We start from the raw sequence: 112,279 nt of genomic DNA, 5'->3' as shown, positions 1-112,279 counted from the left end.
ATGGCCTTCCAGATTCGCGGCATCCTGCCCGCGAAACCCGATGATGTGCCGAAGCCGGGGGCGCCCAACTATGACGCGGGCATGCCCCGGGCCGTGATGAGCGCCGCAAGCTGGCTTGGGGACAGGCCCTTCAAGTGGAGCGAATACAGCTTCGATCTGGGGGCGACGGTCGACCAGGGGGACGATCCGGCGGCGGAGTTCGGCTACGATATCGCCGAGGTGATGGACCGCGCCGCATCGGGCCGTATCACGGCGGCCATGACGCTGGCCAGCACGCGCGATGCTTTCGCCGACTGGCTGGATGGTAAGCCGAGCAGCCTGTGGCTGGCCTGGGGCAAGACCCCCGGCGAGCGATCCTCCATCTGGCATCCACGCTTCCGCTATACCGGCAACGAGCAAAGCGATGTGCGCGGCAAGGCGGCCGAGCAGATGCCCTTCGAATCCCGCGCCGCCGATGCGGAAATCTTCATCTGCCTGTTCTGAGGTGCCCTGATGGCGAAGTATCTGGATCCCAAACAGCCTGTATCCCTGGTGCCGATGGGCGAGGAAGCGAAGCCCGAGCAGGAGCGGCGGACCTATCTGCTGCGCGTGCCGGGCCTGTCGGACCGGGCTGCCCTGCAACGGGCCGTGCGCCTTGCCGGCGGGCGGCAGCATCCGCCCCTTGCCATGCTGGCCGCCTTGCGCCGGGGGATGGAAGAAATCTATGGCGATCCGCGCGACGAAAGCGAAGCGGCGGCCAAGTCGAACCTGCTGGCCTTGATCGATGCCGATGAGGAGGCCCTGCGCGTGGTCTGGGAAACGGCGAAGGACCAGAGCGAGGATGGGCGGGCTGCTTTCGTCGAGGCGCTGGCAGCGTTGAGCCGGGCTGAAGCCGAATTGTTGCCTCTGTCTAACATGATCGAGCAGGCTTACCGGCCCTATGCCGAGATGCGGGCCGATAACGAGGCGTATAACGGCATCTATTCCATCGAGGCGGCCCGCTTGCTGCTGGATGGCTGGGAAAACGGCCCGGCTGAATTCCGGCGAGGCCGAACCGGCGTGCCCGATGATTTGCTGGCGCGGATCCCGGAGATGCATCTGCTTCAGATCGGCGCCAAGGTCCAGGAAATGCTTCGCGTGTCGGATACCGAAGCAAAAAACTCCGTCTCGCCGTCGGTTACCTGATCCGGCGGCGGGATTTCGAGGGAGAAGAGGCGGCAACGCCGGAATCGCCCCTGGAGGGCGATCATTGGGAACTGCCCGAGATCGGCTGGCCGGAGCTGCGGGTCCATCCTCTTCATCTGCTGGATGAGGAGGATATGATCCTGCTGCAGCTCTATCAGGCTTATCGCGGCGGCGCTGGCGGCCCGGGGCATCTGCCCTTTGCCGGTGGACTGGCCGACCAGCCCGCCTGTGTGATCGAGGCCTTCGGCATCATGTCGGCGGCCGAGGTGGCGCTGAAGGAAAAGCGGAATGGTCAAGATCAGAGCCAGCACGCCTGATATCCGGGCTTATGCCGAGAGCCTGGGCCGCGAAGGCGCGGTTGCCGTGACGGCGGGCGTCGAGGCGGCGGTGAAGGGCATGCAGCTGGATCTGCGACAGCAGGTTCTGAGGGCGGGATTTGCCGATACCGTTGCCAACATGATCGGCGCGGAGGCTTATCCCAAGAGGGGCAAGGCCTCTTTTCGGGCCTCGGGCACGATCTTCGCGCGCGGCGAAAGCGCCGACGATATCTTGAGTTCGATCTCCGAGGGCGTGAGGATCAGCGGTCAGGGGCGGTATCTGGCGATTCCCACCGGCTACAACAAAGCCGGTGGGCGGCGCCGGAGCCGGACGGGGCCTTTGATCACGCCCCAGCAGATGTCGGAAATGCGGAAAATGACCTTCGTGCGGCCCGGCACCAACGGCACGTTGGTGTGGTTCCTGCGCGTCACCCACGCCCAGGAGATGCGCCGGGGCAAAGTGCAAAGCTTGGCTTTTGCTGGCGGCCGGTATCTGGTCGGCAGTGGACGGCGCAAGCGGACTGCCGCCATCCTGGAGGCCGGAGCCGTGCCGATGTTCATCCTGGTCCCCCAGGTGCGGATGAAAAGGGCGATGGACGTGGATGCAACAATGCGGCGCTGGGCGGAGCGAATGCCCGCCCTGATCGAGCGAGCCTTGCCGAAGGAGGATTAGGCGGCGCCCGGCGGTTGCTTGGCCTCGAATTCATGCCCACAGAAGCGGCAAACTTTTGCCGCGGCTTTGACGGTTTCGGCACAGCGGGGGCAGGTCTTTTCCTCTGTTCGGGCAACCTGATGAGTGGGTTGGGCAGGTGCCTGTCCCGGCGTCGTGGCAGGTCGAGAAATTCCGGTCAGTGACCAAGCCAGGGCGGCGACCCATCCCAAAAGGGTCCAGCCTAGGAAAATGTTTACAGCGATAACAGACCCCCAGGAAGGGTGTTTGCGCTCGATGGCGATGACAGTGGGGATGAAATAGATGATCAGCCCTAATGCCAGTGCCATAAGGAGAAAAAGAAGAGGTTCCACATCGCCTCCTAAGCCTGGAACAACCGAGAGCGGCAATCCTCAGATCGTCTTCTCTCTCTGTCAATAATCGTTACGCCACCTTTCTTGCGAGGGCAGCCCTTCAGAGCTGCCCTTTTTGATTCCTGGAGGCCTGTATGTCCCGGAAATTCACGTTCCGCCTTGATTCCGAGGGTGTTGAAGAGCTTCGCAAAGCGTTGACGGCGCTGGGGCAGGATGGGGAGAAGGCCTTCGCTTTGGTTCGCGATGCCTCGCCGCGCTTTGCCAATGCGCTGACCACGGCGGAACGGGCGGCAGATCGTGCCGGCAAGCGGATCAACCAGATGGGGCGCGAGGCAACCCCCGCCATGAAGGCCCTGCGCCAAGCTTCGGATGAGGTCACGGGATCGCTGAAATCCATGGCGGGGAGTTTGGGTGCGGTCGGGTCGGGGCTTGTCGCTCTCGGACCCGCAGGGGTGGGGGCTGCTGCCGTTATCGGTGGGGTGATGGCGGCGTTGTCCAAAGGGGTGTCGGTTGCCGAGCAATTTGAACAGGCAGGGCTAAAGACCGAGGCCATCCTGCGGGCGACCGGCTATGCCTCTGGCCATACGGCGGAAAGCATCCGCCAGATGTCGCGTGAAATCGCGCTGGGTACGCTGGCCAGTACGCAAGGCGTGGAAGCCGCTGCGCAGCGATTGATGACTTTCCGGAGCGTCGGCGCGGATGTGTTCCGCCGTACCTTAGAGGCGGCCCAGGATCTTGCTGCTGCTGGATTCGGGACGCTGGAAAGTAATGCGGTGCAGCTCGGCAAGGCGTTGGAAAATCCGACAAGGGGGTTGTCTGCCTTGTCCGAATCCGGGGTTTCCTTTACTGCCCAGCAGAAGGAAATGATCCAGTCCCTGGAGGAATCCGGGCGCGTTCTTGAGGCGCAGAAGTTGATCCTCGAAGCCGTCGAGGGGCAGGTCGGAGGTACCGGGGCGGCGGCGGGTAAAGGCCTGTCCGGGGCATTCGACACCTTGGGGCAGAGTATCGAAGAGTTTTATCAGAAGATAGGCGATGCTGGTTCTGTCCAGAGGCTGGCTGATGTTGTCAACGCTCTAGCCTTGGGGGTGCAGCAGCTTGATGCGCTACTGTTCGTCAGTCAGGAAAAGGATATCGCAGCTCGCTTGGAGGCTGCTGACCGGGCAGCGGAAGAGCAGTTGCGTCGCCTTGAGACCGTGCGCTCGAAATGGGGCACTGAAAGCCAATGGACCCAGCAAGCCGAAATGGCTTATCGCGCCGCACGGAAAGAGGCCGAAGGGCTGCGCGAGGAACTGTTGGGGATCGTTGGGGCGCGCAACCAAGCCGAAGAAGCGGCCCGACGTGCCGGTGAGGAGGTCCAGCGCCGGATAGCCGAAGAAAAGCGGCTCGAAGCGGAAAGGCGTGCTGCCGAGGAAGCGGCGAAAAAGGCCGCCCAGGAGCAGGCGCGGGCCGAGGCCGAGGCTCAGCGGATCCAGGCGCATCGCGCCAGTACCATCCAGGGCATTACCGAAAGCCTGGATGCAGAACTCGAAAAGCTGGAGCTGCAGAACCGCTATTACGGCGACACGACCGGCGAACTGGAAGTGCATCTGCAATTGCTGGACATCCGGGGGAAACTGGAAAAGGCCGGCGTCGAGAATGCGGAAGCCTGGCTTGAGGTTTACGAGGGCCAGGTACGGGCGATCCACCAGGGCAACCGTGCCCATGAGCAGCGCAAGAAAACCGATGAGGAGTTGCGCAACGCTCGAAGGCAGTTGGAAGAGGAGCGCATCCGCCAATCCAATCGTGCCACGGATGAGGTGGTCGATTACGGCGCCAAGATCTTTGATGACTTTTTCTCCGGCCAGCGCCGGGGATGGGCGTCGCTGGCCGATGACATCCTGGGCATCATGCGGCGGACCTTCGCCCAGATTGCCGCAGAAGCCATCATCCGGCCTGTTATCGCCCCGGTCATGGCCGGAACCATGGGCGGCGGGATGCAGGCGGTGGGCGGCCAGATCGTCGGCGGCGGCCCGGGTATGGCGGTCGGAGGTGGTTCCGGCGGCATCGGCAGTTTGACCTCGCTGGGGTCCTCGCTCGCCGGAGGCATGCAATCGGCGATGATGTTCGACCTGGGCCAGTCGGCAGCCTTGTCGGGCCTGGGCCAGGGCCTTGGGCTTTCATCCGGGGGCTATCTGACCAATGCCGGTGTCAACGTCGCCACGGGCCTGTCCTATACCCCTTGGGGCATCGTGGGCGGCCTGGGCGCCAATCTGCTGGGGCTGGGGCACAGTAATCAGCTGGTCAACATGGCCACCGGCGGCTTGGGTTCGGTCGGCGGCGCCATCGCGGGAACCTCGCTGGCGGGCACCTTGGGCATGTCGGGCAGCGTTCTGGGGCCGATCGGGGCGATTGCCGGGGCTTTTCTGGGCACCGCTCTGGGCGGTCTATTCGGCAAGAAGGGGCCGAAACACACTGCGGCCACAACGCTTGTAGGTCTGAGCGAAGACGGCCCGCTCTCCATTACGGGGCATAATATCCAGAAAAACGGCGGTGGTGTCCGGGCTGTCACCGATGCCCTGTCCGAGGCTTATATCGAAGCTCTGAACAAAGTCAGCGACAGCCTTGGGCTGACGCTGACTGAACAAGCTGCGACGAGCTTCACTTATGTGGGCAGGTATAAAGAATATTACACTGGCGGGAAGCAGTATGAAACGGCTGAAGACGCCCTGATGGGCGCGATCAACGGCGCCATCTCCAAAGGTGGGTTCAGTTCCGACGACCCGCTTGTGGCCAAGGCGCTGGCCAACTCCAAGGCCCAAGATCTGGAGGCCCTGGCTTCGGATGTGCTGTTCGCCCAGGGGCTTGCGGAAACAATCGTAGGGCTGAACGATCTGCGGGATACCCTGTCCGGTATCGAGCGCCAGGCCAAGGCCTCGATCACCAGCATGAAGGCGCAACTGCTGGAAGAGCAGCAGAGGGCCAAGGACCTGGGGCTGTCCGCCGAATATATGGAGGCGCTGAACGGGAAATTCGAAAGCTGGCTCGGACAGATCTCGGATACAGAGGTTTTGACCGAAGCCGAAAAGGCCATCGCCGCCCTTCAAGGGCAGATTGATGGCTTGCGCGAGGTGGCCGAAGCCACCGGGGCAGCTGTGTCGGAAGCCGACTTGGCCGAAGCCCAGGCCAAGGCCCTGGCGGCCTTGCGCGACGGCTTCAACACCTCGATTGCCGACCAGATCCTTGCGCTGACCGATCCGATTGCCTTGCAACTGCGCCAACTGGAGGAGGCGCAGGCGCTGCGGCTTCGGGAGGCCGAGGCGCTAGGGGCCGATCTGGTGGAGGTGGAGCGCCTGAACGGGCTGGAGCGGCAGAAGTTGCTGGAGCAGCAGGGAAAGATGATTCAGCAGCAGGCCCAGGGCCTGAAGGACTGGCTGGACCGTCAGCTGCTGGGAGATCTTTCCTCACTCACTCTTTCCGAAAAGATCGAGGAGGCCCAGCGGCAATTCGATCAAGCCGTTTCCGCCGCCAGGGCCGGAGATGCTGCCGCTCTGGGCAGCTTGCCCCAGTTGGCGGACACACTGCTGCGCCTGGGCCGTGAAGGCTACAGCTCCAGCGTTACCTTTGCCGGATTGGAACAGTTCATCCGTTCGCAGATGGAATCCCTTCTGGGGTCGCTGCCCGGCTATGCCGTGGGTACCCTGTCGGCGGCGCCGGGCCTTGCCTGGGTCGGCGAGCGGGGTCCGGAACTGGTGAGCTTCCGGGGCGGGGAACGAGTGTTCACGGCCGCGCAATCGGCGGCCATGACCGACAACAGCGCGGTTGTGCGGGCGATTTGGGACAGCAACGCCGCCGTGGTCGCGGAGCTTGTGAATCTCCGCCGCGAGATCGTGGATATGAGGCGTGAACAGCAGCTGGCCGGGCAGCGCCAGCGAATTGCAGGAAGGGCGTGAGAATGGCAAATGTATTGTATCCAAAGGGCAAAGAGGCATTTCTATCCGGTAGCATCAACCTGTTGAGCGATAACATCCGTGTCGCTCTGGTTAACGGGGCCGCTTATACATACATCGCAAGCCATCAATACTATTCGTCTGTTTCGGCTGCCGTGGTCGGAACTCCGGTTGCGCTGTCGAGCAAGTCTGTCACAAACGGCATTTTCAACGCCGCAAATCCAACCTTCACATCCGTGACCGGTGCTGTGGTGAATGCTCTGGTGATTTATAAGGATACTGGCAATCCTGCCACTAGCCCGTTGATCGCCTTCATTGACACGGTTCCCAAAGGCCTGCCCATCACTCCCAATGGGGGTGATGTCCTGCTGACCTGGGATACCGGCGTGAACAAGATTTTTGCCCTCTAGGCTTGATGGGGAGAGGCGGGAATGCCCTTCGATATCCTTTCCGGCAGCGCGATTTGTGATCTCGAAAGCTTGGCCTTCCCGCCTTCTATTGTGCCGGCCTCGGCTGTTGGCTCGCCTTCCCTGGTTCAGGAATGGGTGATCGAAGCAAGCGGAATCGCGTCTACCGTGGTCATTGGCGCGGCGAATCCTGCTTATGTGGTCACGGGTGCCGGGCTTGCCCCGGTTTCGGTGGTCGGCGGCGCGTCTGCACTGGTGCAGATCGTTTCCGCAGCAGGGATTCCCAGCGCAGCCGAACTGGGCTATCCCAACCTTGTTCAGCGTATCCATGCCGTCGGGATCAATGCCGGGTCCGCCGTCGGTGCGCCCCAACTTACCCAAATCATTTCTGCCGCCGGTATTCCGACCACGGTGGTCTTTGGGTCGCCCTATGTCGTCTATTCGCCCTGGAATGCCTGGCAGCGCTACTGCATCGAGGGCGCTCCAGGGGCCGTTTATCTGGTCGAGCTGGAGGCTTTTCAGGGGGATCCGTCCTCGCGCGCATCCGATGACGGCGCATCCGCGATTTCCGGCAGCCCGATTTCGGCGCTGTCGGAAATGGAAGAGAGCCTCGACGGCACAACCATGTTGACCTGGTCGGATATGGGCTGGATTGGCGACCCGACGGACCCTGATCGGCCGAATGCCGACTATGAAGCCAGGGCGGTGGTGCCGATGGTGATGGAGAGGACTATTCCGCTTTATGGATCAGCCCGGCAAACCGTGCAATTCGGGATGGTCGAGCTGGATAACGGGGATGGCGGCCTGGACGGGGCAGTGCGGAACCTGTCGGTCGACGGCCGCGAGATCCGGGTATTTCTTGGCCGCCGCGACGCGGTTTATAGGGATATGGGGCTGCTGGCCCGGGGCAAGGCGGTGGAATGGTATGCCGCGCGCGACCGCGTGCGGATCGAGTTGCGCGACCTTGCCCTTGACCTGAACATTGCCGCGGCTCAGCAGGTTACCTATGCGGGTACCGGCGGGCTCGAAGGTGGCGAGGATCTGAAGGACAAGACCAAGCCGGCTTGCTGGGGGCGATGCTTCAATGTTCCGGCGGTCCTGGTCGATCCGTTGCACGAAATCTGGCAGGTCCATTGGCGCCGTATCGAGGCCGTGGATGCTGTACGGGACAGGGGGGTGCCCCTGGCGGGCGATTCGGACTATCCGGACCATGCCGCTCTGCTTGCCGCAAACGTGCCAAAGGGGCATTACGCGACCTGTAAGGCGTTGGGTCTGATCCGTCTGGGAGGAAGCCATGAGGGGGTTATCACGGCGGATGTGCGCGGGGACGCGGATGATGGATACAGCGCCGCCATCGGCGATATTGCTCTGCGCTTCCTGAGGGCGGCGCAGGGTGTGTCCCCTGAAGCGATTGATGAGGATTCTTTCGCGGATCTGCCGTCAGGGGCTGCGGGATATTTCAGCCCCGCCGGCGATGTCAGCACTGCGGATCAGGTGCTTGATGATCTTATGCAGGGGGTTGGCGCCTGGTGGGGGACGACGCGGGATGGGCTAATCCGTTGCGGCCGGTTGGAGGATCCTGCGGGAGCACCGGCGGATTTCGATCTGGATGAGACAAGCATCCTGGATATTGACGTGATTCCTCCCAGTCAGCCGCCGATCTGGCGCCAGCGCATCCTTTACCGGCGCAACTGGTCACCACAATCGGATGTGCCCGATACGGTGGACGCGGCGCTGCGGCAGACTTATGCCGAGGATGGGCGCATGGTCACGGCGGCCAATCCGGATGTCAGTCTGCGCAGCCTTGGGGCTCTCGACCCTGAACCGATTGCCAGCCTGTTCGCGGATGAAGCGGCCGCCCGGGACGAGGCAGAACGCATTTTGAAGCTGTTCGGGCCGCGCCGGACTACCTTGTCAGTCACAACCAGGGCCTTGGGTTACACGCTGGATCTGGGCCAAGTGGTGAACGTGCGCTATTCCCGCTTCGGGTTGGATGATGGGCGCCGCTTCATTGTGATCGGCACGCGCGATGAGGCAGACAAATCCTTGTCGACATTAACCTTGTGGGGGTGAGCATGGCCAAGGTGCTGTTTTCCTGGCGGAACCTGATTGACCAAGCCGCGCTTATCCCTTCCTCGGAGGTGCCCGGGTTGGGAGTCAATAATCTGAAGGTGCCTCAGATCGCTAAGGTATGGCGCAGCGTCGAGGGGGCGGCCCATGTTGACATTGATTTCGGCGAGGCGGATGAGATCGGCGTGGTTGCCTTCGCGCAACCCAATGATGGTCCTTTGCTGCCGCGGCAAGCTACCGTGCGCCATCAATTTAGTCTGACGGCGACAGGTTTGTCTGATGTGCATGATGGCGGGCTGATTCCTGCCGGTGTGGTGCAGCGTTATGGTTATCATTTCTATCAGCCGCCGACTCCGATTACCGCTCGCTATTGGCGGATGAGCATCCGCGCGCCCGCCTGGTTCCAGATCGGCCGCCTGTGGGCAGGGCCGGTTTGGCGGCCGAGGAAGAATTACGGTTTTGGGTGGACGCGGCGCTGGGTTTCTGGAACCAAGCCGGTCGCATCTGAACGGTCGCTTATCCAATATGCCGATGAAGGTGCGCGGGCGCGTGAGATCACCTTACCTTTCGGGGCTCTTGGTGGTGCCGACGCCGATATCGCCGATGATATGCTGTTCGACGTCGGCACCAACGGACAATTGCTGATCTGCCTGGACCCAGATTCCCCCGAGCGCAAGACTATGATCGGCACCTTGGTCGAAGCGCCATTGACGACGCAGCGACATTTGCCGGCGCACCAAGTGACATATACGGCCATCGAAAGTCGGTGATCGTTTCCAGTTCAAAAATATAGCCCGCTACGGCGGGCTTTTTTTATGCCAGGAGCGTGTAATGCCCTTTGAGTTAGCAGACAGGGTCCACGAAACGACAACCACTACCGGCGTCGGCTCCATCTCCCTGGGGGGTGCGGCCAATGCCTCCAAGGTTACCTTCCTGCGCGGTATCGGCGCCGGAAATACCACCTGCTACTGCATGACCGATGGTTCTGCCTTCGAGGTTGGTATTGGCACCGTGAATGCCGGGAGCCCGCCGACCTTGGCGCGGAACACTGTGCTGGCCAGCAGCAACAATAACAACCTGGTCAACTGGGCCAGCGGCGCTAAGGCGGTATTCGGCGTCGCTCCGGCGGCGCTGCTGATGCTGCTAGCTAAGTCCGGCGCGGGCACCTCCAGGCCCTGGTATGCGGCGGCGGGGACGATTTGGACCCGCAGCTCGGATTGGGCGGCGCTTCTTTTTGATGGGCAGCAGGATCGGCGCTTACTGCAGGCTGGGGATGTGGAGAACGCTCTTCCCGCCCGCCTCGGTCGGGTGTGCCAGACCATCACCGACTGGAACGATGCCTTAGAAAATGGCGACTATATGGGGAACAATGCCGCGAACTCTCCAGTCGAGTCAGGCTCCGCCACATGGTGGATGGGCTCTGTTGAAGCGCACAATTCAAATTATGTAACACAAACTGTGCATGCTTTTTCCACTGCTAACGAGGGCGCGAGTAACACTTATTTGTGGAGGCGTGATAAGCAAAACGGTGTCTGGCAACCTTGGTACAAGCTGCAATGGTCACAGGTCGAGCAAGACGCGCGCTATGCCCTTAACAGTCATTTGGCGCAGTTCGGCATCGCAACCAACACAGTTACATTAAGGAATGCCAGCCCAAACACACTCACCAATGGTGGGTCTTACTACTTAGCGCCTCACGCAGATTTGCCCATGCAGGCCTACGGTTACTTGCATACTGAGGCAGCCGATGTAACAAACCATCGTAAACAAGAATTTACGCCGCAGCACGCCAACCGAACCTTTATGCGTCGGATGGCGAGCAATATCTGGAGTCCGTGGACGGAATACATCACCACCGACAACATCGGCAATTACGCGCCGCCGGGCCTCGGCATCGGCCAGACTTGGCAGGATGTGACGGCGCAGAGGCAGATCAACACGACATACCAAAACCCCACCAACAGATCCATGCAGGTAGCTGTTATGGGGCGAGGCTCAAGCACAGGAGCCCAAGCATTTAAAGTGTCTCCTGACAATTCTGTATGGACAACTGTGGGGAATGCCGGGGGCAATAACATTGGTAATAGTTATAACGGCAACGTCAACGTAATCATTCCGCCAAGGCACTATTATCGTGTCGAGGGTGGTGGGATTTTTTATTGGGCGGAGACAATAAATGTCTGAGTGCGGATTTTATCATCCTGGACGCGGTTATTGGCAGGCCATCGGCGAGGTCCCCGAGGACATCCGCGAGTCCTATCCCGAGGGCACGATTGAGGTGCCGCTGCGACCATCACCCAACCACGAATGGAAGGGTGGCGAGTGGGTCGAGATGCCTGCTCCGCCGCTCGCTCGCGAGGACCTGCTTGATTATTTGGCCGAGCGCCGCTGGCGGGCCGAGATCGGCGGATGCGACTGGAATGGCTGGCACCTGCGGACCGACGAGGCCAGCCAGGGCAAGTATCTGGCGGAGTTGGAGGCGATTTCGCTTGGCGTCCGGCAGGATGGCGAACTCTGGAAATTTCCGCATGGTTTTGAGCCGGTCACCAACGCGCAGATGCGCGAGATGGCTATCGCAGCTCGCCAGCATATCACCGGGTGCTTTGCGCTGGAGGCGCATCTCGCCGCCGATATCCAAGCCGGTCGGATAACCACCCTGGCCGAGATTGATGCTGCTTTCGCCTCGTTCCCCGCATCCTAACCCGCCATTCATCAAGGAGGCATCGTTGCCGCAAAAGACTGCCGTAGATGTGGGGATCGGCACCACGGCTGCTGCTCTGCCCTGGTGGGCGGTGCAGAGCCAACACTGGATGATCTGGATTGCTGCGATCTGCGGCGGTCTGCTGGCGCTGGGGCGGCTCTGGTTGTTTGCCCTGGAAGTGCGCGACCGGCGCCGGGTGAGCAGGGCCTGTAAGGAGGGGTGACCATGGATCTCGAACCGCTTCGCGCGCACATCCGCTCGGCCGAGGGCTACCGCGATAAGCCCTATCGCTGCCCGGCGGGCAAGCTGACCATCGGCTACGGCACAAACATCGAGCAGATCAGCCGAGAAGAGGCCGAGTGGCTGTTGCGCCACCGCCTGGATCAGGCCATTGCCGAGGTGCACCGCCGCTGGCCCTGGGCGGAGCGCATGAGCGATGTCCGCCGCCAAGCCCTCTACGACATGGCCTACAACATGGGCGTGCCGACCCTGGCGCAGTTTCGGAAGATGCTGGGAGCGATGGAGGCTGGGGACTATGCCCGCGCCGCCGCCGAGGCCCTGGATAGCCTCTGGGCGCGCCAGGTGGGCCAGCGGGCGCGGCGGATCGCTCAGATGATCCGGGAGGGGTGACCATGGCTCTTCCCGCTCTGATCCCCATCCTTGCCCCCCTGCTCGGCACCATCATTGATCGGGTGGTGCCGGACAAGGCCGCCGCAGATAAGGCCAAGCAGGAGGCCGAGGCGTCTTTGATGCTTGCCTTGACCCAGGCCGATGCTGCGCAGATCGACCTCAACCGCACCGAGGCCAAGCATCGCTCATTGTTTGTGGCAGGCTGGCGCCCGGGCATCGGGTGGGTCTGCGTGGCAGGCTTCGGCTATGAGTTCCTGCTGCGTCCCCTGGTGCCATGGTGCGTGGCGGTGGCCGGGGCGGATGTGCCGCCTCTGCCCAGCCTGGATGGCGCGCTTCTGGAGCTGACCCTGGCCATGCTGGGCTTTGCTGGGCTGCGGAGTTTTGAAAAACTCAAGGGTGTGGCCCGATAACACGTGAGCCGCGATCTGGCGCTTGCCGTCGCGGCTCATAATGTGGCCTGGGAGGGGAGGCTCTTTCGGCCAAGCCCTAGAGGCTTTGCTATTAAATCAGTGAGTAGTATCGAGGGTTATCAATAGGCTTGTGGCTGTAGCGCAGCTTAGTCACTTCGTGGATCTCGCAGGCAGTAATATCTGCTGCGGTTATGTCGAATAGAGCGATGTTGTGTCCCTCGTCAACAAATGAGCTGCGATAGGCTACTCCGTCATATCCTGCTGTTTTCAAGCATTCTGCGATCACTTGAGTGGGTACATAATGAGCCCTGTCGTCTTCTGATGCGACAGGTACCGAAAATGCATTGTTGATGAAGCCCCAGACCGCTTTTTCCTTCTCTTCGCGAGAGAGTTTATCGCCAAACATCCACCCCAGAGAGAAAGGTCTTTCATCGCCCGAGCAGTCCACGATTTTCAGTGGGCGGTTCGTCACAAAATAGCCAATAGAGACTATGCTTCCCAGCCACGGGCGTACCTCTGATAGAGCTGTCTCTGGACTTGTTGCTACATAAAGGCAGGGGATGCCTTTGGGGTTCACTCTGCCTTCGCTGGCTTGGTCCGCTCGCGGCTTCATCCTCTCCGGGGGATACGGCTTAGGAACTTTTCCGGCGTACTGGTCTTCCTCTTCAGCGCACCCCCGCTGTGCTCTGAAGAAGCCTTTGCCTGCAGGTATCGAGACCATGCGTGAAGCGCTCGTCGCCACCAGAGCTTCCAGGAAAGCGAGCACCTCCTCAGAATGAATGTACCTGCGCTCTCTCATGACACATCTTGCGAAGGTGCTGTAGCTGTTCCAGCTCGCGAACGAGATCATATCACCCCCCCATCCTTTGTTGCGGGGAAAGCCTACGTAAATACCGCCTCTGTTCAAGCCCCCGCGCGAGTCTTGAAGGATTTTGTCAATGCAGTGGCTCCGCCCTGGCCGCATCTCGGGCGATGGCCGCCGCCACCTCGATCGCCGCGGCGAGATAGCGCAGCTCCGCGTCGCCAGCCTCCTCAGCTAAGTGGTCAAGCACCAGGGATATGGCTCGGGCGATTTGCCCAGGCGATCGAGGCTCGAGATAGCTAGGCATGGCGCTGCCCTCCGATGTGGGGAGGGTTTATCTTTGCAGCGGCGATCTTGCTTCGTATGCGGAGGGTGCGAGACAGTTCCCGAGGAGGGGAGAGACCCTATCCCTTCCTCGATCTCCCCATCGCTGTTTCCAGCACCTCCGCCCGCCCCTGGGGAGTGAGGTGCTCCAGGCAATCCAGCAGCAGGCTCACCCAGGCAGGGGTGGGGGCTGCCCCGGTTGACCATTGCGACACCTGCTTTTCGCTCATAGCGGTGGCGGCGGCAAATTCCTTCTGGGTGATGCCGAGATGCTTAAGCCGGGGGCGCAGCTTGGCCGCCAGGATAAGGTCGTCCTCCCGCCGCAGATCGGCCAGGATCTCTTCTCGATCCTTCTGCGCCTCGGCCGCCTTTGCCTCGTCCGCCGCCTCTTCGGGGTCCCCCTCTTCCTCGATAAAAACCCGTTCCCTGATCGCGTCGATGATTTTCTCTTCGCGCTCCATGAGGGCGGCGTGCATCTCTTTGCCGATCTCGTCGGCATTATCGGGCCGCGGCTCGACCTTGATATCTCGCCCATCATCGTAATGGGTGGCGTACCAAACTGTCTCGACGTTCACGCCGCCGGCGACTGCCTCCACGTCCAGGGCGTAAACCGTGTTTTTATCCCGGGCGCTGTAATCGGCGCTGTCGATGCTGATGTTGATCCTGCAGGTCTGGTCGGCGCGGAAGGTGGCGATCTGGCTGGGGGTGAAGGGCATTGCTTCCTCCTGGGGTGGTGCCCGCCGCGCGAGGCGGCGGGCTATTGCGGGCTATTAATCGACCATCTCGCCATCGGAATTGACCTTGACCTTTTCGGTCAGTTCCGCCAGGGCGGCGGTGTCTTCGGCGTCGCGGTAAACCCAGCCAAAGTAGGGGTGCAGGCCGACGACCATGAAGCGATCTTCGTTGAAAGCGGCTTCGGCGGCGGCGGCGATGGTGTCTTCGCGGGTCATCTCGGCTCTCCTTGAGTTTGGCGGCTCCATCGCCGCTCTCGATGATCAAAATTTACCTCACGTAAATTCCCGAAGCAAGAGAGAAATTTACGTAAGGTGAATTTTATCTACCATGGATTGACGGATGGAGGGTATTTCCGGCAAGGTTGACGCTAGCCAGGAAGGAGGGTGCGGTGACCGGGAAGGAAATGCTGAAAGCGGCGATTGAGCTTAATGGAGGCGAGAAGGATGGGGCGCGCGCCCTTCAGCGCTTGGCAGAGTTGAGTGGCCGCGGAGTAAGCACGCTTTATCGATTGCAGCATGCGGACGAAGTGGACGAGACCCTGGCCAAGCTGATCGGGTATTTCCTGCGGGATCCGGCGATTAACCTCTCGCTCCGCATGAAAGTGTTGGGCGTGATGCGGAAGGATGATCTCCCGCTTCAGCGAGATCCGCAATTTCCCCTGGCGGTCAGCGAGGCGATGGCGAAACTGGTGACAAGCATGCAGGGGGCGCTCGATCAAGCAGTTGCACATGAGCGAGAGATAGCCTTTGGCCTGCTTGCGGAGCAGCGAGCCGCGGCGGATGCACAGATTGAGGATCTCAAACGAGCGCTAAAGGTTGCGCAGGATCGCGCCCAGTCCGCGGAGGCCAAGTTACAGGCGCTGAAAGAGCAGGCCCAGGCGCGTTGATCCGTATGCGGAGGATGCCGCGTCAGTCAGTTGGGGCTCACCGGGATGGTTGATGGTCGCGCTATGGCCGCCCTTATCCCTTCTTGCGCCTATAGTTTGGCCGCAATGCACTGCAACTCGCAACGGCGGCCTGAAAACGTGGGAGCAGGTCAACGTACATCCCCTGGCCGTCGGGAGAACTCCGGTTGAGGGTGGCGTACATGCTCGGGTCAAACATGCTGCTGCCACCATTCTCCAGAGCCTCAATGAGGCGAATTGCCCTCGCCCTTTGCAGTTGACGACGGCTGCCGCGCGCGGCTTCAAAGCGCTCGTACAGAGGAGCGAATATCGGGTTCCCCGATAGGTCGCGTAACTCCTCAGTCAACCGCCCTTGAGGCCTGGCGCCATTCTCGACCGAAGCGACATACGCATCCAGGGCGTCGAACCTTTCACGGGTGCGCCGGGCGAACGCCGCCTGCACTTGGTTCCAGGCGTCGAGACGGACCTGGCTTAGGTCCCCCGCGTTGGCTTGGCGGCCTGCTTCGGCAAGCCAAGTCCTATAGGGCGAATCATTGCTATACGGTGCCATGCCGCGTTCAATGTACTCCACGACTTTTCGCGCAGTGCGGACGAAACCGTGGTCATTGAGCCCGATGCGGCGAATCTCTATCAGCTCCCCTATGCCATGTCCGAGGGCTGCATTATCTGTCTCTGCCCCTCCCACAGCCCTGATCTTCATGCGAGGTCCGTAATCCCATGGGCATCGAGTCCGCCGGGGTGAGCTAGGGCGGGGCCCGAGATGAGGAGGAGGGCGGGTAGAAGACGGCTAATTTTGGTTTGCACTATCTTTGTAACCCATTGATTCTTCGCGCCCGAGAAACCCGCTGAAATCTGCAAACTATCATTGACAAAATTAGAAAAATCAGACAACTCTTAATCAGCGGGTCCAAGGTTCGAGTCCTTGTGCGCCCACCAAAATTCGATAGCCCCGCAAGGGGTTGACCAAAGGCCGGTTGGGGTATCCCAGCCGGCCTTTGCGTTAACAGAGCAAAGCTGGCCCATGAACAACGAGGTCGATGATGGACAGTGACGTGAAATGCCCCCAATGCGGTTCTGAGCATGTGTATCAGGACGGCAGCCTGTGGGTCTGTCCGGAATGCGCCCATGAATGGGACCAGCTGGATGCTGCGGCCTCTGCCACAGGGGCGGACGAGGATGTGGTCAAGGATGCCAACGGCAATGTGCTTGCCGATGGCGACAGCGTGACCGTCATCAAGGATCTGAAGGTCAAGGGTTCGTCCCTGGTCGTCAAAGGCGGCACCAAAGTGAAGAATATCCGCCTGACGGACGGCGCCGATGGCCACAACATCGCCTGCAAGATCGAGGGGATCGGCGCGATGAACCTGAAGTCGGAATTCGTCAAGAAGGCATAGCAGGAATGCCGTCTGCCGCCCGAGCACTTCGAGTGCCCTCGGTGAGAGCCCCGGAAGCGTGCCGTTTCCGGGGCTTTCTATTGTCCGCCGCAGGCCGGGGCTGTTCTGGAGAAAGTGGCGCATCCCTGTCGCCGGGCGGGGCGCACATCTGTTCCTTGCCAGAATTTCTTCTGAACAGATCGTGGCATAGGGAGCTCTCTACTGGCTGGGCAAGTGATCTTCCCTTTTTATGGGTCGTGACATAGTATCTCGTCCCCAGCCCGTCGAGATGAATTACAATAAAATGATTTCCGACTTGACCATCGTCCTGGCGCTGCTTGCCGTCGCCATCGCCATGTTCGCCGTCAACAAGCCGCGCATGGATGCCGTGGCGCTGATCATGATGACGGTGCTGCCGCTGACCGGCGTGATCAGCATGAACGAGGCCTTGTCGGGATTCAGCGATCCCAACATCATCCTGATCGCGGCCTTGTTCGTCATCGGGGAAGGACTGGTGCGGACCGGGGTCGCGCAACGGCTGGGGGATTTCCTGATCTCGCGGGCGGGGGCCAGCGAGACCCGGCTGCTCATCCTGCTGATGGTCATCGTGGCCGGGATCGGGTCGATGATGAGTTCGACCGGCGTCGTGGCCATCTTCATCCCGGTGGTCCTGCGCATCGCGCACAACATGAAGATCGCCCCGGGGCGCTTGATGATGCCGCTGAGCGTCGCCGCGCTGATCAGCGGCATGATGACCCTGGTCGCGACGGCGCCCAATCTGGTGGTCAACAGCGAACTGATCCGTCACGGCTATGACGGCTTTCATTTCTTCAGCATCACGCCCTTCGGCCTGCCGTTGCTGGCCCTGGGCATCCTGTACATGCTTTTTGCCCGCCGCTGGCTGACCAAGGGGGAGGCCGAAACCGTTGCGGGCAGCAAGCAGCCTCGTCTGGCCGACTGGATCAGGGAGTATGGGCTGGCCGAGCGGGAATACCGGCTGCGCGTCGCGCCCGATTCGCCTCTGGTCGGCAAGACCCTGGAAGAGCTCAATCTCAGGAGCAGCTCGGGCGTGAATATCATCGCGCTCGAACATAACAGCCGTTTCGGCCACAAATTCGTCTCTCCGACGGCTCAGACTGAAGTCTATGCCGGTGACGTCCTGTATCTCGACCTGGTCGCCCCGACCATCGACATCGAGGAGGTCTACGCGCGTTTCCGTCTCAGGAAGCTGCCTCTGACCGGCAATTACTTCTCCGACCGGTCGCAGGAGATCGGCATGGTCGAGGTGATGCTGCCGACTACCTCGAAACTGATCGGCAAGACGGTCGTCAGTGCCCGGTTCCGGTCGGAATACGGGCTGAATGTCGTCGGCTTGCGGCGCGGCAGCACTGCCTTGAAGAACAGCCTGCTGGACGAGAAGCTGAAGGCCGGCGACACGCTGCTGCTCATCGGGTCGTGGAAGGCGATCCGTCGGCTACAGGCCAGTTCCAAGGACATGATCGTCCTCACTCTTCCGGCGGAACTGGACGAAGTCGTCCCGGCGGCTTCGCGCGCGCCGCATGCCTTGATCGCCCTGGCGGTGGTCGTCGGGCTGATGGTGAGCGGCATCGTGCCCAACGTCCAAGCCGCCTTGATTGGCTGTCTGCTGCTGGGGCTGATGCGCTGCGTCGACCTCGACAGTTCCTATCGCTCGATCCACTGGCAGAGCCTGGTGCTGATCGTCGGCATGCTGCCTTTTTCGATCGCGTTGCAGAAGACGGGGGGCGTGGACATGGCGGCATCGGCCTTGCTGTCCTTCGTCGGTGAGGCCAGTCCGCGTTTCGTGCTCGCCAGCCTGTTCGCCATCACCGCCGTCTTCGGGCTGTTCATCTCGAATACCGCGACGGCCGTGCTGATGGCGCCGGTCGCCCTGGCGGTCGCCCATGAATTGCAGGCCTCTCCCTATCCCTTCGCCATGACTGTCGCGCTCGCGGCCTCGGCCGCCTTCATGACGCCGGTATCGTCGCCCGTGAACACGCTGGTGATCGGGCCGGGTAATTACACCTTCGGCGACTTCGTGAAGATCGGTGTTCCCTTCACCCTGGTCGCGCTCGTCACGACCGTCATCCTGGTCCCCTGGCTGCTTCCACTCTAGGCGCGGCTTGAGATAGAACAGAGAGTTCCTTTTCCCACGGATCGGGCTGGATGCGGTGATGACCGACGACGTGACGTTCATTCTGCTGATCATGGCAGCGACCGGCACGGGACTGGTGGGCGGGATCTTCTTCGCCTTCTCGAATTTCGTCATGCGGGGACTGGCGCGCCTGCCGGTGGAGAGCGGCGCGGCGGCGATGCAAAGCATCAATGTGACGGTGCTCAACCCGCTGTTCTTCACCGCCTTTTTCGGCAGCGGCATCCTCTGCCTGCTGCTCGGGATTGCCGCCTTGGCCTCGCCGGGAGAGGCGTCCTCTCTTGCCGCCCTGGCCGCGATGCTTCTCTATCTCGGCGGTTCGATCGGCGTGACGGTCTTCTTCAATGTCCCGCTGAACAAGAGGCTGGCCCGGCTTCCACCTTCCGATCCGCGTCTCGAAGCGGAATGGACGCATTATCTTGCCGCCTGGACGAAATGGAACCACGCCCGCACCGTGGCGGCACTCGCGGCAGCGGCTCTGCTGACCTTCGCTGCCGGGCAATGAGGGCTTTCGGCTTCTGGTGCGGCGTCATCGATCCTTCTTCACGACGCTGACCCGGCCATCCCCTTCCATATAGGCTTCTTGAACTTCCTCCGGGCTCGATACGCCTTGCTGGCGGAGTTCGGCCATCAATTCCTCTTCGGTGATGTATTCCCGTCGCATGTTGCGGCGGTTCAGTTGGCCGTTCCGGATCAGGCAGAGAGGAGAGGGGCGGGTGAGCCATTGGAGGCGGGGGAAGGTGTAGCCCAGCCAGTCGACGGCGATGTTCCAGAAGACGATGGTGCCGACCAGGACGATGCCTTCGGTGACGGATTTGTATTCCGCGGCCATGGCGTTCTGCGCCGCATCGGCGATCAGGACGATGACCAGCAGGTCGGCGATACCGACTTCCCCTGTTTGCCGCTTGAGAAAGAACCGCAGGATGATGAACAGGGAGAGGTACATGAACGTCCCTCTCACCATGATGTCCAGGATGGCGTGACTTGGGATGAACATCTCCGCCCATTTGACGGAGAAGAGTTTTTCCATGGAACCCCCTCCTTTCCTGTCGGCCCGGAATGATGCGCGGGCCGGCTCGTCTTCTCATGCTGTGCTAATGGCGCGAGAGGCCGGAGAGTTCCTTGGGGAACAAGCATTATCCATAATTCTTTGAAGTCTATTTCGCAAAATGACCAGATGAGATATGTGGTTTACTCTGGATAAATCATTGTGCCGAGTTTATGCGCAATGGTTGTGCAAATGTTTTGCTGTTTCTGTGGTTATGTTCCCCTGGCGAGTCGAGGTGAGTTCTTGTTATTTTTCAGCTGACGGGAAAAGAGGATTCCTCCCTTTTCTATAAAATTTTTCCTTTTAATGGGATCTAAGACCTTCCATGGAATTTATGTCGAGGCTAAAGGTCGGAACGCGTATCGCCCTCGGTTTCCTTGTCGTGCTGCTGCTCCTGGTGGGGCTGGCTGCGGGCAGTTGGATGACTGGAAGCAGCAGTCTCACCAGTCTTCAGGATTATGCGCGCGTTTCGAGGAACACGGTCACGCTGACGGAAATCCAGAACGACGTCACGGAACTGCGCCGGGATGTCGCCCTGTTCCGGCTGAACGTGGATGATGACCGGATCGCCGAGGTGAACCGGCAGAAGGATGCCCTGCAGGAACGGATTTCTGCCCTTATCAACGCCACGCGCGCCGAGGGCCGCAGGACTCTCCTGCAGAACCTGCAGCAGCAATTGGATGCCTTTGCCCTCACATTCAATCAGGCGGCCAGGCTCTACATGCTTCAGGATGAGAAAAGGATGGAGGCCTTGGACGCCTTGGCGCCCCGAGCCCGGGAGAAGCTGACGCAGTTCGTGGACGAGACCGCGCGGGAGCAATTGCCTTCGCTTGCCGTCAGGGCTGGTTCCGCTCGCGAGGCGTTCATGCTGGCGCAATTGTCTGCCTATCGTTTCCTGGATACTCCTACGCAGGATCTGGCCCAGGAGACGGAAAGATATCTCGATCTTTTCGTCGAGCGGATGCGCGAGCTTGACGGCTTCCTGAACCAAAGCCAGTGGAGCGGCCTGATCCGCGAGACGGTCGACCTGTCGGAAGAATACAGGAAGGCCTTCCAGGAGATCAGCCGGATCGCCTTCGATGCCGATCGCCTCATGGACCAGGCCATGGTCCAGCAGGGCAGGGACTTCACCGAGACCGTGCTGGAAACCAAGCGGCAGCAGGGTGAGCAGCTTGCCAATGTCCTGACCACGACGCTCAATCAAGGCCGGACAATGCAGTTCACTATCCTGACCGTTGCCGGTATCGCGATCGTGCTCGGCGGCGTAACGGCCGTCCTCATCTCCGCGGGTATCGTCCGGCCGATCGGCGGGATGACCGCCGCGATGACGTCCCTGGCCGCCGGTAAGCTGGATACCATCGTTCCGGCGACCAATCACAAGGACGAGATTGGTGTCATGGCCCAGGCGGTGCAGGTCTTCAAGGAGAATGCGATCCGCGTCAAGCGGATGGAGGCCGAGCAGGAAGAGGCGAAGAAGCGGGCCGAGGCCGAGAAGAAGGCGGAGATGGAGAAGCTGGCGGCGTCCTTCGAGGACAGCGTCGGTGCCGTCATTACCAATGTGCTGTCGGCGGCGACCCAGATGGAGGCCATGGCCCAGTCGATGGCGTCCGTTTCGGAAGAGACGACGCGCCAATCCACCAATGTCGCGGCCGCTGCCGAACAGGCCTCGGCCAATGTCCAGACGGTTGCGGGCGCGGCGGAGGAGCTGTCGAGCTCGATCCGCGAGATCGCCCGCCAAGTCGAAAGCTCCACCGCCACCGCCCAGAACGCGGCGGAAAAAGCCGGCGAGACGCGCGAAGTCATGCAGAAGCTGGCGCAGGCGGCGGAACGGATCGGGGAAGTGGTCAGCCTGATCAACGACATCGCCAGCCAGACCAACCTGCTGGCGCTGAACGCCACGATCGAGGCCGCGCGCGCAGGCGAGGCGGGCAAGGGCTTCGCCGTCGTCGCCAACGAAGTGAAATCGCTGGCCAACCAGACGTCAAAGGCGACCGAGGAAATCAGCCGCCAGATCTCCGACGTCCAGACCGAAACCCACAGCGCGGTGGAAGCCATCAAGCAGATCGCCGAGGTCATCACCGAGATCAGCGAGACTTCGGCTGGCATCGCCAGTGCCGTCGAGGAGCAGAACGCGGCAACCAACGAGATCGCGCGCAACGTCCAGCAGGCCTCGCAGGGGACCAGCGAGGTGTCCTCGAATATCGTAGGCGTGACCCAGGCGGCCCGGGAGACGGGCACAGCCTCGGAACAGGTCGTCCAGGCCACTACGCAGCTCGGCCAGAATGCCGAGAGGCTGAAGAGGGAAGTCGACAGCTTCCTGCGGCAAGTCCGTTCCGCCTGATCGCATTGGCATCAGGGAACAAGGAAACGGCGCCCATATGCGGCGCCGTTTCCGATTCCGGGTCCTGCTTTCCGCGCGCCCGGGGGGCTCAGTCGGGATCCTGGCGGATGATGCGGAATTGCTGATCGAGGATGAGGTCGTATTCCTGCCCGTCTGCGGCAATGGCGTCCTGGACCTCCCACACGCCGCTATCGTCAAGCTCGATGCTGTCCCAGCGGGTGTAGCCTTCCGTCTTCAGAACCTCCTCGATCTGTGCCCGCTCCTCGGGGGTCGGAGGACGGTCCTCCGCCTTGGTGGCGACCGGGGCAAAGGCGAGGGAGAGGATCAAGGCGAAGCCGAGGGGGGATTTGCTCATGGGGACCTCCTTGGAATGTCCTCTGGCTAACGCCGTCTAGAGCATGATGTTCCGGTTCTTTTCTCGGATAGGTTTTGGTGGTGCCCGGAGCTCGCTCGACAAAGAGAAAACCCCTGCCGTCATCAGGCGGCAGGGGTTTTCCATGTTTCGATCCTGACTGGTCCCCCACCCCGTTGCCGGGGCGGTGGAAGCCGCAGATGGGCTTATTCGGATTAGACCGAATAGTACATCTGGAATTCGATCGGGTGCGGGGTGTGTTCGAAGGCGTAGACTTCCTCGTACTTCAGCTCGATGTAGCTGTCGATGAAGTCCTGGGTGAAGACGTCGCCCTTGGTCAGGAAGGCGCTGTCGGCACGCAGGGATTCGAGAGCTTCACGCAGCGAGCCGCACACGGTCGGGACGGTGGCCAGTTCTTCCGGCGGCAGGTCGTAGAGGTTCTTGTCCATCGGGTCGCCGGGATGGATCTTGTTCTCGATGCCGTCCAGGCCGGCCATCATCATGGCGGCGAAGGCCAGATAGGGGTTGGCGGACGGATCGGGGAAGCGGATCTCAACGCGCTTGCCCTTGGGCGAGGCGACATAGGGGATGCGGCAGGAGGCCGAGCGGTTGCGGGCCGAATAGGCCAGCAGGACCGGGGCTTCGAAGCCGGGGACCAGGCGCTTGTAGCTGTTGGTCGACGGGTTGGTGAAGGCGTTCAGCGCCTTGGCATGCTTGATGATGCCGCCGATGTAGTACAGCGCGGTGTCCGACAGGTCGGCATAACCCGAACCGGCGAAGAGGGGCTTGCCTTCCTTCCAGATCGACTGGTGGACGTGCATGCCCGAGCCGTTGTCACCGAAAATCGGCTTCGGCATGAAGGTGGCCGACTTGCCGTAGGAATGGGCGACGTTGTGCACGACATACTTGTAGATCTGCATCCAGTCGGCGGCCTGCAGCATGGTGCCGAACTTGACGCCCAGTTCCGACTGCGAGGGGGCCACTTCGTGGTGGTGCTTCTCGATGGGCAGGCCCATCTCGCCCATCACGGTCAGCATCTCGGCGCGCATGTCGACTTGGCTGTCGATCGGCGGAACCGGGAAATAACCGCCCTTGACGCGGATGCGGTGGCCGTGCTGCGGAGCGCCTTCGGTCGATTCCTTGCCGGTGGCGTAGGGGCCTTCCTCGGAATCGAGCTTGTAGAAGACGTGGTCCATCGAGACCTGATAGCGCACGTCGTCGAACACGAAGAATTCAGCTTCCGGGCCGAAATAGGCGGTGTCGCCGATGCCGGTGGATTCCAGGTGCTTGATGGCGCGCTTGGCGACGGAGCGGGGGTCGCGGTCGTAGAGCTGGCCGGTGGCGGGCTCGACCACGTCGCAGAAGATGATCAGATGGGCCTGGGCGGCGAAGGGGTCCATGACCGCGGTCGACAGGTCGGGCATCAGGATCATGTCGGACTGGTCGATGCTCTTCCAGCCGGCGATCGACGAACCGTCGAACATGATGCCCTCGGTCAGCAGGTCCTCATCGACGGTGCTGACGTGCTGGGCGGTGTGCTGCCACTTGCCCTTGGGATCAGTGAAGCGGAAATCGACGTACTTGACGTCGTTTTCCTTGATCATATCCAGGACCTTTTTCACGTCGGACATGGTAAATTCCCAGTATTTGTGAAGTGATGGAACGGCGAGCCGCTATCCCCTTGCGTTACTCATCCACTGGCGCGGCGGCTCGCGCTCCGGCGGATGCGTCGGCTCAGATGGCGTCGGTGCCTCTTTCGCCGGTACGAATACGAATGGCCTCTTCGATGTTCGTCACGAAGATCTTGCCATCGCCAATGCGGCCGGTATGGGCTGCCTGCTGGATCGCCTCGATGGCCCGTTCGACGAGGCTGTCCTCGATCACGAGCTCGATCTTCACCTTGGGCAGGAAGTCGACGACGTATTCGGCGCCGCGATACAGCTCCGTATGGCCTTTTTGGCGGCCAAAACCCTTGGCTTCGGTCACCGTGATCCCCTGCAGACCGATCTCGTGAAGGGCTTCCTTCACTTCATCGAGCTTGAAGGGTTTGATGATCGCTTCGATCTTCTTCATGAACGACTAGTCTCTGCTGCTCGTTGAACCGGGCGTCAACACGCAGCAATCATGTAGCACGGTCCATGCCAGTTCCGCCATGGGGAAAAACAAAGGACTTACAACGCTTTTGCCGGATACTTATGCCTTAAGATAAGGCATTTGATGATTATTAATTAGGCAGTAAGATCGGGGGTGCGGGGGCATCTAGGAGAGGGAAGCGCTTCATGCTAGGTATCGCCGCTCTGTAACCTCCTGTCAGCAAATGAGGGATGTCCGGTGAAACCCGCCAATGCCGTCCTGTCTTCCTATGGCACCACCATCTTCGAGGTCATGAGCCTGCTCGCCCGTGAGACGGGCGCGATCAATCTGGGGCAGGGCTTCCCCGAGGGGCTGGAGCCGGCGGATTTGATCGAGGCGGCCGCCCGTGCCTTGACGACGGGCAGCAACCAATATCCGCCGATGCTCGGCCTGCCCGAGCTGCGCCGCGCCCTGGCCGATCATTCCCGCCGCTTCTATGGCCTCGAGGTGGATTGGCAGAAGGAGGTGGCGGTCACCTCGGGCGCCACCGAGGCGCTGGCCTGCGTGCTGTTCGGGCTGATCGAGCCGGGCGACGAGGTGGTGCTGATCGAGCCGCTTTACGACAGCTACCTGCCGATCATCCGCCGGGCCGGCGGCATCCCCAAGCTGGTGCGGGTCGAGCCGCCGCATTGGACGCTGCCGCGCCAGGCGCTGGAAGAGGCCTTCAGCGAGCGGACCAAGCTGCTGCTGCTCAATTCGCCGATGAATCCCTCGGGCAAGGTCTTCGATGCCGACGAACTGGCTTTCCTGGCGGGATTGCTGGAACGCTACGACGCCTATGCGCTGTGCGACGAGGTCTACGAGCATCTGGTATTCGGTGAGAACCGGCATATTCCGCTGATGACCCTGCCGGGCATGCGCCGGCGCTGCGTGCGCGTGGGGTCGGCGGGCAAGATCTTCTCGCTGACCGGCTGGAAGGTGGGCTGGACCATCGCCTGTCCCGAATTGATGACGCCGATCGTCAAGGCGCATCAATTCCTGACCTTCACGACGCCGCCCAATCTGCAGGCGGCGGTGGCCGAGGGGCTGGCCAAGGATGATGCCTATTACGACGGGCTGCGCAGCGGATTGGCGCGCCGCCGTGACCTGCTGGCCCAGGGGCTGGAGAAGATCGGCTTCTCCGTCCTGCCGACCCAGGGCAGCTATTTCCTGAACGTGGACTTCCGGCCCTTGGGTTTCGAGGGCGATGACGTGGCCTTCTGCCGCCATATCACCACCGAGGCTGGTGTGGCGGCCATTCCGGTCAGCGCCTTCTACCAGCAATCCGACGTCACCCATTTTGCGCGTTTCTGCTTCGCCAAGAGCGAGGAAGCCCTGGAAGAGGCGATCGCGCGGCTGGCGCGGCATTTCTCCCGGTCCTGACGCGAGGGGGGCTGAGGGCGCATGAAAGACGCGATCGCGGGGCGGTGAATCCGCATCGCGATCTAGTGCTTGACGAGGGGAGTGATTGGCGGTAAACGTCTCGTCCTCTCGCGGTGGCGGGTGTAGCTCAGTTGGTTAGAGCGCCAGGTTGTGGTCCTGGATGTCGCCGGTTCGAATCCGGTCACTCGCCCCACTCTCCTTCTCCTAAATAGGTACTTCCTTTTCGCGCCCGGCCCCGGCCGACGGCGCCAAAAGGCGTTTCTGCGGTCTCCAAAAGCGTTTCCATAGGCACAATCGCTTTGGAACAGGCTGCCACGCTTTCGCGTGCCGCCGCCGCCGCCTCGCGGGGCATAGGTGCTAATCCCTTGTTATCAAACGGTTTCTGAGACCGTTCGCGCGGAAGCATAACGAACTCGGTATCACCAAAAGAGCGTCCCGCCCGCAATATACCGACTATGCACGCGAAGCTACCTCCTACAGAAGGTGGGATCAAAGCGCTCAATTGGATAAATAATCAACACAAGACGAGGCCACGAACCTTTTTCATCACACCAGGATGAGCCGGAGTGGCAAGTTCAGCCAATCCCTGGCTGGTCAAAAGCTATGGGGGTTACTCATGCAGTCTGTTGATATGCTTCTTATTGACGCTAATAAGCTGTTTCGTGAAGGCCTGAAGAGGCTCCTGGACAACTCTACTTTTGTTATTTCGGATGAGGCAGACAATCTCAGTGAAGGCATGGTCCGCCTCGAACAAGGGCAGCGTCCGCGCATCGCCCTGGTGGAGTTCGATGCCGGCACGGATGATCTGAACCTGCTGCAGTCGATGCGCGAGAAGTATCCGGAAGTGAAGATCGTCGTCCTGGCCGCTTCGACCCGCAACATCCATCATCTCGCCCGCTGCTTCGAAGCCGGTGCCGATGCCTATCTGCTGAAGAACATTTCCCCCGACGCCCTGCAGCAATCCCTCAAGCTGGTCCTGCTGGGCGAGAAAGTCTTCCCCACCAAGCTTGCCGCCCTGCTGGTTTCCGGCCAAGTGGACGCCTATCGTCCGTCGAATTCCTCGGCCAATCTGGAAGGCCTGTCGGAGCGTGAAATCCAGATCCTGCGCTGCCTGCTGAACGGCCACCCCAACAAGGTGATCGCCAAGAAGCTGAGCATCACCGAGGCGACGGTGAAGGTCCACCTGAAGGGTGTGCTGAAGAAGATCAACGCCGCCAACCGTACCCAGGCCGCCATCTGGGCCCTGAACAATGGCCTGTCCAGCGAGAACGCCCCGCCGCGTCCGCAGCCCCAGCAGCCCGGCGCCCGCCCCGTCATGAGCGGCATGCCCGCCCAGAGTATGTGATCACGCTTAAGCAGCTCCTGTTGACGTCGCCGGTGCGGTGACCGCCAGGGGCTGGCCTTCTTCCCTTACTCTTGCCTCGGCGCATATGCTCCGCCCGCATCACTTGCGGGCGGGCGGCCCCCGGTCATGGCCTGGGGCCGCCGTGGCGCGAATCCCTTTTCCGTCCCCGATCATTCGTTTCTGCTCTGCGGAAATGCCATTGCGACCGAGGCAGGGCGCCTTGAGTGGCGGTCGCCCTCCGGCCGGAGCCTGCGGGAAAAATGAAAACGGCTTCCGGATGGATCGGGAGCCGTTCTTCAATGCAGGATGTCGCGCTCCCGCTCGGGTCCCGTCTCCTCCATCTCTTCCTGGCGCTGCTCGATCTGGCGGCGGATCATGTCGCCCTGACGGGCGGCAAAGACGGCCGCTTCCGTGCGGTTCTGGAATTTCAGCGCCTTCAGGATCGCGCGCACCTTCGTCTTCACATTGGCTTCGGTGAGATTGAGGCTGCGGGCGATGGCGCGATTGGTCTTGGCCAGCCGCACCTGGTCGAGGATGTGGAGTTCGATGGGATTGAGCTTGGCGATCGTGTCGCATCGCAAGCGGTCGGTGACGATGTCCATGACCGCCGCCGGCGGCAGGATCGAATAACCGGCCTTGGACAGATCCAGGATGTCGCGGATGCGGTCCATGGTCGAGTCGACGAAGACGACGCCTTCCACGAATTCCAGATAACCGATGGAATCAAGGAAATCCTGTGACCGGATCAGCAGGACAACCTTGTTGTTGTTGCAGAATTCGTTCAGGGCTTCGAGGTGGAACTTTGCCAGGTAACGCATCACTGGCAAGGCCACGATGGTCACCTCGGCGGGGATCAGAAGCGGGTTGGAGGCGAGAAAATCCGGATCGTCATAGACGACCATGTTTTCACGCTCTGCTTTATCGAACCGACCGACGATCTCGTCGACCAGCCTTTCATCGTCCACGGCCATGGCGACCGAGGCCGAGACCTGCGATTCGTTGGGGCTGGTGGATTCAGTATGGGGGACTTCGGTCATCGCTCTGCCTAGTCAAGGTGAAACGGATGCGGTTGCAGCCGTCCGGTTCAGTCCAGACCCCTGATAGGCGGGGGCCTTTCCCATACACTGGGGCCTTTCCCCGAGGCGGAGGGACGGCCATCTCCGGACGGCATTGTCGTTTCCGCATCCCGTCCCTCCCGGCCGAAGAAATGCAGATTCAAGGACTTGCGAGGAGGCATAGTACATGGGTCCTGGACGGGACGCGAAAGAAAATATGGATGAAATATATATCCTGATTCGCAGGGTTACAGGCCTAACGGGTGGAGGTAACACCAACGAATTAAGAATCTAGACGCAAGTCGTCGTGCCTCACGGCAAAAGCATGGGGTCTGTGTCTATCTCCTTCAATGCAGGGCAGGCATAGAACCGAGCGGAAAAATACCGCCTTCTGCCCCAGACAGAAGGCATGGGACCCACATTCGTGGTCTTCCCAGTGTTGAATCCACCTCGAAATTGCACAACACTATGCGCCGTTGTTGGTTATTCTCTAAGGACATACTGCCGGCATAAAGACGATGATGGGCCGCCCCTGCCTCTTTTGCGGTGTCCCGTCTGGTTCGACTACATCCACAAAGGTTTGCCTCGAACCGTTTCCGTCGCCGGCCACCGCATTGAGACATCGAGGACCAGGGGACAGCAGCCACATGGCCTTCAAGACATCCCGCGTCGTCCAGGCAAGCACTCATCACAGCAGTCTCGATGGCGCCGAGCTTCGTGCCGTTATCGATGCCCTGCCGCAAGCCATGGTCCTGACCGATCCTGCCAGGCCCCACAATCCGGTGGTTTTCGCCAATGCCGCCTTTTCGCGGATCACCGGCTACGATCCGCGCGAAGTGGTGGGGCGCGATCTAAGCTTCCTTCTGGGGCCCGACAGTTCGGCCGAGACCGCAGGGAAACTGGCGGATGCGATCAAGCATGTAGAGCCCTGCGAAGTCGAACTTCTGCAGTATCGCAAAAGCGGCGAACGCTTTTGGGCGCGCATCGAGATGAAGCCTCTTTATCGCGAGGACGGCAGCCTATGGCGCTTCCTCGGCACCTTCACCGACGTCACCCGCCAGCGTGCCGCCGAGGCCGCGCTGCACCGGGGCGAGGAGAGGTTGCGCGCCATCGTCCAGGCGATCCCGCTGCCCATGCTGGTGATGCGCCAGGATGGGACGGTGATCGATGCCAATCTCTTGGCCGACCGGATGCTGGGATATGCCTCGGGCGGCCTGCGCGGCCGTCCCGGCGCCGATTTCATGGACGAGCCGCAGATCCAGGCCATCGACGAGGTGCGCGAGAAAGGGGAGCCGGTCTTCCTGCAAGGGAATATGCGCCGCGCCGATGGCCGTCCTTTCTGGGCCGTCGGGGCCGCCCAGCAGGTCGATCTCAGCGGCAGCGCCGCCCATGTGGTGCTGTTCCAGGACATGACCGAACAAAAGCGCGCCCTGGACCAGCTGCAGGAGGCCAAGGAGCAGGCCGAGCGGCTGGTGCGGTCGAAGATGCGCTTCTTCGCTTCCGCCAGCCATGACCTGCGCCAGCCCATGCAGGCCCTGGCGCTGTTCGCCATGGCGCTGGAAAGCCATGTGGACGAGGGGCCGGGACGGAACATCCTGCATTCCTTGCGCACCTCGCTGCGCACCATGGAAGAGATGTTCGACGCGCTGCTGGACATGTCGCGTCTGGATGCCGGGGTGCTGAAGCCCAAGCCCGACGTGTTCATGATCAACGATCTGCTCGAAGGGCTGGAGAACGAGCTGCGCCCGCAGGCCGAAGCCGCCGGGCTGCGGCTGCGCGTCGCGCCCTCCAGCGCCGCGGTGGTCAGCGATCAGGCCATGCTCAACCGCATCCTGCGCAACTTCCTCAGCAATGCCATCCGCTACACCCGGTCGGGCGGCATCCTGCTGGGCTGCCGACGGCGCGGCAATGTGCTGCGGATCGAGGTCTGGGATACCGGGCCGGGCATTCCCGAGGAGCAGCGCCTGGAAATCTTCGAGGAATTCTTCCAGGGCGGCGACGGCACCCGCGAGAAGGGGAAGGGGCTGGGCCTGGGGCTGGCCATCGTGCGCCGCTTGGCCCTGCTGCTCAACCATCGGCTGGACCTGCGCTCGCGCGTCGGCAAGGGCAGCGTCTTCGCCGTCGAGGTCCCCCTGTCCGAGGATTGGAACGACCTGGACGCCGATGACGACGATGACGACGACCTGATGGTCGATCTGCGCGGCGCGGTGGTGGCGGTGGTCGATGACGACCGCGACATCCTGGAGGCCATCCGCATGCTGCTGGACGAATGGGGCTGCGTGACGGTGGCGGCGCTGGATGGCGAGCAATTGGTGGAGGAATTGTCCCGGCGCGGCATCACGCCCGACCTGATCCTCTCCGACCTGCGCCTGCGTGGCCAGTATAACGGCGTGAAGACCTTGCAGGACCTGCAGACGCGGCTGGGCAAGGAAATCCCCTCCTTCCTGTTCACCGGCGATACCGGGCAGGCCGACATGGGCGGCGACATTCCTTTCCCCGTCTTGCGGAAGCCCGTCAATCCCGCCCGTCTGCGCGTCGTCCTGGGCGAGGCCCTGGGGCGCCGCTGAACGGCGGCGGCGGCGAAAAAACCTTCATGCGGGGTGTAAAAAGGGGCGCCCTTGGGGTAGTCTTGCGGCGATAGCAGAAGTGGGGCCCGCCGATGACGATCCGCAACCTGGAATATATGTTCCGCCCGCGCTCCATCGCCGTTCTGGGGGCATCGAACCGCCCCGAGGCGAAGGGCAGCGTGATCATGGACAATCTGCTGCGCGGCGGGTTCAACGGCCCCATCATGCCGGTCGACCCGGACCATCTGGCGGTCAAGGGCGTCTATGCCTATCGCGACGTGGAAAGCCTGCCCCAGGTGCCGGAACTGGCGGTGATCGCCGGTGAGGCGGAGCAGATCCCGGATCTCGTCCGCCGCCTGGGCGTCCGGGGCACCAAGGCGGCCATCGTCATCGACAGCCTGGTGGGCGCGTTGGACCAGGAAGGGCACCGCCTGAACCAGGAGATCCTCGCCGAGGCGCGGCGCCACGGCATGCGCCTGCTGGGGCCCGATTCGGTGGGCGTGCTGGTGCCCCATGTCGGGCTGAACGCCAGCTTCGCCCATTGCGACGCCAACAAGGGCAAGCTGGCCTTCGTCTCGCAATCCAGCGCCCTGTGTACGGCGGTGCTGGACTGGGCGGAGGAGCGCAAGATCGGCTTTTCCCATTTCGTCGCCCTAGGCGAGGCGCTGGACGTGGATTTCGCCGACATGCTGGACTATTTGGGCGGCGATGGCGGCACCACGGCGATCCTGCTTTATATCGAGCATATCGAAGACGCCCGGAAATTCATCTCCGCCGCCCGTGCCGCCGCCCGCAACAAGCCGGTCCTGGCGATCAAGACCGGGCGGGGGATCGAGGGGAAAAGCGTGGCGAGCCCGGACGGCCCCAGTTCGCAGGGCGCCGACGAGGTCTATGAATCCGCCCTGCGCCGCGCCGGTATCCTGCGGGTGCGCGACATCGAAGAGATGTTCCAGGCGGTGGAAACCCTGTCGCGTTCCAAGCCGCCCAAGGGCGACCGCATGGCCATCATCGCCAATTCCGGCGCCATCGGCATGCTGGCGGCCGATGCTTTGCTGGACGAGGGCGGGAAGCCTGCGGACCTGGCGCCCGAGACGGTGGCCAAGCTGGATGCCGTGCTGCCGCGCAACTGGTCGCGGCGCAATCCCCTGGACATCCTGCTGACGGCAGGAGGGGAACGCTATGCCCAGGCCCTGTCCATCCTGCTGGAGGCGCCGGAGGTCGATTCGGTGCTGGTGATGCATGCGCCGGGCGCGCTCACCTCGGCCACGGAAGTGGCCATGGCCGTGGCCGAGACGGTGAAGGCCGGGCGCAAGAAGCCGGTGGCCACCTGCTGGATCGGCGGCAGCAGCGTGCAGGCGGCGCGCGAGATGTTCGGTGCCTCGGGGCTGCCGACCTATGACACGCCCGAGGCGGCGGTGGCGGCGACCATGCACCTGATCCATCACCGCCGCAGCCAGGAAATCCTGACCGAGACGCCGTCCTCGAAGGGTATCCATTTCCAGCCCGACACCGAGCACGCCAAGGCCGTGGTGCGCCGGGCCCTGGCGGCCGGGCAGACGCGGCTGAACGACCGCGAGTCGAAGGAAGTGGTGGCCGCCTACGGCATTCCCACCGTGCCCACCGCCCTGGCCGCCGATCCCGAGGAAGCGGCGCGCAAGGCCCAGGAGATGGGCCTGCCGGTGGCGCTGAAGATCTGGTCCGAGGACATCACCCGCAAATCCGACGTGGGGGGCGTGGTGCTCGACCTCACCACGGCGGACGAAGTGCGTCATGCCGCCGAGGCCATGCGCACCCGCGTCTCCTCGACCTTTCCCCAAGCCCGCATCAAGGGCTTCCTGGTCCAGCCCATGTCCCGCCGGACGGGGGCCCAGGAATTGGTGCTGGGCGTGGCCGACGACGCGGTCTTCGGGCCGGTCCTTGTGTTCGGTCATGGCGGCACCGCCGTCGATGTGCTGGCCGACCGTGCCGTCGCCCTGCCGCCGCTCAACATGAACCTGGCCCGCGACCTGATCAGCCAGACCCGGATTTCCCGGCTGCTGGAAGGCTATGCCGACCGTCCGGCGGCCGATGTGGACGCGATCGGCGTGGCGCTGTGCCGGATTTCCCAGATGCTGGTGGACATCCCCCAGATCCGGGGGATGGAGATCAACCCGCTGCTGGTGGATTCGACCGGCATCCTGGCCCTGGATGTGCGTGTCAGCGTGGCGGAGTGCGAGGGCGACCGCCTGGCGATCCGTCCCTATCCCAAGGAACTGGAAGAGGAATACACGCTGGAGGACGGGCGTGTGCTGCTGCTGCGTCCCATTCGCCCGGAGGACGAGCCGGCCCATCACGAATTCCATTCCCGCCTGTCCGACGACGATATCCGGTTCCGCCATTTCGGGCTGGTCAAGGCGATCCCCCATGTGCAGATGGCCCGCCTGACCCAGATCGATTACGACCGCGAGATGGCGATTATCGCGACCCATGGCGAGGAAACCTTCGGCGTCGCCCGCATCGCACTGGACCCCAATCTGGAACATGCGGAATTCGCCATCATCATCCGTTCGGACCTGAAGGGGCTGGGCATCGGCTCGACCCTGCTGGACAAGGTGACCAATTATTGCCGCGACCGCGGGGTCAAGATCATCGCCGGCGAGACCATGCGCGAGAACAGGGGCATGATCGGACTGGCCAAGCATCTGGGCTTCAAGATCAGGCATACCGAGGACGGCATCGTCGAGATGGTCAAGGTGCTGCACGGCCCGGGAGCGGAGGAACAGGCGGCGGGGGAATAGAACTGCCTGCGTTACATGTGACGCAAGCAGCGATGAGCGACCGTTGAGGACGCGGCCAAGCACGCCGAGGTGCGCGCTTGGGCAGAGGGCAAACATAGGAACTGAGAGCGTGATGCGGATTTGCTGCGTCACGGCTTAATTCCCCCGAATCCATGTTGACAATGCCCCGGACGCTGCTTATGTTCGCCGCCTCCGGAAAGCCCCTTGTCGCGCCGGGTGGCGTGGACGGAAAGAGACAGAGGATTTTGTCATGAAGATTCGCAACTCGCTGAAGTCGGCCAAGATGCGCGACAAGAACTGCCGCGTTGTCCGCCGCAAGGGCCGGGTCTATGTGATCAACAAGCAGAACCCGCGCTTCAAGGCCCGCCAGGGCTGAGACAGCGCCGGGCTGTTACGGCCTGGTCCTGCGGGAAGGCTTCGGCTTTCCCCATCAAGACGGCGCCTTCGGGCGCCGTTTTTGATTCTTGCGCCGCTTTTCCGGATAAATTTCCGGATATTGCCCTTGGGGCATTGCATGGGCTGGCCCCACCTTCTAAACTGGTATGACCATTTAAGAGGGAGGATAAGCGCCAAATGCGCATGCCCGAACCCGATGCCGCCGTGATCGGCCGGCGTCCGAGCATCGTCGAAGCCTTACGGGCCATCTGTCCGGAGCCCGGGGCGGTCATCACCGACGAAAAGGAATTGCGCGTCTATGAATGCGACGCGCTGATGGCCTACCGGCAATTGCCGATGATCGTGGTCCTGCCTTCGACCACGGAACAGGTCTCGCGCATTTTGCGCTATTGCCACGAGAACGAGGTCAAGGTGGTGCCGCGCGGTTCCGGCACCTCGCTTTCGGGCGGTGCGTTGCCGCTGGCCGATGCGGTGACCATCGGCATGGGCAAGTTCAACCGCATCCTCGAGATCGATTATGACGACCGTTGCGTCGTCGCCCAGCCCGGCGTGACCAATCTCGGCATCACCAAGGCGGTGGAGCACAAGGGCTTCTACTACGCCCCCGATCCGTCCAGCCAGATCGCCTGTTCGATCGGCGGCAACGTGGCCGAGAATTCGGGCGGGGTGCATTGCCTGAAATACGGCCTGACCACCAACAACTTGCTCGGCATCGAAATGGTGCTGATGAACGGCGACATCATCCGCCTCGGCGGGCGCCATCAGGACAGCGACGGCTATGACCTGCTGGGCGTGGTGACGGGGTCGGAAGGGCTGCTGGGCATCGTCACCGAGGTGACGGTGCGCATCCTGCGCAAGCCGGCGACGGCCCGCGCCCTGCTGATGGGCTTCCCCAGCAACGAGGCGGGCGGCGATTGCGTGGCCGCCATCATCGCGGCGGGCATCATTCCCGGCGGGCTGGAGATGATGGACCGTCCGGCCATCAAGGCGGCCGAGGATTTCGTCCATGCCGGTTATCCGCTGGACGTGGAGGCCCTGCTGATCTGCGAACTGGATGGCCCCGAGGTCGAGGTCGACCACCTGATCGAGCGGGTGTCCGAAATCGCGCGCAATTCCGGCGCAACCTCCATCCGCATCAGCAATTCCGAGGAAGAACGCCAGACCTTCTGGGCCGGGCGCAAGGCCGCCTTCCCGGCGGTCGGGCGCATCTCGCCCGATTACCTGTGCATGGACGGCACCATTCCGCGCCGCCGCCTGCCCGAAGTGCTGACCCGCATGACGGAGCTGTCCAACCAATACGGGCTGCGCGTCGCCAATGTCTTCCATGCCGGGGACGGCAATCTGCATCCGCTGATCCTGTTCGATGCCAATGTGCCGGGCGAGCTGGAAAAGGCCGAGGCCTTCGGCGCCGATATCCTGACGCTGTGCGTCGAGGTGGGCGGCGTGCTGACCGGCGAGCATGGTGTCGGCGTGGAAAAACGCGACCTGATGGGCAGCATGTTCACCGAAGACGACATGAAGCAGCAGCAGCGGCTGAAATGCGCCTTCGACCCGCAGCACCTGCTCAATCCGGGCAAGGTCTTCCCGACGCTGCACCGCTGTGCCGAACTGGGCAAGCTGCATGTCTCGGGCGGCAATATTCCCTTCCCCAATCTGCCCAGGTTCTAGCGCCATGACCAATCAACGCTACAAGCCCGAGAACGAGGCGCAGCTTCAGGAATTGCTGGCCTGGGCCTCGCAGAACGCCATGACCTTCGACTTGTCCGGCCAGGGCAGCCGTCGCGGGCTGGGACGTCCGGTCAAGGCCGATGCCGTGCTGGACATGACCGCCTTTTCCGGCATCCGCTCCTACGAGGCCGCCGAACTGGTCCTGACCGCCGGGGCGGCGACGCCGCTTTCGGAAATCACTGCGGCCCTGCACGAGAAGAACCAGCAGCTTTCCTTCGATCCGCCGGACCTGGGGCCGTTCTTCGGCCAGGAAGCGGGGCAGGGGACGCTGGGCGGCCTGATCGCCTGCAATCTGGCCGGGCCGCGCCGCCTTTCCGCCGGGGCCGCCCGCGACCATACCTTGGGCGTCAGCGCCGTTTCGGGACGGGGCGACCTGTTCAAGGCCGGCGGCAAGGTGGTGAAGAACGTCACCGGTTTCGATCTGCCCAAGCTGATGGCCGGTTCCTACGGCACGTTGGCGGCGATGACCGAGATCACGGTCAAGGTCCTGCCTGCTGCGGAGAAGTCGCGGACCGTGCTGGTGATGGGGCTCGACGACGCCCAGGCCGTGAAGGCCATGTCCGTGGCGCTGCAAAGCGAGCACGAAGTCTCCTCGGCGGCGCATCTGCCGCTGGCGGCGGCGCGGGCCTCGACCGTCTCCTACCTGTCGGAGGCGGGCGGTGCCGTCACCGCCATCCGCATCGAGGGACCGGGGCCGTCGGTGGTGCATCGCTGCGCCGCCTTGCGCGACTTGCTGGGCAGCTTCGGTCCGACCGAGGAATTGCATGCCCATAATTCCAGGACGTTGTGGCAGGAGGTGCGGGATATCACGCCCTTCGCGGGAACCTCCACGCCGGTCTGGCGCCTGCTGTTGCCGCCGTCCAAGGCGGCGGGCACGGTGGCGGCCATCGCCAGAAGCCTGGACGTCCAGCCGCTCTATGATCGGGGCGGCGGGCTGGTGTGGCTGGAAGTGCGCTCCGGCACCGATGCCGGCATGGCCGAAGTGCGTGCGGCGGTGTCCGCCGCCGGTGGCCAGGCGGCGCTGATCCGCGCGCCGGACGAGCTGCGCAGCCGCGTCGCCGTCTTCCATCCGCAGCCCGAGCCGCTGGCGCGCCTGTCCGCCCGCGTCAAGGAAGCCTTCGATCCCAAGGGTGTGCTCAATCCGGGCCGCCTCTGCGCCGAGTTCTAGACCCATGCAGACGAATTTCACCGAGGCCCAACGCGCCGATCCGGCTATCAAGACAGCCGAAGAGATCCTCCGTAAATGCGTCCATTGCGGGTTCTGCACGGCTACCTGTCCGACTTATGTCCTGCTGGGCGATGAACTGGACAGCCCGCGCGGACGCATCTATCTGATCAAGGACATGCTGGAGAACGACCGCCCGGCTACGCCCGAGGTGGTCAAGCATGTGGACCGCTGCCTGTCCTGCCTGTCCTGCATGAGCACCTGCCCTTCGGGCGTGAACTACATGCATCTGATCGATCATGCCCGCGCGCATGTGGAGAAGACCTATCAGCGCCCGCTGCCCGAACGGGCCCTGCGGCGGATGCTGTCCACCGTCATGCCCAATCCCGGCCTGTTCCGTTGGGCGATGCTGGGCGGCAGGCTGGCGAAGCCCTTCAGCGCCCTGGCGCCGGGCCGCCTGAAGGGGCTTCTGGGCATGGTCGCGGGCGGCAAGCTGGCCGAGCCGGTCAAGGGCCGCCATGTCCACAAGGCGGAGGCGCAGAAGAAGAAGCGCGTGGCCTTGCTGCCGGGCTGCGTTCAGCAGGTGATTGGCGCCAATATCAATGACGCCACCATCCGCCTGCTGACCCGCCACGATTGCGAAGTGGTCCTGGCCGACGGCCTGGGCTGCTGCGGCGCCCTGGTCCATCACATGGGCGAGGAAGACCGCGCCAAGCAGATGGCCAAGGCCAATATCACCGCCTGGATGCGCGAGATCGAGGGCGAGGGCCTGGATGCCATCGTCATCAATGCCTCGGGCTGCGGCACTACGGTCAAGGATTACGGCTTCCTGTTCAAGGACGACCCGGAATGGGCCGAGCCCGCCCGCCGCGTCGCGGCGCTCGCCCGCGACATCACCGAAGTCATGACCGAGATCGGCCTCAAGCCCGCCGTGGCCGGGCAGGGCATGGCCGTGGCCTATCATTCGGCCTGTTCGCTCCAGCATGGCCAGCGCGTGCGCAACGAACCCAAGGCCTTGCTCGCGAAGGCGGGGTTCGAGGTGCGGGAAATCGGCGAAAGCCATCTCTGCTGCGGCTCGGCCGGCACCTATAACCTGCTCCAGCCGGAACTGGCGACGCAGTTGCGCGACCGCAAGGTCGCCAATATCGAAGCCACCAAGCCCGAAGCCGTGGCGGCGGGCAATATCGGCTGCATGGTGCAGATTGCCGGCGGCACCGATATTCCCGTCCTGCATACGGCCGAATTGCTGGATTGGGCAACCGGCGGGCCCAAGCCTGCCGGGTTGCGCTAGACCCTGCCGGGAGGAGTTAGGCCAGAGGAGGGGGCAGCCTCGCCTTCCTAGGCAAAAGCTGCTCCCTTGGCGAAGCCGCGCGGCATTCCCAGATTCCTGCCATGAAAAGGATTCTGCGGATATCCGTTCTCCTTCTTGGCTTCGCCGTCGCCTCCTGCTCGGTTTCACCGGCGCCGGAGACGGAGGAAAGGGCCAATTTGGACGACCTCTTCCTGCGCTTGCAGACCACGTCGAGCGAGCAGGAAGCGCATATCCTGGAGATGACCATCCTGCATACCTGGACCAAGTCCGGGATTCCGGAGGTCGATACCCTGACCTATCAGGGACTGGAAGCGATCGATTCGGGTGATCTGGAACTGGCCCAGCATATCTTCGACAGGGTGGTCCTGATGGCTCCCCATTTCGCCGAGGGCTGGAACCTGCGCGCCAGCGTCCATTACCTGAAGGGGGATTACCGCTCCGCCGTAGGCGATATCGAAAGGGTGCTGAAGCTGGAGCCCCGCCATTTCGGTGCCCTGGCGGGGCTGGGCCAGATCTTCCTGTCGCTGGGCCACGACCGTGCCGCGCTGAAGGCCTTCGACATGGCCCTGGCGCTGAATCCGCATCTCGCTTCCGCCCGGACCCACGCCTTGGAACTGCGCCAGCAGATCGCGGGCATGGCGATCTGAGAGCCCCGCACAAGGGGGCTGGCGTCAGCAGACGGTGGCGAAGCGTTCCTTGCAGGTTTCCAGCACTTCGGCGGCGGGCCGCCGCCACCAATCCCGTTCCGAGAAGATCTCGACCTCGATGGGGCCGTCATAGCCTTCCCGTTCCACCCAGGAGCGGATTTTCGGGATGTCGATGACGCCGTCGCCCATCATGCCGCGATCGAGCAGCATGTCCTGGGTCGGCACCAGCCAGTCGCAGACATGGAAGGCGTGAAGGCGGGCTTTGCCTGCCCGGGCGATCTGCCGTTCCAGCTCCGGGTCCCACCAGACATGGTAGACATCCACGGCGACACCGATATCGCCGCTGGCGTCGGGGTCGATGGCATCGCAGAGGTCGAGGGCTTGGCCGATGGTGTTCACGCAGGCGCGGTCGGCGGCATACATGGGATGCAGCGGCTCGATGGACAGTTTCACCCCTGCCGCGCGGGCTACCGGCAGCAGGTCGGCCAGCCCTTCCAGGACCTGCTGGCGGGCGCCGGAGAGATCCTTCGAGCCGGGCGGCATGCCGCCGACCACCAGGATCAGCGAGCCCGCGCCCAGTTCCGCCGCTTCCTCGACGGCGCGCAGATTGTCCTCGCGGGCTTGGGCAATTCCGTCCTTGTCCGCCGCGCAGAACATGCCGCCCCGGCAATGGCCGGAAACCTTTAACTCGGCATCGCGGATCAGGCGTGCCGCCTGGGCGAGGCCGATCTCGTGGACCTTGTCGCGCCAGGTGGCGATGCCCGAGATGCCGGCGCGGGTGATTTCCTCGACCGCCTGCTTCATGTCGCATTGGGCGCGGATGGTCGCTTGGTTGATAGACAGGCGGTGTGGAGTATTGGCGAGGGAATTCATCTCCTGCTCTCCTAATTCACGCCATGCACGGCCAGGACATGACGCATGCGGGCGGCGGCCAGATCCGGGTCGCGCAGCAGCCCGGCGGCGTCGGCAAGGCGGAACAGTTCGGCCAGATGGATCAGCGAGCGGGCGCTCTGCTGGCCGCCGACCATGGTGAAATGGTCCTGGTGGCCGTTCAGATAGGCCATGAAGACCACGCCGGTCTTGTAGAAGCGGGTGGGCGCCTTGAAGATATGGCGCGACAGCGGCACGGTCGGCGCCAGGATGCGATGGAAGCCGTCCAGGTCATCCGCAGCCAGCCGTCCCAGAGCAGCCGAGGCGGCCGGGGCGATGGCGTCGAAGATGCCGAGCAGGGCATCGGAATGCCCCTCTTCGTCGCCCGCGATCAGTTCTGCGTAATTGAAGTCGTCGCCGGTATACATACGGACCCCTTCGGGCAGGCGGCGGCGCAGGGAGATTTCCTTGTCCTTGTCGAGCAGGGAAATCTTGATGCCGTCCACCTTGTCGGCATGGGCGGCGATGACATCGGCCACGACATCCATGGCGCGCATATGGTTGTCATGGCCCCAATAGCCTTGCAGGGCCGGGTCGAACATCTCGCCCAGCCAATGCAGGATGACCGGCTGGCGGGTCTGGGACAGGATGCGGTCATAGACCCGGACGTAATCATCGGGCGAGGTGGCCGCCGCGGCCAAGGCGCGGCTGGCCATCAGGATGATGCGCCCGTCCAGGGCCTCGATGGCTTCGACCTGTTCCTCATAGGCGGCGATGACGTCATCGACGGTCAGGCCGGGGGCCGGTTGCAGATGGTCGGTTCCGGCCCCCGAGAAGACCAGGGCACCGGGAAAGTCGCGCGCGGCTTCCAGGGAACGCCGGATCAATTCCAGCGAGGTCGTCCAGTCCAGCCCCATGCCGCGCTGGGCCGTGTCCATGGCCTCGGCCACGCCCAGGCCCAGGCTCCAGAGATGGCGGCGATAGTTGATGGTCGCATCCCAATCGATGGCCGCTTCAAGCCAGGGATCGGCATCGGCCAAAGGATCGGCCACCACATGGGCGGCCGAAAAGGCGATGCGGGTGAAGGGCTGTTCCGGCCGCTTGGGGAATTCCAGCGGTGTGCCGGTGGTGAAGGGGGAAAGCGTGCCGTCCAGGCCGGGCAGGGTGAGGGTTGCCATCTCCGTGCCTCCTTCGATCAGCGCGGCAAGGAGGGCAGGTCGATCCAGCGGCGCTCGGCCCAGCTTTGCAGACCGGCTTCGGCCATCTGCACGCCCTTGGCGGCCGCATGCAGGTCCCAGGGGAAGGGGGTGCCTTCGACCACATGGCGCAGGTAGAGCGCCCATTGCGCCTTGAAGGCGTTGTCATAGGCCTGGTTGGTCGGCACTTCGGCCCAGGTGTCGTAGAAGTCGATGCTTTGCGGAATGTCGGGATTCCACACCGGCTTGGGCGTGTTGACGCGGGACTGGGAGAAGCAGCGGGTCAGCCCGGCCACCGCCGAACCATGGGTGCCGTCCACCTGGAAGGTCACCAGGTCGTCGCGGCGCACCCGGGTGGTCCAGGAGGAATTGATCTGGGCGACGATGCCGCCCTCCAGCTCGAAGATGGCATAGGCGGCATCGTCCGCCGTGGCCTTGTAGGGGCGGCCCTTTTCATCCACGCGTTCGGGGATGTGGGTAGCGCCATGGCACAGCACGCTGCGCACTTCGCCGAACAGGTTGTCGAGCACGTAGCGCCAATGGCACAGCATGTCGAGGATGATGCCGCCGCCGTCTTCCTTGCGGTAGTTCCAGGACGGACGCTGGGCGGGCTGCCAGTCGCCCTCGAAGACCCAATAGCCGAAGTCGCCCTTCACCGACAGGATGCGTCCGAAGAAACCGCTATCGACCAGCATCTTCAGCTTCAGCAGGCCGGGTAGCCACAGCTTGTCCTGCACCGCGCCATGCTTGACACCGGCATCGCGGGCGGCGGCATAGACCGCCAGCGCTTCCTCGGTGCTCTCGGCGACCGGCTTTTCGCAGTAGACGTGCTTACCTGCGGCGATGGCCTTCTTCAGCAGGGCGGCGCGCAGTTGGGTCGAAGCGGCGTCGAAGAAGATGGTGTCGTCGGGATTGGCCAGGGCTTCGTCCAGATCGGTGCTCCAGCGGGCCACTTGGTGGGTGTTGGCAAGGCGGCGCAGCTTCTCGGCATCCCGCCCGATCAGGATGGGGTCCGGGATCAGCCGCGTGCCGTCCGACAGCGGCAGCCCGCCATCGTCCCGAAGGCTGAGGATCGAGCGGATGAGGTGCTGGTTCATGCCCATGCGCCCGGTAATGCCGTGCATGATGATGCCGATACGACGGTCAGACATTTCTTCCTCCCCGTTTCATGGGATGTTTATGTAACTAACTAGTTACTTACTCTTTGCGCCGACGATAGTCAACGGACTTCGGCGGCAGGACGCGGCGCCTCTCGGGGCGCGGCCAAAGGCTGCAGGCTTGCTGTCACGGGATGGCAGAGGGCGGCGAAGCCCGGCTGCCACAGCGAGGTCAGGTCCAGCATCCCGTCGCGGATGTCCAGCCGGATAGGGCCGTTGCCGTGACGGCGGTAGAGGGCGGGGTGGGCCTTCAGGAAAGCCTCCGCCTCCGCCTCGGGCGCGCTGCCGAAGCCGTCGACGTAATGATGGCCGTTGCGTTCAACATGGCGCAGGCCCAGCAGCCCGACCAGGGCCAGATCCTGTTGCACGCCCAGCCCCGCCTGCGTGGTCAGGTCCTCGGCGCTCTGGAAAAAGCGCGGAGGGCTTTGGGCGGCATTCCAATGGGCGCAGCGCGCGGCATTGATCAGGGATTTGTAGAGGCCCTTGCAGGCCTTGGAGGAGATGCCGGAATAGCCCAGGGCCAGGGCGGCGGGGAAGGATTCCATTTCGCCATCGGCCTCGTCGATGATCACGGGAATGGCCTGGGCCAAGTCGTGGATCGGTGTCTCGAAGCTGCGGGCGCGGGCGATGGGTTGCTCGATGAAAGCAACCGAGGCGACGAAGCGCCGCAGTGCCGGCGTTTCGCCCATGTCCCGCCACAAGGCCAGGATTTCCGCTGCTTCGGCATATTGCTCGTTGCCGTCCAGCGTCACCAGATAGGGGGCGGATAGGGTGTCGAGAACGGCGGCGATGCGCTTCAGGCGTTCCAGGTCCTCGGCCCGGTTGCCGCCGACCTTCACCTTGAAATGACGCTGGCCGTAGGCCGCCACCACCTGTTCCAGGCTGTGCGGCAGGCCATCGGTGACCTGCTGGTCCGGGGGGATCTCGGCGGTCAGGATGGGGTCGATCAGCCCGACTGTATGGCGTGCGGCGATGGCGGGGACCGGTTGCAGTCCGTCCAGGAAACGGCGCAGATCGAAACCGCGTAGATCGGGCGTCAGCGGCGTTCCGACATCAAGGCCGATCACATTGCCGCGCACCATCCGGTCGAAGGACAGGTTCAGCAGGCGGCCCAGCGCGTCGAGGATGGCCTTGTCCAGCAAGGCAGGTCCGAAGGCGGCGGCCAGAGGCGGGATTCCGGCCTGGCCGCACACCCTCTTGACCTCGTGGTGATGCGCCAGGAAATGGCCGAAGGCGGTACGGCTCTCGCCGTCCTCATAGGCGGCAGCGGCGCGGCCCAGGACGAAGCGCAACTGTTCGATGGTGTCGGCGCTGGTCAGGCCGGGGTCCTTGTCGAACCATTTCGGCACCATCAGTTCCGCCGACATGCCGCTGGCCCGGCGGCCATCCTTCAGGGCGATCTCGACACGGGCGAAAGCCTGGGCGGTCTCGGTGACGGTGGCGACGCCGAAGCGGAAGGGGATGCGCAGACGGACCGGGCGTTCGAACAGCTCGATCCGGACGATCTTGAAGGAAATGTCCGTCATCTCTCCTCGCTTTCCAGCGCGTCCAGCACGCCCCGCAGATAGCCGATGGAACGGGCGGCAACGGATTCTCCGTCGGGCTGATAGAGGAAGGGCTCGACACTGGCCTCGCCGGTGTAGCGGCTGTCGCGCAGCGCTCGCAGGATGGGGCCGAAACGGTCGCTTCCCTCGCCGGGGCCGCGCCGGTTGCGGTCGTTGAACTGCACATGGCCGATCGCCCCGGTCGGCACCCAGCGGCGGATTAGGGCCTCCACGGGCTCGTTTTCCGACAGGGCGGCGGCGCTGGTGTCGATCATGGTGCGGAAGGCCGGATGGCCGATTTCGCCGACCATGCGCGCCGCCTCCTCAATGGAGGTGACGAAATTGGCCTCGTGTCGGCCCAGCGGTTCCAGGCAATAGACGATGCCGTGGCGTCCGGCCTGCTCGGCGGCTCCGGCAAGCAGGTCGCGCGCCCGCCGCCAGGCCTCCTGTGGGTCGTCGCCCTCTTCGACGCGGCGCTGCTGGGGCGAGCCATGGACCATCACCCGCCCGCCGAGATCGGCGCAAAGGCCGATCATCGCCGCCAGCACGTCGGATGTCCGGCGCCGCAGATCCTCGTCCCGGGTGGTGATGGACAGGCCAGGGGGCGTGACCAGCAGCCAGTGCAGCCCGCCCACCGTCAAACCCGCTTCCTCGACGACGCGGCGCAGCCTCGCCCGTTCGGCGGCGGGGAGGAGGTGCGGCTCCTCGCCCAGGGTGAAGGGGGCGATCTCCAGCCCGTCATAGCCCAGCATGGCGGCCCGTTCGGCCTGGGCTTCGAAGGGCAGGTGCCGCAGCACCTCGTTGCAGAGATGGATCCTCATCGGCCGAAAGCCATGCTGACCAGCCGTCCGGCGCTGCGGCGCACCGGGGCCAGGGCGACCAGCAGCATGAAGACGGTGATGCCGCACAGGATCATCGAGACGGGCCGGGTGAAGAAGGGCGAGAAATCGCCGTCGGACAGCAGCAGGGCGCGCCGCAGGTTCTTGTCCAGCAGGTCGCCCAGGATGATGCCCAGGACCAGCGGCGCCATGGGATAGTTCATCTTCCGCAGCAGGAAGCCCAGCACGCCGAAGGCCAGCATGACCCAGACGTCGAACAGGCGCTGCGTGATGGCATAGGGGCCGATGACGCAGAGCACGAAGACGACGGGCATCAGGCGTTCGCGCGGGATACGCAGGACCAGCAGCAGCGGACGCGCCAGCAGCAGGCCGAAGACGCCCATGGCCACAGTGGCGAAGACCACCATCCACACCACGCCGAAGACGAATTGCGGCTGTTCGAGCATGATGGTCGGGCCGGGGCGGATGCCGTGCAGGAACATCGCCGCCAGCAGCACGGCGGCCGGGGCCGAGCCGGGGACGGCCAGCGTCAAGGCGGGGATCAGGGCGCCGGGAATAGCGGCGTTGTTGCCGGTTTCCGCCGCTACCAAGCCTTCGAGCGAGCCCTTGCCGAATTCTTCCTTCTCGGGGCTGCTGCGGCGGGCGGCGGCATAGGAGACCCAGGCACCGATATCCTCGCCCACGCCGGGCACGATGCCGACGCCGGTTCCGATCAGCCCGGACCGGCCGATGGTGCGCTTGTATTTCCACAATTGCGACAAGCTCGGCCGCACCTTCCCGATGGTGCGCGAGGCGATCTCGGCCTTCTTCTCGCTCAGCACGGTCAGGACCTCGGCGAAGCCGAAGGCGCCGACCAAAGCGGGGATGAGGGCGATGCCGCCCGCCAGTTCGGTGCTGCCGAAGGTGAAGCGGGCATGGGCATGGATGCCGTCCTGTCCGACCATCGCCACCAGCAGGCCCAGCACGCCCGCGATCCAGCCTTTCAGCGGATCGTTGAAGGCCGTCATCTGGCCCGCGATGATGATGCCGAAGATGGCCAGCCAGAAATATTCGTAGGAGCCGAAGCCGAGCGCGAATTCCGCCAGCATCGGCGCGACCACCGCCAGGGCGAAGACGCCGACGAAGGTGCCCAGGGTCGAGGAGGCAGTCGCCAGACCCATGGCCTCGCCGCCGCGGCCGGCCCGAGCCAGGGGAAAGCCGTCCAGCGTCGTCGCGGCATTGGCCGGGGTGCCGGGGATGTTCAGCAGGATGGCGGTGCGGCTGCCGCCGTAGATGGCGCCGACATAGCAGCCGATCAGCACCAGGATGGCCTGTTCGGCGGGCAGCTTGTAGGTCAGGGTGGTCAGCAGGGCGATGCCCATGGTGGCGGTCAGGCCGGGCAGGGCGCCGATGACGATTCCGAAGAAGGTTGCCGCTGCCACATAGAACAGGCTGGTCGGCGTGGCCAGGGAAAGAAAGGCATTCCCCAGATGCACGAAACTGTCGAACACATCTCACCTCATGGCATGCGGACCAGGAACAATTCCTGGAAGAGCAGATGGATGCCGATGCCGGAGGCGGCGGCCAGGATGGCGGCCATCGCAAGCTTGCGATAGCGCCGGCGAGGCGTGTCGGCGGGATCGTGCTCCAGCAGGGTGGTGAAGACGAAGACAAAGATCATGGAGGCCAGCCAGAAGGGCAGGTTGCCGACCAGCAGCAGGGCGTAGCCCAGGCACAGGCCCAGCGTCGTCGCTAGGCGCCGGAGCTTCGTCCAGTCGGTCGGCGCCTTTTCCCCTTCCGCAGGCTTGAGGGAGCGTAGCGCCAGGGTCAGGCCCAGCAGGGCCAGGACGGCCCCCAGCAGGCCGGGAACGACTCCCGGCGCGGTCCACGGATCGATGCCGCGTTCGGAGAGACGGTCCATGCGGACCGAGCCGATGAAAGCGGCGAGGCCCAGGCAGAGGAAGACGACACCCGTGACCAGATCGGCGCGAGTGGAGTTGAGAGAGGACATGGCCGTACTCCCCGAACGTAAGGTCGAATGGTTAAAGGCTTAGGTCGATCTTTTAGGGCTTGGGAATGCCCACGCTCGCGGGATCGGCCTTGGCCTGTCCGCTTTCGACCAGGGACCATGCCATCTTCTGGATCGACGGCAGGGCCGCCTTCTGCGCCTCTTCGCCACTGGCCACGGCCATGATCGCCCCTTTCTCGGTGCCATAGCGGCGGATGGCGTCGGAATTGGCAATCTGCTCGGTCCAGATCTCATCGACCTTGGCCAGGACTTCCGGCGGCACATCCTTGGGGATGAAGATGCCGAAGTAATCGTCGGCCACGGGATACTCGGGATAGGCCTCGGTGATGGAGGGGATCTCGCCGAAGCCCTCCAGGGTCAGCGAACGGCTGCCCAGCACGGCCAGGGGACGCAGGCGCTTGGCCCGGATCATTTCGGCCTGGTCGGCGGCCAATTGGGTGGTGGCGATGGTTTCGCCGCCGGCAGCCGCGATCGAGGCCGGATTGCCGCCGTCATAGGTGACCTGGCGGACCTCGACGTTCAGGGCGTTGCTCAAGGCCGCGACGGCAGCCCCGCCCGACGAGTTCACCCCCGCCGTGGCGACGGTGATGGCGCCCGGCCGTTCGCGCATGGCCTCGACCAGTTCCTCGACGGTCTGGTAGGGGCTGTTGGCGTTGACGCTCAGGACCGAGGTGTTGATCACGGCCAGATACAGGTTCCAGTCGGCCAGCTTGGTATCCACCAGGCCGGTCACGGCATAGGTGCCGATATCCTTGGCCGCGCCCGAAGCCCAGGTATAGCCGTCACGCGGGGCGTCCAGCACCGACTTGGTGCCGATGGCGCCCTGGGCGCCGGGCTGGTTCACGACGACGAAGGTCTGGCCCAGGGCCTTTTCCAGCTCGACCGCCAGCAGGCGGACGATCTGGTCGGTCGAACCGCCGGCTCCCCAGGGGACGACGATGGTGATGGGCTTGGTCGGTTTCCATTCGGCAAGGGCGGGGGTCGAGACGGTCAGGGTGGCGGCGCCAAGCGCCATGCCGGCCGCTATCCCGGCCTTACGCAGGGTATCTCTCAGCATGCTTTTCCTCCCATGGCTGATGCCATTGTTTTCGTGCCATGGCTGTTGCCATTGTTTTGTAGCAAGATGATGAGACGGACTTGACCTGAACGTCAATAGGTAAGTAACTGGTTAGTGCGTAAGGCAGAGGGGCCGCTCCTTTGGAAATTATGGGAGAGGTCCCTGCGAGGCTTGCGATGGCGGCCGTCACCCTGCATAGAGGGGCGGCATCATGACAAAGGCGAGGAGTTCAGTGGCGACTGCGAAGAAAGAGAAGGTGCTTGCATCGGCCGAAACGGCCGAGGCCAAACCGATCAAACGCCGCCGTTCCGCGGACGCCACGCGGTCGCGCATCCTGTGGGCGGCCTATGGAGAATTCGCCGCCAAGGGCATGGAAGGTGCGCGGATCGACGCCATCGCCGAGCGTGCCGATGCCAACAAGCGCATGATCTATCATTATTTCGGCGACAAGGAGGGGCTGTATCTCGCGGTCCTCGAAGCCGCCTACGAACGGGCGCGTTCGGCCGAGCGCAAGCTGGACCTCAACCGCCTCGATCCCGAGATGGCGATGGGCCGGCTAGTCGAATTCACCTTCGACAGTTTCGTCAAGGACCGCAGTTTCATCCAGCTGCTCAATACCGAGAACCTGCTCGGCGCCCGTTACCTGCGGCGCTCGGAGAAGATTCCGGCCCTGCATTCACCGCTTTTCACCATGATCGCCGATATCGTGGAGCGCGGCGCCGCCGCAGGCGTCTTCCGCAATGACGTGGACCCGGCCCAGCTGTGGATTTCCATCGTCAGCCTCAGCTATTTCTACTTCTCCAACGTCCACACCCTATCCTTCGTGATCGGCAAGGACCTGCAGGCCCAGCCGGCGCTGGCCGAACGCAAGGCCCATGTGGTGGGCATGGTCCTCGATTACCTCCGGCACAAGCAGGGCTGAGGGAGCAATTCCTCGCCTATGAAGGCGGGGAGCTTTCGGGCCGGTGCAGCAGGTTCACCACGCGGCGGTATTCCGTCGGCGTGACGCCCTGGTTGTTGCGGAAGAAGCGCGTGAAATGGCTGGGGGCGGCGAAGCCCAATTGTTCGGAGATCTCGGTCACGTTCTGTCCTCCCCGCGCCAGGGAGTCGATGGCGTTTTCCATCCGCAGGACGTTGAAATAAAGCGCCGGGGTAATCTGCATGGCGTTCTGGAACAGGCGGAAGAGATGGGCGCGGGAAAGACCGGCGGCGCGGGCCACGCGGTCGGCGTTGAATTCCTCGCCCAGTGTCTGGCGCATGTAGCGGACCGCGCTGCGCACGCGGAAATCCTTGGCCGGGGTCTGGGCCAGCGAGCGGATGCCGCGCAGCGAGCGCCATTCCGAGAACTGGTCGATGATGGCGATCATCAATTCCATTAGCGCCTGTTCGTGCTGTTCCCCCATCTCGTCGTTGAACAGCAATTCGTCGGCCATGCGGTCGGCCAGGCGGCGGATATGCGGGGTCAGCTCGCAGCAGGGCTGGGGGAAGAAGCCGGGGCAGGCGCAGGCGGTGAAGTCCCGTTGCATCTCGGCGAGCCAGCGCGGCTCGATGTAAAGGGCCAGGATCACGGTGCCCGGCGCGCCGGGCTGATGCGCATAGGAATGGGGTTCCCAGGTATTGATCAGAACGGCCGTATCGTCGCGCAAGGGGTGCAGCCGGTGGCGCACCGAGAAAAAGGTGTCCGCGCCTGATGCCTTGATCAGGACATGGCAATGGGGATGGGCATGGTGGATCAGCGCCCCATCCATGTCTAGCAGCGCCACGCGCCCGAATTGCCCCTGGAAAATTCTTAGGGCGTTGGACATGTCTTCCTCCCTGTGGCGGCCGTTCTGCCCGCAGGAGGAGTCCAGCGGAGCCGCTCTCTTAGGTCTTGTAGATATAAACGCGAAACAGTCGGATTTTACAGATTTTTCTTGTTCTCTCCTGGCCGATACGCCGAAGGCGGTAGGATCGGCATTATTGCTTGCTTTTCCCTGTCGCACGGACGGGCGGAGCCGCCTTGATTGCGGCTCCGCCCGGGTTTTCCCGCAGAAGGGGACTCAGGCTTTCTTGCGCTCGATGATCATCGAGACGAGCACGCCGAAGACCAGCGCCCAGAAGGGCGAACTGATGCTGAGCAGCCGGACGTCCGACATGGCGACCACCAGGGCGACGAAGGCGCCGATCTGGTGGCCCTGCGACTTGGTGAAGGCTTGCTGGAAGGCGGCGACCAGGACGCCGATCATGGCAAGCCCGGCCACGGTGGCGATCAGCGGGCGGGGCAAAGCGAGGACGAAGGGAACGGCGATGCCGGCGAAGATGCCGAAACTGCCGAACAGCACGCCATTGACCATGGCGGCGGTGTAGCGGCCCTTCTTCTCCTCCCCGGCCTGTTCGGACGAGCAGATCGCCGTCATCGGACCGGCGATATTGGCATTATGCCCGCCCAGGAAACCGGCCAGAATGCCGCCGATGCCGCTGATCACCGTCATGGAATTGACCGGCGGACGATAGCCCTCGGCCATCAGGACGCCGGTGGCCTGGGCATTTTCGGCACCGATGACCAGGATGGCGAGCGGAATGCTGACGGCAAGGAAGACGTCCAGGCTGAAGGTCGGGGGCGTGAAGGTGGGCAGGACGAAATCGACGGGGACGTTCGCCACCTGGAAGGAACCCGTCGCCGCCGCGACGACGATGCCCACCACCAGGGCGGCCAGGACCGGCGGGATGGTTTTGGAGAAGCGCATGGTCACGAAGAAGGCCGCGACCGCCGCCCCCACCAGCAAGGGGGCCGTGCCCGCCGCCGAGACCGTGCCGGTGCCGAAGCGGATCAGGGCCCCGGCGATCATCGCCATGATGATCGGCATGGGCAGCCATCGCATCACCTTGCCGATCAGGCCGCTGACTCCCAGCAGCAGCACCAGGACGCCGGCCATGATGAAGGCGCCGATGGCCTGGCTGAAGTCGAAGGTCTGGAGGGCCGTCAGCATGATGGCGGCGCCGGGGATAGAATAGGCCCCGACGATGGGCTGCATGTAATAGGTGGCCAGGATCAGGCTGATGAGGCCGCCGAGAAAATAGACGGCAAACAGCCACGAAACCGTCTGGGCGCTGCTCAGGCCCCCGGCCTCGGCGGCGCCGATGATGATGAGTGCGGGGCCGGTGCAGCCGAAGATGGCCGCCACCGCCGCGGCACTGACGGATTTCAGACTGACATGTTTCGGGAAGCCCCGTAGACCGTTCATGAAGCCGGCGCCGGCCTCGAAAATACCAGCCTTTCCTGTCGGTTCGGCCGGCTTCACCGGTTCAACCGAATCGGCGGCGCCCGTTCCCTGCCTGCTCATTGCATTTCCTCCTCATGGCTTTGTTCGTTTGCTTTTAGGAGACGGACGTCCCGGGGCGCCCTTGCCAGGGGAGTGATGCCGGGTGCCGGGGCAGATGCTGCGGCCAAAGCCCAGCGGATCGCCCCGGCGCTGCGGAAGACGTCTCGTCGCCCGCCGTTACGGTCTTATTGGCCGGTGAAGACCGGCTTGCGCTTTTCGTGGAAGGAGGCGACACCCTCCTTGAAGTCGGCCGAGCTGCGCAGGCGGCCATAGGCCTGGCCCTCGATCTCGATGGCCCCCTGGACGGAGGTGTGCTGGCCGCGATTGAGCACCGTCTTGATGGTGCGCTGGGCCAGGGGCGAGAAGCCGCGCAATTCCTCGACCAGGGCGTCCACGGCCTTTTCCAGGTCGGTATCGGCCACGCATTGGGTGACGAAGCCCCATTCCTCGGCCTGCTTGCCGGGAACGCGGCGGGCGCGCATGACGATGTCCTTGGTGCGGGCGATGCCGATCATGTGCAGCAGCCGGGCCGAGCCGCCGGAGCCGGGAATCATGCCGATGCGCATTTCCGGCAGGGCGAATTGCGCCGTTTCCGAAGCGATGCGGAAATCGCAGGCCAGCGACAATTCGAAGCCGACGCCGAAGCAATAACCGCGGATCTGGGCGATCACCGGCTTGCGGCAGCGTTCGGGCGCGGCGATGTTCACGGCCAGTTCCGAGACATGCTCGGGCGTCATTTCCATGAAGCCGGCGATATTGCCGCCCGAGGAGAAATTCTCGCCGTCATTGCGCAGCACGATCACGCGCACCCGATCGTCGGCGTCCAGGGCTTCGAAGACGGCGCGGAACTGATCGCGCTGGCGCATCGAGACGATATTCATCGGCGGACGGCTCAGCACGATGTCGGCGCGCTCCTTGGCCGCGTCGAATTCGACACGGAAGCCATCCAGTTCCTTCAGCAGGGGAGTATTGGAAAAGTCGTAAGCAGTCATTGAATGTGAACCTTCTTTCAGATGGCATCTTGCCGTTCGGGTTGGTATTCGCCGGCTTGGAGCTTGCGGCGTAGGATCTTGCCGACCGGTGATTTCGGGATGTCGTCCAGGAAGACGTATTCGCGGGGACGCTTGAAATTGGCGAGGCCGGAGGCGCGGCAATGGGCATCCAGCTCGGCGGGCGTGACGGCGGCGCTGCGCTTGATGAAGGCAGCGACCTTTTGTCCCCAGCGCTCGTCCGGCAGGCCGACCACGGCCACTTCCAGGACGGCCTCGTGCAGGGACAGCACGCTTTCAATCTCGACCGGCGAGACGTTCTCGCCGCCGGTGATGATCATGTCATCCACGCGGCCGGAGACGAAGAGGTCGCCGTCCTCGTCGAAATAGCCGGTGTCGCCGGTGAAGTACCATCCGGCATGCAGCGCCTTGGCATTGGCGTCGGGCCGGTTCAGATAGCCCTCGAAGGCCTCGTCCCCGGCGAGGTCGGCGATGATCTGGCCTTCCTCGAAGGGAGCGGCGGTCTCCTCGGGATTGGTGGAGCCCAGCTTCACTACGCGGATGCGCTGGTTCAGCGCCGCTTTCCCCGCCGAGCCCGGCTTGGCCGGGGCATTCTGGTTGATGGAGAAGGTGTAGATTTCCGACGAGCCGTAATGGTTGACGAAAAGCTGCGGGCGGAAGGCGGCGGCCAGCTTCTGCAGCAGCCCGTCGGTCATCGGCGCACCGGCAAAGCCCAGCTTGCGGACCGAGCTGATATCGGTCCGGGGGAAGCGGGGATTGGCCAGCAGGTCGTGATAGAGCGTTGGCACCAGATAGAGGCAGGTCAGCTTTTCCTGCTCGATCAGTTCAAGGGCGGTGGTGGTGTCGAAGCGCGGCTGGCAGACGAACAGGCCGTCGATCAAGGCCATGGACAGCAGCGAGCGCACGCCCATGGTGTGATAGAGCGGCATGACCCCCAGCGTCCGCTCGCCATGGGCGTAGCAATTCTGCGCCACATGGGCGACCGCAGCGGCGCGTTCGGCACGGTGGCGGCGCGGCACGCCCTTGGGCTTGCCCGTCGTGCCCGAGGTGTAGAGCAGCAGCGACTGCGTCTCGGCCGTGGCGCGGGTCTCGGCCGCTGCCGGCGCATTCTCGAGCAGGGCGTCGAAATCGAGGCTGCCTCCGGCAGCGCCGCGCACCGCGATCCGCGGCAGTTTCTGTGCCGCCGGGGACCCGGCCACGGCCTCGGCCGAAACGTCCTGGAACAGCACGATGGTGGCGCTGGAATCGGGCAGGCAGTAATCCAGCTCTTCCGCCTTGATGCGCCAGTTGAAGGGCGCCATGGTCAGCCCGGCGAGCTGGCAGGCCCAATGGGTGGTGGCCATTTCCCAATTGTTCTGCAAGGCGGCCGCAACGGTGTCGCCGGGCTTGAGGCCCAGGGCATCGAAGGCACCGACCAGACGCCGGACCTTTTCCGACCATTGCCGATAAGTGAATCGCACCGGCCCATCGACGAGGGCAAGGGCATCGGGGCTGCGCTCCACGCTGGCCAGGAAGCTGCGGCCGAGATCAAACATGCGGGGTCTCCCTCAATTGGCCGGTTACGTCCATGACCGCGCGCACGATCCCGGCATAGCCGGTGCAGCGGCACAGATGTCCGCTCAGCATGTCGCGCAGCTCGGCCTCGGACGGCTTCGGCACTCGTTCAAGGTAATCGGACAAGGACATCAGGATGCCTGCGGTGCAGAAGCCGCATTGCAGGGCGTGATGGCGGTTGAAGGCTTCTTGCAGCGCGGTCATCCGCCCTTCCTTGGCAAGCCCTTCCACCGTGTCCACGCGCCGGTTGTCGGCTTGCACGGCAAGCGTCAGGCAGGCGCGCTGGGCCACGCCGTCGATGCGGATGGTGCAGGCGCCGCAGACGCCGTGCTCGCAGCCGACGCGGGTGCCGTGGGCGCCCAGCTCATGGCGCAGGAAATCGCTGAGCAGCATGCGGGGATGGGCGTATCCGCTGCGGCGCTGGCCATTCAGGATGATCGTGACGGGATGCCGGGTTTCGGCGGTCAGGGCCTGCATGCGAGAGCCTCCTCGATTGCGGTGCGGCCGATACGGCGGACAAGGGAACGGCGGTAGCGGGCGGTGGCGTGCTGGTCGTCGTCTCCGCCGAGATCCCAGGCGAAGGCATTCAGGGCTTCGTCCAGTTCCGCACCGGCCAGCAGCGGCCAGTCGCGGGCGATGGGCCGGTCGGCGACGCCGCCGACGGCCAGCCTCAGGCCGTTCCTGTCGGCGATGGCGGCGCAGGCGGTGATGGCGAAATCGCCGTGCCGCATGGCGACTTCGCGGAAGGCATGGCCGGTTTCGGCTTTGCGCAGCGGGAAGCGCACGGCCTCGATGATCTCGTCGGCTTCCTTCGCCGTGGTCAACGGCCCCAGGAAGAATGCGGCGGCGGGCAGGCTGCGGCGCTTACGGGCGGAACGCAGCATTACCTCGCCGCCCAGCGCGACCAGGCAGAGCGGAAGCTCGGCGCTGGGATCGGCATGGGCGATGGAGCCGCAGACGGTGCCTCGGTTGCGGGTCTGGAAATGCCCGATCCAGGGCAGGGCGGCAGCCAGCAGCGGCACCTCCTCCGCCAGGGTCGGGCGCGCCATCAATTCGGCTTGCGTGACCGCCGCGCCCACCGTCAGCCAGCCGTCACGGGCTTCCAGACTCCGCAATTCATCCAGCAGGGACAGGTCGATCAGCAGGCGCGGCTGCACCAGGCGCATGTTCAGCATCGGCATCAGCGATTGCCCGCCAGCCAGGATGCGCGCCTCGTCCCCGCCGGAAGCCAGGGCGGCCAGGGCTTCGGACAGGCTTGCGGGGCGGAGGTAGTCGAAGGGAGCGGGCTTCATCGGGCTAATCCCAGCAGGCGCAGAAGGCGCTTCAGCAGAGAGGGCTTTTCCGCCGGTGCGGCGGGACCGCCGGCACGGGCGATCAGCTTGTCGAAGAACTGGCCGATCAGCAGGCGCGAGGCACTGTCGAGCATGCGTCCCCCGACGGCGGCGACCTTGCCGCCCACTTCGGCGGTGTAGCGATAGCGGACGGTGGTTCCCTCTGCCGTCCGTTCCAGCGTGACATGGCCGGTGCCGCGCCCGGTGCCCAGCGCGCTGGACCCGCTGCCGGCAAGGGTCAGCGAATTGGGCGGGTCGAGGTCGGACAGGGCCACTTCCGCCGTGTAGCGTCCGCGCACCGGGCCGATTCCCACCACCACTTCGGCGCGGTAGCTGTTGGGGCCCACCAGATCCAGCGCCTCGCAGCCGGGCAGCAGGGCGGCCAGTTCCTTGGGATCGAGCAGGATCGCCCAGACCTCTTCCGGGGTGGCGGGGACCGTGCGGCTGCCCTCGCCGGACAGGCCGCGGCCACCGGCGGTCTTGACGGGCTCGGGGGCGGGCGGGGCACCGGCTACGACCGGACGCGGCGGTTCCTCGCCGTCGATGAGGGCCGCAATCTTCGACGGCGTCAGGGGCAGCGTCACCGTGTCGATCCCCAGGGCATCGGCCACGGCATTGGCGATGCAGACCGGGGTGCTCATGTTGTTGCCTTCGCCCGCGCCCTTGGCGCCCAGCGGCGTGACCGGGGAAGGGCTTTCCCGGTGCAGGATCACCGGGACCGGCACCTCCATCGAGGTCGGGACCAGGTAATCGGCGAAGCTGCCCGACAGGAAGCCGCCATCCTCGCCATAGGCATATTCCTCGTAGAGCGCGACGCCGACCGCCTGGGCGAAGCCGCCCATCACCTGCCCCTCGACCATCAGCGGGTTCAGCAGGCGTCCCGCGTCATGCATGGTGACGTAGTGGTCGATGCGCACCTGCCCGGTGACGCGGTCCACTTCCACGCCGCAGAAGTCGAAGATGAAGCCGTAGCAGGCGGAACTGTTGATGTGGTCGGCGTCGGTCGGGGCCTTCAGCGGGTCGGGGGTCCAGAAGGCGGTTTCCCGCAAGGCCGCTTCCTGGCCTTCCGGCAAGGTACCCGGCGCCCAATGTCCGGCGGCGGCCAGGCGGGAGAAGGAGAGGGTGTTCTCGGGATTGCTGGCGGCAAAGACCTTGCCGTTCTCGAACCGCACATCCTCGGGCCGCACGTTCAGCTGCCCCGCCGCCAGCCGGGCCAGCCGATCGCGCAGCCGCATGGCGGCGATATGGGCGGTACCGGCCACCGCTCCGGCGAAGCGGCTGGAATAATTGCCGGCGGCGATGGACCAGGCATCCTTGGCCGTGTCGAAATCGGTGACGACGCGGATATCCTCGAGCCTCAGCCCGAAGACATCGGCGATGACCTGCGCCAGCACCGTCCGGTGGCCCTGTCCCTGCGGCACCGAGGCCACGGAAACCGACACGCCGCCGGTCGGATCGACCGCAACGGTGGCGGCCGCCTGGGCGCCGTTCTTCGGCCCGGCCTTGCGCCGTTCCTCGGCGGTCAGGACGGTGGTGATGTAGCCCATGTTGGAAATGGAGGGCTCGACGATGGCGGCATAGCCGATGCCGTAAAGCCGTCCCTCGGCACGGGCCTTGTCGCGGCGGGCCTTCAATTCGGCCAGGCCGCCGCGTTCGATCGCCTCTTCGACGGTCGCCGGATAATCGCCCGAATCGAGCTGCCCGCCCGAGGCCGTGGCATAGGGCATGGCCGAGGCCGGAACCAGGTTGCGGCGGATGACGTCCAGCGGGTCGAGATTCAGCGTCACGGCGATGTGGTGCATCAGCCGCTCCAGCCCGAAATAGAGCTGCCCGCCGCCGAAGCCCCGGTTCAAGCCGCTCGGCGTCTTGTTGGTCAGCGCGATGCGGTTGACCACCGCCAGATGGCGGATGTCGTAGGCGCCGGTCAGATTGCCGTGATTGCGGTAGAGGGAGGCTGGTTCGGGGGCGCGCACATAGGCGCCGCAATCCTCGGTCTGCTGCATGCGCAGGGCCAGCACCTTGCCGTCCGCATCCACGGCGGCTTCCAGGTCCATGCGCCGCCCGGTCGCCGAGGTCGCGGCCATCAGATGCTCCAGCCGGTCCTCAACCCATTTCACCGGCCTGCCGGAGACACGGGCGCAGAGGCCCATCAGGACGATATAGGGGAAAACGGCCTGCTTGTTGCCGAAGCTGCCGCCCGAATGGGGCGGCGATTTCAGCCGCAGCTTCGCGCCCGACACGTTCAAGGCGCGCGCCATCACCGGATGGACCGCAAAGGGGCCCGAGAAGTTGGAAAGAACCTCGTAGCCGCCTTCCGCCGGATCGTATTCGGCCTGCACCACGAAGCATTCCATGGGCGTGCAGGAATTGCGCGGATAATGGACGGTCAGCGACAGGCGGTGCGGCGCCGTCTCGAACTGGGAATCGGGGTCGCCATAAAGGAAATTGCGCGTGTTGGCGATGTTGGAGCCCACCGCCGGATGCAGGAGTTCCGAGGCCGGGTCGAGGGCTTGCTCGATGCTGGTCACCGGGGGCAGCGGGCGGTAGCGGACCTCGATGCGGTCCAGGGCGTCCTCGGCCAGGTAGCGGTTCTCGGCCAGCACCACGGCCACCGGCTCGCCGACATAGCGCACCCGGTCGATGGCGAGGCACCAATGTTCCATGGGGGCCTTGACGCCCACCAGGAAAGGACTGGCGAAGCGCTTGGCCTCTTCCCCGGTAACGATGGCGGCGACGCCGGGCATGGTCAGGGCGGCACCGACGTCGATCCCCAGAACCTCGGCATGGGCATGGGGCGAGCGCAGGATGGCGGCATGCAGGGTGCCGGGCTTCACCGGCAGGTCGTCGGCGTAGCGCGCGGCCCCGGTCAGGATCGCGGTATCTTCAAGGCGCGGGATCGGCCGGCCGACCAGCGGGCCGGCGGCGGATTCCGCCTGTGGAGTCGTTGCTGCGGACTTGAGCGCCGTCATTAGGTTTCCTCCCGATTACCGGAAGGCTAGCCGATGGCGCTCTGAACGCTGTTACCAGGGAGTGTCGGGTTTTACCCTACAGTCTCATTTTTTGCGGACTGATGATTTTTGCTTTTGATTGTTCGAGGCGGAATCCGCAAGGGGCGTCGTGGCAAAAGGGTGCCGCCGCTTGGCGGGGCGGCACCATGGGGACAGGGCTTATTTCGCGAAAAGCTGGCTCATGTCCTTGAACGCCTTGAATTCCAGGGCGTTACCGCAGGGGTCGAAGAGGAACATGGTGGCCTGTTCCCCGACCTGGCCCTTGAAGCGCACATAGGGTTCGATCACGAATTTGGTCCCACGGGCGCGCAGGCGTTCGGCCAGCGCTTCCCATTCCTCCCAGCTCAGCACGATGCCGAAATGCGGGACGGGGACGTCATGGCCGTCGACGGCGTTGGTATGCGCCGCTTCCTGGCTCTGGGTCTTGGGATGCTCGTGGATCACCAATTGGTGGCCGTAGAAATCGAAGTCCACCCAATGGTCGCTGGACCGGCCTTCGGGAAGGCCGAACACTTCGCCATAGAAATGGCGGGCGGCAGGCAGATCGTAGACGGGAATGGCGAGATGAAAGGGTGAAAGGCTCACGGCGCTGATCCTGCTTTGCGTGATAGGTACACATAGTTTGGTGCATTGGCGGCATCAGAAAAAGCGCATATGTTTTGTGCCGAGATCAAAAAATTTTTATCAATAGGCGCCGATGATTCGCGAGCTCCGGACCTTTGTCACCATCGCCAAGCAGGGCTCCTTCGCCGCCGCAGGCCAGAAGATCGGCCTGACGCAGTCGGCCGTCAGCGCCCAGATCAGAAATCTGGAAGAAGCGCTGGGCCTTCGTCTTTTCGATCGAACCGGGCGTTCGGCGATCCTCAATGCCGCCGGGCTGAGGGCCGTTCCCATGGCCGAACAGATCCTCGAGATCTTCGCCTTGATGGGAACGCCGGAAAGCCTGGAGGAATACAAGGGCGAGTTGAGGATCGGGGCGATCAGCACGGCGCAGACGGGGCTGCTGCCGCCCATTCTCCTGCGGCTGCACCAGCAGGCGCCGGGCATCGAGTCCAAGCTGGTACCCGGGGTTTCGCTCAATCTGCTGGCGCAGGTCGATGCCGGTGAGATCGACCTGGCGATCATGATCCGCCCGCCTTTCGCGTTGCCGAAGGAATTGCATGCCGAATTGATCCAGAAGGAGCCTTTCGTGCTGGTCGCGCCCCTGGGCACGCAAGGCGACGACCCCTTGGCCCTGCTCGCGGAACAGCCCTTCGTGCGCTATGACCGCAGTTCGTTCGGCGGCCGCCTCGTCAGCCAGTTCCTGCGCCGGAAACGGCTGGAGGTCCGGCAGGTGCTGGAGCTGGATGAGCTGGACGCCATCGTCAAGATGGTCGAGAGCGGCTTGGGCGTCTCGCTGATCCCGCGCGCCGGATTGTGGCTGGAGCACGAGCCCGCCATCCGGGTGATTCCCTTGGGCGAGGCGACCTTCCATCGCGAGCTTGTACTGGTCACCCGCTACGGTTCCCGGCAGTCGCCCTTGCATCAGCTGTTCCGCCGTTGCCTGGCGGAAAGGACCAAGCCTGACCTTGCATGACTTTTGGAGCGGCTTCCTCCTCCAAGAGCTATGTCCTGCCGCGTGACTCGGAATTCATCTCTCCCTTTCATGAGTTTGTGCGTATATTAATATCCAATCCTGGGCCAGCACGCCTGCTCGGATCATGCCTCCCTCCTTTGCGTGCTGTGCCCTGCGAATGAACGAATCCGAGGATAAAAACCCATGGAATTGATCATCAATGGCACGACCCACCAGGTGGACGCGGAAGAAGACACGCCGCTGCTTTGGGTGATCCGTGACGACCTTGGAATGACCGGCACGAAATACGGCTGCGGCCTGGCCCAGTGTGGCGCCTGCACCGTGCTGGTGGACGGCCAGCCCACCCGTTCCTGCGTCACCCCCGTCGGCAGCGTGGCGGGCCTGCCCATCACCACCATCGAGGCCATCAACGAGGACCCGGTCGGGCGCCGCGTGGTCGAGGCCTGGGTCGAGCATCAGGTGCCGCAATGCGGCTATTGCCAATCCGGCCAGGTGATGGCGGCGACCGCCCTGCTGAAGGAGAACCCGCAGCCGAGCGAGGAGGATATTGCGGCCTCGATGGTCAATCTCTGCCGCTGCGGCACCTACAACGCCATCGCCGCCGCTGTGCGCGATGTGGCCCAGGGCTGAGGGAGGAAGACATCATGAATCTCGCCGCCCTCGAGCATTTCCCGCTCTCTCATCGCTGGCCGATCAACCTGACCCGCCGCGGCTTTCTCGGCGCCTCGCTGGGCGCGCTGGTGCTGGGGGTCCTGCTGCCCGGCGGCACCGCCCGTGCCCAGGGCGCCGTGGCCGAGGCGAAGCCGGGCACCCGCGTGCCGGCCTTCCTTGAAATCCGTCCCGACGGGACCGTGCTGCTGAAAAGCCCCTTCATCGAAGGGGGGCAGGGCATCTTCACCGCCATGGCGCAGATCGTCGGCGAGGAACTGGACGCCGATCCCAGCCGCTTCGTCGTCGAATGCGCCGAGCCGGGTTCCGATTACATGGTGGTCGGTGGCAGGCGCCTGACGGGGGGCAGCTTCTCCGTCCGGTCGAGCTATACGACGATGCGCGGGCTGGGCGCCGCCGCCCGCCAGATGCTGCTGCAGGCCGCCGCCGGCCGTCTCGGCGTGCCGGTGTCGGAACTGACCACCGAACCCGGAAAGGTGGTCCACGCCGCTTCGGGCCGCTCGATCGAATATGGCGAACTGGCTGCCGAAGCGGCCGCTTTGCCGGTGCCGGAAGATGTGCCGCTGAAGGCGGAATCGGACTTCCGCTGGATCAAGAAGCCGGTGGCCCGGCTGGACGTGCTCGAGAAATCGACGGGCAAGGCCGTCTATGCCATCGACCTGACGGTCGAGGGGATGTTGCAGGCCGCTGTTCAGCACGCCCCGCGCTTCGGCGCGGAACCGGGCGCCATCGCCAACGAGGCCGAGGTCAAGGCCATGAAGGGGGTGCATTCGATCCATCGCCTGCCCGGTGCCGTCGCCGTGGTCGCGGATCGCTGGTGGCAGGCGCGGCGGGCGGTCGAGACGCTGCAGGTCGAATGGACCGAACCGGCTGCCGGTGCCCGTTTCGCCATGCCCGCCGATTTCTCCTCCGACGGTTTCCGTGCCACGCTGGCCGCGGCCTCCGGGCCGGGGGTCGCGGCGGAAAGCGAAGGCGACAGCGCGGCGGCGATGCAGGGCGCGGCGCGCGTGATCGAGGCCACCTATGACGCGCCCTTCCTGGCCCATGGACAGCTGGAGCCGCCCTCGGCCCTGGCGCGCTGGAACGAGGACGGTACGCTGGAATTGTGGCTGCCCAACCAGGCCCCGGAAATGTTCCAGCAGGTCGCGGCCAAGGCTGCGGGCATCGAACCCGAGAAGGTGATCCTGCATTCCCCCATGCTGGGCGGCTTCTTCGGACGGCACTTCCTGTACGAGGGCGCCAGCCCCTTCCCGCAGGCGATCCAGCTTGCCAAGGCCGTCGGGCGTCCGGTGAAGGTGATCTGGAGCCGCGAGGAGGAATTCCTGCGCGACGCGCTGCGTCCCCTCAGCCTTGCCCGCTTCCGTGCCGGACTCGATGCCGAGGGCCTGCCGGTGGCGCTGGAGGCCGAGGCGGTGGGCGAGGGCCCGATCGGCCGGTGGTTCGGCCGCAAGCCCGATGCCGCCGATCCTTCGGTGGTGGAAGGGATTTCGGGCAAGCTCTACGCCATCCCGAACCGCAGCATCGCCCATGTCCCGGTGGAGAGTCCGGCCATCATCGGCTTCTGGCGCTCGGTCGGGCATTCGATGAACGACTTCTTCTACGAGACCTTCTTCGACGAAATGGCCGATGCCGGGCAGCAGGACCCCTACGAGCTGCGCCTGCGTCTGCTGGCCGATCATCCGCGCCAGAAGGCATTGCTCGAAGCGGTGGGGGAACTCTCCGGCGGCTGGAAGCGGGGGCCGTTCACGGCGGAAGACGGCAGCCGGCGGGCGCGCGGCGTGGCCATGGCCTCGCCTTTCGGCAGCGAGGTGGCGACCATTGCCGAAGTCTCCTTGCGGCAGGGCGAAGTCGTCGTGCATGACGTCTGGGTGGCGATCGATCCGGGCAGCATCGTCAACCCCGCGATCATCGAGGCCCAGGTGAATTCCGCCGTGGCACTCGGCCTGTCCTCGGCGCTGCTGGAAGAGGTGGTCTATGTCGACGGCGCTCCGCAGGCGCGCAATTTCGACGGTTATCCCATCCTGCCGCCGGATCGCATGCCGCGCGTGCATGTGCGCATCATCGAAAGCGGGGCGCCCATGGGCGGCATCGGCGAACCGGGCCTGCCCGGCGTCCCCCCGGCAGTCGCCAACGCGGTCTCGGTCCTGACCGGCCAGCGCGTCCGCAGCCTGCCCTTGTCGAAGATGCAGTTCTCCGCGACGGACATCTGACAAACAGACCGGGCGGCCTCCGCAGGAAGCCGCCCGGTTGAGGTGATGGTGCCGTTATCCTTGATCCCCCATGGCAGCTTCGCCTGCCATGGGGGCCTTTCGATGCGGACTTATTCGACGGCTTGGATCTTGGCATAGATGTCGGCCAACTGGCCGCGCTGGAAGGTATTGGGCACATCGGCGACCTTGGCGCGGAAGGCCTCCTTGTCCGGGGTGATGATGGTCATCCCGCTGTCCTCGAATTTCTTCAGCAGCGCTTCTTCGCTTTCAATGGTCAGTTGATCGCGATATTCGCCGGCGTCCCTCGCGGCTTGCACCAGGATCTCCCGCTGCTCGGGCGTCAGGCGATTATAGGTGTCGTCGCTCATGGCGAGGATTTCGTTCGCCACCACATGGCCGGTCAGGGTCAGATACTTGTTCACCAGGGGGACGCCCACCGAATCGATGATCGGCAAGGGATTCTCCTGCGCATCCACGGTATTGGTCTGGAGCGCGGTGAAGAGTTCCTTGAAGTCGACCGGGGTCGGGGTCGCGCCCACGGCTCTCCAGCCAGCCTCGAAGATCGGTACCGGCACGATGCGCAGCTTCATCCCCGCCATGTCGTCCGGAGTTTCGACGGGACGGTTGGAGGTGAGGTGCCGGGTGCCGTAATACCAGGCTCCCTCGATCATATGGATGTTCAGCCTTTCGCGCAGGGCATCGGCGATCATCCGGCCAGGTTCGCCCCGCATGGACTTCTGCATGTGCTCGGTGTCGCGGAAGGCGTAGAGGAGACCGAGGATATTGGCCTCGGGAATGACATTGCCATAGGTGGCGCCGGCGATGGCGGCCATGTCCAGGGTGCCGATCTGCAGGCCCTCGATCATCTGCTGCTCGTTCCCGAGCTGTCCGCCGGGATAAGTGAGCACGCGGATGGTGCCGCCCGACCTTTCCTCGACCAGTTCGGCGAAACGTTTCGCGCCAAGGTCGGTCGGCGTGCCGACGGCGATGTTGTGACCGAAGCGCAGCTCGATTTCCTGGGCCGAAGCCGGCGTCATTCCCATCAGGGGAAGCCCCAGCAAGCCGGCGACGGCGATGGTTCGGCGAATGCCGCGGAACATGGTGGTCAAAGTCGCTCTCCTTTGTATGGGGTCAGCCGCCATAGACGAGTGACGGCAGCCAGGTGATGAGCCCGGGCATGAAGATCATCAGGAACAGAACGAAGATCAGCGGGACGAGGAAGGGCAGGATCGCTATCACCACTTTCTCAAGCGGCTGTCCCGAAATCTGGCTGCCGACATAGAGGCAGATACCGACGGGCGGGGTGACGAGGCCGATGCCCAGGCCGTAGACCATGAAGACCCCGATGAAGACGGGATCGATCCCTGCCGTCGCGAGAGCCGGCGCCAGGACGGGCGTCAGCAGGATCAGCGCGGCAACCACTTCCAGGAAGGTGCCGATGATTATGAGCAGGATGGCGACGGCAATCAGCAGCAGCATTCCGTCGGAGAAGGTGGAGATGAAGGTGGATGCCAGCTGATGGGCCAGCTGCTCGCGTGCGACCACATATCCGAGCGGTGCTGCGAAGCCGATGATCAGAAGGACCGCGCCCGACATGACGGCGGTGGTGACCAGGGCTTCGATGAATTTCTCGAGCGTGAGTTCGCGATAGACGAGGCTGGCAACCGCCGTCGCGTAGAGGGCGGCGAGGACCGAGGCTTCGGTCGGGGTCGCGATGCCGCCGAACAGGGCGCCCAGCAGGACGATCGGGGTCAGCAGGGCCCAACTCGCCGCCTTCAGTGCCTGCCACAGGGGCACGCGCTCGACCGGAAGCGGCTGCGTGGCCCGGCGCGGCAGGAGGAAGGCGAAGGTCGCCATCAGCAGGATGCCGCAAAGGATACCCGGCAGCATCCCGCCAAGGAACAGCAGTCCGATCGGCGTGCCGGCGATGCTGCCGAAGATCACCATGTTGATGCTGGGGGGAATGATCGGGCCGATCGTCGAGGAGGTGACCGTTACCCCCACGCTCAGGTCGTCGGGATAATTGTTCTCGCGCATCGCCTTGAGCTCGACCTTGCCGAGACTCGCGACATCCGCGACGGCAGCGCCGGACATGCCGGAGAAGACCATGCTGGCGATCACGTTGGCGTGGCCCAGGCTGCCGGGAATGCGTCCGACGACGGCCAGGGCGAAAGCGAAAATGCGCCGCGTGATGCCGCCGCTGTTCATCAATTCCCCGGTCAGGATGAAGAAGGGAATGGCGATCAGCGGCAGGCCGCTCAACTGGCCGGCAACCTGCTGCGGTAGGACCAGGAGGTTGGCCCCGGAGGCGAGGAAATAGCCGACGGCCGAGAAGCCGATCGCGAAGGCTACGGGAACGCCGAGGCCGAGACTGAGGAGAAGCGTAAGGGCTGCGACTATCACGAAATGATCCTTGCCAAGAGGAGCTCAGCCGAGAGGCGGCACGGCGCGTGGGCGCCCGATATGCTGTTCGATGCGGGAGAACCGGTATCCGAACAGCCCTGCTTGCAGGAGCCGAAGGGCGGCGATGGCGGAGAAGGCCGGGATGGCGCTATAGGCCCAGGCCCAGGTGATCGGAAGCGCCGTCGCGGCAAAAGATGTCCTGTTGGCGAGCTGCCACCCTTTCCAGCCCAGCAGTGCGAGGAAGGCGCAGATGGCGATGAGGATGAGCAAGCGGACCAGGACTTGAAGGCTTCCGGGAAGCCGCGCGAAGAAATATTCGACCCGGATCAGTTCCATGCGTTTGATGGCGCCGATGGCGCCGAAGAAGGACGCCCAGATGAAAAGAAACTGGGCGAGCTCTTCAGGCCAGCCGAGAGGCATGCTGAAGAGGGTGCGCAGGATGATCTGCAATCCCATCGAGCAGCCGACGATCAGCAAGAGACCCGCCGCAAGGATCTCTTCGAGGTTGTCGCTCAGAACGACCCATGTCGGCCTGCTCTTGAGCGGTTCTTCTGTTCGGTTCTGCTCCATGTCTCCCCCATCCCGTTACTCTAACTGGGCGCGCATCTGGTCTGACCAGGATCGTATGATAAGATCGCAGCTTTCTGACGTCTTCAAGTCTTTATTTTTAAAATATGACGTATTTCCCCGCCTGTTTTCTGGGATACAGGGGTTTTGTGGGAAAGTGTGAGAAATTTTCCAGTTGATCTGGTCTGACCAAGTGCGTTAATGGCAAGGAGTTGGCGACCTTCCGACGGGAAGGATCGCGCATTGAAACAGGATCAGGCGTCTTCGGGACGCCGAATGGGGAACCAGAACCATGAAGAAAGTCGCGATCATAGCGACGGGGGGGACGATCGCCTCTCGCTATAAGCCGGAACAAGAGGAAGTCACCGTCGGCGCTTCCAGTGATTTCTTCCGCGAACTTGCGACCTCGCGGCTTCCAGAGATCCCCGTGACGACCAGCGATTTTGCCGGTATCGGCAGCTACATGATGAGCTTGAACCAAGCCTTCGAGCTGGTGCAGGCGATCGGCAAATTCCTTGCGGACGATGCCGTGTCGGGCGTGGTGGTCACGCACGGGACGGATACGCTGGAGGAAACGGCCTATATGGCGGACCTGCTACTGGACAGCGACAAGCCGGTTGTCTTTACCGGCGCGCAGAAGGCGGCTGACGATCCGGAATCCGACGGCCCACGCAACGTGCTGGACGCGATAAGGGTCGCGGCGAGCGATGCTGCCCGCGGGATCGGCGTTCTGGTCGTCTTTGACCAGGAGATCCATGCCGCGCGCGACGTCACCAAGACCCATACCTCCCAATTGGGCACGTTCCAGTCGGCCGAGCATGGAAAATTGGGCGAGGTGGATCAGGGGCAAGTCGTCCTTCATCGCCGCCCCCTGGTGCGCGCGTCGTTCAAATGCAGCGCGATCGAACCTCGCATCGACATCATCAAGCTGGCCATGGGTGCGGACAGTCGCTTCATCGATTGCGCGCTGGCCAGCGGCACGCGCGGCCTCGTCATCGAGGCCTTCGGCCGGGGCAATGTGACGCCCGATGTTCTGGAAGGGGTCAAGCGGGCCGTCGCCGCCGGCGTTGCCGTGGTGGTGACGTCGCGCTGCCCGCGTGGCCGCGTCGCCCCGATCTACGGCCTGAGCGGCGGGGTCGGGCTGGCCCGGGCGGGCGCTCAGTTCGCCGGTGACTTGAGCGGCATCAAGGCCCGGATTCTCTTGTCGGTGTTGCTGGGAGAGGGAGGAGATGAAGCTCCTCTCGCCGAGGCACTCGGGCGTGTGGCAGCGTAATTTTTTCAGGAATGGCGAAAAATATGAGTATGGGAAAGAAGCAGTATCGGATCGCCGTGATCCCTGGCGACGGTATCGGCACTGAGGTGGTGCCGGAAGGAATTCGTGTTGTCGAGGCCGCCGCGGCGAAATTCGGCATTTCCATCGAATGGGACCATTACGATTGGAGCTGCGAATATTATGCGCGCCATGGCCGGATGATGCCCGAGGACGGCCTCGAGCAGATCGCCGGGCATGATGCCATTTTCCTCGGCGCCGTCGGTTTTCCCGGCGTTCCCGATCACGTCTCGCTGTGGGGCCTGTTGATCCCGATCCGGCGCCGTTTCCAGCAATATGTGAATATCCGCCCCGTGCGGCTTCTGCGGGGCGTGAGTTCGCCCCTGGCCGGTCGGACCGCCGCGGATATCGATTTCTTCGTGGTCCGGGAAAACAATGAAGGGGAATATTCCGAAATCGGCGGCCGCCTGAATCGGGGCAGCGAAGATGAGATCGCCGTCCAGGAATCGATCTTCACCCGGCGCGGCGTCGACCGGATCCTCCGCTATGCCTTCGAACTCGCCCGCAAGAGGGGCAGGCATGTGACCTCGGCGACGAAGTCCAATGGCATCATTCACACCATGCCCTTCTGGGACGAACGCTTCGAGGTGATGAAGGCGGCCTATCCCGATATCAAGGCGGATCAGTTTCATATCGACATCCTGACGGCGCATTTCGTCCAGCATCCGGATTGGTTCGACGTGGTGGTGGGCTCGAACCTGTTCGGGGATATCTTGTCCGATCTCGGGCCGGCCATCGCCGGATCGATCGGCTTTGCCCCCTCGGGCAATATCAACCCCGAGGGTCACTGGCCTTCGATGTTCGAGCCGGTCCACGGCTCTGCGCCGGATATCGCCGGAAAAGGCATCGCCAACCCCATCGGGCAGATTTGGTCGGGTGCGATGATGCTCGAGCATTTGGGGCATGGAGAGGCGGCCGCAGCCATCGTCGAGGCGATCGAAACCGTCATTGCCGATCCGCGTCTGCGGACCCGCGACATGTGCGGCAGCGCCTCCACTGTCGAATGCGGGAAAGCCATCGCGGCGGCGCTGGGATAAGTCTGACGGGAATCCTGGACGCCCTCACTCCCGCCGCTTGCAGCAGTGAAAAACACCTCTTATCTTCGCCCGATGGCTGAAGATGAAAAAGAGCCAGACAACAGCAGGATACGGAATGAAGCGCGGCGAGGGTGAACACGACTTGGTTCCGCAAAAGGCGGTGAGGGCGATCCAGGATCTTATCCGCCGCAATGTCTATGAGCCGGGAATGAAGCTCCCGGCTCAACGCATCCTGGCCGAGGAGTTGGATGTTAGCCGTGCTTCGCTACGCGAGGCCCTCTCCATGCTCGAAGCGCTTGGCTTTGTGCGGACGGAAGCGGGGCGCGGTACTTTCGTCACGCATAACGGCGGCAACGAGACGAAGGCTGTCGACGAATGGCGATATTCAAACCTCTTCGAGGTGAATGAAGTCTACGAGTTCCGTTATTTCACCGAAGCCGCTGCGATCAGAATGGCCGCGCTGGAAATCACGGATGCGGAACTGAACGAGCTTCAGCATATTCATGAGAAATACAAAGCGGCCATACAGACGCTCGACCTTGTAGCCAGCGGCGAATACGACAATGCGTTTCACCGTTCAATCATGAACTATTCGCGTAACCGCGTTTATTCTCATCTTTATGAGAAATTCCACGAGGTCATACATCAGAGCCAGATCCTCCCTTTTTCCCGCCATCAAAGGCTGTGGGAGCCGGTGATGGAACATGGCAAGATCCTCGAGGCACTGATGCGGCGCGATCCCGACGGGGCGGCCTATTACATGCAGATGCATATGGTGCGCGCGGCGGAGCGGATCGGCGTCCAGCTCAAGCATCTGTTCTGACGCCGCTTCGCCCCATCCTTCGAGACGCCGCTGGCGCGGCGTCTCGGGGGCAAGGCTAGTTTCTCCCATCCATCAGTGACTTAGACCTCGTGCTGAGGAGGCCCGAAGGGCCGTCTCAAAGCATGGGCAAGCCCCTTAGCCCTTGATGCCGCCAAACCGCAGCAGGGATTGGCGCAAGCTTTCCGCTTCGATACCCCGCGCAATGAACACCAGCTTGGAGCGACGATCCCCTTCCGGCCAGGACTCGAGGTGGACGGGGGGATGGATCAGATGCTGCACGCCGTTGATGACGACTGGCGTTTCCGCGCCCCTGACATTCAGGATGCCCTTCACCCGCAGCACCTTGTCGCCATGGCGATGCAAAAGCATGGACAGCCAGATGCCAAAGGCCGCCCAGTCGATCGGCGTCTCGCTGATCACCGAGACGGTCTGCACGCTGTCGTGAAGATCGCTATGCTGGCGGCCATGGTCATGGGCATGATGGCCATGACCGGCGTGATCGTGATGATCCGCCTCTTCCGAGGCCAGCCAGGCAGCCACTTCCTGCTGCCGCGTTTCGGGATCGAAGGCATCCTGGGCGAACAAGGTGGCGGCATCGGCCTGGGTGATGTCGATGATCGGCGCGACGCCGTTCAACTGCCTGAGGGCGATCGTCTCGGCATCCGAGGAAGGCTGTGCCAGCAGGTCGCGCTTGGTGACGACCAGGCGGTCCGCGACGGCGATCTGCTTCGCGGCTTCCGGCGAATCGGAGAGATGGCGCGGATAATTGACCGCATCGACCGTCACGATCACGTTTCCCGCGCGGAAATGATGGCGGGCAATGGGATCGTGACGGAGCGTCGCCAGGACCGGAACGGGATCGGCCAGTCCCGTGGTTTCGATGACGACACGGTCGAAGGGTGGGATCGTTCCCTCCATCCTGCGCTCGTGCAATTGCCGCAGCGCCTGGCCCAGGTCTTCCCTGATATTGCAGCAGATGCATCCGTTCTGGAGGAGGATCATGTCCTCCTCCACGCTTTCCACCAGATAATGATCGAGGCCGAGTTCGCCGAACTCGTTGATGATAACCGCCGCCTTGGCCAGGGCCGGAGAGGAGACAAGGCCCCTCAGCAGGCTGGTCTTGCCGCTGCCGAGGAAGCCGCTCAGGATATTGACCGGGATATGGTCTGCGGTCATTGCGGCGGGTTCCTTTCCTCGTCCGGCGGGGGCATGAAACGGGGATTGAGAGGATCCGGGGCATGGCCGGTCAGCGTCTCCGCGGCCTGCCACAGGCCGGTGAGATCGGTGACGATGGCGCTTCGCCCCGTCCGGTTCTGAAGGAGGAAACCTCCCTGTCCCGCTTCCGTCGCTTTCAACCCTTGCGGGGCGAGAACGCGGTTGAGAATGGCGAGCCTGCGGAGACGGTGGCGCCGCAGGGTTTCCGATCCGGCATGGCTTTCGTCAGACCAGTGGGCCATGCCTCCCAAGGTGCCGCAAAGACCGCACAATTTCTTACCCCGTGAATGGCTGGCGCCGGCTGAAATCGTCGGCGATTTCGTCGAAGGTGTGGAAGGAGACGCCTTCGTGGCTGATCATGTGCTGGTACAGGCGTTCCAGCATCAGAAGGACCTGAGGGCGGCCGGACACGTCGGGATGGATGGTGAAGGTCACCACGGCATAGTCGTGTTCCCGGTATACCCAGTCGAACTGGTCGCGCCAGATTTCCTCGATCTGACGGGGATTGACGAAGCCGTGGCTGTTGGGGGCGGCCTTGATGAACATCATCGGCGGCAAGTCGTCGAGATACCAGCTGGCCGGGATTTCGATGAGGGAAGTCTGCGTGCCGCGCACCAAGGGTTTCATCCATTCGGCGGCGGGCTTGGAATAATCGATCTTGGTCCAGGAATCGCCCACCCTGACATAGTAGGGGTGGAAATCGTTATGCATCAGGCTGTGATCGTATTTGATGCCCCGATCGAGCAGAAGCTGGGCCGTGTTCTCGCTGAATTCCCACCATGGCGCGACATAGCCGGTCGGCCTGCGCCCTGACAGCTTCTCGACCAGTTCGATCGAACGGTCCAGGACGGCGCGTTCCTGGTCGAGGGTCATGGCGATGGGATTTTCGTGGGAATAGCCGTGGATGCCGACTTCGTGCCCGGCATCAGCGACGGCCTTCATCTGGTCGGGAAAGGTCTCGATTGAATGGCCGGGCATGAACCATGTCGTGCGGATGCCCCAGCGTTCGAACATCTTCAGAAGGCGCGGCGCGCCCACTTCCCCGGCAAACATCCCGCGCGAAATGTCCAAGGGTGAATCTTCGCCGCCATACGAGCCGAGCCAGCCGGCAACGGCATCAACGTCAACGCCGAAGGCGCAGAGGATCTTCTTCGTCAATTTCAGTCTCCCGCTATTTCAGACGTCCCGTCACATGCGGGCGTCGTGCCTCGTGGTCTGACCGGACTAAGGCTAGGTTAAGCGGTGTCGAATGTCAAATATGCGAGAAACCTAAAAAAATGGCACTATGCACAAAAAAACATCAGACATATTTGGTATATTCTTTCTTGACGGAGTAACATTCGACGTGCCCTAATAAAATCTGGTCAGACCGGATTGGGGTGGTAGGCCCAGGTGGTATAGCCGGTCCGGTGACATTTCCAGACACTCAGGGGGATTGATGGCCGAAACGTCCTTAGGTGCAGAGGATCTCCGCACTGCGTTCAACATAGTGCTTGCGGATCTGCTGGAACAGGTCGGCGCCAGCCGCACGACCTTGCGGATCGACCTGCCGCAATTCTCTTTCCAGGTGGATGATCCTGCCGGGGAGGCCCGGATGGCGGGGGTCCGTCCCTTGTCGGGCGAGACCGCCCTGGACCAGCGCGGCCTCAATACGGTGCGGTGGATGGCCGAGCATCACGACTATCTGGTTCAGCCGTCCTGCCGCGATGCCGATCCCGCTCCGCCGCAGGCCCTGATCGAGATCTACGGCGTCCAGGCACAGATGCTCGGCCCCATCGTTCGGGAGAAGGAACTGATGGGCTGGGTTTCCGTGCATGAGAACCGTTCGACGCGGCAATGGTCGGAGATGGAAGTCTCGCATCTTCGCCAGGCCGTCGAAAAGATCCACGCGCTCCTGGATGGTGCCGGGATCTGAGCCGGCCGCATACCGAAGCAGACTAGACGAAGGAAAGATCGAATGAAGACGATGTTGAACGCGGCTGCCGCGCTTGTCCTGACCGTCGCGGGAATGAGCGGCGCGGCCTTTGCCCAGGAAGTGACCCTCCGCGCTTCCGGAAGCTTCCAGCCGGGTCATTCCAGCAGCCTGGCGATGGAGCGTTTCCGCGACGCGGTCGCCGAGAAGACGAATGGTGAGGTTCGTGTCGATCTCTTCCCCTCGAACCAGTTGGGCGGGGCGGAACAGCAGGTCGACCAGGTCCGCCGCGGGTCGATCTTCATGTCCTGGTCCGGTCCTTCCTTCTGGACCCGGGTGGTGCCGGAACTCGAAGCGCTGGGTCTGCCCTTCGTCCTGCCGGATCCCGAGAAGGCCTTCCAGGTGGTTGACGGTCCGATCGGGGATATTCTGGCCGAGAAATTCGAGGAGCGGGGTGTCACCGTCCTGGGATGGGGGGATCTTGGTGCCCGCCATGTCAGCAATTCCCGCCGCGCCTTGACCTCAATCGAGGATTTCAACGGCCTGAAGATCCGGATGCAGCCGAACGAAGTGCATCTGCGCACCTTCCGCGCCTTGGGCGCGAGCCCCGCGCCTCTTGATATCGCCGAACTCTTTTCCGCTCTTCAGCAGCGCGTGATGGACGGCCAGGAGAATCCCTACAGCATCATCCTGACCAACCGCTTCGAGGAAGTGCAGGGGCATCTTTCCGATACCGGGCATTTCTACGACTACGTCGTTTATCTGGCGAACAAGGATCTCTTCGAGAAGCTGAAGCCGGAACACCAGGAGGCGATCCGCAGCGCGATGGCCGAGGCGATCACCTGGCAGCGCGCCTATAACGGCGAGGCGAACGCGAAGGCGCTGGAAGAGCTGCAGGCCAAGGGGGTGACATTTACGCCCGTTTCCGACGAATTCCGTGACGCGATGCGCGAACGTACCCGGGAAATCGTCGAGGAAACGCGCCAGCGTCTCGGCACGGACTTCGTCGATCAGGTCCTCAGGGAGGCCGGTGTTGCGACGAACTGAAGATCGTGATGCCAAGCGTCCTGCGGCAGCTTTTGCCGCAGGACGTTTTTTCCTCGGCGCCCTCGACCTCGTGGATCGGGCGGTATCGCTGGTCGTCATCCTTACGCTGGCGTTGCTGGTTGCCATCGTTTCCGCTCAGGTCATCCTGCGCTACTTCTTCGATTCTTCTATCGATTGGGCATGGGAGGCTTCGCGTCTCTGCTTCGTCGCCGTCATCTTCTTCGGCATACCGCTTGCGCTGAAGACGCAGAGCCATGTCGGGATCGACATCCTGCAATTGCTCCTGCCGGTCCGTCTCCGCCGCTGGCTTATCGTCGCTTTGAACTGCGTCGGCATCTTTCTGATGATGGTGGTCACGGTGATCGGGACGCAGGCGACGCTTTCCACCTGGGACCAAACCCTCTCGTCGATGCCGGTGAGCAGCGGCTGGTTCTACATTCCTGTCTTGTGGGCGGGCTTCCATTGTTCGCTGCATTTCGCGGCGCAAAGCCTCGATCTGGCCCTGGGAGGGGAGCTTCCCTCCACCCCGATAGAAGACGTTAAGGCGAGTACATCTCCATGATCGCTGTCGCCATCTGTCTTTTCTTCGTCCTCGCGCTTCTGGGGATGCCTCTCGCCTTCGCCATCGGCGCGGCCTCGCTCGCCGGCCTGTGGTTCGGGGACATGAACCTGTCCATCCTGCCCGAGCGCATGATGTACGCCGTCGATTCCTTTCCCCTGATGGCGATCCCGTTCTTCATCCTGGCCGGGGAATTGATGGTGGCCGGCGGCGCCATGACCCGTATCGTGTCTCTGGCCAACAGCCTGGTCGGGCGGGTGCGCGGAGGCTTGGCGCATGTCACCATCCTTTCCGCCATGGGCCTGTCTGCGGTGTCGGGAACCGCCATCGCCACGGCAAGCGCGCTGGGTTCGACCATCATTCCCAGCCTCAATAAATCCTACGACAAGAAATTTAGCGCTAGCGTGGTGATCGCCTCGGCCAATCTCGGACCGATCATTCCGCCCAGCGCGGGGATGATCGTCTATGCGATCATGGCCGGTTCCTCGGTTTCCGTCAGTGCCCTTTTCTTGGCCGGCGTGCTGCCCGGGATCCTCCTGGCCCTGCTCATGATGGCCTATGTGTCGTGGGTCGCATGGCGGAGGAACTATCCCCCGACCGGCGAGCCGATTAGCATCCGGCGCATCCTGCATGAATGCCGGCGTGGCCTCGTCATTCTCTTCATGCCGGTGGTGGTCGTGGGCGGCATCGTCGGCGGTGCCTTCACCGCCACCGAGGGAAGCGCGATCGCCGTTCTTTATGCCTTGTTTATCGGCTTCGTGGTCACCCGCGAGTTGAAAGTGAAGGACCTGCCGGGCGTCTTGCTTCGTGCCGGCGTCACCTCTGCCGTCGTCGGTGCGCTGATCGCCTTCGCCTCGACCATCACCTTCCTCTTCACCATCGAACTGATCCCGCAGGCGCTGGCCGACCTGCTGCGGTCCTTGACCGCGAACAAATACGTCATGCTGACGCTGGTCATGGTGATCCTGGCGATCGTCGGGATGTTCATCGAGGCCAATGCCGCCTTCATCATGCTGGTGCCGCTGTTCGCGCCGCTTGCCATTGAATACGGCCTGGACCCGCTGCATTTCGGCTTCCTGTTCGTGCTGAACATCGTGATTGGTTCGATCACGCCGCCCATCGGCGTTCTGCTCTTCGTGATTTCCGGTATCACGCGCCTTTCCATCGGGCAGATCGTTTCGGGCATCTGGCCCTATGTCGTCCTGCAATTCGGCTTCCTTGCGCTCTGCATGTTCTGGCCGGCGCTTGTGACGACTCTTCCCCGAATGCTTGGATATTGACGATGCACTCCCCTTCAGAACCCCTGCATATCCTCATCACCGGCATTTCCGGCATGTTGGGCCGCAGCCTGGCGTCGCGTCTTGCCTCTTCCGGTCACAAGGTCTCGGGCATCGATCTCGTCCCTCATCACTTCGACGACCCGAATATTCGCGTTGAAGCCGCCGATATGAGGGACGTGCATCGGCTCTACCGGATCGTGGAAAACGTTCCGCCGATCGACGTGGTCGTGCATGGCGGGGGCATTTCCGGCTCGATGGTAATGCGCGACAATCCTGCCCAGGTGGCCGATATCAACATCAACGGGACGATGAACCTGCTGGAGGTGATGCGGCTTCACCGCATTCCCCGACTTGTCCAGTGTTCCACCATCATGGCCTATGGGCCGGTTCCGATGGCCCCGGTGCAGGAGGACCGTCCGCTCGCTCCGGCCAATGTGTATGGCGCCACCAAGGCTGCCTGCGAGGCGCTGGTGACCAGCTATGGAGCCGAATTCGGCCTCTCAGCGGCCATGCTGCGTATCGCCCATGTCTATGGTCCCACGCGGACGACCTATTGCCCGGTGCGGGCCATGATCGCCGGGGCCCTGGAAAATTCACCCGTTGCCATCAGGGACAAGCCGGAAACGGCGCGTCAGCTCGTCTATGCCGACGATGTCGTTCGTGCCATCGAACTGGCCGTTTCCGACAGGCAGCCGGGCTGCGTGGTGGCCAATGTGGCGCCAGGAGCGGAATGGAGCATGGCCGAAGTCGCCGAAATGATCCGCCGGCAAGTGGGGCCGCTTTCCGTCACCTATGGCGAGGGTGCGGCACATGGCGACTACCAGACCGCGGCCTTGTCCATCGACCGCGCCCGCGAGCGCTGGGGATGGGTGCCGGAGATTTCCCTGGCCGACGGGATCGCGCGTTTTGCCGTGGCTCTGAAGGCGTAGGCGGCATGACCACGCCTTTCCGGGAATTGGTAGATTTTACCGGTCGCCGGGTTCTCGTGACCGGTGCGGCGAGCGGTATCGGCGAGGCCATCACACGCACTTTCGCGGCCGAGGGTGCGACGGTGATCGCCGCCGACCGGAATGAAGCCGCGCTGGAACATCTCGCCGGTGAACTCGGCTCCGCCTGCCTGTCCCATGTCTACGATCAAAAGGACATTGCCTCGGTCGAGAAACTGGCACAGGCGGCGGGAATGGTCGACGTACTGGTCAACAATGCCGGGATCCTGCTGGTGGAGCCCTTGCTCGAGCTGAAATGGGAAGATCTGCGGCAGGTGATCGACATCAATCTGGTCGGGCCGATGGCCCTGACCCGACTGGTGGGGGCGGGGATGATCGAGCGCCGGCAGGGCTGCGTGATCAATATCGGCTCGCAGCTTGCCTTCAATGGCGCGCGCGACCGGTCCGTCTATTCCTCGACCAAGGCGGCGATCTCGCAATTCACCAAGACGGCCGCCCTGGAATGGGGCGAATTCGGTATCCGGGTCAATTGCATCGCGCCCGGCAAGACCATCACCAGCCTCAACCGTCACATTCTGGCCGATCCCGTGGAATACGAGGCAGGGCTGAAGCGGACACCTCTCAAGCGTTATGGCGAGGGGAGCGACGTCGCGAATGCCGCCCTGTTTCTTGCGTCGGAAGCAGCCGGCTACATCACCGGGCATACCCTCGTCGTCGATGGCGGCTGGATTCTGGAATAATCAAAGGAGAAGAAGCGTGTCGCACCCCTCGTTTGACATTCGGTCCCTCAAGGATCTGAAGAAGGTCGGGCATATCACGCCGTCCTCGAACACGGCTCTCGAGCCGCTGACGGCCTTGATGAATGCCGATCTGACGAAACAGGTCTCGCATCATTTCGCCCGGCTGCGTGTGCGGCAGATGACGTTGGATTCGTCCAGTTCCAGCCAATTCGATTTCGAACCGATGCTGAACGCGGCGGAATTGCTGGCCGATGCCCCGATGGACGCGCTGGTGTGGAACGGTACCTCCGCAAGCTGGCTTGGCCTGGACCGGGATGAAGAGCTGTGCAAGCGCATCACTGAACGCACCGGCATCGCGGCTTCGACCTCGACTCTTGCTTTCCACGAATCGTTCAAGCATTTCGGCTTCACGAAGATCGGCATGGCTGTGCCCTACACCCAGGACCTGACGCAGCAGATCGTCCAGGTTTATCGGAAGGCCGGCATCGAGACGGTGTCGCAGGCTTGCCTCGGCCAGTCGGTCAATACGGAGGTCGGCAACAACGATTTCGAGGCCGTGCGCCAGGTCCTGCGTGACGCCGACTCGCCAGAGGCCGAATGCATCGCCGTCGTCTGCACCAATTTTCCGGCGACTTCGCTGGTGGAGGAGATGGAGCGGGAATTGGGCAAGCCCATCATCGACTCCATCGCCGTCACCTTCTGGAAGGGCTGCCGGATGGTGGGGATTGAACCTCGAATCGAAGGCTGGGGCCGATTGCTGCGCGGCGCTTAACGGAAATGCGCAAGGGCGCCAGCTGCAGCATGCAGGCGCCCTTTGCTTTTTTGGGGATAGCGCAACCTGCGTCATATGTGACGCAGGTTGCGACATGCGGCCGTCGAGGCCGCGGCCAAGCGCCCGGAGGCGTGCGCTCGACGAAGGCAAATATACAAACTTAAAGCATGATGCAGATTTACTGCATCATGTTTCAGTCCCAGACCGGGGCCAGGCCGGCCGGGTTGAGGATGCGGCCGTCGGGTTTGGCGAGGCCGTGGATCCGGGCCATTTCCTCTTCCGACAGGGTGAAGTCGAAGATGGCGAAATTCTCCGCCGCGCGTTCTTCGCCCACCGTCTTCGACAGCACCACCAGATCCTGCTGCTGGATGACCCAGCGCAGCACGATCTGCGAGACGCTCTTGCCGTGGCGCGCGCCGAAATCCTTCAGCACCGGATCGGCGAAGACCTTGCCGTCGGCCATGGCGTAATAGGCGGTGATGGACAGGCCCGCCTGACGCGCCGCCTCGATCATCGCCGACTGGTCGAGATAGGGATGATACTCGATCTGGTTGGTGACGATGGGCGCGTCGCTGAGGCGGATCGCCTCGGCCAGCAGGCTCCGGCTGAAATTGCTGACGCCGATATGGCGCACCTTGCCCGCCGCCTTGACCTCGTTCAGTGCCCCGATCTGCTCGGCCAGCGGCACGTCTTCATTGGGCCAATGCAACAGCAGCAGGTCGACGTAATCGGTCTTCAGCTTCTTCAGGCTCTCGTCGACCGAGCGCAGGAAGGCGTCGTGGCGGTACTTGTCGACCCAGACCTTGGTGGTGAGGAAGATGTCGCCCCGGGCCACGCCGGAAGAGGCGATGCCTTCGCCCACGGCGGCTTCATTGCCGTAGATCTGGGCGGTGTCGATATGGCGATAGCCCAGCTTCAGGACATGCGGGACCATGCGCAGGACGCTGGGTTCGTCCATGCGGAAGGTGCCGAAACCCAAGGCGGGGATGCTGGCGCCATTGGCGGAGACTTTATGCATTTTGCGGCCTTTCTCTCTCTCGGGAAGGATGATCAGGAAGCGAAGTGAGGCAGGACCTCGCGGGCCAATTCGTCGATGACCTCGTCGAGTGGCCGTTGCGAGGGGCGCAGCAAGAGCGCCAGGTGATCGACCCCGATGGCTTTCAGCCGGTCGAGGTGACGGAGAAATGGGTTGCGGCCGATCCGCGCGCCGAAACGGCGTGGTGTCGGCGGTTCGTCGGGATCGGCGGCGAGGTCGAGATGGAAGGCGGTGATGAAGGCACCCATCCCCAGCCCTTTTTCCTTCCGCGCTGCGCGCCAGTCCTGGGCCTGCGACATCAGGCGTTCGATGTTGCCGGGATAGACGAAGCGGCCGTCCATATTCTCGGCGATCCAGTCCGGGCTCTGCCTGCCCTGTCCCGCGATGATCAGCGGGATCGTGGCCTGCCTGGGCTTGGGCAGCAGGTCGTAGGCCGGTTCGCGGCCGCCATCCTCCAGCGGCAGGCCGTCCTGCTGGCAGGCGGCGCGCAGATAGGCGACGGACTCGCGGAAGGTCTCGCCGCGTTTTTCGAAATCGATCCCCAGCAGCGGGAATTCCACCGGCCGGTCCCCGGTGGCGACGCCCAGGATCACCCGCCCGCCGGACAGGTGATCGGCGGAGGCGGCGGCCTTGGCCACCATCATGGGATGGCGCAGCGGAAGGACGATGGCCGCCGTGCCCAGTGCCACATTCTCGGTGATTCCGGCCAGATAGCCCAGATTGACGAAGGGGTCGTAGACCGAGCCCGCATCGCCGAAATTCACCGGATCGAAGACCGGGACGTCGCGCATCCAGACGGCGGCGAAGCCCGAGCGGTCCACCTGCCGGACGAGGTCGGCATAACGGGTCAGGTCCGGCACGCCAAAGGGGCGTCCTTCGGCCTTCCGTTTTTCCTCGCCGTCGGGCGACCAGTCGTTGTCGAGCGGCAGCTCGATCCCGAAGGTCATTCCGTGCGGCCGCCGGATCAGGTCCAGCGCGGATGGGCGGTGCGAAGATGTCGTCACGGTCGCCTCCTCTTCTGCTTGTCTGGAAATCGGGCCCGGTGGCGGATCGTCAAGCCGCCTGCAGGGCAGGGCTTTCGCGCCGGTCGAGCGCGCCGCTCCACAAGGTCAGGCCCAGGGCCCCCAGGACGAACAGCCCGCCGACCCAGGGCGTCGCCTCCAGCCCCAGGGGAGAGGCCACCACCTGGCCGCCGAAGAAGGCGCCGGCGGCGATGCCGAGATTGAAGGCGGCGATATTCATGGCGGAGGCGACATCCACCGCACCGGGGGTATGGCGCTGGGCCAGCTGGACCACATAGAGCTGAAGCCCCGGCACATTGGCGAAGGCCAGCGCGCCCATGCCCGCCAGCGTGACCAGCGCGGGGATCTTGGCTCCGGCGGTGAAGGTGAAGACGATCAGCACCAGCGCCTGCAAGCCGAACAGCCAGGCCAGGGCCCGCACCGGGTCGCGGTTGGCGACCTTGCCGCCGACCATGTTGCCCACGGCGATGGCGGCGCCGTAGAGCACCAGAACAAGGCTGACGGAGCTGCTGGAAAAGCCGGTGATCGTCTCCAGGATCGGCGCCAGATAGGTGAAGGCGACGAAGGTGCCGCCATAGCCCAGGGCGGTGATGGTGAAGGCCAATAGCAGGCGCTTCTGCCCCAGCACCTTGACCTGATCACGGAGGCTGGCGGCGGGCGGCTGGCTGAGCTTGCGCGGCACCAGGGCGGCGATGCCCGCGGCCCCGATCACGCCCAGCAGCGAAACGGCCAGGAAGGTGGCGCGCCAGCCATAGGTCTGGCCGATCCAGGTGCCCAGGGGCACGCCGGTGACGATGGCGATGGTCAGGCCCGAGAACATCATGGCAATGGCCGAGGCGCGCTTGTCCTGCGGCACCAGGTCGGCGGCGATGGTGGCGCCGACGGAGAAGAAGACGCCATGGGCGAAGGCGCTGATCACCCGAGAGGCCAGCAGCGTTTCGTAATTGGGGCTGAATCCCGACAGCAGGTGACCGGCGATGAAGATGCCCATCAGGCCGAGCAGCAGCGGCTTGCGCGGCAGCCGTCCCGTCAGGGCCGTCAGGACGGGGGCACCGAAGGTGACGCCCAGGGCATAGACGCTGACCACCAGCCCGGCGAGGGGCAGGGTGACGTCGAGATCCGCCGCGACGGTGGGCAGCAGGCCGACGATCACGAATTCCGTGGTTCCGATCGCATAGGCGCTGATGGCCAGCGCCAGCAAGGCGAGGGGCATGAAAGAAACTCCAACTGTGCAGGCGCAACAGATGGAGCAGAAACAGGATTGCGGGAATACCTTCCGGTTTCCTATGATTTTGTCCTCCAATGACAAAGTGATGCCATGAGTGACGCACGTGCCTGGGAAATGAAGGTCTTTCTCCGCGTCACGGCCCGCGGCAGCTTCAGTGCGGCGGGCCGTGACCTGGGGATGACGCCGTCCTCGACCGCCAAGCTGATCAGCCGGATCGAGGAGCGTTTGGGGGTGCGCCTGATCGAACGCTCGACCCGGCGCCTGCGCCTGACCGCCGAAGGCGAGGCCTATCGCGAACGTGCCGAGATCCTGCTGAACGAGCTGGATGCGCTGGATGCCGATATCGCCGGCGGCGCCCGTTCCCCCACCGGCGTGATCCGCATCAATGTTTCGGTGCCTTTCGGGCGGCATTGCATCCTGCCGCTGCTTCCCGCCTTCACCGAGGCCTATCCCGGCATCCGGCTGGACCTGACGCTGACCGACGAGGTGGTGGACCTGTATGCCGCCCGTGCCGATATCGCTTTCCGCACGGGAAAGCTGCACGATTCGGCGCTGCTGGCGGTTCGCCTGGGCGATGTGCGCCGCCGGATCGTGGCCTCGCCCGATTATCTCGCCCGCAAGGGCATCCCCCAAAGCGTCGCCGACCTGGAAAACCACGATTGCCTGGGTTTCAACTTCCGCAGGGCCGCCGCCGTCTGGCCGTTGAAGAGCGGCGGGCGTCTGGTGGACCGCGAGGTCCGGGGCCGGATCGAAGCCAATAACGGCGAGACCGTCCGCCATCTCGCCGTGCTGGGCCTGGGGCTGGCGCGGCTGGCGGAATTCCATGTGAGGGCCGACCTGGCGGCAGGCCGCCTGGTCACGGTGCTGGACGATTCCATGGCCGACAGCGAGGAAATCCACGCCATCTATATCGGACGCGAGCGCGCCCCCCGCCGGGTGCAGGCCTTCCTCGATTTCATGACGCCACGCTTGCGCGCCTTGCTGCAATAGCTCCTTCCCCGCTTCTGCCGGTTCATTTCGCCTTCGCGCGGCGGGACCATCGAAAGGTCTAGCGCTGTATTCGAATGGATATTGCGACGCTATGTCCAGTCTGATATAGCGGTTCTGTCAAGGAAGAGGCGAACGCCCTTGGTATGATCCGGACAGGGGAGGATTCGCGACCGGGCCGTGTCGGTTCTGTCGGGAACCCGACAGAGGGAAAAGGCCCTGGTCCTCGACAAGATCCTGTCGAGTCAAAGGCTTACGATGTTGGCATAGGGGTTGCTTTGCAACCGGCTGCGTTTTGCGCGCAGCGTTATGTAGGTCCTGTATATAGCGTGGAGGATGTATGGCCCGGCCCAGTCTCGATCCGGTTTTTTCACTGCGTGACGGGGGAGTGACCCGTGTCGGTGCCGATCGCATCCGCCTGCTGGAGGCGATCCGGGATCACGGCTCCATCTCGGCGGCTGGTCGGGCCGTGGGCATCACCTACAAGGCGGCATGGGATGCCGTAGCCGCCGTCAATAACTTGTTCGACCGGCCGCTGGTGGTCGGCAGTCCCGGCGGCCGGAATGGCGGCGGTGCCGTGGTCACGCCCGAGGGGGAACAGGTGATTGCCGCCTTCCGTTATGTGCAGGAGGAAATGGCCCGGTTCCTGGCCGGGTTGGAGCGTCGCCTGGAAAATCCCGACCTGCCGTCTCTCAATACCATCCTATGGGGGTTCCTGATGAAGACCAGTGCCCGTAACGTCCTGCGAGGCGTCGTCGACAAGATCGTTGAAGGTGCCGTCAATGCCGAAGTCCTGCTGACCCTGCCCGGCGAAACGACCTTGTCGGTCATCATCACCCGGGAAAGTGTCAAGGACCTCGAATTGGTGCCCGGCAAGGAAGCCCTGGCGCTGATCAAGTCCAGCTTCGTCATCCTGGCGCGCGAGGACGAGGTCGGCCGAACCTCGGCCCGCAACCGCCTGTGCGGCACCGTGACACGGCGCGAGGATGGGGCCGTCAACAGCGAGTTCACCCTCGATATCGGCGGCGGCAAAACCATCTCGGCCATCGTCACCAAGGAAAGCGCCATGGAACTCGGCCTCGAACAGGGGGACCGGGCCTGCGCCCTGATCAAGGCCTCGCATATCATTCTGGCCGTGGAATAAGGGGAAAGACGATGAAGACGACCAAGGCGCTTCTTGCCCTTGTTTTCCTGGCCGCCGCCCCGGCAGCCCAGGCCGGTGAAACCCTGGTTGCCGTGGCGGCCAATTTCACCGCCGCCGCCAGCGAGATCGGCGAGCGTTTCCAAGCCGAGACCGGCCATAGCGCCAAATTCAGCTTCGGGGCGACCGGACAATTCTATACCCAGATCACGCAAGGGGCGCCTTTCGAGGTCTTCCTCGCCGCCGATGACGAACGTCCCAGCCTGGCCGAGGCGGAAGGCTATGGCGTTCCCGGCAGCGTCTTCACCTATGCCATCGGCAAGCTGGTCCTGTGGAGCGCCGATCCCTCCCTGATCGACGGGGAGGGCAAGGTGCTGGAACGGGACGACATCGCCCGGGTGGCCATCGCCAATCCCGTCACCGCGCCCTATGGCGCCGCTGCCGTCGAGGCGATGAAGAATATGGGGCTCTACGAGAAACTGGACTCCAGGATCGTGCAGGGCAGCAACATCACCCAGGCCCATCAATTCATCGCCACCGGTAATGCCCCTGTGGGCTTCGTCGCCCTGGCCCAGATCGCGCTCGAGGACAAGGGATCGAAATGGCTGGTGCCGGAAGACCTCTACACGCCGATCCGCCAGGATGCCGTCCTGCTGAAGAAAGGCGAGGACAACAAGGCGGCCAGGGCCTTCCTCGACTTCCTGAAAAGCCCAGCGGCCCTGGAGATCATCCGGAAATACGGCTACGGCACCGAGTGAGGGGAAAAGGGAAGACGGGGCGAATGACGACCAGGGGGCTGACATGGGCGAGATCGTCTGGCTGACTCTCAAGCTGGCGACCATCAGTACGCTGGTGCTGCTGGTCGTGGGGACGCCGCTGGCCTGGTGGCTGGCCCGCACCAAGGCATGGTGGAAGGAGATCGTCGCGGCCATCGTCGCCCTGCCGATCGTGCTGCCGCCGACGGTGCTGGGCTTCTACCTGCTGGTGGTGATGAGCCCCGACAGCCTGCTCTCCACCCTTCTCGGCGGACGCGGCCTGGCCTTCAGCTTCGAGGGGCTGGTGATCGGCTCGGTGATCTATTCCTTGCCCTTCGTCGTCCAGCCCATCCGCAACGCCTTCGAGGCCTTCGGCGAGCGGCCCCTGGAAGTGGCCGCGACCCTGCGGGCCTCGCCGCTCGATACCTTCTTCACCGTCGCCGTTCCCCTGGCCAGTCCCGGTTTCCTGACCGGCGCGGTACTGGGCTTCGCCCATACCATCGGCGAGTTCGGCGTCGTCCTGATGATCGGCGGCAGCATTCCCGGGGAAACCAAGGTCCTGTCGATCGCCATCTTCGACTATGTGGAATCGCTGCAATGGGACAAGGCGCATCTTTTGTCGGCGGGAATGCTGGTCTTCTCCTTCGCCGTGATCCTGCTGATGATGCTGGCGGAAAAAGGCTTGGCGCGGCGGCGTGCCGGATGGGGGCGGGCATGAGCGTCATCGATGCCCGCTTCGCCGGAGGGCAGGGCGGCTTTACCCTGGACACCGCCTTCAACGTCCCGGCCAAGGGCGTGACCGCCCTGTTCGGTCCGTCGGGATGCGGCAAGACTACGGTGCTGCGCTGCATCGCCGGTCTCAACCGCATGAAGGAAGGCTTCCTGTCCGTCGAGGGGGAAGTCTGGCAGCAGGGGCGCCGCTTCATCCCTCCGCATAAACGGCCCATCGGCTATGTGTTCCAGGAAGCCAGCCTTTTCCCGCATCTTTCCGTGACCGGCAATCTGCGGTTCGGCCTGCACCGCACGAAGAACGAGACGCCGCGCATCCTCTTCGATGACGTCGTCGCCTTGCTGGGCCTGTCCCGGCTTCTCGACAGGCCCGCTTCCGTCCTGTCCGGCGGCGAGCGCCAGCGCGTGGCCATCGGCCGGGCCCTGCTGTCCCAGCCGCGCCTGCTGCTGATGGACGAGCCCCTCTCGGCGCTGGACCGTTTCAGCAAGGACGACATCCTGCCCTATCTGGAGCGGCTGCATTCCTCGTTGTCCATTCCCGTCCTCTATGTCAGCCACGACATCTCCGAGGTCGAGCGGCTGGCCGATCATCTGGTGCTGATGGAGAGCGGCAGGGTCAAGGCGGCGGGGCCGCTGGAAGACCTGCTGGCCGATCCGGCCTTGCCCCTGGCCGGGATGCCCGAAGCCGCCGTGGCCCTGAATGCCCGGATGGAGGGCTATGACCCCGCCTGGGGGCTCTCCACCCTGGCCGTCCATGGCGCCACGCTGCTCGTCCCCGCCAATCTGGGCCCGGTGGGCAGCGCGCACCGGCTGCGCATTCTTTCTTCCGATGTCAGTCTCAGCCGTTCGGCCCCGCAAGGCTCGACCATCATCAACAGCCTTGCCGTCCGCATCCTTTCGGCCGAGCCCTTGGGAGAGCACCAGATGAATGTCCTGGTCCGCCTCGGTCCCGACGGGGCGGGGGCGCGGCTGCTCGCCCGGATCACTCGAAAGTCCTGGATGGATCTGGCCTTCCAGCCCGGCGAGACGGTCTATGCCCAGATCAAGGGCGTGGCCCTGGTCGACCGTTCCTTGTAGGCCGGGTCCGGCTGTCCCCCTCCTTCCTACGGGCCTTGTCGTCCTCACTCCATTCGTGCGCATATTTATGCATAGATATGCATATTTTCCCTATAATGGTTTTCATGCACATTTACACGCAAATGTAACGGCGATAAGGTGAGGGCAGAGACGTTTTGTTCGCGCTCTCGAAAAGCGATTGGGAGGGAAACGTGACAATCACCAGGCGTGAGTTCTTCCGGCTGAGCGGCAGCGCCGTCGCCGGAACGACCGCCAGCCTTCTAGGATTCGGAACTCTCGAGGCGGTTGCCGCCGAGGTTCGGCCCTACAAGCTGGCGCGAACCACCGAAACCCGAAACACCTGTCCGTATTGTTCGGTCAGCTGCGGGGTCATCATCCACACGACCGGCGACGGGGCGAAGAATACCAAGGCCGAGATCGTGCATGTCGAGGGGGATCCGGACCATCCGGTGAATCGCGGCTCGCTGTGCCCGAAGGGTGCGGCCTTGCTCGATTTCATCCATTCCGAGACACGGGTGAAGGAACCCATGTACCGCGCCCCCGGCGAGGCAGGCTTCAAGCCGGTCAGCTGGGACTTCGTCATGGACCGCATCACGCGCCTGATGAAGGAAGACCGCGACGCCAATTTCCAGGCCGTCACCGAGGACGGCAAGACGCTGAATGCCTGGGCGACCACCGGCTTCCTGGCCGGTTGCGCGACGACCAACGAAACGGGATGGCTGACCTACAAGGCCGTCCGCTCTTTGGGGATGGTCGCCCTCGATAACCAGGCCCGTATCTGACACGCCCCCACGGTGGCCAGTTTGGCTCCAAGTTTTGGGCGTGGTGCGATGACCAACGGGTGGAACGACATCAAGAATGCCGATGTCGTGCTGGTTATGGGCGGCAATGCCGCCGAGGCGCATACCTGCGGCTTCAAATGGGTGACCGAGGCCAAGGCCAATAACGGCGCCAAGCTGATCGTGGTGGACCCCCGGTTCACGCGCACGGCTGCCGTGTCCGACCTCTACATGCCCTTGCGGCCGGGTTCCGATATCGCCTTCCTGGGCGGTGTCATCAATTACCTGTTGTCCAACGACAAGATCTTCCACGACTACGTCAAGGCCTATACCAATGCGGCCTACGTGGTGCGGGCGGATTTCGGCTTCCAGGACGGCCTGTTCACCGGCTATGACGCCGAGAAGCGGGATTACGACCGTTCGAGCTGGGAGTACGAGTTCGATTCGGAAGGGAATGTGCGGGTCGATCCCAGCTTGCGGCATCCGCGCTGTGTCTTCAACCTGCTCAAGGCCCATTATGCCCGCTACACGCCCGAGATGGTGGAGCGGACCTGCGGCACGCCTCAGCACCTGTTCCAGCAGGCCTGCGAACTGATCGCCAGCACGGCCTCCAGTTCCCGCAGCCTGACCGCGCTTTACGCGCTGGGATGGACGCAGCATTCCAAGGGCTCGCAGAATATCCGCAACATCGCCATCATCCAGCTGTTGCTGGGCAATGTCGGCGTGCCCGGCGGCGGCATCAATGCCCTGCGCGGCCATTCCAACGTCCAGGGGATCACCGATTTCGGCCTGTTCTCGAATTCGGTGCCCGGCTACATGGCGATGCCGAAGACGTCGGAACCGACGTTGGAGGATTATCTGAAGACCCGGGCCTTCAAGGAGATGCTCCCGGACCAGATGTCCTACTGGCAGAATTACGGGAAGTTCTATGTCAGCTTCCTGAAGGCCATGTATGGCAGGAACGCGACGCCCGAGAACCAGTTCGGCTATGACTGGATGCCGAAGGTGGACGTCAACCTCGACACGCTGCGACAGTTCGAGATGATGTTCCAGGGCAAGATGAACGGCTTCATCTGCCAGGGCTTCAATCCGCTGCTGAGCGTGCCCAACCGCAAGAAGCTCATCAACGGCCTGTCCAAGCTGAAATTCCTGGTGGTGATGGACCCGCTCCACACCGAGACGGCCCATTTCTTCGAGAATCATGGCGATATCAACGATGCCGATCCCTCGGAGATCGCTACCGAGGTCTTCCTGCTGCCGACCAACTGCTTCGCCGAGGAAGAGGGGACCTTCACCAATTCCAGCCGCGTCATCCAGTGGCACTGGAAGGCGGCGGAACCGCCGGGCCAGGCACGGACCGACATCCAGATCATGGCGGACCTGTTCCTGCGCCTGAAGGACCTCTACGCCAAGGAAGGCGGGGCGTTCCCGGACCCGATCATGAATCTGTCCTGGGACTACCGCAATCCGGCCCGGCCGTCGCCGGACGAGCTGCTGCGGGAAATCAACGGCAAGGCGCTGGTCGACCTGACCGATCCGAACGATCCCACCAAGCCGCCGGTCAAGAAGGCGGGCGAATTGCTCGACCTGTTCGGCCAGCTGCGGGACGACGGCAGCACGGCCTCGGCCAACTGGATCTATTCGGGCTGCTACAGCGAACGCGGCAACCTGACCATGCGCCGGGATCCCTCGGACCCCAGCGGCATGGGCATCCATCCCAATTGGGGCTATGCCTGGCCGGCCAACCGCCGCATCCTCTACAACCGCGCCTCGGCCGATCCGCAGGGCAGGCCCTGGAGCAACAGGAAGAAGGTCATCGAGTGGAACGGCAGCCAGTGGGTCGGCATCGACGTTCCTGACTTCGGCGCAACCATCGACCCGACCACCCGGGCGACCGGGCCCTTCATCATGAATCCCGAGGGAACGGCGCGCCTGTTCACGCGGGGCATGATGCGCGAGGGGCCGTTCCCCGAGCATTACGAACCCTTCGAATCCCCCGTGGCCAATCCGTTCGGACCGGTGCAGTCCAATCCGGTGGCGCGGGTGTTCAACGGGGACATGGAAGTGTTCGGCACGTCCGAGGACTATCCCTATGTCGCCACGACCTATCGGCTGGTCGAGCATTTCCACTACTGGACCAAGCATGCGCGGATGAATGCCATCCTGCAGCCGGAACTGTTCGTGGAAATCTCGGAACAGCTGGCCAGGGAGAAGGGGATCGCGGCCGGTGACTGGGTGGAGGTCTCCTCCAACCGTGCCCGGATTCAGGCCAAGGCGGTGGTGACCAAGCGCATCCGTCCGCTCATCTGCGACGGCAAGCCGGTGCATGTGGTCGGCATTCCCATCCACTGGGGCTTCATCGGGGCCACCAAGAAGGGATTCGGCGCCAACCAGCTCACCCCCTATGTCGGCGATGCCAACACCGAAACGCCCGAATACAAGGCGTTCCTGGTGAACATCAAGCGCATCAACCCGATGGTCTAGGGAGGAACGGAACATGGTGACCACACAATCCCTGACCATCCGCAACCGTTCCGCCAGCACGGAGACGCCGCCCAGCATCCGCAAGGATCTGGAGGTCGCCAAGCTGCTCGATGTGTCCAAATGCATCGGCTGCAAGGCCTGTCAGTCCGCCTGCATGGCCTGGAACGACCTGCGGCCCGAGGTAAGCGTCAATACCGGCGTTTACGACAACCCCAACGACCTTGGTCCGGCGGCCTGGACCGTCATGCGCTTCTCCGAGCATGAGGAAAACGACCGCCTGGAATGGCTGATCCGCAAGGACGGCTGTATGCACTGCACGGATCCGGGCTGCCTCAAGGCCTGCCCGTCGCCGGGCGCCATCGTGCAATACGCCAATGGCATCGTTGATTTCGTGGCGGACAAGTGCATCGGCTGCGGCTATTGCGTGAAGGGCTGTCCCTTCGACGTGCCGCGCATCTCCAAGGTCGATAACCGGGCCTATAAGTGCAGCCTGTGCTCGGACCGGGTGGCGGTCGGCCAAAGCCCGGCCTGCGCCAAGTCCTGCCCGACCGGCGCCATCGTCTTCGGCTCGAAGGAAAGCATGATCGAACATGCCAAGGGCCGGATCGAGGACCTGAAGTCGCGCGGCTACCAGAATGCGGGGCTGTACGACCCGGAAGGCGTCGGCGGCACGCATGTCATGTACGTGCTTCAGCATGCCGACCGTCCCGAGCTCTATGCCGACCTGCCCAAGGACCCGAAGATCAGTCCGCTGGTGTCGCTGTGGAAGGGGGCGCTGAAGCCGCTTTCCATGGTCGGCATGGGCATGGCCGTGCTGGCCGGTATCTTCCACTTCGTCAGCCGCGGGCCGAATGAGGTGACCGAGGAAGACGAGGAAAACGCCCGCAACCTTCCGCGGAGGGACGCGTAATGACCAAGATCGAGAAGCTGGCGGTCGTCCGCGACACTTATGTCCGGTACAACGCGGCCGAGCGCATCAATCACTGGATAGTGGTGATCTGCTCGCTTCTGCTGATGCTGTCGGGCCTTGCCTTCTTCCATCCGTCCTTCTTCTGGCTGACCGCCCTGTTCGGCGGCGGCCAGATGGCCCGGGCGCTGCATCCCTGGATCGGTGTGGTGCTGGCGGTCGCCTTCACCTTCATGGGCGTGCGTTTCTTCCGCCAGAATATCTGGACCAAGGAAGACACGCGCTGGATGAAGCATATCGGGGACGTCATCAATCACAACGAAGACAAGATCCCCGAGGCAGGGCGTTTCAACGCGGCGCAGAAGATCGTCTTCTACGTCATGTTCTGGTCGGTCATCAGCCTGCTGCTGTCCGGCCTGGCACTGTGGCACCACTATTTCGGCGACATGGTGCCCATCGACCTGCAGCGCTTCGCCGGGCTGGTCCATGCCGTCATGGCGGCGGCGATGATCATCACCATGATCGTCCATGTCTATGCCGCCATCTGGAACTCGGGCTCGATCCGCGCCATGACGCGCGGACCGGTGACGGGCGGCTGGTTGTGGAAGCATCACCGCAAATATCTGCGTGAGGAGGTATCCGGCCGGAAATGATCGCTGGATCTGAAACGACTTTCGCCGGGGGAAGCTCGACGCCGCCTCCCCCGGCGGTCACCCTTCCTGATGCATCCTCCTTGTTCGACCGCCGTGCGAAGCGCCTTGCCGCCTGGGCGGACGGTCATCCCATGGCGGAGTATCTGACCTTTTTGTCCCACCTTGCCGCCGCCCAGCACCGGGCGGCGGTTTCGGGGGAAACACCGGTCCTGGCCGACGCCCGGGCCCTGTCCCAGGCCCGGGCGGGCGGCATGCCGCTGCTGCCGCGCCAGGTTTCGGGGCTGGACGGGCAATGGCGGAAGGTACTCGCCGACATCCTGCGGGAGATGGCGGCCCTCTCCTTGCCGCCCGAAGCCCGGCAGGTGGTGGAACGGCTGTCTTCCGAGGAGCCTGCGCTCCTGGACTCCCGCGCCGCCGGTTTCCTGCTGTTCCAGAAGACGGGAAGCGATCTGGCCGCCGATCTGTTCGTCGCCTCGGCCCTGCAGGTGGTTTGGGCGAAGGCGGCGGAAGCGCTGGATCCTAGCCTGCCGCAAACCCTCGACCCGCCCGGCTTGTGCCCGGTCTGCGGCTCGCCGCCGGTGGCGGGCATCGTCATGGCCGCCGAACCGCTGGAAGGCGTGCGCTATCTCGGCTGCGGCCTGTGCGGCTGCCACTGGCATTATCCCCGCGCCACCTGTTCCTCCTGCGGGTCGGACAAGGATATCGGCTATCTGTCCCTCGAAGGGATGGTCGGTCATGCCCGGGGCGAAACCTGTGGCGAATGCCGGACCTATCTCAAGCTGTTCGATGAGGAGAAATCCACCGGCGCCGAGCCCTTCGCCGACGATCTGGCGACGCTGGGCCTGGACCTGCGGCTGGCCGAGGATGGCTGGCATCGTGCCCTTGCCAATCCCTTCCTGATGGCGGAGCCGGGGTGAAGCAGCTTCCTGCCGTCCATGCGGTGCTGGGGGACGATCGGGTCGCCCGGCTCATCGCCGCCTATGGCCGCACGGAAACCGTGGCGGCGGTGCGCGAGGCCCTGGATGCCTTCCGGCGCCAGAGGCAGGGCGCGGACCTGTCGGCGACGGTGGAAGCCGCCGCCGAAGTGCTGGAGAACCGCCATCGCTCCAAGGTCCGTCGGGTGTTCAACCTGACGGGAACGGTGCTGCACACCAATCTGGGACGGGCGCCGCTGCCCGAGGAGGCGGTGGTTGCCGCGACCGCCGCCATGACGGGCGCCATCGCCCTGGAATTCGATGTCGAGCGGGGAAGCCGAGGCGACCGCGACGATCTGGTCGAGGAATGGCTGTGCCGCTTGACCGGGGCGGAAGCCGCGACCGTGGTCAACAACAATGCCGCCGCCGTCCTGCTGATGCTCAACACTCTGGCGGTCGGGCGGGAGGTCGTGGTCTCGCGCGGGGAATTGGTCGAGATCGGCGGCGCCTTCCGCATCCCCGAGGTGATGACGCGCGCGCAATGCCGTCTGCATGAAGTCGGCACCACCAACCGCACCCATCTTCGCGACTTCGAGGCGGCCATCGGCCCCGAGGTGGCGGCGCTGATGAAGGTGCATACCAGCAATTATACCATCGTCGGCTTCACCGCCCAGCCTGCCGAGGCGGATCTCGCCGCGCTCGCCCATCGCCACGGCCTACCATTCCTGATCGATCTGGGCGCGGGGTCCCTGGTCGACATGGAGCGCTGGGGCCTGCCCCATGAACCGACGCCGCGCGAGGCCGTGGCGGCGGGCGCCGATCTGGTCAGTTTCAGCGGCGACAAGCTGCTGGGCGGCCCGCAGGCCGGGATCATCGTCGGGCGCAAGGATCTGGTCGCGCAGGTCAAGTGCAACCCGCTGAAACGCGCCTTGCGCATGGACAAGGTCAGGCTGGCGGCGCTGGAAGCGGTGCTGCGGCTCTATGCCGATCCGGACCGGCTGGCCGAGCGGCTGCCCACCCTGCGCCTGCTGACCCGCCCGGCTGACGAGATCGCCGCCCAGGGGCAGCGCCTGCTGGGGGCGGTGCAGGCGGCTTTGGGAACGCGCGCCGCCGTCAGCCTGGAGGAATGCCGCAGCCAGATCGGCAGCGGCGCCTTGCCCGTGGACCTGCTGCCAAGCTGGGCCATCGTGCTGCGCCTGCCCGAGGGAGGAACGGGGCGAGGACGGCGTCTCGAAGACTTGGCCGCCGCGCTGCGCTCCCTGCCCGAACCGGTCATCGGCCGGATCGCCAATGATGCGTTGTGGCTGGACCTGCGCTGCCTCGACGACGAGGCGGGCTTTCTTGCCCAATTGGGCCGGCTGGCATGATCATTTGTACGGCCGGGCATATCGATCATGGCAAGACGGCGCTGGTGCGATCTCTCACCGGCGTCGATGCCGACCGCCTTGCCGAGGAGAAGGCCCGCGGCATCACCATCGACCTCGGCTTCGCCTATCTGCCCTTGCCGGATGGCAATGTGCTGGGCTTCGTCGATGTGCCGGGCCACGAGAAATTCGTTCACAACATGCTGGCCGGGGTTTCGGGCCTCGATTTCGCCTTGCTGGTGGTTGCCGCCGATGACGGAGTGATGCCCCAGACGGTGGAGCATCTGCATATCCTCGACCTGCTGGGCCTGTCGCAAGGGATGGTGGCCCTGACCAAGGCCGATTTGGTGGAGGAGGAGCGCCTGGCGGCGGTGACGGCCGACATCCGCGCCCTGCTGTCCGGCACCGGCCTGGCCGACGCGCCGATCATTCTGACCTCGGTCCTGGACGGCCGGGGCGTGGAGGTCATCTCTTCCTGCCTGTCCGAAAAGGCCGCCATCACGCGCCGCAAGGCCGAAGGCGGGTTCCGGCTGGCGGTGGACCGAGCCTTCACCCTGGCCGGTGCGGGCGTGGTGGTGACCGGCACGGCCTTCAGTGGCCATGTCTCGGTCGGCGACCGGCTGTTGCTGACGCCGTCGGGCCGCGAGGTGCGCGTGCGTTCGCTGCATGCCCAGAACCGCCAGACGGACAGGGGATCGGCGGGGCAGCGCCTGGCGCTCAACCTGGTTTCCCCGCGCTTGGGCAAGGATGACATCGCGCGCGGCGAATGGGTGGTCGATCCGGCCCTGCATTTCCCCGTGGACCGCATCGACGCCACCTTCCGTCTGCTGAAGGCGGAAAAGCGCCCGCTGGCCCATTGGACGCCGGTGCATCTTCATCTCGGCGCCGTCCACATGCCCGGACGAATCGCACTGCTTTCCGGCGACAGCCTTGCCCCTGGGGAGGAGGGCCTGGTGCAGTTGGTCCTGGAGCGTCCCATTGGGGCCCTGGCCGGAGACCGCTTCATCCTGCGCGACCAATCGGCGCGGCGGACGATCGGTGGCGGGCGGGTCATCGACCTGTTCCCGCCCAATCGCGGCCGCCGCCTGCCGGGCCGTTTGGCGGTGCTGGAAACGCAATCCTGCTGCGATCCGGCGGTCATCCTGCCCCGTTTGCTGAACCAGCCGCCGGGCTGGGTGGAAATGGACCGGTTCCGCCTGCAATGGAACAGCCCCGGGATCGAGACGCCCGGCATGGTCTCTTCCGGCGGCTTTGCCTTCTCGCCCGAGACATGGCGGGCCTTGCGCGAGAAGGTGCTGGCGGCCCTGGCGGCGCATCACGAGGCCAATCCCGACCAGCCGGGCCTGCAAGGCCCCCGGCTGAAATCCGCCGTGGACCCCAAGATGCCGCAAGCGCTGTTTACTTGCGTCATCGAGGCGGCGCTGTCCGACCGGGCGGTGGAGATGGACGGCCCCTGGTATCGCCTTCCCGGCCACGAGGTGCGATTGTCGCCGGGCGACGAGTTGCTGTGGGAAGAGGCCGAGCCCTTGCTGGCGGCCCAGCGTTTCCGTCCGCCCCGTGTGCGGGACCTGGCGGGAGCGCTCGATGTAAGCGAAGCCGAGATGCGGGGGCTGATGAAGCGGCTGGCCCGCATGGGCCGGGTGGTGCTGGTCGCGCAGGACCATTATTTCCTGCGCCCCACCATGGCCGAAATGGCCGCGATTCTCGTGGATTGCGCACAAGAATCCAGCGACGGCTGGTTTACCGCTGCGGCTTTCCGCAATCGCTTGAGTAATGGAAGAAAGGTTGCTATTCAACTGTTGGAGTATTTCGACCGCGTCGGATTGACCATCCGGAAAGGCGATTTGCGCAAGGTGCGCGAAGACCGCCTGACGCTGTTCGGAACACCTGTTGGAAGGGAAGCGTCCCTGGTGGGGCGGACGGACTTCAACTCCGGAAACGGTCGGTCGCCGGCTGTTGGTGGGTTCGACTCCCACTCCCTTCCGCCAATTTCAGACGGGCTGCGATGAAGCCGCTGCGGGTCATCGACACCGGTCTGCGCAGCGCACGCGCCAATATGGCCTTCGGCGCCGCCCTGATGGCGGGACGACGGGCGGGAACCACGCCCGATACCCTGCGCTTCTTCCGCTTTCCGCCGTCCGTGCTGATCGGGCGTCACCAATCCCTGGTGGACGAGGTCGATTTGCGCCGCACCGATGGTGTCGAGATCGCCCGGCGCCTGACCGGGGGCGGGGCGGTCTATCTCGACGAACGGCAGATCTGTTGGGAACTGGTCTGCGCCCCCTTTCCCGATGCGACGGCGCGTATCTGCACCGCCGTCGCGGGCGGCCTGGCGCGGCTGGGGGTCGAGGCCTGTTTCCGTCCGGGCAATGACATCGAGTCTGCAGGCCGCAAGATCTGCGGCACAGCGGGTTGCCTGGAAGGAGAGGTGCAGCTTCTGCATGGCACGATGCTGCTGGATGCCGATATCGGGCGCATGGCCCAGATCCTGACCCCGGCCGCGGACAAGCTGGCCCGGCATCAGGCCGCAGGCATCGCCGACCGTGTGACCAGCCTGCGTGACCTGCTGGGCGAGGTTCCGTCCTTCGATGCGGTCAAGGAAGCCGTCACCGCCGGTATCGCCGGCCTGGGTTTCCTGCCCTGTGCGGGGGAACCCTCCCTGGCCGAGGAGGAAGCCGCCCTGCGGGTGCTGGACGGCCCGCTGGGCAGCGATGACTTCCTGTGGCATGGAGATGCGGATGCCGACTAAGCTGGTGGTGATGCTCGCCAATACCGATCCGGAGCGTCCGGTCGAGGTGGGGGCGCCGCTCTTCCAGGCCGCCGTCGCCGCCTCGATGGATTGCGAGGTCGATGTGGTGCTGACCGGCGCTCCGGGAATCCTGATGAAGAAGGGCGTGGCCGAGGCGATGGTGCTGAAGCCCAATTCCGGCAAGACGGCCTATGACTTCATCAAGATGGCGAAGAAGGCGGGCGCCCGTTTCCTGCTTTGCGCCGCCACCGCCGATCTGCACGGATTGAGCGAGGAAGACCTGATTCCGGAATGTGACGGCTTGGCGGCGGTCACCGAATATGTTGCCGAGATGATGGACGACGATTGCCGGGTGCTGACGTTCTGATGATGGGGACCTTCGATTTTCCCGACGACCGCTTCTATGATGCCACCCGCCATATGTGGTTCCGGGAAGAGGAACCGGGCTGTTTCCGGGTGGGGATCACGGGGCAGGGGGCGAAGACGGTGGGCGAGCTGGTAGCCTTCATGCCCAAGCGGATCGGCGGACGTGTCGCGGCCGGGCGTTCCATCGCCACCGTGGAAAGCGGCAAATGGGTGGGGGCGGTGCGGCTACCCTTCGCAGGCGAGGTGATCGATGCCAACGAGGCCCCCATCGACCGCCCGTTCCTGATCAACGAAGATCCTTTCGGTGCCGGCTGGATGGTGCTGGTCCGGGCCGACGAACCCGATGCCGTGCGGGAGCTGCTGGCTTCGGGCCGCGCCTCTTGCGAGGGACGCTGAGGCGCTGGAACGGAGACATGTTTTTGGGCTCCGCCCTATCCTTCGAGACGCCGCCGAGGCGGCTCCTCAGGATGAGGACATTTCTTTATTTTTATCAATAAGATAAGCCTCATGTTGAGGAGGCCCGAAGGGCCGTCTCGAAGCATGGAACAGCCAAGGGCCGAAGCCCTTGGCGGGTGCAGGGCAGGGCCCTGCTATGGCAGCAGTTGCACTTGCGGTTCTCCCTCGGCCAGATGGCCGATCACCGCCGCTTCGGCAAAGCCGTGACGGCGGAATGTCTCCAGCACCGCCGGAACGGCATCCTGGGCGCAGGAAACGAGCAGGCCGCCGCTGGTCTGCGGATCGGTCAGCAGGTTCCTTTGCCAATCGGCGATGCCGTCATGACCTTTCACCGAAGCGCCGTAGCTGGCCCAGTTGCGGCCCGACGCGCCGGTGACGATGCCGTCGCGCGCCAGGGACTGGGCCTCGGGGATCACCGGCACCTCCGAAACGCGCAGATGGGCGGTCAGGCCGCTGCCCCGGCAGATTTCCAGGGCATGCCCCAGTAGGGCGAAGCCGGTGACGTCGGTGATGGCGTGGACCCCTTCGAGGGCCGCCAGATCGGGACCCGGCGTGTTGAGCCGGGTGGTGATCTCGATCATGGTGTCATAGCCCTGCGGGGACAGCATTCCCTTCTTCAGGGCCGCCGACAGGATGCCCACGCCCAGGGGCTTGCCCAGCACCAGGGCGTCCCCGGCGCGGCCCCCGTCATTGCGCTTGATGCGGGCGGTTTCGACCAGTCCCAGGGCCACCAGGCCATAGATGGGTTCCACCGAATCGATGGAATGACCCCCGGCCAACGGGATGCCGGCCGCTTGGCAGACACTCAATCCCCCGCGCACGATGTCGCCGATCACGGCAGGCGGCAGCTTGTCCACCGGCATGGCCAGGATGGCCAGGGCCAGGATCGGCTTGCCCCCCATGGCATAGACATCCGAGATCGCATTGGTCGCGGCGATGCGGCCGAAATCGAAGCCGTCATCGACGATCGGCATGAAGAAATCGGTGGTGGCGACCACCGCCATGCCGCCGCCGACATCATAGACGGCGGCATCGTCCCCGTTTTCCAGTCCGACCAGCAGGCCGGGATAGGGCAGGGCATTCTTCGGTACCTCGGCCAGGATGCGTTCCAGCACCGCCGGGGCGATCTTGCAGCCGCAGCCTCCGCCATGGGAGAAACCGGTCAGTCTGACTTTTTCCGACATTTCTGCTGCCTTTCGTTCTTATGCGAACATGTCTTCATACATGGCGCTGGCCCATTCGAAATCCGCCTCGACCAGAGTGGCGTCGCGGTCGTGGATCTCGTGGGTCTGCTGTTCGATAGTGTCGAAGACATCCAGGCTGTAGGCGAATTGCACCGAAATGGCTTCGCGGGGCGACCCGTTGACCATCATGAAGCAGAGATTGTCGGGCAGCAGCTTCTCCAAAGGCTTGTCGGCCATCCGGCGGGCGATATGGGCGGTCGCCATCCGGGCATGCCGGTTGGCGACATGGCCGCTCTTCGGATAGAAGCCGAAGAAATCCGACACCCGCCCCACCGAATCGCCGATGATGAAGACGTTCGGATCGTCCTTCGCATGCAGGTAAAGCGGATCGTGGTCGGCCCAGCCGGTGCTTTCGCCGTCCTTGTTCCTGCCGATGAGGCCGGCCATGTCGACCATTTCGCCCGCCCGATGCGGCGCCATCAGGATGGCGTCGTCGAAGCGGAATTGCCCGGCTGCCGTCGTCACCGTCTTGGTGTAGGGATCGACGCCCGTGGTCCTGGCATTGGGCACATAGACGATCTGGTCCTTGTACAATTCCTCGAAGGCCCGGCGATAGCCTTCGCCGATGGGGGCGGGTGCCGGTTTCGGGTCGAGAATGAAGACCTTGCCCTTGATGTTGTTCGTCTTGATGTGCCAGGCGATCAGGCAGGCCCGCTCGTAGGGCGAGGGCGGACAGCGATGCGGCGGGGGCGGCAGGGTCATGACGAAGTCCCCGCCTTCGAAGGACTGCACCTTGTTCTTGATCGTTAGATGCTCGGCGCTGGCGATATAGGCGGCGGGGAAATGGGTGCGGGTGTAATGCGCCGCCGCGCGGTCGTCGCCGAACCAGGCGCCGTAATCATAACCGATGCCCGCGGCCAGGATCAGGTAATCGTACTGGATCGGGCCTTGGGCGGTGATGACGGTCTTGCGGTCGCGCTCGATGGCGGCGACTTCGGTCTGGATGAAGGTGTAGCCGTATTTCCGGGCCGGGGCGAGATAGTCATGCATCAAGTATTTGGCATCGACGATGTTGACCAGCCACTTGTTGCTCATCGGGCAGGAAAAGAAATTGGCATTCCGTTCAAGCAGCACGACTTCCGAGTCGGGGGCGGCCAAGCGCATGTATTTGGCGGCGGTGACACCGCCCCAGCCGCCGCCGCAGATGACCACGCGCTTGCCTTTCGGCGGAGGCAGCAGCGGCGAGGGAGAACGGGCGAGCAGCGGGGACGGCAACAAGCCTGCGGCAGCCAAGCCGGCGCCGCCGGCAAGGAAGTGACGTCTGGACAGAATCATGGATACCCTCCGGCGGGAGTGGACGTTTCAGATGCGCGGGGAGGGAGAAGGCGACCCGATGAAAAGCGGTCTGGACCAGACACAAAGGGCCTTGCTCTGATGTGGGATTATCAGCAGAAGAGGAGAGGTGTCAAGTCGTTCCGATCGGGATGGTTTTATTAGGTAAATACAATTTATTCTGCTGCAATGCAGCGCAGACATTTGTTCTCAGGCGCCGTGGCAGAATTTGTATTTTTTCCCCGAACCACAGTGGCAAGGGTCGTTCCGTCCGATCTTCAGGCCATTCTTCGCTGGCAGATGGGATGATGCCAGGGACAGGTAACTTGAAGCCGGAATTCCCTTCTTCCCGTTCCGGGCGCGATCGTGGCGGGACTGGCGGGCGGCGAATTCCTTTTCCCGCTGGGCGCGGCTGGGATAAGGCTGGCCGTTCTCGTCGAACAGGAAGGCGGCGAACAGCGCGGATTGCCATTGCTTCTTTTCGAGCTTCCGGGACCGCAGGAGCTGGCGCAGGCCGGCGGCGATCTCCGGCCCGTCCTGGCGGCAGGCTTCGGCCAGGTCGCCATCCTCGTCCTGCAAGGCCGTCTCGAAGCATTGCTGGAGAAGATAGGCCGCGTTGATCACCTCCTCGGTCGAGCCTTTGGCCTTGTAGAGCAGGGCCAGTCCCAGCCGGGCGCGGTTGCAGTGGCGGAGGGCCTGAAGGAAAAGGGCTTCGGCATTCTCGAGGCTTTTTCCGGGGACATGCCAGAAGGCGATCTCGTTCGCCAGATCCAGCATGGCTTCGGGATGCCCTTGCTCCGCCGCCCGGGTCAGGTAATCCAGGGCCGCGTCCTCGTTCCGCTCGGTTCCCTCGCCCCGCTGATACAGGATGGCGAGGTTGAACTGGGCATTGGGGAAACCGGCATCGGCGGCGCGCTTGGTATGGGCGAAAGCGGCGCGGGGATCGACCGGGCCGCCCCATCCCCGGTGGCACATGACGCCTAGATTGGCCAGGGCTTCGGGGTGGTCGGCCTGGGCGGCGATCTCCAGGCATTTTCGTGCCTGGGCATGGTCCTGCTTGAAGATCCCCGTGCCTTCCATCATGCAGCGCCCGACAAAGGCATTGGCATTGATGTCGCCATTCCGGCTTGCCCGTTCGATCCAGCCTTCGCCTTCGGCCCGCCTTTTCTCTCCTTCAAGCCCTTGGGCCAGGGCCAGGCCATATTCGTACATGGACGGTGCGTGACCGGCCTCGGCCGCCAGCCGGAAGCAGAGCAGCGACTGGTCGACATGCTTCCGGGCCTCGCGCCCGTCCTCGCGCCCGTCCTCGCGCCCGTCCTCGCGGCGTTGGCGCGCCTTTTCCGCCACCAGCTTGCCCGCCTTGTAGAGGGCGTCCGGGTCGGCGGACAGAAGCGCCTCGTAGCAGAGATGCTTGACGTCGGCGAGGCCGCTATCCGAGACGTGATAGGCAGGGATCGAGGCGCCGGGATTGCGCCGCCGGTACAGCCATTCCAGGACCGCGCGGGCATCCTCCAGGGAGTGTTCCGCGATCTCGGAAAAGGCGTGCGGGCCGGTCTTGAACTCCTCGGGATGGGCACCCTTGTTGCCGTTGCGCCGGAGAAGATGCAGCTTGTCGACGATCCGCACGGGCACCAGCCCGCTGCGGCGCAGCTCGGCGATCTTGCCGCCCAGATCCGCCGTCTGGAAGGCAATGCCGAGGGTGTCGGCCATCAAATCGCAGGTGAGGCTGCAGAGCGAACGGATCTGCACCAGGGAATGGCCGGGCAATTGCCGGCAGTAATCCTTGGCCTCCTTGTAGGAATCGCCGATCTCCGCGGACAGCAGATAGGCAAAGTCGATATCGCTTTGCGGCGCGGTGCCCATCGCAGGGGGAGGCAGGCTCTCGAAGCCTTGGTAGTCCTGGATCATCATGGCTATGCCAGTCTTGGACGGATGGCGGGGGCGGAAAGATTGGGGGCGGTGATGAAATCGACCTCGACGCCGTAGACGTTCCACAGCGAAGCCGGTGTGACGATGTCGGCAGCCGGTCCGGGGCCGGTGAGGCGGCCGTCATGGACCAGGGCCACGGAACCGTCCAGCAGGACCGCCTGATTGGGATCATGGGTGGAGAGCAGGATCGCCATGCCACCGGATGCCAGGCTGCGGATGCGCTGCAAGACGCGCAATTGGTTGCCGTAATCCAGGCTTGCCGTCGGTTCGTCGAGAACCAGCAGCCTGGGTTCCTGCGCCAGGGCACGGGCGATCAGAACCATCTGGCGCTGACCGCCGCTGATCCGGGTATAGGGCTCGTCCGCCAGATCGGCGATGCCCAGTTCCGAGAGAATCCGCCCGGCCACCGCCTGATCGTGACGCGAGGGCGAGGAGAACAGCCCCAGCCGTGCCGTGCGTCCCATCAGCACCGTGTCGAAGACGGTGAAGGGAAAATAGCCGGGGGAGGATTGGGGGACGTAGCCCGCGATCCGGGCCACCATCTTCCGGTCCATGGCGGCGATGTCCTGCCCCTCGAGCAGGACCCTGCCGCCTTGCGCCGGCAGCAGGCCCAGCAGGGTACGGAACAGGGTGCTCTTGCCGCCGCCATTGGGGCCGAGCAGGACGAGCACATCCCCCGCCGAAAGGGTCAGGCTGGCGTCCCGCCCGACGGCCTTGCCGGGATAGCCGTAATCCACTGCCCTGGCTTCGAGGATCATGCCCATATCCGCCTTGTCCTCAGCAGCAGCATGATGAAGAAGGGGGCGCCGATGAAGGCGTTCAGCACGCCGAGCGGAATTTCCACCGGTGCCAGGGTGCGGGCCAGGGTATCGACGGCGATCAGGTATCCCGCCCCCAGCATGGCCGCCGCCGGCAGCAGCCGCGCGAAATTCGGCCCGGCCACCATGCGCGCGAGATGCGGCACGACCAAGCCGATCCAGCCGACGATGCCCGCCGTCGAGACGGCGGCGGCGGTCATCAAGGTCGCGGCGACGATCAGGAGGGCGCGCAGCAGGCCGGTCCGCAGGCCCAGCGCCCGGGCTTCCTCGTCGTCGAGCGCCATCACGTTGATCCGCCAGCGCAGCAGCACCATGGGGACGAGCCCCAGCAGCACCGGCGGCAACAGGACCGGCAGGTCGCTCAGCCGGGCCGAGGCGAGGCTGCCGAGCAGCCAGAAGGTGATCGCGGGCAGCTTGTCGTAAGGATCGGCCAGATATTTGCCGAGCGAGATTCCCGCGCCCAGCAGGCTGCCGACGATGACGCCCGCCAGCACCAGGATCAGGACCGGATCATGGGCACGGCGCACGGCCATGGCGATCACGTAGACGACGGCCACGGCCACCAATCCGCCGATGAAGGCGGCAGCCTGGATTCCCACCGCCGGCAAGGACAGAAGGATGCCGATGACCGCGCCCAGCCCGGCGCCCGAGGACACGCCCAGGATGTCCGGAGAGACCAGGGGATTGCGGAACATGCTCTGATAGGCGGCTCCGGCCGAGGCCAGGGCGGCACCGACGAGTAGCGCGGCCAGCACGCGCGGCAGGCGCACTTGCAGCAGGACCGTCTCCACCAGCGGATCGACCGCCCCCGATGCGCCGGTAAGCGCCGCCAATGTGACGTGGATCAGGTCGCTGAAGCCGACGGGAATCCGGCCGATGGTCAGGGCGGCAAGAGCGACCCCCAGCAGCAGGACGGCGGGCACCAGCAGGCCGGCGAGCCAGCCGGATGAGCCGAGGCGTATGGCGGCGGCGACGCTCATGGGCGGGTGGGCCGGGCGGCGGAAAGAAGCTGGTCGAGCTGCTCTTCACTCGGTTCCTGGTGATAGAACAGCCTGTAGAAGTGCCGGGTCTCCTCCCTGAGGGGGATCTGGACGTTGTCGGGATAGAGGACCGCAAGCAGCCAGCGCAGCCCGATCAGCCGATTGACCGAGGGCGGGCGGTCGAACCAGCCGAAGGGCAGGGACGGGGCCAGATAGACCCGCCCCTCGCGCACCGCCCGCAGGTTCCGCCAGCGCGGGTCTTCCCAGACGTTGGCATGGAAGTGCGGCTCCAGCGTCAGGATCACATCCGGGTCCCATTGCCAGACCTGTTCGATCGAGACATTGCTCAATCCGCCGATTCCGGCCGCCTTGGCGACATTCTCGGCGCCGAGAATGTCGAGCATCTCGGTATTGATCGAACCGGCCAGGCCGGTTTCCAGTCCCTCCGGCCCACGGGCGTAATAGACGCGGGGACGTTTCGCCGGGGGAATGGCCGCCACCGTTTCTCGCGCCTCTTCCAATGTCGCCTCGGCATAGGCGGCCAGTCGTTCGGCCCTTTCCTCGACGCCCAGTACCTGCCCCAATTTGCGATAGGCCTCGGGAATCCTGTCGAAACTGCCGTCGAAGAGCAGATAGGGCAGCCGTGTCTGCGCCTGTATCTGGTCGGCCAGCGAGATATAGGTCGGGTTGATGGTCCCGTAGTCGAACAGCAAATCCGGGCGGACCGCGAGGATTTCTTCCAGATTGGCCGTGTCGCCCCGTCCCGTCAGCCGCCCCAGTTCGGGCAGGGCGGCATAGCGGGGCGGCATGAAGGCCGCTTCGGCGCTGCTATTGGGCCGGGGCCAGCCGAGCATCATGTCCGGGGCCAGCGTATAGAGCAGGATCGCCGCAGGCGCTCCGGCGCCGTAGGCCCGGCCGATTTCGGCGGGAACCGGGACGAGCCGTCCGGCATCGTCCTCGACCTCCCGCGCCAGGGCGGGCGGGACAAACGTCAGGCACAGCAGGAGAAGAACGCCTGTCCTGAAGATCGCAGCCCCGGTTCCGCCCACGTGACCTCCTTATCCCTGTTCCCGGACGCGGCGCCTCACGGCTTCGAGAAGCCGAAGCGTTCCAGCACGGACTGGCCGTCGGGCGACAGGATGTACTGAGCCAGCGCCTCGCCCTGGGCGCGGTCGCCGCTGTTCATCACGGTCAGGCCGTAGACGGCGCCGACGGAAAGGTCTTCCGGCACGGCGACGATCTGCAAGCCCTCGACCTCTTGGGCGGCAAGCCGGGCATTGGTGCAGTAGGTCAGGAAGATATCGGCCCGGTCCTGGTCCATGTGCCAGCCATAGACGTTGCGTCCTTCCGGCGGTTTCGTCGAATCGGGGCCGCCGGTCAGTTGCAGCGCCTTGGCCCGCAGGCTTTCGGTGCTGCCCGCTTTCAGCGCCTCGGCCTTGCCGAACAATTCCCAGGCGTAATCGCCGGCAGGATCGGCCTTGGGGGTGGAGGTGGCGACACGTACCGCCGCGTCGAGCATCCGCTCGAGCAGGGTGTCGGAGGTCAGGTCCAATCCAGGCTGGGCCAGGGCGCAGAGCTGGTTGCGGGCGAAAGGCTGAACGGGACCGGCCAAGCCGGACTCATGCAGGGCGCTAGGATGGTCCATATTGGCGGAGGCGAAGACTTCGGCGGCCTCGCCTTGCTCCAGCCGTCCTTTCAAAAGGCCGGACGGCCCGAAGGTCGCGTCCACCTTGACCCCGTGCTGCGCCTCGTAGTCCTGGATCACTTCGCTCAAGGCGGCCTGCAGGCTGCCTGCCGCGAAGAGCCGCGCTGTGCCATTTTCCGCCGAGGCAGTCATGGGCAGTACTGCCAGGCAGCCGACGAGGGCTCCAGCCACGACCATCCTCCCGCCAATCTTCTTCACCTGATCGAACACGCCTTCCTCCATGCGGTGCGGTTTTTGCCCAAGCATAGAGATGTTCCGTCTGCTCATATATGTTTTTTTGAGCGTTTTTTGCAAAGTCGTGTATTTTTCACCTGTGTTTCGCAGTCCAATGAACAGCCGTGCAAGGGAAGGTCATGGAGTTCGCACTTGTCGTCACGGAAGGCCCGTTCACGCGCCAGTCTTCGGCTACGGCCTGCCGTTTCGCGCGGGCGGCGATTGCGCGCGGCCATCGGGTCTGGCGGGTGTTCTTTTTCCATGACGGCGTGGGCAATGCCTCGCGGCATATCGAGCCGCCGGGGCGCGAGCACAACGCCGCAGGCGAATGGTCCGCCCTGGCCCGGGAGCACGGGGTCGATCTGGTGCTTTGCGTGACTGCTGCCCAGCGCCGGGGTATCTGCGCCGAGGCCCTGGCACCGGGTTTCCGCATCGGCGGGCTCGGCCAGATGGTCGAGGCCAGCATCAGATGCGACCGTACCTTGGTCTTCGGCGGTTGAAGGGGGAGTGCCGGTGAAGAACTTCGTTTTCGTCGTCCGCCGGGCCGCCCATGGCACCGCCCATGGCCGGGAACTGGCCGAGGCGGCGATGCTGGCGGGCGCCATGGACCAGAGCGTGGCCGTGGCCTTTCTCGATGATGGCGTCTTCCAGCTCAAGTCCGGCCAGTGCCCGGCGGCGGTGGGGGCGGTGGCGGTGACGGGCCCGCTGGCCGCCTTGGCCGAGGATGGTCTGGCGCGTCTCTATGTGGAAAGCGAGTCCCTGGCCGAACGCAATCTCTCGGCGGAGGATCTGGCCGTGGCGACACAGGTGCTGACAAGGGCGGAGATGTCGGACCTGCTGGGGCGGGCCGACGTGATCCTGACGGCTTGAGGAGGTTGCCGATGCCCGTTCTGCACATGGTTCGTGCTTCCCCCTTTGCCGCGCCTGCCCTCGAGGCCTGCCTGGACCGGGTGCGCCCGGGCGATGCCGTGCTGTTGATGGAGGATGCCGTTCTGGCGGCGCGTCGCGGCACCGCCCCGGCGGCGCGGCTGGTGCGGACGGCGGCGGAAGTGGAGGGGCTGCGTCTTCACGTCCTGGAGCCGGACCTGCTGGCACGCGGCATTGCCGCCGCCGAATTGGTGGAAGCGGTGGCCGTCGTCGATGACGGCAGCTTCGTCGATCTGGCCGTCGGATATCCGACAATCCTGCCGTGGATATGAGCATGCGCTACGCCTACGGGGACAAGAGCTGGCCCCATGACGAGAACGGCTATCTGGAACATTTCGAGTCGTGGGACGAGGATCTGGCGGCGGTGATCGCCGCCGCCGAGGATATCATCCTGACGCCGGAGCATTGGGAGGTCCTGTATTTCCTGCGCCAGTATTACGCCGACTTCGAGATCGCACCGGCCATCCGCGTCCTCACCAAGGCAGTGGCCCGTCGCCTGGGGCCGGAGAAGGGCAACGAGGCGCATCTGCGGCGTCTCTTTCCCGGCGGCCCGGCCAAGCAGGCTTGCAAGATCGCGGGTCTGCCCCGGCCGACCGGCTGCGTCTGACGGGAGGGCGCGGCAATGGATGTCCTCGTCACGGCAGCCTTCGCCTTCCTGTTGGGCGGCATATTGCTGCGGATGACGGTCTTCCTGCGCCGCCCGCAGGGGCGCGGCGTGCAACCGGGCCTGCCGATACGCGGTGGCCGCCTCGGCTTGGTGGAGGCCTTGCTGTTCCGCCGCCTCTGGCGCGACGCGCCTTCCCTGTGGCTGGCAAGCATGGCCTTTCATGGCGGTCTGGCGGCCCTGCTGCTGGCGCATCTCAATATTGCGCCGCATCTGCTGCGCGCACCCGGTGCTGCGGCCATGATCGGCGGCCTGGCTTGGCTGCTGGGGCGGCGGCTGGTGCTGCCCGCCATGCGCCGTATCTCCGCCCCTTCCGATTTCCTGCTGCTTCTGCTGCTGCTTGCCAATGCGTTGTCCGGCGCGGCTTTCCTTTGGCTGGTGCCCGGGGAGATGTCCCTGCTGGTGCATCAGGGGCTGGGAATCGTCCTGTTCCTGGTGCTGCCCTTCTCGAAGCTGCTGCACGCGCCGGGCATCGTGCTGTCTCCGTCGCGGCGGGTGCTGCATGACTGAGGAGAAGACAGCCCGTCCTCACCGGGCCCGGCCGGAAAGCCTGGAAGCCTTGGGCTTTCCGGGGGAGTTGCCGGAGGATTGGCAGCAGCGGGCCGTGGCGGCCTTGGGGCGGCGGGTCAGGAAACAGCCCGATCTGCGTTTCTTCCTTAATGCCTGCGTCAAATGCGGCGCCTGCAACGATGCCTGTCATGCCTTTCTGGGCACGGGGGATCCCGGCAACAGGCCGGTCGCCCGCCAGGATCTGCTGCGCGCGGTCCATCGCCGTCATTTCACCCTGGCCGGGCGGCTGTTCCCGAAGCTCGTCGGGGCGCTCGACCTTGACGAGGCGATGCTGGAGCGCTGGTACAGCTATTTCCATCAATGTTCGGAATGCCGGCGCTGCGCCACCTTCTGCCCCTTCGGGATCGATACGGCCGAGATCACGATGGCCGCCCGTTCGATCCTGGCGGAGATCGGCCTGGGGCAGAAATCCGTCGCCGAGGTCATCGCCAAGGTGCATCGCACCGGGAACAATCTCGGCCTCAACCCCAGGGCCTTGCGCCATACCCTGGATTCCCTGGAAGAGGATGTCCGGGAGGAAACGGGGATGGATATCCGCTTTCCGCTGGACGAGGCGGGGGCCGATATCCTGCTGGTCACGCCCTCGGCGGATTTCTATTCCGAGCCCCATGTCTCCGGCCTGATCGGCTATGCCAAGGTGCTGCACGCCGCCGGGATTTCCTGGACCTTGTCCAGCCATGCCTCGGAGGCGGCCAATTTCGCGTTGTTCCTCGGCTCGGACGAACATATGCGCCGGATCGCAAGGCGCATCCAGGAGGCGGCGGAGGAATTGGGAACGTCGCGTCTGGTGTTCGGCGAATGCGGGCATGCCTGGCGTGTCGCCTATAACTTCCCCGCCTTGCTGGGCGGGGATGTGCCGAGGCCCCGGCATATCCTCGACCTTACCCATGAACTGATCGGCAATGGCATCATCCGCCTCGACCCCAGCCGGAATGCGGGCATGGCGGTGACGCTGCACGATTCCTGCAACGTCGCCCGGGGCAGCGGCATGGGCGTGCATCCCGGCGGACAATTGGATATTCCCCGGGCGGTCCTGGCGGCGGCGGTGCCCCGGACGGTCGAGATGCCGGCGGGCACCACCGGCGACCGCACCTTCTGTTGCGGCGGCGGCGGCGGCTTGCTGACCGACGAGATGATGGAAATCAGGATAAAAGGCGCAGCCCCTCGTGCGGCGGCGCTGCGTCAGGCGGTCGAGGGCAGCGGCGCGACGCATATGGCGGCGATCTGCGCCATCTGCAAAAGCCAGTTCTCCGAGGTCCTGCCGCATCACGGCTTCGACCGCGGCATGGTCGTGGGCATCATGCAACTGGTGGGGCGGGCTCTGGTCCTATGAGCCGCCGGCCAGGGATGGAAGGGAAGCGCCTCTGGTGAGGCGGACGGACTCCCACTCCCTTCCGCCACTCCTCCGGGAAGGAATGCCTTTCGGTCTTCCTACTCGATCGTACCGGCACAGGAACCGGCCCATCTTTCGACATCCGCCGCGTCGGGCGCCGGATGCAGCCCGGTGAATTGGGTCCCGTAAAGGGCGCCGATCATGCTGGCGGAACGTATCTGTGCAAGGATATCGCGCGAAAGGGTCTGGCTGCCGGTGACTCCTGGAACAGGGGATCTCAGGTCCACGGCCAGCGCGATGGAATCGTCGCCGAAACCAATGCTCAGGCGGTCCTCGCTGGGGATGCGGGTGAAGCCGGGGACATGGACGCTCAACTCTCCGGTCCCGGCCAAGCAGGCAATGCTCATGACCGGCAAGCCGTCAGCCCCGATCAGCCGTGCGACGACATCCCCGCCATCCACCGCCATCTCCCACCGGCTTTCCGCCTGGCGCGAAGCCGCGCGCACATCGCCCTCCGAAGGCGCATGCCCCTGACACGCGGCCAAGGCCATTGTCGCGATCAGCAAGGAAAGTAACGAACGCATCCTGTCCTCTTTTGTCCTCATGCATAAACGCGGACGGCTCTGAAGCTGCCATCCGCGTCTGTATGCGGTCAAAGCTGAGATATTGGAAGAAGGACGGGATGATTTCCCTGCACAGCGGGCTCGGGATTCCCCTCTTTCCTCGAAACCTTTCCCAGCCGTTTTTTTCTCAAGGATTGCCTTCTGCCTCCTTGCCGAGAATGACAATGGCGAGCTGCAAGGCTTCGGCGGTGAGAACGAACCCCTCTTCCTCGGCCTCGGCAGCGATCATGGAAAGGCAATGAAAGAGTGCCTTTGCGTATTTCTCGCGTGGATCAGAGAGGATTTGGTGGGGGAATGGGACAATGGTCATTTCCGTGCTCATCATCTCGTTCCGCCATTTCTTCCACTGCTACACGCAAGATCCTGGCATGATCGTCCCGACCGGATTGCTGCGCGGTGCGCGCAAGAAACAAAAGGCCTTCAAGGATACCATCCATCTCGGTCATCACGCAGCAGTCCTGAAGGGATTGTCGTCAAGTGTTCTAATCACGGGAGTCTGCCGTCCGCATTTGGCACGGGCCCGATCAAGTATCTCTTGCGAGACAGGGAATATTCCAGCCACGCATTTATCGCCTCCAAGGGCTTTCGGCTCACCGAGGAACTGGACGGGCACCCCATGGGATTGAAAAACTGAACGCCAGATAAGTTTCGGCATGACGCCGATGATTTGCTCGATACCGGCGGAGACGCCGAATTCGAGATATCCCAGCACAAGCGCCTGTACGATGGACTTACGAATCTCCGTCGGCAGGCTCTTCTCCACGCCGAATCTCGTCCCCTCCCAGACCTTGTCCGAGCAAGGCAATGGAATCGCGGTCACCATTTCCGGCCATAGTTCGCGGAGCATGTAGGAGCGATTTGTTGGCGCCAAGCGCGCGACTCCCAGTGCGTTCCCCTGTTCGTCCCGCCACACAAGATACTGTGCTGCAGGTGTGTCGAACTGGTCGTATTCCATGCCTCGCCATGTGGAGACATCATAGCTTTCGCGTTCGATGAACACGCGATGCCGGAGCCGGAACTGGGCCGCAAGGGCATCCCCGTACAGATACGCAGTTTCCATGTTGAAGCAGTCGATCATCGGTCATGTTCCTCTGAACTGAACTGCAGTCAGGAAACCATGCTGGATGAGTATAGCTGTACTAGGGAACTCCCTAGCTAGGGAGTAATGAGGCCAAAGTGTAGTGCTTTGACGACGGCCGCGACCCGGGTAGATACCTGAAGTTTGGTGAAGATGTTTGCCAGGTGAAACTCGATGGTTTTCTCCGAGACTCCCAGAATATCGCCGATTATGGAATTGCTCTTTCCGGCGGCACACCATTCGAGGACTTCTCGCTCCCGGTTTGTGAGACTGATAGCCATAGGTTTGAGCGGCGGCGAAACAAGCGCTTGATAGGTGGTGTGGAACTGCGTGGCGAGTACGTTTAATTTGTTGAGATGCCGCATGGGGGCGGTATTGCCGAGGCTGCTGGCAAGGCCAATTCCCATCACTTCGCCACATGGGCCGTGCAAGGGCACTGCGACGCCGTCATGTAGCGCAGCGGACTTCGCCTCGGGAAAAATTCTCAGATGTGCCGGCGGGAAATGCTGGGATTGTTCAAGTTCCAGCCAAGCAAAAGGGCGCCTTGCGACGATGCAGGTGCGGCGGACGGGATCGGTCTGGACATAGCCTTTCGCCACGTAATGATCGATCCAGTCATCCGGATAGTTGCGTGCGATCGCAGGGTCTGACCGGCGGCCCTGGAGAGGGAGGGCAAGCGCGCTATACATGACTCGGTCATAGCCAAGTGTTGCCAGGGCTTGTAGAAACAGCTTGAAAACCTCTTCCGGGGTCCTGGCAGCGTTCGTTGCCTCAATGAACTCGGAAATCCGCATTTCTCAGTTCGATTCATCGGACACTAAAGCGAGGCTTCGGGTCAGGTCGTAGATGCGGCGGCGGACCTGGGGATCGGTGATGCGGTAATAGGCGCGTACCAATTCCTGCGCTTCGCGGTTGAGCATGAAATCGGCAAGCGGGGCTTCCGGCTCTTTTACTTCCTCCAAGGGCTGGCTGGAGCGTTGCAGGGAGATCTCCTCGGGGATATCGTCGAAGAAGAAGGAAATCGGCACTGCCAGAGCGTGCGACAGGTCGAATAGGCGGGAGGCACTGAGACGGGTCGCACCCCGCTCATATTTCTGCACCTGCTGTAAAGTCAGCCCAATGGCTTTGGCCAGTTTTTCCTGACTCATGCCGAGCAACACGCGCCGCAGACGTATGCGATGACCAACATGGACATTGATGGAATTGAGTTTGTCGGAAGGCGTACGAGGATCGCGTCTCGGCCGCTTCATTTCGTTGCCCTCGGATGCCAATAAAACATCCGGAATACTACTTTAGCGTGCTCGCTATCTCAAGGGCCAACTTATGGTCTAGAGAGGCCTATGTAAGCGGGAAGCTTCCCCCGGTTGTGTGGGAAGGATGGGCATGCATACGAGCATCGTGTTTCGGAAAGTCTCTTCCGGTGCGTCGTTAAGTCGATTGGGCGCCGTGTTTAATCGAGCCGGGGGGAACTGCCTTGCGGGCAACAAAAAACCCAGCCCGGTCGTTCGACTGGCTGGGTTTTTGGATGGTGGGCGCGACAGGGATTGAACCTGTGACCCCTGCCGTGTGAAGGCAGTGCTCTCCCGCTGAGCTACGCGCCCGTTCCCGTCGGGAAGGCCGTCCTTATACGGCCCGCCCCCAGGCCTGTCAAGCGTCTGTTTTCATGCATTCCGCGATGGCCTGGGGAAGCTGTTCGAAATGATCGATCAGCACATCGGCGCCCAGTTCCGCAGGGGGAACGCGGCTGTAGCCGAAGCTGACGGCGACCACTTTCAGCCCGGCGCCGCGTCCGGCAGCGACGTCGTTCGGGCTGTCGCCGACCATGATGGAGCGGGCGGGATCGCCGCCCAGCCGTTCCAGCGTCACCTGCACATGGCGCGGGTTCGGCTTGCGCACCTCCAGGCTGTCGCCGCCCAGCACTACGTCGAAATATTGCGCCAGGTCCAGGACGGCCAGGACCTCCATGGTGGGGGCATAGGGCTTGTTGGTGCAGATGCCCATGGCGAGCCCCTGGTCGCGCAGGGCGTTCAGGGTGTCCAGCACGCCGGCATAGACGCGAGTGTCGACGGCGACGCTGCCTTCATAGATATCGAGGAAGCGGCGGACCATCGCCTGCAGGTCGGCGGGCAGGGGGCCGGTGGCGGCAAAGGCGCGTTCGACCAGCGTGGGGGCGCCGTCGCCCACCATCGAGACAACTTCGGGCATGGACAGGGCGCGCCGCCCTTCCTCGTCCAGCAGGCGGTTGAGGGCGTGACGCAGGTCGGGGGCGCTGTCGATCAGGGTGCCGTCCAGGTCGAAGATGATCGCAGGGCGAAGGGAAGCCGCGCGAACGGGGAGGGACTGATCCATTATGGATGTAACCTTCCGCAACAAAGTTTGAATTGGCCGCTCTCGAGGTTTTGTGGCACCTTGCCGCCGCCTTTGCAACAGTGGTGCGTCTGTCCGCATGTCCTCTTCCAAGACCGCTGTCATCGTGCTTGCCGCCGGAATGGGCACGCGCATGAAGTCCGACCGGCCCAAGGTCATGCATCCGCTGGCCGGCCGTCCCATGATCAGCCATCTGCTCGATACTGTTGCCGATCTCTCGCCCGAACGCGTGGTGGTGGTGATCGGGCCGGGCATGGACGACCTTGCCGCCGCCGTCGCCCCGCATGTGACGGTGGTGCAGCAGGAACGCCTCGGCACCGGCCATGCCGTTGCCCAGGCCCGCGAGGCGCTGAAGGATTTCGACGGCGACGTTCTGGTCCTTTATGGCGACACGCCGCTGATCGGCCGCCGCACCCTGGATGCCCTGCTGGCGGCGCGCCACGGCGTGACCAATCCGGCGGTGGTGGTGCTGGGCTTCCGTCCGGCCGCGGGCGGGCATTACGGGCGGCTGATGATCGGCCCCGACGGGCTGGAAGCCATCATCGAGTGGAAGGACGCCACCGAGGAGCAGCGCCAGATCCAACTCTGCAATTCCGGTGTCATGTGCATCGATGGTGCCCGCCTCTGGGGGCTGGTCGAGCAGCTGCGCAACGACAATGCCAATAGCGAATATTACCTGACCGATCTCGTCGCCCTGGCCCGCCAGCAAGGCTGGCCCTGCACCTATGCGGAAGGGGCAGAGACCGAGCTTCTGGGCATCAA

At 63.8% G+C, this 112,279-nt stretch carries 109 protein-coding genes, 3 tRNA genes and 1 pseudogene (1 of these 113 cut by a window edge); 64 read left to right on the top strand and 49 right to left on the bottom strand.

Annotated elements, in window-relative coordinates:
- The 4 genes from EPD66_RS04215 to EPD66_RS04200 form a co-directional block, all read left to right on the top strand.
- Nucleotides 1-483, top strand: the 3' portion of a protein-coding gene (locus tag EPD66_RS04215; protein WP_142847232.1) for a hypothetical protein. The gene continues 693 nt to the left of window position 1, outside the view; 483 of the gene's 1,176 nt are visible here — the last part of the coding sequence; its start codon lies off the left edge, out of view; the stop codon is at nt 481-483.
- Between the two features lie 9 nt (nt 484-492).
- Nucleotides 493-1,164, top strand: coding sequence for a hypothetical protein (locus EPD66_RS04210; RefSeq protein ID WP_142847231.1), 672 nt, complete (start codon nt 493-495; stop codon nt 1,162-1,164).
- 134 nt (nt 1,165-1,298) lie between these two features.
- Nucleotides 1,299-1,481, top strand: a complete 183-nt coding sequence (locus EPD66_RS04205; RefSeq protein WP_142847230.1) for a hypothetical protein — start codon at nt 1,299-1,301, stop codon at nt 1,479-1,481.
- Nucleotides 1,453-2,154: a DUF6441 family protein gene (locus EPD66_RS04200; RefSeq protein WP_142847229.1), complete on the top strand. Its 702-nt coding sequence runs from the start codon at nt 1,453-1,455 to the stop codon at nt 2,152-2,154. The genes EPD66_RS04205 and EPD66_RS04200 overlap by 29 nt, the downstream gene beginning before the upstream one ends.
- Here the strand turns inward: EPD66_RS04200 and EPD66_RS04195 are convergent.
- A complete protein-coding gene (locus tag EPD66_RS04195; RefSeq protein WP_255448362.1) occupies nt 2,151-2,504 on the bottom strand; it encodes a superinfection immunity protein in 354 nt (117 codons plus the stop codon). The two genes, EPD66_RS04200 and EPD66_RS04195, sit on opposite strands and share 4 nt — an antisense overlap.
- 134 nt (nt 2,505-2,638) lie before the next feature.
- Here EPD66_RS04195 and EPD66_RS23970 point away from each other — a divergent pair, with 134 nt between their 5' ends.
- The 9 genes from EPD66_RS23970 (at nt 2,639) to EPD66_RS04150 (ending at nt 12,648) form a co-directional block, all read left to right on the top strand.
- Nucleotides 2,639-6,433: a hypothetical protein gene (locus EPD66_RS23970; protein WP_185961258.1), complete on the top strand. Its 3,795-nt coding sequence runs from the start codon at nt 2,639-2,641 to the stop codon at nt 6,431-6,433.
- A 2-nt stretch (nt 6,434-6,435) separates the two neighbouring features.
- A complete protein-coding gene (locus tag EPD66_RS04185; RefSeq protein WP_142847228.1) occupies nt 6,436-6,840 on the top strand; it encodes a hypothetical protein in 405 nt (134 codons plus the stop codon).
- A 21-nt stretch (nt 6,841-6,861) separates the two neighbouring features.
- Nucleotides 6,862-8,910 carry a hypothetical protein gene (locus EPD66_RS04180; protein ID WP_142847227.1) on the top strand — a complete coding sequence of 683 codons (2,049 nt, stop codon included), beginning with the start codon at nt 6,862-6,864 and terminating at the stop codon, nt 8,908-8,910.
- A 2-nt stretch (nt 8,911-8,912) separates the two neighbouring features.
- Nucleotides 8,913-9,677, top strand: coding sequence for a hypothetical protein (locus EPD66_RS04175; RefSeq protein ID WP_142847226.1), 765 nt, complete (start codon nt 8,913-8,915; stop codon nt 9,675-9,677).
- Between the two features lie 61 nt (nt 9,678-9,738).
- Entirely contained in the window at nt 9,739-11,091 is a 1,353-nt protein-coding gene (locus EPD66_RS04170; protein ID WP_142847225.1) for a pyocin knob domain-containing protein, read from the top strand.
- The gene (locus tag EPD66_RS04165) at nt 11,084-11,608 is read left to right on the top strand and encodes a DUF4376 domain-containing protein (RefSeq protein ID WP_142847224.1); all 525 of its coding nucleotides are present in this window, start codon (nt 11,084-11,086) and stop codon (nt 11,606-11,608) included. Before EPD66_RS04170 ends, EPD66_RS04165 begins: the two co-directional genes overlap by 8 nt.
- Nucleotides 11,609-11,633: 25 nt before the next feature.
- Nucleotides 11,634-11,831, top strand: coding sequence for a hypothetical protein (locus EPD66_RS04160; protein ID WP_142847223.1), 198 nt, complete (start codon nt 11,634-11,636; stop codon nt 11,829-11,831).
- A gap of 2 nt (nt 11,832-11,833) precedes the next feature.
- The gene (locus EPD66_RS04155) at nt 11,834-12,238 is read left to right on the top strand and encodes a glycoside hydrolase family protein (RefSeq protein WP_142847222.1); all 405 of its coding nucleotides are present in this window, start codon (nt 11,834-11,836) and stop codon (nt 12,236-12,238) included.
- Between the two features lie 2 nt (nt 12,239-12,240).
- Nucleotides 12,241-12,648: a 3TM-type holin gene (locus EPD66_RS04150; protein WP_142847221.1), complete on the top strand. Its 408-nt coding sequence runs from the start codon at nt 12,241-12,243 to the stop codon at nt 12,646-12,648.
- A 91-nt stretch (nt 12,649-12,739) separates the two neighbouring features.
- Here EPD66_RS04150 and EPD66_RS04145 read toward each other — a convergent pair whose 3' ends face one another.
- The 3 genes from EPD66_RS04145 to EPD66_RS04135 all read right to left on the bottom strand — a co-directional run bounded on the left by EPD66_RS04145 (nt 12,740) and on the right by EPD66_RS04135 (nt 14,724).
- Nucleotides 12,740-13,498 carry an RES family NAD+ phosphorylase gene (locus EPD66_RS04145; RefSeq protein WP_185961247.1) on the bottom strand — a complete coding sequence of 253 codons (759 nt, stop codon included), beginning with the start codon at nt 13,496-13,498 and terminating at the stop codon, nt 12,740-12,742.
- Nucleotides 13,499-13,854: 356 nt separating this feature from the next.
- Entirely contained in the window at nt 13,855-14,490 is a 636-nt protein-coding gene (locus EPD66_RS04140; RefSeq protein WP_142847219.1) for a helix-turn-helix transcriptional regulator, read from the bottom strand.
- 54 nt (nt 14,491-14,544) lie between these two features.
- A complete protein-coding gene (locus EPD66_RS04135; RefSeq protein ID WP_142847218.1) occupies nt 14,545-14,724 on the bottom strand; it encodes a hypothetical protein in 180 nt (59 codons plus the stop codon).
- 173 nt (nt 14,725-14,897) lie between these two features.
- Between EPD66_RS04135 and EPD66_RS04130 the strand changes: the two genes are divergently transcribed.
- Nucleotides 14,898-15,395 carry a hypothetical protein gene (locus EPD66_RS04130; RefSeq protein ID WP_142847217.1) on the top strand — a complete coding sequence of 166 codons (498 nt, stop codon included), beginning with the start codon at nt 14,898-14,900 and terminating at the stop codon, nt 15,393-15,395.
- A gap of 73 nt (nt 15,396-15,468) precedes the next feature.
- Here the strand turns inward: EPD66_RS04130 and EPD66_RS04125 are convergent, their stop codons facing one another.
- A complete protein-coding gene (locus EPD66_RS04125; protein ID WP_142847216.1) occupies nt 15,469-16,113 on the bottom strand; it encodes a hypothetical protein in 645 nt (214 codons plus the stop codon).
- Nucleotides 16,114-16,453: 340 nt separating this feature from the next.
- On the opposite strand from EPD66_RS04125, the gene EPD66_RS04120 reads away from it, so the two are divergent.
- The 3 genes from EPD66_RS04120 to EPD66_RS04110 all read left to right on the top strand — a co-directional run bounded on the left by EPD66_RS04120 (nt 16,454) and on the right by EPD66_RS04110 (nt 19,461).
- Complete coding sequence (locus tag EPD66_RS04120; protein ID WP_142847361.1) at nt 16,454-16,807, top strand: zinc ribbon domain-containing protein YjdM; 354 nt, start codon at nt 16,454-16,456, stop codon at nt 16,805-16,807.
- 283 nt (nt 16,808-17,090) lie between these two features.
- Nucleotides 17,091-18,920, top strand: a complete 1,830-nt coding sequence (locus tag EPD66_RS04115; RefSeq protein ID WP_142847215.1) for an SLC13 family permease — start codon at nt 17,091-17,093, stop codon at nt 18,918-18,920.
- Between the two features lie 58 nt (nt 18,921-18,978).
- The gene (locus tag EPD66_RS04110; RefSeq protein ID WP_142847214.1) at nt 18,979-19,461 is read left to right on the top strand and encodes a DUF1772 domain-containing protein; all 483 of its coding nucleotides are present in this window, start codon (nt 18,979-18,981) and stop codon (nt 19,459-19,461) included.
- A gap of 24 nt (nt 19,462-19,485) precedes the next feature.
- On the opposite strand, the gene EPD66_RS04105 is transcribed toward EPD66_RS04110, so the two are convergent.
- A complete protein-coding gene (locus EPD66_RS04105; RefSeq protein ID WP_142847213.1) occupies nt 19,486-19,986 on the bottom strand; it encodes a DUF421 domain-containing protein in 501 nt (166 codons plus the stop codon).
- 343 nt (nt 19,987-20,329) lie between these two features.
- Between EPD66_RS04105 and EPD66_RS04100 the strand changes: the two genes are divergently transcribed.
- Nucleotides 20,330-22,345, top strand: coding sequence for a methyl-accepting chemotaxis protein (locus tag EPD66_RS04100; RefSeq protein ID WP_142847212.1), 2,016 nt, complete (start codon nt 20,330-20,332; stop codon nt 22,343-22,345).
- Between the two features lie 88 nt (nt 22,346-22,433).
- Here EPD66_RS04100 and EPD66_RS04095 read toward each other — a convergent pair whose 3' ends face one another.
- The 3 genes from EPD66_RS04095 to EPD66_RS04085 form a co-directional block, all read right to left on the bottom strand.
- A complete protein-coding gene (locus tag EPD66_RS04095) occupies nt 22,434-22,700 on the bottom strand; it encodes a PepSY domain-containing protein (protein ID WP_142847211.1) in 267 nt (88 codons plus the stop codon).
- 212 nt (nt 22,701-22,912) lie between these two features.
- Nucleotides 22,913-24,328 carry a type I glutamate--ammonia ligase gene (gene glnA, locus EPD66_RS04090; RefSeq protein WP_142847210.1) on the bottom strand — a complete coding sequence of 472 codons (1,416 nt, stop codon included), beginning with the start codon at nt 24,326-24,328 and terminating at the stop codon, nt 22,913-22,915.
- 103 nt (nt 24,329-24,431) lie between these two features.
- Complete coding sequence (locus EPD66_RS04085) at nt 24,432-24,770, bottom strand: P-II family nitrogen regulator (RefSeq protein ID WP_142847209.1); 339 nt, start codon at nt 24,768-24,770, stop codon at nt 24,432-24,434.
- A 258-nt stretch (nt 24,771-25,028) separates the two neighbouring features.
- On the opposite strand from EPD66_RS04085, the gene EPD66_RS04080 reads away from it, so the two are divergent.
- The 3 genes from EPD66_RS04080 to EPD66_RS04070 all read left to right on the top strand — a co-directional run bounded on the left by EPD66_RS04080 (nt 25,029) and on the right by EPD66_RS04070 (nt 27,537).
- On the top strand, nt 25,029-26,192 hold the full coding sequence (locus EPD66_RS04080; RefSeq protein ID WP_142847208.1) for an aminotransferase: 1,164 nt from the start codon (nt 25,029-25,031) through the stop codon (nt 26,190-26,192).
- Nucleotides 26,193-26,308: 116 nt separating this feature from the next.
- Nucleotides 26,309-26,385 (top strand) — tRNA-His (locus EPD66_RS04075).
- A gap of 363 nt (nt 26,386-26,748) precedes the next feature.
- Complete coding sequence (locus tag EPD66_RS04070; RefSeq protein ID WP_370511858.1) at nt 26,749-27,537, top strand: LuxR C-terminal-related transcriptional regulator; 789 nt, start codon at nt 26,749-26,751, stop codon at nt 27,535-27,537.
- 296 nt (nt 27,538-27,833) lie between these two features.
- Here the strand turns inward: EPD66_RS04070 and EPD66_RS04065 are convergent, their stop codons facing one another.
- Entirely contained in the window at nt 27,834-28,574 is a 741-nt protein-coding gene (locus EPD66_RS04065) for a LuxR C-terminal-related transcriptional regulator (protein WP_142847206.1), read from the bottom strand.
- A 665-nt stretch (nt 28,575-29,239) separates the two neighbouring features.
- On the opposite strand from EPD66_RS04065, the gene EPD66_RS04060 reads away from it, so the two are divergent.
- The 7 genes from EPD66_RS04060 (at nt 29,240) to EPD66_RS04030 (ending at nt 39,184) form a co-directional block, all read left to right on the top strand.
- Entirely contained in the window at nt 29,240-31,159 is a 1,920-nt protein-coding gene (locus EPD66_RS04060; protein WP_185961245.1) for a PAS domain-containing protein, read from the top strand.
- Nucleotides 31,160-31,251: 92 nt separating this feature from the next.
- Nucleotides 31,252-33,936, top strand: coding sequence for a bifunctional acetate--CoA ligase family protein/GNAT family N-acetyltransferase (locus EPD66_RS04055; RefSeq protein WP_142847204.1), 2,685 nt, complete (start codon nt 31,252-31,254; stop codon nt 33,934-33,936).
- 250 nt (nt 33,937-34,186) lie between these two features.
- Nucleotides 34,187-34,312, top strand: a complete 126-nt coding sequence (ykgO, locus tag EPD66_RS04050; RefSeq protein WP_142847203.1) for a type B 50S ribosomal protein L36 — start codon at nt 34,187-34,189, stop codon at nt 34,310-34,312.
- A 197-nt stretch (nt 34,313-34,509) separates the two neighbouring features.
- Nucleotides 34,510-36,000 (top strand): FAD-linked oxidase C-terminal domain-containing protein, encoded by a 1,491-nt coding sequence (locus EPD66_RS04045; protein ID WP_142847202.1) that lies wholly within the window; start codon nt 34,510-34,512, stop codon nt 35,998-36,000.
- 4 nt (nt 36,001-36,004) lie between these two features.
- Nucleotides 36,005-37,228 (top strand): FAD-binding protein, encoded by a 1,224-nt coding sequence (locus tag EPD66_RS04040; RefSeq protein WP_142847201.1) that lies wholly within the window; start codon nt 36,005-36,007, stop codon nt 37,226-37,228.
- A gap of 4 nt (nt 37,229-37,232) precedes the next feature.
- Complete coding sequence (gene glcF, locus EPD66_RS04035) at nt 37,233-38,516, top strand: glycolate oxidase subunit GlcF (protein ID WP_142847200.1); 1,284 nt, start codon at nt 37,233-37,235, stop codon at nt 38,514-38,516.
- Nucleotides 38,517-38,713: 197 nt separating this feature from the next.
- Nucleotides 38,714-39,184 (top strand): tetratricopeptide repeat protein, encoded by a 471-nt coding sequence (locus tag EPD66_RS04030; protein ID WP_255448361.1) that lies wholly within the window; start codon nt 38,714-38,716, stop codon nt 39,182-39,184.
- Between the two features lie 24 nt (nt 39,185-39,208).
- Here EPD66_RS04030 and EPD66_RS04025 read toward each other — a convergent pair whose 3' ends face one another.
- The 8 genes from EPD66_RS04025 to EPD66_RS03990 all read right to left on the bottom strand — a co-directional run bounded on the left by EPD66_RS04025 (nt 39,209) and on the right by EPD66_RS03990 (nt 47,855).
- On the bottom strand, nt 39,209-40,057 hold the full coding sequence (locus EPD66_RS04025; protein WP_142847198.1) for a sugar phosphate isomerase/epimerase: 849 nt from the start codon (nt 40,055-40,057) through the stop codon (nt 39,209-39,211).
- An 11-nt stretch (nt 40,058-40,068) separates the two neighbouring features.
- Nucleotides 40,069-41,232 carry a dihydrodipicolinate synthase family protein gene (locus tag EPD66_RS04020; protein ID WP_142847197.1) on the bottom strand — a complete coding sequence of 388 codons (1,164 nt, stop codon included), beginning with the start codon at nt 41,230-41,232 and terminating at the stop codon, nt 40,069-40,071.
- 17 nt (nt 41,233-41,249) lie between these two features.
- Nucleotides 41,250-42,401 carry a Gfo/Idh/MocA family protein gene (locus EPD66_RS04015; protein WP_142847196.1) on the bottom strand — a complete coding sequence of 384 codons (1,152 nt, stop codon included), beginning with the start codon at nt 42,399-42,401 and terminating at the stop codon, nt 41,250-41,252.
- 68 nt (nt 42,402-42,469) lie between these two features.
- On the bottom strand, nt 42,470-43,933 hold the full coding sequence (locus tag EPD66_RS04010; protein ID WP_142847195.1) for an enolase C-terminal domain-like protein: 1,464 nt from the start codon (nt 43,931-43,933) through the stop codon (nt 42,470-42,472).
- On the bottom strand, nt 43,930-44,772 hold the full coding sequence (locus EPD66_RS04005) for a sugar phosphate isomerase/epimerase (RefSeq protein WP_142847194.1): 843 nt from the start codon (nt 44,770-44,772) through the stop codon (nt 43,930-43,932). Before EPD66_RS04005 ends, EPD66_RS04010 begins: the two co-directional genes overlap by 4 nt.
- The gene (locus EPD66_RS04000) at nt 44,769-46,280 is read right to left on the bottom strand and encodes a tripartite tricarboxylate transporter permease (protein WP_142847193.1); all 1,512 of its coding nucleotides are present in this window, start codon (nt 46,278-46,280) and stop codon (nt 44,769-44,771) included. The genes EPD66_RS04005 and EPD66_RS04000 overlap by 4 nt, the downstream gene beginning before the upstream one ends.
- Nucleotides 46,281-46,288: 8 nt before the next feature.
- Entirely contained in the window at nt 46,289-46,780 is a 492-nt protein-coding gene (locus EPD66_RS03995) for a tripartite tricarboxylate transporter TctB family protein (RefSeq protein WP_142847192.1), read from the bottom strand.
- Nucleotides 46,781-46,832: 52 nt separating this feature from the next.
- Complete coding sequence (locus EPD66_RS03990; protein ID WP_221930872.1) at nt 46,833-47,855, bottom strand: tripartite tricarboxylate transporter substrate binding protein; 1,023 nt, start codon at nt 47,853-47,855, stop codon at nt 46,833-46,835.
- Nucleotides 47,856-48,087: 232 nt separating this feature from the next.
- Here EPD66_RS03990 and EPD66_RS03985 point away from each other — a divergent pair, with 232 nt between their 5' ends.
- Nucleotides 48,088-48,777, top strand: a complete 690-nt coding sequence (locus tag EPD66_RS03985; RefSeq protein ID WP_255448360.1) for a TetR family transcriptional regulator — start codon at nt 48,088-48,090, stop codon at nt 48,775-48,777.
- A gap of 16 nt (nt 48,778-48,793) precedes the next feature.
- On the opposite strand, the gene EPD66_RS03980 is transcribed toward EPD66_RS03985, so the two are convergent.
- The 8 genes from EPD66_RS03980 to EPD66_RS03945 all read right to left on the bottom strand — a co-directional run bounded on the left by EPD66_RS03980 (nt 48,794) and on the right by EPD66_RS03945 (nt 58,645).
- Complete coding sequence (locus tag EPD66_RS03980; protein ID WP_142847190.1) at nt 48,794-49,660, bottom strand: AraC family transcriptional regulator; 867 nt, start codon at nt 49,658-49,660, stop codon at nt 48,794-48,796.
- Nucleotides 49,661-49,894: 234 nt separating this feature from the next.
- The gene (locus EPD66_RS03975) at nt 49,895-51,178 is read right to left on the bottom strand and encodes a benzoate/H(+) symporter BenE family transporter (RefSeq protein WP_221930871.1); all 1,284 of its coding nucleotides are present in this window, start codon (nt 51,176-51,178) and stop codon (nt 49,895-49,897) included.
- 164 nt (nt 51,179-51,342) lie between these two features.
- Nucleotides 51,343-52,149 (bottom strand): enoyl-CoA hydratase/isomerase family protein, encoded by an 807-nt coding sequence (locus EPD66_RS03970; RefSeq protein WP_142847189.1) that lies wholly within the window; start codon nt 52,147-52,149, stop codon nt 51,343-51,345.
- Nucleotides 52,150-52,166: 17 nt separating this feature from the next.
- A complete protein-coding gene (locus tag EPD66_RS03965; RefSeq protein ID WP_142847188.1) occupies nt 52,167-53,702 on the bottom strand; it encodes an AMP-binding protein in 1,536 nt (511 codons plus the stop codon).
- Entirely contained in the window at nt 53,695-54,198 is a 504-nt protein-coding gene (locus EPD66_RS03960; protein WP_142847187.1) for a (2Fe-2S)-binding protein, read from the bottom strand. The genes EPD66_RS03965 and EPD66_RS03960 overlap by 8 nt, the downstream gene beginning before the upstream one ends.
- Complete coding sequence (locus EPD66_RS03955; protein WP_142847186.1) at nt 54,186-55,013, bottom strand: xanthine dehydrogenase family protein subunit M; 828 nt, start codon at nt 55,011-55,013, stop codon at nt 54,186-54,188. The genes EPD66_RS03960 and EPD66_RS03955 overlap by 13 nt, the downstream gene beginning before the upstream one ends.
- The gene (locus EPD66_RS03950) at nt 55,010-58,021 is read right to left on the bottom strand and encodes a molybdopterin cofactor-binding domain-containing protein (protein ID WP_142847185.1); all 3,012 of its coding nucleotides are present in this window, start codon (nt 58,019-58,021) and stop codon (nt 55,010-55,012) included. Before EPD66_RS03950 ends, EPD66_RS03955 begins: the two co-directional genes overlap by 4 nt.
- Before the next feature lie 198 nt (nt 58,022-58,219).
- Complete coding sequence (locus tag EPD66_RS03945) at nt 58,220-58,645, bottom strand: VOC family protein (protein ID WP_142847184.1); 426 nt, start codon at nt 58,643-58,645, stop codon at nt 58,220-58,222.
- Nucleotides 58,646-58,757: 112 nt separating this feature from the next.
- On the opposite strand from EPD66_RS03945, the gene EPD66_RS03940 reads away from it, so the two are divergent.
- The 3 genes from EPD66_RS03940 to EPD66_RS03930 all read left to right on the top strand — a co-directional run bounded on the left by EPD66_RS03940 (nt 58,758) and on the right by EPD66_RS03930 (nt 62,515).
- Nucleotides 58,758-59,636 carry a LysR family transcriptional regulator gene (locus tag EPD66_RS03940; RefSeq protein ID WP_142847183.1) on the top strand — a complete coding sequence of 293 codons (879 nt, stop codon included), beginning with the start codon at nt 58,758-58,760 and terminating at the stop codon, nt 59,634-59,636.
- A 183-nt stretch (nt 59,637-59,819) separates the two neighbouring features.
- Entirely contained in the window at nt 59,820-60,266 is a 447-nt protein-coding gene (locus EPD66_RS03935; RefSeq protein WP_142847182.1) for a (2Fe-2S)-binding protein, read from the top strand.
- Between the two features lie 14 nt (nt 60,267-60,280).
- Entirely contained in the window at nt 60,281-62,515 is a 2,235-nt protein-coding gene (locus tag EPD66_RS03930) for a xanthine dehydrogenase family protein molybdopterin-binding subunit (protein WP_142847181.1), read from the top strand.
- Between the two features lie 110 nt (nt 62,516-62,625).
- Here EPD66_RS03930 and EPD66_RS03925 read toward each other — a convergent pair whose 3' ends face one another.
- From EPD66_RS03925 to EPD66_RS03915, 3 genes are read right to left on the bottom strand one after another with little or no spacing between them, the layout of a single operon-like run.
- Nucleotides 62,626-63,615, bottom strand: coding sequence for a TRAP transporter substrate-binding protein (locus tag EPD66_RS03925; RefSeq protein WP_255448369.1), 990 nt, complete (start codon nt 63,613-63,615; stop codon nt 62,626-62,628).
- Nucleotides 63,616-63,646: 31 nt separating this feature from the next.
- Entirely contained in the window at nt 63,647-64,918 is a 1,272-nt protein-coding gene (locus tag EPD66_RS03920; RefSeq protein ID WP_142847179.1) for a TRAP transporter large permease, read from the bottom strand.
- Nucleotides 64,919-64,942: 24 nt separating this feature from the next.
- Nucleotides 64,943-65,488 (bottom strand): TRAP transporter small permease, encoded by a 546-nt coding sequence (locus tag EPD66_RS03915; protein WP_142847178.1) that lies wholly within the window; start codon nt 65,486-65,488, stop codon nt 64,943-64,945.
- A gap of 289 nt (nt 65,489-65,777) precedes the next feature.
- On the opposite strand from EPD66_RS03915, the gene EPD66_RS03910 reads away from it, so the two are divergent.
- The 3 genes from EPD66_RS03910 to EPD66_RS03900 all read left to right on the top strand — a co-directional run bounded on the left by EPD66_RS03910 (nt 65,778) and on the right by EPD66_RS03900 (nt 68,675).
- A complete protein-coding gene (locus EPD66_RS03910; RefSeq protein ID WP_142847177.1) occupies nt 65,778-66,758 on the top strand; it encodes an asparaginase in 981 nt (326 codons plus the stop codon).
- Between the two features lie 29 nt (nt 66,759-66,787).
- Nucleotides 66,788-67,852: a tartrate dehydrogenase gene (locus EPD66_RS03905; RefSeq protein WP_142847358.1), complete on the top strand. Its 1,065-nt coding sequence runs from the start codon at nt 66,788-66,790 to the stop codon at nt 67,850-67,852.
- Between the two features lie 115 nt (nt 67,853-67,967).
- Nucleotides 67,968-68,675 carry a FadR/GntR family transcriptional regulator gene (locus tag EPD66_RS03900; RefSeq protein WP_221930870.1) on the top strand — a complete coding sequence of 236 codons (708 nt, stop codon included), beginning with the start codon at nt 67,968-67,970 and terminating at the stop codon, nt 68,673-68,675.
- Nucleotides 68,676-68,810: 135 nt separating this feature from the next.
- On the opposite strand, the gene EPD66_RS03895 is transcribed toward EPD66_RS03900, so the two are convergent.
- Genes EPD66_RS03895 through EPD66_RS03885 form a run of 3 tightly spaced genes read right to left on the bottom strand, consistent with a single transcriptional unit; the run spans nt 68,811 to nt 71,048 of the window.
- Nucleotides 68,811-69,851: a GTP-binding protein gene (locus EPD66_RS03895; protein WP_142847175.1), complete on the bottom strand. Its 1,041-nt coding sequence runs from the start codon at nt 69,849-69,851 to the stop codon at nt 68,811-68,813.
- Nucleotides 69,848-70,132: a hypothetical protein gene (locus EPD66_RS03890; protein ID WP_221930869.1), complete on the bottom strand. Its 285-nt coding sequence runs from the start codon at nt 70,130-70,132 to the stop codon at nt 69,848-69,850. Before EPD66_RS03890 ends, EPD66_RS03895 begins: the two co-directional genes overlap by 4 nt.
- Before the next feature lie 34 nt (nt 70,133-70,166).
- Nucleotides 70,167-71,048: a polysaccharide deacetylase gene (locus tag EPD66_RS03885; RefSeq protein WP_142847173.1), complete on the bottom strand. Its 882-nt coding sequence runs from the start codon at nt 71,046-71,048 to the stop codon at nt 70,167-70,169.
- 280 nt (nt 71,049-71,328) lie between these two features.
- Here EPD66_RS03885 and EPD66_RS03880 point away from each other — a divergent pair, with 280 nt between their 5' ends.
- Genes EPD66_RS03880 through EPD66_RS03850 form a run of 7 tightly spaced genes read left to right on the top strand, consistent with a single transcriptional unit; the run spans nt 71,329 to nt 77,147 of the window.
- On the top strand, nt 71,329-71,805 hold the full coding sequence (locus EPD66_RS03880; protein ID WP_142847172.1) for a GAF domain-containing protein: 477 nt from the start codon (nt 71,329-71,331) through the stop codon (nt 71,803-71,805).
- Between the two features lie 42 nt (nt 71,806-71,847).
- Nucleotides 71,848-72,849, top strand: a complete 1,002-nt coding sequence (locus EPD66_RS03875; protein ID WP_142847171.1) for a TRAP transporter substrate-binding protein — start codon at nt 71,848-71,850, stop codon at nt 72,847-72,849.
- On the top strand, nt 72,836-73,411 hold the full coding sequence (locus EPD66_RS03870; RefSeq protein WP_185961242.1) for a TRAP transporter small permease: 576 nt from the start codon (nt 72,836-72,838) through the stop codon (nt 73,409-73,411). Before EPD66_RS03875 ends, EPD66_RS03870 begins: the two co-directional genes overlap by 14 nt.
- The gene (locus EPD66_RS03865) at nt 73,408-74,688 is read left to right on the top strand and encodes a TRAP transporter large permease (protein ID WP_142847169.1); all 1,281 of its coding nucleotides are present in this window, start codon (nt 73,408-73,410) and stop codon (nt 74,686-74,688) included. The genes EPD66_RS03870 and EPD66_RS03865 overlap by 4 nt, the downstream gene beginning before the upstream one ends.
- Nucleotides 74,689-74,690: 2 nt before the next feature.
- Nucleotides 74,691-75,617 (top strand): NAD(P)-dependent oxidoreductase, encoded by a 927-nt coding sequence (locus EPD66_RS03860; protein ID WP_142847168.1) that lies wholly within the window; start codon nt 74,691-74,693, stop codon nt 75,615-75,617.
- Nucleotides 75,618-75,622: 5 nt separating this feature from the next.
- Nucleotides 75,623-76,375 carry an SDR family NAD(P)-dependent oxidoreductase gene (locus tag EPD66_RS03855; protein WP_185961241.1) on the top strand — a complete coding sequence of 251 codons (753 nt, stop codon included), beginning with the start codon at nt 75,623-75,625 and terminating at the stop codon, nt 76,373-76,375.
- A gap of 16 nt (nt 76,376-76,391) precedes the next feature.
- Entirely contained in the window at nt 76,392-77,147 is a 756-nt protein-coding gene (locus EPD66_RS03850) for an Asp/Glu/hydantoin racemase (RefSeq protein ID WP_142847166.1), read from the top strand.
- A gap of 193 nt (nt 77,148-77,340) precedes the next feature.
- On the opposite strand, the gene EPD66_RS03845 is transcribed toward EPD66_RS03850, so the two are convergent.
- Genes EPD66_RS03845 through EPD66_RS03835 form a run of 3 tightly spaced genes read right to left on the bottom strand, consistent with a single transcriptional unit; the run spans nt 77,341 to nt 80,418 of the window.
- A complete protein-coding gene (locus EPD66_RS03845) occupies nt 77,341-78,165 on the bottom strand; it encodes an aldo/keto reductase (RefSeq protein ID WP_142847165.1) in 825 nt (274 codons plus the stop codon).
- A gap of 32 nt (nt 78,166-78,197) precedes the next feature.
- Entirely contained in the window at nt 78,198-79,187 is a 990-nt protein-coding gene (locus tag EPD66_RS03840) for an LLM class oxidoreductase (RefSeq protein ID WP_185961240.1), read from the bottom strand.
- 49 nt (nt 79,188-79,236) lie between these two features.
- Nucleotides 79,237-80,418 carry an MFS transporter gene (locus EPD66_RS03835; protein WP_142847164.1) on the bottom strand — a complete coding sequence of 394 codons (1,182 nt, stop codon included), beginning with the start codon at nt 80,416-80,418 and terminating at the stop codon, nt 79,237-79,239.
- A gap of 105 nt (nt 80,419-80,523) precedes the next feature.
- Between EPD66_RS03835 and EPD66_RS03830 the strand changes: the two genes are divergently transcribed.
- The 15 genes and pseudogenes from EPD66_RS03830 to EPD66_RS03765 all read left to right on the top strand — a co-directional run bounded on the left by EPD66_RS03830 (nt 80,524) and on the right by EPD66_RS03765 (nt 95,734).
- Nucleotides 80,524-81,423 (top strand): LysR family transcriptional regulator, encoded by a 900-nt coding sequence (locus EPD66_RS03830; RefSeq protein WP_142847163.1) that lies wholly within the window; start codon nt 80,524-80,526, stop codon nt 81,421-81,423.
- A 337-nt stretch (nt 81,424-81,760) separates the two neighbouring features.
- Complete coding sequence (locus EPD66_RS03825; protein ID WP_142847162.1) at nt 81,761-82,564, top strand: TOBE domain-containing protein; 804 nt, start codon at nt 81,761-81,763, stop codon at nt 82,562-82,564.
- A gap of 11 nt (nt 82,565-82,575) precedes the next feature.
- Nucleotides 82,576-83,319: a molybdate ABC transporter substrate-binding protein gene (modA, locus tag EPD66_RS03820; RefSeq protein ID WP_142847161.1), complete on the top strand. Its 744-nt coding sequence runs from the start codon at nt 82,576-82,578 to the stop codon at nt 83,317-83,319.
- Between the two features lie 43 nt (nt 83,320-83,362).
- Nucleotides 83,363-84,034 carry a molybdate ABC transporter permease subunit gene (modB, locus tag EPD66_RS03815; RefSeq protein ID WP_142847160.1) on the top strand — a complete coding sequence of 224 codons (672 nt, stop codon included), beginning with the start codon at nt 83,363-83,365 and terminating at the stop codon, nt 84,032-84,034.
- A complete protein-coding gene (gene modC, locus EPD66_RS03810; protein ID WP_142847159.1) occupies nt 84,031-85,122 on the top strand; it encodes a molybdenum ABC transporter ATP-binding protein in 1,092 nt (363 codons plus the stop codon). Before modB ends, modC begins: the two co-directional genes overlap by 4 nt.
- Before the next feature lie 191 nt (nt 85,123-85,313).
- Complete coding sequence (gene fdnG / locus EPD66_RS03805) at nt 85,314-88,385, top strand: formate dehydrogenase-N subunit alpha (protein WP_142847158.1); 3,072 nt, start codon at nt 85,314-85,316, stop codon at nt 88,383-88,385.
- A 16-nt stretch (nt 88,386-88,401) separates the two neighbouring features.
- A complete protein-coding gene (gene fdxH, locus EPD66_RS03800; RefSeq protein WP_304650028.1) occupies nt 88,402-89,295 on the top strand; it encodes a formate dehydrogenase subunit beta in 894 nt (297 codons plus the stop codon).
- On the top strand, nt 89,295-89,945 hold the full coding sequence (locus EPD66_RS03795; RefSeq protein WP_142847156.1) for a formate dehydrogenase subunit gamma: 651 nt from the start codon (nt 89,295-89,297) through the stop codon (nt 89,943-89,945). The genes fdxH and EPD66_RS03795 overlap by 1 nt, the downstream gene beginning before the upstream one ends.
- Nucleotides 89,942-90,862 (top strand): formate dehydrogenase accessory protein FdhE, encoded by a 921-nt coding sequence (gene fdhE, locus EPD66_RS03790; protein WP_142847155.1) that lies wholly within the window; start codon nt 89,942-89,944, stop codon nt 90,860-90,862. Before EPD66_RS03795 ends, fdhE begins: the two co-directional genes overlap by 4 nt.
- A complete protein-coding gene (gene selA / locus EPD66_RS03785) occupies nt 90,859-92,226 on the top strand; it encodes an L-seryl-tRNA(Sec) selenium transferase (protein WP_142847154.1) in 1,368 nt (455 codons plus the stop codon). Before fdhE ends, selA begins: the two co-directional genes overlap by 4 nt.
- Nucleotides 92,223-94,064, top strand: a pseudogene (selB, locus tag EPD66_RS24785) (selenocysteine-specific translation elongation factor); the annotation flags it as partial. The gene selA and the pseudogene selB, both read left to right, overlap by 4 nt.
- Before the next feature lie 51 nt (nt 94,065-94,115).
- A tRNA-Sec gene (locus EPD66_RS23965) sits at nt 94,116-94,211 on the top strand.
- A gap of 17 nt (nt 94,212-94,228) precedes the next feature.
- Nucleotides 94,229-94,972 (top strand): lipoate--protein ligase family protein, encoded by a 744-nt coding sequence (locus EPD66_RS03775; RefSeq protein ID WP_142847152.1) that lies wholly within the window; start codon nt 94,229-94,231, stop codon nt 94,970-94,972.
- Complete coding sequence (locus EPD66_RS03770; protein WP_142847151.1) at nt 94,962-95,339, top strand: DsrE/DsrF/DrsH-like family protein; 378 nt, start codon at nt 94,962-94,964, stop codon at nt 95,337-95,339. The genes EPD66_RS03775 and EPD66_RS03770 overlap by 11 nt, the downstream gene beginning before the upstream one ends.
- Entirely contained in the window at nt 95,339-95,734 is a 396-nt protein-coding gene (locus EPD66_RS03765) for a glycine cleavage system protein H (RefSeq protein WP_142847150.1), read from the top strand. The genes EPD66_RS03770 and EPD66_RS03765 overlap by 1 nt, the downstream gene beginning before the upstream one ends.
- 194 nt (nt 95,735-95,928) lie before the next feature.
- On the opposite strand, the gene selD is transcribed toward EPD66_RS03765, so the two are convergent.
- From selD to EPD66_RS03730, 7 genes are all read right to left on the bottom strand, one after another.
- Nucleotides 95,929-96,978, bottom strand: a complete 1,050-nt coding sequence (selD, locus tag EPD66_RS03760; protein WP_142847149.1) for a selenide, water dikinase SelD — start codon at nt 96,976-96,978, stop codon at nt 95,929-95,931.
- An 18-nt stretch (nt 96,979-96,996) separates the two neighbouring features.
- Nucleotides 96,997-98,313, bottom strand: coding sequence for an FAD-dependent oxidoreductase (locus EPD66_RS03755; protein ID WP_142847148.1), 1,317 nt, complete (start codon nt 98,311-98,313; stop codon nt 96,997-96,999).
- Nucleotides 98,314-98,520: 207 nt separating this feature from the next.
- Nucleotides 98,521-100,221, bottom strand: coding sequence for a tetratricopeptide repeat protein (locus EPD66_RS03750; RefSeq protein ID WP_142847147.1), 1,701 nt, complete (start codon nt 100,219-100,221; stop codon nt 98,521-98,523).
- 2 nt (nt 100,222-100,223) lie between these two features.
- On the bottom strand, nt 100,224-100,997 hold the full coding sequence (locus tag EPD66_RS03745) for an ABC transporter ATP-binding protein (protein WP_142847146.1): 774 nt from the start codon (nt 100,995-100,997) through the stop codon (nt 100,224-100,226).
- Nucleotides 100,994-102,037, bottom strand: a complete 1,044-nt coding sequence (locus EPD66_RS03740) for an iron ABC transporter permease (RefSeq protein WP_142847145.1) — start codon at nt 102,035-102,037, stop codon at nt 100,994-100,996. The genes EPD66_RS03745 and EPD66_RS03740 overlap by 4 nt, the downstream gene beginning before the upstream one ends.
- The gene (locus EPD66_RS03735) at nt 102,034-103,086 is read right to left on the bottom strand and encodes an iron ABC transporter substrate-binding protein (RefSeq protein WP_255448358.1); all 1,053 of its coding nucleotides are present in this window, start codon (nt 103,084-103,086) and stop codon (nt 102,034-102,036) included. The genes EPD66_RS03740 and EPD66_RS03735 overlap by 4 nt, the downstream gene beginning before the upstream one ends.
- Nucleotides 103,087-103,121: 35 nt before the next feature.
- On the bottom strand, nt 103,122-103,913 hold the full coding sequence (locus tag EPD66_RS03730; RefSeq protein WP_255448357.1) for a molybdate ABC transporter substrate-binding protein: 792 nt from the start codon (nt 103,911-103,913) through the stop codon (nt 103,122-103,124).
- 182 nt (nt 103,914-104,095) lie between these two features.
- On the opposite strand from EPD66_RS03730, the gene tusD reads away from it, so the two are divergent.
- Genes tusD through dsrK form a run of 6 tightly spaced genes read left to right on the top strand, consistent with a single transcriptional unit; the run spans nt 104,096 to nt 107,449 of the window.
- Nucleotides 104,096-104,455, top strand: a complete 360-nt coding sequence (gene tusD / locus EPD66_RS03725; protein ID WP_142847144.1) for a sulfurtransferase complex subunit TusD — start codon at nt 104,096-104,098, stop codon at nt 104,453-104,455.
- Nucleotides 104,456-104,468: 13 nt separating this feature from the next.
- Nucleotides 104,469-104,825 carry a sulfurtransferase complex subunit TusC gene (tusC, locus tag EPD66_RS03720; protein WP_185961239.1) on the top strand — a complete coding sequence of 119 codons (357 nt, stop codon included), beginning with the start codon at nt 104,469-104,471 and terminating at the stop codon, nt 104,823-104,825.
- Nucleotides 104,826-104,836: 11 nt separating this feature from the next.
- A complete protein-coding gene (gene tusB / locus EPD66_RS03715; RefSeq protein WP_142847142.1) occupies nt 104,837-105,154 on the top strand; it encodes a sulfurtransferase complex subunit TusB in 318 nt (105 codons plus the stop codon).
- Nucleotides 105,155-105,156: 2 nt separating this feature from the next.
- Nucleotides 105,157-105,489, top strand: a complete 333-nt coding sequence (locus EPD66_RS03710; RefSeq protein ID WP_221930868.1) for a TusE/DsrC/DsvC family sulfur relay protein — start codon at nt 105,157-105,159, stop codon at nt 105,487-105,489.
- Between the two features lie 15 nt (nt 105,490-105,504).
- Nucleotides 105,505-106,056, top strand: a complete 552-nt coding sequence (locus EPD66_RS03705; RefSeq protein WP_142847140.1) for a hypothetical protein — start codon at nt 105,505-105,507, stop codon at nt 106,054-106,056.
- Nucleotides 106,049-107,449: a sulfate reduction electron transfer complex DsrMKJOP subunit DsrK gene (gene dsrK, locus EPD66_RS03700; RefSeq protein WP_142847139.1), complete on the top strand. Its 1,401-nt coding sequence runs from the start codon at nt 106,049-106,051 to the stop codon at nt 107,447-107,449. Before EPD66_RS03705 ends, dsrK begins: the two co-directional genes overlap by 8 nt.
- A gap of 98 nt (nt 107,450-107,547) precedes the next feature.
- On the opposite strand, the gene EPD66_RS03695 is transcribed toward dsrK, so the two are convergent.
- The 7 genes from EPD66_RS03695 to gph all read right to left on the bottom strand — a co-directional run bounded on the left by EPD66_RS03695 (nt 107,548) and on the right by gph (nt 111,499).
- A complete protein-coding gene (locus tag EPD66_RS03695; RefSeq protein ID WP_142847138.1) occupies nt 107,548-108,033 on the bottom strand; it encodes a hypothetical protein in 486 nt (161 codons plus the stop codon).
- A 166-nt stretch (nt 108,034-108,199) separates the two neighbouring features.
- Nucleotides 108,200-108,397: a hypothetical protein gene (locus EPD66_RS24325; RefSeq protein WP_142847137.1), complete on the bottom strand. Its 198-nt coding sequence runs from the start codon at nt 108,395-108,397 to the stop codon at nt 108,200-108,202.
- Nucleotides 108,398-108,517: 120 nt separating this feature from the next.
- Nucleotides 108,518-109,150, bottom strand: coding sequence for an acyl-homoserine-lactone synthase (locus tag EPD66_RS03685; protein ID WP_142847136.1), 633 nt, complete (start codon nt 109,148-109,150; stop codon nt 108,518-108,520).
- 77 nt (nt 109,151-109,227) lie between these two features.
- Nucleotides 109,228-109,944, bottom strand: coding sequence for a LuxR family transcriptional regulator (locus EPD66_RS03680; protein WP_142847135.1), 717 nt, complete (start codon nt 109,942-109,944; stop codon nt 109,228-109,230).
- A gap of 3 nt (nt 109,945-109,947) precedes the next feature.
- Nucleotides 109,948-110,421 carry a helix-turn-helix domain-containing protein gene (locus tag EPD66_RS03675; RefSeq protein ID WP_370511856.1) on the bottom strand — a complete coding sequence of 158 codons (474 nt, stop codon included), beginning with the start codon at nt 110,419-110,421 and terminating at the stop codon, nt 109,948-109,950.
- A gap of 255 nt (nt 110,422-110,676) precedes the next feature.
- A tRNA-Val gene (locus EPD66_RS03670) sits at nt 110,677-110,751 on the bottom strand.
- Between the two features lie 46 nt (nt 110,752-110,797).
- Nucleotides 110,798-111,499 (bottom strand): phosphoglycolate phosphatase, encoded by a 702-nt coding sequence (gene gph / locus EPD66_RS03665; RefSeq protein ID WP_142847134.1) that lies wholly within the window; start codon nt 111,497-111,499, stop codon nt 110,798-110,800.
- A gap of 97 nt (nt 111,500-111,596) precedes the next feature.
- On the opposite strand from gph, the gene EPD66_RS03660 reads away from it, so the two are divergent.
- A partial coding sequence (locus EPD66_RS03660) for an NTP transferase domain-containing protein (RefSeq protein WP_185961237.1) occupies nt 111,597-112,279 on the top strand: 683 nt, incomplete at its 3' end.

The organism is Telmatospirillum sp. J64-1, from assembly GCF_006980715.1.
In the GTDB taxonomy this organism is placed as follows: Bacteria; Pseudomonadota; Alphaproteobacteria; order Rhodospirillales; family Magnetospirillaceae; genus Oleiliquidispirillum; species Oleiliquidispirillum nitrogeniifigens.
This window is presented reverse-complemented; position numbering and strand designations above follow the sequence as displayed.

Coding starts and splice junctions, on each gene's coding strand:
- EPD66_RS04210 (WP_142847231.1), top strand. CDS start 493: ATGGCGAAGTATCTGGATCCCAAACAGCCTGTATCCCTGGTGCCGATG.
- EPD66_RS04205 (WP_142847230.1), top strand. CDS start 1,299: ATGATCCTGCTGCAGCTCTATCAGGCTTATCGCGGCGGCGCTGGCGGC.
- EPD66_RS04200 (WP_142847229.1), top strand. CDS start 1,453: ATGGTCAAGATCAGAGCCAGCACGCCTGATATCCGGGCTTATGCCGAG.
- EPD66_RS23970 (WP_185961258.1), top strand. CDS start 2,639: ATGTCCCGGAAATTCACGTTCCGCCTTGATTCCGAGGGTGTTGAAGAG.
- EPD66_RS04185 (WP_142847228.1), top strand. CDS start 6,436: ATGGCAAATGTATTGTATCCAAAGGGCAAAGAGGCATTTCTATCCGGT.
- EPD66_RS04180 (WP_142847227.1), top strand. CDS start 6,862: ATGCCCTTCGATATCCTTTCCGGCAGCGCGATTTGTGATCTCGAAAGC.
- EPD66_RS04175 (WP_142847226.1), top strand. CDS start 8,913: ATGGCCAAGGTGCTGTTTTCCTGGCGGAACCTGATTGACCAAGCCGCG.
- EPD66_RS04170 (WP_142847225.1), top strand. CDS start 9,739: ATGCCCTTTGAGTTAGCAGACAGGGTCCACGAAACGACAACCACTACC.
- EPD66_RS04165 (WP_142847224.1), top strand. CDS start 11,084: ATGTCTGAGTGCGGATTTTATCATCCTGGACGCGGTTATTGGCAGGCC.
- EPD66_RS04155 (WP_142847222.1), top strand. CDS start 11,834: ATGGATCTCGAACCGCTTCGCGCGCACATCCGCTCGGCCGAGGGCTAC.
- EPD66_RS04150 (WP_142847221.1), top strand. CDS start 12,241: ATGGCTCTTCCCGCTCTGATCCCCATCCTTGCCCCCCTGCTCGGCACC.
- EPD66_RS04145 (WP_185961247.1), bottom strand. CDS start 13,498: ATGATCTCGTTCGCGAGCTGGAACAGCTACAGCACCTTCGCAAGATGT.
- EPD66_RS04140 (WP_142847219.1), bottom strand. CDS start 14,490: ATGCCCTTCACCCCCAGCCAGATCGCCACCTTCCGCGCCGACCAGACC.
- EPD66_RS04135 (WP_142847218.1), bottom strand. CDS start 14,724: ATGACCCGCGAAGACACCATCGCCGCCGCCGCCGAAGCCGCTTTCAAC.
- EPD66_RS04125 (WP_142847216.1), bottom strand. CDS start 16,113: ATGAAGATCAGGGCTGTGGGAGGGGCAGAGACAGATAATGCAGCCCTC.
- EPD66_RS04120 (WP_142847361.1), top strand. CDS start 16,454: ATGGACAGTGACGTGAAATGCCCCCAATGCGGTTCTGAGCATGTGTAT.
- EPD66_RS04115 (WP_142847215.1), top strand. CDS start 17,091: ATGATTTCCGACTTGACCATCGTCCTGGCGCTGCTTGCCGTCGCCATC.
- EPD66_RS04110 (WP_142847214.1), top strand. CDS start 18,979: ATGACCGACGACGTGACGTTCATTCTGCTGATCATGGCAGCGACCGGC.
- EPD66_RS04105 (WP_142847213.1), bottom strand. CDS start 19,986: ATGGAAAAACTCTTCTCCGTCAAATGGGCGGAGATGTTCATCCCAAGT.
- EPD66_RS04100 (WP_142847212.1), top strand. CDS start 20,330: ATGGAATTTATGTCGAGGCTAAAGGTCGGAACGCGTATCGCCCTCGGT.
- EPD66_RS04095 (WP_142847211.1), bottom strand. CDS start 22,700: ATGAGCAAATCCCCCCTCGGCTTCGCCTTGATCCTCTCCCTCGCCTTT.
- glnA (WP_142847210.1), bottom strand. CDS start 24,328: ATGTCCGACGTGAAAAAGGTCCTGGATATGATCAAGGAAAACGACGTC.
- EPD66_RS04085 (WP_142847209.1), bottom strand. CDS start 24,770: ATGAAGAAGATCGAAGCGATCATCAAACCCTTCAAGCTCGATGAAGTG.
- EPD66_RS04070 (WP_370511858.1), top strand. CDS start 26,749: ATGAGCCGGAGTGGCAAGTTCAGCCAATCCCTGGCTGGTCAAAAGCTA.
- EPD66_RS04065 (WP_142847206.1), bottom strand. CDS start 28,574: ATGACCGAAGTCCCCCATACTGAATCCACCAGCCCCAACGAATCGCAG.
- EPD66_RS04060 (WP_185961245.1), top strand. CDS start 29,240: ATGGCCTTCAAGACATCCCGCGTCGTCCAGGCAAGCACTCATCACAGC.
- EPD66_RS04055 (WP_142847204.1), top strand. CDS start 31,252: ATGACGATCCGCAACCTGGAATATATGTTCCGCCCGCGCTCCATCGCC.
- ykgO (WP_142847203.1), top strand. CDS start 34,187: ATGAAGATTCGCAACTCGCTGAAGTCGGCCAAGATGCGCGACAAGAAC.
- EPD66_RS04045 (WP_142847202.1), top strand. CDS start 34,510: ATGCGCATGCCCGAACCCGATGCCGCCGTGATCGGCCGGCGTCCGAGC.
- EPD66_RS04040 (WP_142847201.1), top strand. CDS start 36,005: ATGACCAATCAACGCTACAAGCCCGAGAACGAGGCGCAGCTTCAGGAA.
- glcF (WP_142847200.1), top strand. CDS start 37,233: ATGCAGACGAATTTCACCGAGGCCCAACGCGCCGATCCGGCTATCAAG.
- EPD66_RS04025 (WP_142847198.1), bottom strand. CDS start 40,057: ATGAATTCCCTCGCCAATACTCCACACCGCCTGTCTATCAACCAAGCG.
- EPD66_RS04020 (WP_142847197.1), bottom strand. CDS start 41,232: ATGGCAACCCTCACCCTGCCCGGCCTGGACGGCACGCTTTCCCCCTTC.
- EPD66_RS04015 (WP_142847196.1), bottom strand. CDS start 42,401: ATGTCTGACCGTCGTATCGGCATCATCATGCACGGCATTACCGGGCGC.
- EPD66_RS04010 (WP_142847195.1), bottom strand. CDS start 43,933: ATGACGGACATTTCCTTCAAGATCGTCCGGATCGAGCTGTTCGAACGC.
- EPD66_RS04005 (WP_142847194.1), bottom strand. CDS start 44,772: ATGAGGATCCATCTCTGCAACGAGGTGCTGCGGCACCTGCCCTTCGAA.
- EPD66_RS03995 (WP_142847192.1), bottom strand. CDS start 46,780: ATGTCCTCTCTCAACTCCACTCGCGCCGATCTGGTCACGGGTGTCGTC.
- EPD66_RS03990 (WP_221930872.1), bottom strand. CDS start 47,855: ATGCTGAGAGATACCCTGCGTAAGGCCGGGATAGCGGCCGGCATGGCG.
- EPD66_RS03980 (WP_142847190.1), bottom strand. CDS start 49,660: ATGTCCAACGCCCTAAGAATTTTCCAGGGGCAATTCGGGCGCGTGGCG.
- EPD66_RS03975 (WP_221930871.1), bottom strand. CDS start 51,178: ATGAGCAGGCAGGGAACGGGCGCCGCCGATTCGGTTGAACCGGTGAAG.
- EPD66_RS03970 (WP_142847189.1), bottom strand. CDS start 52,149: ATGACTGCTTACGACTTTTCCAATACTCCCCTGCTGAAGGAACTGGAT.
- EPD66_RS03965 (WP_142847188.1), bottom strand. CDS start 53,702: ATGTTTGATCTCGGCCGCAGCTTCCTGGCCAGCGTGGAGCGCAGCCCC.
- EPD66_RS03960 (WP_142847187.1), bottom strand. CDS start 54,198: ATGCAGGCCCTGACCGCCGAAACCCGGCATCCCGTCACGATCATCCTG.
- EPD66_RS03955 (WP_142847186.1), bottom strand. CDS start 55,013: ATGAAGCCCGCTCCCTTCGACTACCTCCGCCCCGCAAGCCTGTCCGAA.
- EPD66_RS03950 (WP_142847185.1), bottom strand. CDS start 58,021: ATGACGGCGCTCAAGTCCGCAGCAACGACTCCACAGGCGGAATCCGCC.
- EPD66_RS03940 (WP_142847183.1), top strand. CDS start 58,758: ATGATTCGCGAGCTCCGGACCTTTGTCACCATCGCCAAGCAGGGCTCC.
- EPD66_RS03935 (WP_142847182.1), top strand. CDS start 59,820: ATGGAATTGATCATCAATGGCACGACCCACCAGGTGGACGCGGAAGAA.
- EPD66_RS03930 (WP_142847181.1), top strand. CDS start 60,281: ATGAATCTCGCCGCCCTCGAGCATTTCCCGCTCTCTCATCGCTGGCCG.
- EPD66_RS03925 (WP_255448369.1), bottom strand. CDS start 63,615: ATGTTCCGCGGCATTCGCCGAACCATCGCCGTCGCCGGCTTGCTGGGG.
- EPD66_RS03915 (WP_142847178.1), bottom strand. CDS start 65,488: ATGGAGCAGAACCGAACAGAAGAACCGCTCAAGAGCAGGCCGACATGG.
- EPD66_RS03910 (WP_142847177.1), top strand. CDS start 65,778: ATGAAGAAAGTCGCGATCATAGCGACGGGGGGGACGATCGCCTCTCGC.
- EPD66_RS03905 (WP_142847358.1), top strand. CDS start 66,788: ATGGGAAAGAAGCAGTATCGGATCGCCGTGATCCCTGGCGACGGTATC.
- EPD66_RS03900 (WP_221930870.1), top strand. CDS start 67,968: ATGAAGCGCGGCGAGGGTGAACACGACTTGGTTCCGCAAAAGGCGGTG.
- EPD66_RS03895 (WP_142847175.1), bottom strand. CDS start 69,851: ATGACCGCAGACCATATCCCGGTCAATATCCTGAGCGGCTTCCTCGGC.
- EPD66_RS03890 (WP_221930869.1), bottom strand. CDS start 70,132: ATGGCCCACTGGTCTGACGAAAGCCATGCCGGATCGGAAACCCTGCGG.
- EPD66_RS03880 (WP_142847172.1), top strand. CDS start 71,329: ATGGCCGAAACGTCCTTAGGTGCAGAGGATCTCCGCACTGCGTTCAAC.
- EPD66_RS03875 (WP_142847171.1), top strand. CDS start 71,848: ATGAAGACGATGTTGAACGCGGCTGCCGCGCTTGTCCTGACCGTCGCG.
- EPD66_RS03865 (WP_142847169.1), top strand. CDS start 73,408: ATGATCGCTGTCGCCATCTGTCTTTTCTTCGTCCTCGCGCTTCTGGGG.
- EPD66_RS03860 (WP_142847168.1), top strand. CDS start 74,691: ATGCACTCCCCTTCAGAACCCCTGCATATCCTCATCACCGGCATTTCC.
- EPD66_RS03855 (WP_185961241.1), top strand. CDS start 75,623: ATGACCACGCCTTTCCGGGAATTGGTAGATTTTACCGGTCGCCGGGTT.
- EPD66_RS03845 (WP_142847165.1), bottom strand. CDS start 78,165: ATGCATAAAGTCTCCGCCAATGGCGCCAGCATCCCCGCCTTGGGTTTC.
- EPD66_RS03835 (WP_142847164.1), bottom strand. CDS start 80,418: ATGCCCCTCGCCTTGCTGGCGCTGGCCATCAGCGCCTATGCGATCGGA.
- EPD66_RS03830 (WP_142847163.1), top strand. CDS start 80,524: ATGAGTGACGCACGTGCCTGGGAAATGAAGGTCTTTCTCCGCGTCACG.
- EPD66_RS03825 (WP_142847162.1), top strand. CDS start 81,761: ATGGCCCGGCCCAGTCTCGATCCGGTTTTTTCACTGCGTGACGGGGGA.
- modA (WP_142847161.1), top strand. CDS start 82,576: ATGAAGACGACCAAGGCGCTTCTTGCCCTTGTTTTCCTGGCCGCCGCC.
- modB (WP_142847160.1), top strand. CDS start 83,363: ATGGGCGAGATCGTCTGGCTGACTCTCAAGCTGGCGACCATCAGTACG.
- modC (WP_142847159.1), top strand. CDS start 84,031: ATGAGCGTCATCGATGCCCGCTTCGCCGGAGGGCAGGGCGGCTTTACC.
- EPD66_RS03795 (WP_142847156.1), top strand. CDS start 89,295: ATGACCAAGATCGAGAAGCTGGCGGTCGTCCGCGACACTTATGTCCGG.
- fdhE (WP_142847155.1), top strand. CDS start 89,942: ATGATCGCTGGATCTGAAACGACTTTCGCCGGGGGAAGCTCGACGCCG.
- EPD66_RS03775 (WP_142847152.1), top strand. CDS start 94,229: ATGAAGCCGCTGCGGGTCATCGACACCGGTCTGCGCAGCGCACGCGCC.
- EPD66_RS03770 (WP_142847151.1), top strand. CDS start 94,962: ATGCCGACTAAGCTGGTGGTGATGCTCGCCAATACCGATCCGGAGCGT.
- EPD66_RS03765 (WP_142847150.1), top strand. CDS start 95,339: ATGATGGGGACCTTCGATTTTCCCGACGACCGCTTCTATGATGCCACC.
- selD (WP_142847149.1), bottom strand. CDS start 96,978: ATGTCGGAAAAAGTCAGACTGACCGGTTTCTCCCATGGCGGAGGCTGC.
- EPD66_RS03755 (WP_142847148.1), bottom strand. CDS start 98,313: ATGATTCTGTCCAGACGTCACTTCCTTGCCGGCGGCGCCGGCTTGGCT.
- EPD66_RS03750 (WP_142847147.1), bottom strand. CDS start 100,221: ATGATGATCCAGGACTACCAAGGCTTCGAGAGCCTGCCTCCCCCTGCG.
- EPD66_RS03745 (WP_142847146.1), bottom strand. CDS start 100,997: ATGATCCTCGAAGCCAGGGCAGTGGATTACGGCTATCCCGGCAAGGCC.
- EPD66_RS03740 (WP_142847145.1), bottom strand. CDS start 102,037: ATGAGCGTCGCCGCCGCCATACGCCTCGGCTCATCCGGCTGGCTCGCC.
- tusD (WP_142847144.1), top strand. CDS start 104,096: ATGGAGTTCGCACTTGTCGTCACGGAAGGCCCGTTCACGCGCCAGTCT.
- tusB (WP_142847142.1), top strand. CDS start 104,837: ATGCCCGTTCTGCACATGGTTCGTGCTTCCCCCTTTGCCGCGCCTGCC.
- EPD66_RS03710 (WP_221930868.1), top strand. CDS start 105,157: ATGCGCTACGCCTACGGGGACAAGAGCTGGCCCCATGACGAGAACGGC.
- EPD66_RS03705 (WP_142847140.1), top strand. CDS start 105,505: ATGGATGTCCTCGTCACGGCAGCCTTCGCCTTCCTGTTGGGCGGCATA.
- dsrK (WP_142847139.1), top strand. CDS start 106,049: ATGACTGAGGAGAAGACAGCCCGTCCTCACCGGGCCCGGCCGGAAAGC.
- EPD66_RS03695 (WP_142847138.1), bottom strand. CDS start 108,033: ATGCGTTCGTTACTTTCCTTGCTGATCGCGACAATGGCCTTGGCCGCG.
- EPD66_RS24325 (WP_142847137.1), bottom strand. CDS start 108,397: ATGATGAGCACGGAAATGACCATTGTCCCATTCCCCCACCAAATCCTC.
- EPD66_RS03685 (WP_142847136.1), bottom strand. CDS start 109,150: ATGATCGACTGCTTCAACATGGAAACTGCGTATCTGTACGGGGATGCC.
- EPD66_RS03680 (WP_142847135.1), bottom strand. CDS start 109,944: ATGCGGATTTCCGAGTTCATTGAGGCAACGAACGCTGCCAGGACCCCG.
- gph (WP_142847134.1), bottom strand. CDS start 111,499: ATGGATCAGTCCCTCCCCGTTCGCGCGGCTTCCCTTCGCCCTGCGATC.